This is a genomic window from Streptomyces sp. NPDC014623 (assembly GCF_043088245.1).
GTDB lineage: Bacteria > Actinomycetota > Actinomycetes > Streptomycetales > Streptomycetaceae > Streptomyces.
In genome coordinates this window covers 1-114040 of sequence record NZ_JBIBZU010000023.1, presented here as the reverse complement: position 1 = coordinate 114040, position 114040 = coordinate 1, and the positions used below count along the sequence as shown (strand labels likewise).

The 114040-nt window shown below is 69.3% G+C and carries 107 protein-coding genes and 2 CRISPR repeat arrays (1 of these 109 cut by a window edge); of the genes, 29 read left to right on the top strand and 78 right to left on the bottom strand.

Going from position 1 to position 114040, the window contains the following annotated elements; genetic code table 11:
- The 11 genes from ACF1FZ_RS29675 to ACF1FZ_RS29625 all read right to left on the bottom strand — a co-directional run.
- Positions 1-1675, bottom strand: the 5' portion of a protein-coding gene (locus ACF1FZ_RS29675; RefSeq protein ID WP_391776483.1) for an ATP/GTP-binding protein. Its footprint begins 533 nt before the window's first position; 1675 of the gene's 2208 nt are visible here — the first part of the coding sequence; the start codon lies at positions 1673-1675; its stop codon lies beyond the left edge, outside the window.
- 130 nt (positions 1676-1805) lie between these two features.
- Entirely contained in the window at positions 1806-2114 is a 309-nt protein-coding gene (locus tag ACF1FZ_RS29670) for a hypothetical protein (protein WP_391776482.1), read from the bottom strand.
- Complete coding sequence (locus ACF1FZ_RS29665) at positions 2111-2587, bottom strand: hypothetical protein (RefSeq protein ID WP_391776481.1); 477 nt, start codon at positions 2585-2587, stop codon at positions 2111-2113. Before ACF1FZ_RS29665 ends, ACF1FZ_RS29670 begins: the two co-directional genes overlap by 4 nt.
- 232 nt (positions 2588-2819) lie before the next feature.
- On the bottom strand, positions 2820-5285 hold the full coding sequence (locus ACF1FZ_RS29660) for a hypothetical protein (protein ID WP_391776480.1): 2466 nt from the start codon (positions 5283-5285) through the stop codon (positions 2820-2822).
- 148 nt (positions 5286-5433) lie between these two features.
- Positions 5434-5979, bottom strand: coding sequence for a hypothetical protein (locus ACF1FZ_RS29655; protein ID WP_391776479.1), 546 nt, complete (start codon positions 5977-5979; stop codon positions 5434-5436).
- A 109-nt stretch (positions 5980-6088) separates the two neighbouring features.
- On the bottom strand, positions 6089-6280 hold the full coding sequence (locus tag ACF1FZ_RS29650; protein WP_391776493.1) for a DUF5999 family protein: 192 nt from the start codon (positions 6278-6280) through the stop codon (positions 6089-6091).
- 204 nt (positions 6281-6484) lie between these two features.
- Positions 6485-6706 (bottom strand): hypothetical protein, encoded by a 222-nt coding sequence (locus ACF1FZ_RS29645; RefSeq protein WP_391776478.1) that lies wholly within the window; start codon positions 6704-6706, stop codon positions 6485-6487.
- Complete coding sequence (locus ACF1FZ_RS29640) at positions 6703-6900, bottom strand: hypothetical protein (protein WP_391776477.1); 198 nt, start codon at positions 6898-6900, stop codon at positions 6703-6705. Before ACF1FZ_RS29640 ends, ACF1FZ_RS29645 begins: the two co-directional genes overlap by 4 nt.
- Positions 6897-7211, bottom strand: coding sequence for a WhiB family transcriptional regulator (locus ACF1FZ_RS29635; protein WP_391776476.1), 315 nt, complete (start codon positions 7209-7211; stop codon positions 6897-6899). Before ACF1FZ_RS29635 ends, ACF1FZ_RS29640 begins: the two co-directional genes overlap by 4 nt.
- A gap of 229 nt (positions 7212-7440) precedes the next feature.
- A complete protein-coding gene (locus tag ACF1FZ_RS29630; RefSeq protein ID WP_391776475.1) occupies positions 7441-8028 on the bottom strand; it encodes a hypothetical protein in 588 nt (195 codons plus the stop codon).
- Between the two features lie 169 nt (positions 8029-8197).
- On the bottom strand, positions 8198-9037 hold the full coding sequence (locus tag ACF1FZ_RS29625) for a hypothetical protein (RefSeq protein ID WP_391776474.1): 840 nt from the start codon (positions 9035-9037) through the stop codon (positions 8198-8200).
- Positions 9038-9446: 409 nt separating this feature from the next.
- Between ACF1FZ_RS29625 and ACF1FZ_RS29620 the strand changes: the two genes are divergently transcribed.
- From ACF1FZ_RS29620 to ACF1FZ_RS29595, 6 genes are all read left to right on the top strand, one after another.
- A complete protein-coding gene (locus ACF1FZ_RS29620; protein WP_391776473.1) occupies positions 9447-10361 on the top strand; it encodes a sigma-70 family RNA polymerase sigma factor in 915 nt (304 codons plus the stop codon).
- A 1-nt stretch (position 10362) separates the two neighbouring features.
- Positions 10363-11259 carry a hypothetical protein gene (locus ACF1FZ_RS29615; protein WP_391776472.1) on the top strand — a complete coding sequence of 299 codons (897 nt, stop codon included), beginning with the start codon at positions 10363-10365 and terminating at the stop codon, positions 11257-11259.
- A gap of 838 nt (positions 11260-12097) precedes the next feature.
- Positions 12098-14665 carry a hypothetical protein gene (locus ACF1FZ_RS29610; RefSeq protein WP_391776471.1) on the top strand — a complete coding sequence of 856 codons (2568 nt, stop codon included), beginning with the start codon at positions 12098-12100 and terminating at the stop codon, positions 14663-14665.
- The gene (locus tag ACF1FZ_RS29605; RefSeq protein ID WP_391776470.1) at positions 14662-15486 is read left to right on the top strand and encodes a DUF721 domain-containing protein; all 825 of its coding nucleotides are present in this window, start codon (positions 14662-14664) and stop codon (positions 15484-15486) included. The genes ACF1FZ_RS29610 and ACF1FZ_RS29605 overlap by 4 nt, the downstream gene beginning before the upstream one ends.
- A gap of 108 nt (positions 15487-15594) precedes the next feature.
- On the top strand, positions 15595-15885 hold the full coding sequence (locus ACF1FZ_RS29600) for a helix-turn-helix domain-containing protein (protein WP_391776469.1): 291 nt from the start codon (positions 15595-15597) through the stop codon (positions 15883-15885).
- 178 nt (positions 15886-16063) lie between these two features.
- The gene (locus ACF1FZ_RS29595) at positions 16064-16810 is read left to right on the top strand and encodes a DUF5131 family protein (protein ID WP_391776468.1); all 747 of its coding nucleotides are present in this window, start codon (positions 16064-16066) and stop codon (positions 16808-16810) included.
- A gap of 50 nt (positions 16811-16860) precedes the next feature.
- On the opposite strand, the gene tcmP is transcribed toward ACF1FZ_RS29595, so the two are convergent.
- A complete protein-coding gene (gene tcmP / locus ACF1FZ_RS29590; protein WP_391776467.1) occupies positions 16861-18027 on the bottom strand; it encodes a three-Cys-motif partner protein TcmP in 1167 nt (388 codons plus the stop codon).
- Between the two features lie 800 nt (positions 18028-18827).
- Here tcmP and ACF1FZ_RS29585 point away from each other — a divergent pair.
- The 6 genes from ACF1FZ_RS29585 to ACF1FZ_RS29560 all read left to right on the top strand — a co-directional run bounded on the left by ACF1FZ_RS29585 (position 18828) and on the right by ACF1FZ_RS29560 (position 23084).
- On the top strand, positions 18828-19415 hold the full coding sequence (locus tag ACF1FZ_RS29585; protein WP_391776466.1) for an RNA polymerase sigma factor: 588 nt from the start codon (positions 18828-18830) through the stop codon (positions 19413-19415).
- A complete protein-coding gene (locus ACF1FZ_RS29580; protein ID WP_391776465.1) occupies positions 19415-20176 on the top strand; it encodes a hypothetical protein in 762 nt (253 codons plus the stop codon). The genes ACF1FZ_RS29585 and ACF1FZ_RS29580 overlap by 1 nt, the downstream gene beginning before the upstream one ends.
- A gap of 1068 nt (positions 20177-21244) precedes the next feature.
- Positions 21245-21589, top strand: coding sequence for a hypothetical protein (locus ACF1FZ_RS29575; RefSeq protein ID WP_391776464.1), 345 nt, complete (start codon positions 21245-21247; stop codon positions 21587-21589).
- Positions 21590-21847: 258 nt separating this feature from the next.
- Positions 21848-22429 (top strand): hypothetical protein, encoded by a 582-nt coding sequence (locus ACF1FZ_RS29570; protein WP_391776463.1) that lies wholly within the window; start codon positions 21848-21850, stop codon positions 22427-22429.
- 77 nt (positions 22430-22506) lie between these two features.
- Positions 22507-22812 (top strand): DUF6247 family protein, encoded by a 306-nt coding sequence (locus ACF1FZ_RS29565; protein ID WP_391776492.1) that lies wholly within the window; start codon positions 22507-22509, stop codon positions 22810-22812.
- A complete protein-coding gene (locus tag ACF1FZ_RS29560; RefSeq protein WP_391776462.1) occupies positions 22809-23084 on the top strand; it encodes a hypothetical protein in 276 nt (91 codons plus the stop codon). Before ACF1FZ_RS29565 ends, ACF1FZ_RS29560 begins: the two co-directional genes overlap by 4 nt.
- Positions 23085-24862: 1778 nt before the next feature.
- On the opposite strand, the gene ACF1FZ_RS29555 is transcribed toward ACF1FZ_RS29560, so the two are convergent.
- From ACF1FZ_RS29555 to cas7u, 4 genes are read right to left on the bottom strand one after another with little or no spacing between them, the layout of a single operon-like run.
- Positions 24863-25939 (bottom strand): hypothetical protein, encoded by a 1077-nt coding sequence (locus ACF1FZ_RS29555; protein WP_391776461.1) that lies wholly within the window; start codon positions 25937-25939, stop codon positions 24863-24865.
- Positions 25940-25941: 2 nt separating this feature from the next.
- Positions 25942-28974 carry a type I-U CRISPR-associated helicase/endonuclease Cas3 gene (gene cas3u / locus ACF1FZ_RS29550; protein ID WP_391776460.1) on the bottom strand — a complete coding sequence of 1011 codons (3033 nt, stop codon included), beginning with the start codon at positions 28972-28974 and terminating at the stop codon, positions 25942-25944.
- The gene (gene csb2, locus ACF1FZ_RS29545; RefSeq protein WP_391776459.1) at positions 28971-30455 is read right to left on the bottom strand and encodes a type I-U CRISPR-associated protein Csb2; all 1485 of its coding nucleotides are present in this window, start codon (positions 30453-30455) and stop codon (positions 28971-28973) included. Before csb2 ends, cas3u begins: the two co-directional genes overlap by 4 nt.
- Entirely contained in the window at positions 30448-31641 is a 1194-nt protein-coding gene (cas7u, locus tag ACF1FZ_RS29540; protein ID WP_391776458.1) for a type I-U CRISPR-associated RAMP protein Csb1/Cas7u, read from the bottom strand. The genes csb2 and cas7u overlap by 8 nt, the downstream gene beginning before the upstream one ends.
- A 569-nt stretch (positions 31642-32210) precedes the next feature.
- Between cas7u and ACF1FZ_RS29535 the strand changes: the two genes are divergently transcribed.
- Positions 32211-32441, top strand: coding sequence for a hypothetical protein (locus ACF1FZ_RS29535; protein ID WP_382091686.1), 231 nt, complete (start codon positions 32211-32213; stop codon positions 32439-32441).
- A gap of 58 nt (positions 32442-32499) precedes the next feature.
- On the opposite strand, the gene ACF1FZ_RS29530 is transcribed toward ACF1FZ_RS29535, so the two are convergent.
- Together ACF1FZ_RS29530 and ACF1FZ_RS29525 are read right to left on the bottom strand one after the other, a co-directional pair.
- Entirely contained in the window at positions 32500-32904 is a 405-nt protein-coding gene (locus ACF1FZ_RS29530) for a hypothetical protein (RefSeq protein WP_391776457.1), read from the bottom strand.
- Positions 32901-33749: an IS5 family transposase gene (locus tag ACF1FZ_RS29525; protein ID WP_391776456.1), complete on the bottom strand. Its 849-nt coding sequence runs from the start codon at positions 33747-33749 to the stop codon at positions 32901-32903. Before ACF1FZ_RS29525 ends, ACF1FZ_RS29530 begins: the two co-directional genes overlap by 4 nt.
- Positions 33750-33906: 157 nt before the next feature.
- Between ACF1FZ_RS29525 and ACF1FZ_RS29520 the strand changes: the two genes are divergently transcribed.
- Positions 33907-34266 carry a hypothetical protein gene (locus ACF1FZ_RS29520; protein ID WP_391776455.1) on the top strand — a complete coding sequence of 120 codons (360 nt, stop codon included), beginning with the start codon at positions 33907-33909 and terminating at the stop codon, positions 34264-34266.
- Between the two features lie 51 nt (positions 34267-34317).
- The gene (locus ACF1FZ_RS29515; RefSeq protein WP_391776454.1) at positions 34318-34575 is read left to right on the top strand and encodes a hypothetical protein; all 258 of its coding nucleotides are present in this window, start codon (positions 34318-34320) and stop codon (positions 34573-34575) included.
- Between the two features lie 108 nt (positions 34576-34683).
- Here the strand turns inward: ACF1FZ_RS29515 and ACF1FZ_RS29510 are convergent, their stop codons facing one another.
- Entirely contained in the window at positions 34684-35976 is a 1293-nt protein-coding gene (locus tag ACF1FZ_RS29510; protein ID WP_391776453.1) for a hypothetical protein, read from the bottom strand.
- A 416-nt stretch (positions 35977-36392) separates the two neighbouring features.
- Between ACF1FZ_RS29510 and ACF1FZ_RS29505 the strand changes: the two genes are divergently transcribed.
- The 6 genes from ACF1FZ_RS29505 (at position 36393) to ACF1FZ_RS29480 (ending at position 41934) form a co-directional block, all read left to right on the top strand.
- The gene (locus ACF1FZ_RS29505; protein ID WP_391776452.1) at positions 36393-37652 is read left to right on the top strand and encodes a TfuA-like protein; all 1260 of its coding nucleotides are present in this window, start codon (positions 36393-36395) and stop codon (positions 37650-37652) included.
- The gene (locus tag ACF1FZ_RS29500) at positions 37639-38784 is read left to right on the top strand and encodes a YcaO-like family protein (RefSeq protein WP_391776491.1); all 1146 of its coding nucleotides are present in this window, start codon (positions 37639-37641) and stop codon (positions 38782-38784) included. Before ACF1FZ_RS29505 ends, ACF1FZ_RS29500 begins: the two co-directional genes overlap by 14 nt.
- Positions 38781-39659, top strand: a complete 879-nt coding sequence (locus ACF1FZ_RS29495; RefSeq protein WP_391776451.1) for a class I SAM-dependent methyltransferase — start codon at positions 38781-38783, stop codon at positions 39657-39659. The genes ACF1FZ_RS29500 and ACF1FZ_RS29495 overlap by 4 nt, the downstream gene beginning before the upstream one ends.
- Complete coding sequence (locus ACF1FZ_RS29490; RefSeq protein WP_391776450.1) at positions 39656-40666, top strand: NAD(P)H-dependent glycerol-3-phosphate dehydrogenase; 1011 nt, start codon at positions 39656-39658, stop codon at positions 40664-40666. Before ACF1FZ_RS29495 ends, ACF1FZ_RS29490 begins: the two co-directional genes overlap by 4 nt.
- 70 nt (positions 40667-40736) lie before the next feature.
- Entirely contained in the window at positions 40737-41093 is a 357-nt protein-coding gene (locus ACF1FZ_RS29485) for a hypothetical protein (RefSeq protein WP_391776449.1), read from the top strand.
- Positions 41080-41934: a hypothetical protein gene (locus tag ACF1FZ_RS29480; RefSeq protein WP_391776448.1), complete on the top strand. Its 855-nt coding sequence runs from the start codon at positions 41080-41082 to the stop codon at positions 41932-41934. Before ACF1FZ_RS29485 ends, ACF1FZ_RS29480 begins: the two co-directional genes overlap by 14 nt.
- A 158-nt stretch (positions 41935-42092) precedes the next feature.
- Here the strand turns inward: ACF1FZ_RS29480 and ACF1FZ_RS29475 are convergent, their stop codons facing one another.
- Positions 42093-42440 (bottom strand): hypothetical protein, encoded by a 348-nt coding sequence (locus ACF1FZ_RS29475; protein WP_391776447.1) that lies wholly within the window; start codon positions 42438-42440, stop codon positions 42093-42095.
- A gap of 513 nt (positions 42441-42953) precedes the next feature.
- Here ACF1FZ_RS29475 and ACF1FZ_RS29470 point away from each other — a divergent pair.
- Complete coding sequence (locus ACF1FZ_RS29470; protein WP_391776446.1) at positions 42954-44567, top strand: IS1182 family transposase; 1614 nt, start codon at positions 42954-42956, stop codon at positions 44565-44567.
- A gap of 55 nt (positions 44568-44622) precedes the next feature.
- Positions 44623-45697: a CRISPR direct-repeat array (repeat unit 29 nt; unit sequence GGGGCCATCCCCGCAGGCGCGGGGAGCAC).
- Between the two features lie 92 nt (positions 45698-45789).
- Here the strand turns inward: ACF1FZ_RS29470 and cas2e are convergent.
- Genes cas2e through cas3 form a run of 8 tightly spaced genes read right to left on the bottom strand, consistent with a single transcriptional unit; the run spans position 45790 to position 55107 of the window.
- Entirely contained in the window at positions 45790-46140 is a 351-nt protein-coding gene (cas2e, locus tag ACF1FZ_RS29465) for a type I-E CRISPR-associated endoribonuclease Cas2e (protein ID WP_391776445.1), read from the bottom strand.
- Positions 46137-47111, bottom strand: coding sequence for a type I-E CRISPR-associated endonuclease Cas1e (gene cas1e / locus ACF1FZ_RS29460; RefSeq protein ID WP_391776444.1), 975 nt, complete (start codon positions 47109-47111; stop codon positions 46137-46139). The genes cas2e and cas1e overlap by 4 nt, the downstream gene beginning before the upstream one ends.
- 4 nt (positions 47112-47115) lie before the next feature.
- Positions 47116-47892, bottom strand: a complete 777-nt coding sequence (cas6e, locus tag ACF1FZ_RS29455; protein ID WP_391776443.1) for a type I-E CRISPR-associated protein Cas6/Cse3/CasE — start codon at positions 47890-47892, stop codon at positions 47116-47118.
- Positions 47892-48614, bottom strand: a complete 723-nt coding sequence (gene cas5e, locus ACF1FZ_RS29450) for a type I-E CRISPR-associated protein Cas5/CasD (protein ID WP_391776442.1) — start codon at positions 48612-48614, stop codon at positions 47892-47894. The genes cas6e and cas5e overlap by 1 nt, the downstream gene beginning before the upstream one ends.
- Positions 48611-49804 (bottom strand): type I-E CRISPR-associated protein Cas7/Cse4/CasC, encoded by a 1194-nt coding sequence (gene cas7e / locus ACF1FZ_RS29445; RefSeq protein ID WP_391776441.1) that lies wholly within the window; start codon positions 49802-49804, stop codon positions 48611-48613. Before cas7e ends, cas5e begins: the two co-directional genes overlap by 4 nt.
- Complete coding sequence (casB, locus tag ACF1FZ_RS29440) at positions 49801-50499, bottom strand: type I-E CRISPR-associated protein Cse2/CasB (RefSeq protein ID WP_391776440.1); 699 nt, start codon at positions 50497-50499, stop codon at positions 49801-49803. The genes cas7e and casB overlap by 4 nt, the downstream gene beginning before the upstream one ends.
- A complete protein-coding gene (gene casA, locus ACF1FZ_RS29435; protein ID WP_391776439.1) occupies positions 50496-52190 on the bottom strand; it encodes a type I-E CRISPR-associated protein Cse1/CasA in 1695 nt (564 codons plus the stop codon). Before casA ends, casB begins: the two co-directional genes overlap by 4 nt.
- Positions 52183-55107 (bottom strand): CRISPR-associated helicase Cas3', encoded by a 2925-nt coding sequence (gene cas3, locus ACF1FZ_RS29430; RefSeq protein WP_391776438.1) that lies wholly within the window; start codon positions 55105-55107, stop codon positions 52183-52185. Before cas3 ends, casA begins: the two co-directional genes overlap by 8 nt.
- A 233-nt stretch (positions 55108-55340) precedes the next feature.
- Positions 55341-58841: a CRISPR direct-repeat array (repeat unit 24 nt; unit sequence CTGCTCCCCGCGCCTGCGGGGATG).
- A 75-nt stretch (positions 58842-58916) separates the two neighbouring features.
- On the opposite strand from cas3, the gene ACF1FZ_RS29425 reads away from it, so the two are divergent.
- Positions 58917-59240, top strand: coding sequence for a hypothetical protein (locus ACF1FZ_RS29425; RefSeq protein WP_391776437.1), 324 nt, complete (start codon positions 58917-58919; stop codon positions 59238-59240).
- A 159-nt stretch (positions 59241-59399) separates the two neighbouring features.
- Here the strand turns inward: ACF1FZ_RS29425 and ACF1FZ_RS29420 are convergent, their stop codons facing one another.
- The 24 genes from ACF1FZ_RS29420 to ACF1FZ_RS29305 all read right to left on the bottom strand — a co-directional run bounded on the left by ACF1FZ_RS29420 (position 59400) and on the right by ACF1FZ_RS29305 (position 87130).
- Complete coding sequence (locus ACF1FZ_RS29420) at positions 59400-62780, bottom strand: LysM peptidoglycan-binding domain-containing protein (RefSeq protein WP_391776436.1); 3381 nt, start codon at positions 62778-62780, stop codon at positions 59400-59402.
- Between the two features lie 33 nt (positions 62781-62813).
- Complete coding sequence (locus tag ACF1FZ_RS29415) at positions 62814-63272, bottom strand: pilus assembly protein TadG-related protein (RefSeq protein ID WP_391776435.1); 459 nt, start codon at positions 63270-63272, stop codon at positions 62814-62816.
- Between the two features lies 1 nt (position 63273).
- Positions 63274-63753 (bottom strand): TadE/TadG family type IV pilus assembly protein, encoded by a 480-nt coding sequence (locus ACF1FZ_RS29410; RefSeq protein ID WP_391776434.1) that lies wholly within the window; start codon positions 63751-63753, stop codon positions 63274-63276.
- Positions 63750-64181 carry a TadE family protein gene (locus ACF1FZ_RS29405; RefSeq protein ID WP_391776433.1) on the bottom strand — a complete coding sequence of 144 codons (432 nt, stop codon included), beginning with the start codon at positions 64179-64181 and terminating at the stop codon, positions 63750-63752. The genes ACF1FZ_RS29410 and ACF1FZ_RS29405 overlap by 4 nt, the downstream gene beginning before the upstream one ends.
- Positions 64182-64187: 6 nt before the next feature.
- Complete coding sequence (locus ACF1FZ_RS29400) at positions 64188-64394, bottom strand: hypothetical protein (protein ID WP_391776432.1); 207 nt, start codon at positions 64392-64394, stop codon at positions 64188-64190.
- Positions 64395-64412: 18 nt separating this feature from the next.
- On the bottom strand, positions 64413-65294 hold the full coding sequence (locus ACF1FZ_RS29395) for a type II secretion system F family protein (protein ID WP_391776431.1): 882 nt from the start codon (positions 65292-65294) through the stop codon (positions 64413-64415).
- Entirely contained in the window at positions 65291-66223 is a 933-nt protein-coding gene (locus tag ACF1FZ_RS29390) for a type II secretion system F family protein (protein ID WP_391776430.1), read from the bottom strand. The genes ACF1FZ_RS29395 and ACF1FZ_RS29390 overlap by 4 nt, the downstream gene beginning before the upstream one ends.
- The gene (locus ACF1FZ_RS29385; RefSeq protein WP_391776429.1) at positions 66223-67746 is read right to left on the bottom strand and encodes a CpaF family protein; all 1524 of its coding nucleotides are present in this window, start codon (positions 67744-67746) and stop codon (positions 66223-66225) included. The genes ACF1FZ_RS29390 and ACF1FZ_RS29385 overlap by 1 nt, the downstream gene beginning before the upstream one ends.
- A complete protein-coding gene (locus ACF1FZ_RS29380) occupies positions 67736-68542 on the bottom strand; it encodes a hypothetical protein (protein ID WP_391776428.1) in 807 nt (268 codons plus the stop codon). The genes ACF1FZ_RS29385 and ACF1FZ_RS29380 overlap by 11 nt, the downstream gene beginning before the upstream one ends.
- Complete coding sequence (locus tag ACF1FZ_RS29375) at positions 68542-69255, bottom strand: SAF domain-containing protein (RefSeq protein ID WP_391776427.1); 714 nt, start codon at positions 69253-69255, stop codon at positions 68542-68544. The genes ACF1FZ_RS29380 and ACF1FZ_RS29375 overlap by 1 nt, the downstream gene beginning before the upstream one ends.
- 87 nt (positions 69256-69342) lie before the next feature.
- Entirely contained in the window at positions 69343-70239 is an 897-nt protein-coding gene (locus ACF1FZ_RS29370) for an ATP/GTP-binding protein (RefSeq protein WP_391776426.1), read from the bottom strand.
- Positions 70233-70778: a hypothetical protein gene (locus ACF1FZ_RS29365; protein WP_391776425.1), complete on the bottom strand. Its 546-nt coding sequence runs from the start codon at positions 70776-70778 to the stop codon at positions 70233-70235. Before ACF1FZ_RS29365 ends, ACF1FZ_RS29370 begins: the two co-directional genes overlap by 7 nt.
- Before the next feature lie 447 nt (positions 70779-71225).
- Positions 71226-72674, bottom strand: a complete 1449-nt coding sequence (locus ACF1FZ_RS29360; RefSeq protein WP_391776424.1) for a hypothetical protein — start codon at positions 72672-72674, stop codon at positions 71226-71228.
- The gene (locus ACF1FZ_RS29355; RefSeq protein ID WP_391776423.1) at positions 72674-73630 is read right to left on the bottom strand and encodes a replication-relaxation family protein; all 957 of its coding nucleotides are present in this window, start codon (positions 73628-73630) and stop codon (positions 72674-72676) included. The genes ACF1FZ_RS29360 and ACF1FZ_RS29355 overlap by 1 nt, the downstream gene beginning before the upstream one ends.
- Positions 73627-76257 carry an ATP/GTP-binding protein gene (locus ACF1FZ_RS29350; RefSeq protein WP_391776422.1) on the bottom strand — a complete coding sequence of 877 codons (2631 nt, stop codon included), beginning with the start codon at positions 76255-76257 and terminating at the stop codon, positions 73627-73629. Before ACF1FZ_RS29350 ends, ACF1FZ_RS29355 begins: the two co-directional genes overlap by 4 nt.
- Positions 76258-76642: 385 nt before the next feature.
- Entirely contained in the window at positions 76643-77287 is a 645-nt protein-coding gene (locus tag ACF1FZ_RS29345; protein WP_391776421.1) for a hypothetical protein, read from the bottom strand.
- The gene (locus ACF1FZ_RS29340; RefSeq protein ID WP_391776420.1) at positions 77284-78414 is read right to left on the bottom strand and encodes an NlpC/P60 family protein; all 1131 of its coding nucleotides are present in this window, start codon (positions 78412-78414) and stop codon (positions 77284-77286) included. Before ACF1FZ_RS29340 ends, ACF1FZ_RS29345 begins: the two co-directional genes overlap by 4 nt.
- On the bottom strand, positions 78411-80951 hold the full coding sequence (locus tag ACF1FZ_RS29335) for a hypothetical protein (protein WP_391776419.1): 2541 nt from the start codon (positions 80949-80951) through the stop codon (positions 78411-78413). Before ACF1FZ_RS29335 ends, ACF1FZ_RS29340 begins: the two co-directional genes overlap by 4 nt.
- 62 nt (positions 80952-81013) lie before the next feature.
- The gene (locus ACF1FZ_RS29330; protein WP_391776418.1) at positions 81014-81217 is read right to left on the bottom strand and encodes a hypothetical protein; all 204 of its coding nucleotides are present in this window, start codon (positions 81215-81217) and stop codon (positions 81014-81016) included.
- A complete protein-coding gene (locus ACF1FZ_RS29325; protein WP_391776417.1) occupies positions 81204-83840 on the bottom strand; it encodes an ATP-binding protein in 2637 nt (878 codons plus the stop codon). Before ACF1FZ_RS29325 ends, ACF1FZ_RS29330 begins: the two co-directional genes overlap by 14 nt.
- Complete coding sequence (locus ACF1FZ_RS29320) at positions 83840-84391, bottom strand: hypothetical protein (protein WP_391776416.1); 552 nt, start codon at positions 84389-84391, stop codon at positions 83840-83842. Before ACF1FZ_RS29320 ends, ACF1FZ_RS29325 begins: the two co-directional genes overlap by 1 nt.
- Positions 84388-84702 (bottom strand): hypothetical protein, encoded by a 315-nt coding sequence (locus tag ACF1FZ_RS29315; protein ID WP_391776415.1) that lies wholly within the window; start codon positions 84700-84702, stop codon positions 84388-84390. Before ACF1FZ_RS29315 ends, ACF1FZ_RS29320 begins: the two co-directional genes overlap by 4 nt.
- A complete protein-coding gene (locus ACF1FZ_RS29310) occupies positions 84699-85655 on the bottom strand; it encodes a conjugal transfer protein (protein WP_391776414.1) in 957 nt (318 codons plus the stop codon). Before ACF1FZ_RS29310 ends, ACF1FZ_RS29315 begins: the two co-directional genes overlap by 4 nt.
- Positions 85656-86527: 872 nt before the next feature.
- The gene (locus tag ACF1FZ_RS29305) at positions 86528-87130 is read right to left on the bottom strand and encodes a hypothetical protein (RefSeq protein ID WP_391776413.1); all 603 of its coding nucleotides are present in this window, start codon (positions 87128-87130) and stop codon (positions 86528-86530) included.
- A gap of 418 nt (positions 87131-87548) precedes the next feature.
- On the opposite strand from ACF1FZ_RS29305, the gene ACF1FZ_RS29300 reads away from it, so the two are divergent.
- On the top strand, positions 87549-87701 hold the full coding sequence (locus tag ACF1FZ_RS29300; RefSeq protein ID WP_331730877.1) for a hypothetical protein: 153 nt from the start codon (positions 87549-87551) through the stop codon (positions 87699-87701).
- A 118-nt stretch (positions 87702-87819) separates the two neighbouring features.
- On the opposite strand, the gene ACF1FZ_RS29295 is transcribed toward ACF1FZ_RS29300, so the two are convergent.
- On the bottom strand, positions 87820-89013 hold the full coding sequence (locus ACF1FZ_RS29295) for a DNA cytosine methyltransferase (protein ID WP_391776412.1): 1194 nt from the start codon (positions 89011-89013) through the stop codon (positions 87820-87822).
- A gap of 102 nt (positions 89014-89115) precedes the next feature.
- Entirely contained in the window at positions 89116-90453 is a 1338-nt protein-coding gene (locus ACF1FZ_RS29290) for a hypothetical protein (protein ID WP_391776411.1), read from the bottom strand.
- Positions 90454-90649: 196 nt separating this feature from the next.
- On the opposite strand from ACF1FZ_RS29290, the gene ACF1FZ_RS29285 reads away from it, so the two are divergent.
- The 5 genes from ACF1FZ_RS29285 to ACF1FZ_RS29265 all read left to right on the top strand — a co-directional run bounded on the left by ACF1FZ_RS29285 (position 90650) and on the right by ACF1FZ_RS29265 (position 94783).
- Positions 90650-91723, top strand: coding sequence for a tyrosine-type recombinase/integrase (locus ACF1FZ_RS29285; RefSeq protein WP_391776410.1), 1074 nt, complete (start codon positions 90650-90652; stop codon positions 91721-91723).
- Positions 91724-91741: 18 nt separating this feature from the next.
- Entirely contained in the window at positions 91742-92077 is a 336-nt protein-coding gene (locus ACF1FZ_RS29280) for a helix-turn-helix domain-containing protein (RefSeq protein WP_391776409.1), read from the top strand.
- 401 nt (positions 92078-92478) lie between these two features.
- Positions 92479-93150 carry a hypothetical protein gene (locus ACF1FZ_RS29275; RefSeq protein ID WP_391776408.1) on the top strand — a complete coding sequence of 224 codons (672 nt, stop codon included), beginning with the start codon at positions 92479-92481 and terminating at the stop codon, positions 93148-93150.
- Positions 93147-93878: a hypothetical protein gene (locus ACF1FZ_RS29270; protein WP_391776407.1), complete on the top strand. Its 732-nt coding sequence runs from the start codon at positions 93147-93149 to the stop codon at positions 93876-93878. Before ACF1FZ_RS29275 ends, ACF1FZ_RS29270 begins: the two co-directional genes overlap by 4 nt.
- 179 nt (positions 93879-94057) lie before the next feature.
- The gene (locus ACF1FZ_RS29265; protein WP_391776406.1) at positions 94058-94783 is read left to right on the top strand and encodes a nucleotidyltransferase domain-containing protein; all 726 of its coding nucleotides are present in this window, start codon (positions 94058-94060) and stop codon (positions 94781-94783) included.
- Positions 94784-95181: 398 nt separating this feature from the next.
- On the opposite strand, the gene ACF1FZ_RS29260 is transcribed toward ACF1FZ_RS29265, so the two are convergent.
- The 24 genes from ACF1FZ_RS29260 to ACF1FZ_RS29145 all read right to left on the bottom strand — a co-directional run bounded on the left by ACF1FZ_RS29260 (position 95182) and on the right by ACF1FZ_RS29145 (position 113558).
- Positions 95182-96192, bottom strand: coding sequence for a phosphoadenosine phosphosulfate reductase family protein (locus ACF1FZ_RS29260; RefSeq protein WP_391776405.1), 1011 nt, complete (start codon positions 96190-96192; stop codon positions 95182-95184).
- A gap of 167 nt (positions 96193-96359) precedes the next feature.
- A complete protein-coding gene (locus ACF1FZ_RS29255; protein WP_391776404.1) occupies positions 96360-97976 on the bottom strand; it encodes a DNA cytosine methyltransferase in 1617 nt (538 codons plus the stop codon).
- 231 nt (positions 97977-98207) lie between these two features.
- Entirely contained in the window at positions 98208-99038 is an 831-nt protein-coding gene (locus tag ACF1FZ_RS29250; protein WP_391776403.1) for a hypothetical protein, read from the bottom strand.
- Positions 99039-99323: 285 nt separating this feature from the next.
- A complete protein-coding gene (locus tag ACF1FZ_RS29245; RefSeq protein ID WP_391776402.1) occupies positions 99324-99620 on the bottom strand; it encodes a hypothetical protein in 297 nt (98 codons plus the stop codon).
- Between the two features lie 141 nt (positions 99621-99761).
- The gene (locus tag ACF1FZ_RS29240; RefSeq protein ID WP_391776401.1) at positions 99762-100130 is read right to left on the bottom strand and encodes a DUF6409 family protein; all 369 of its coding nucleotides are present in this window, start codon (positions 100128-100130) and stop codon (positions 99762-99764) included.
- Positions 100131-100241: 111 nt separating this feature from the next.
- Complete coding sequence (locus tag ACF1FZ_RS29235) at positions 100242-101066, bottom strand: hypothetical protein (protein ID WP_391776400.1); 825 nt, start codon at positions 101064-101066, stop codon at positions 100242-100244.
- A gap of 69 nt (positions 101067-101135) precedes the next feature.
- Positions 101136-101606: a hypothetical protein gene (locus ACF1FZ_RS29230; RefSeq protein WP_391776399.1), complete on the bottom strand. Its 471-nt coding sequence runs from the start codon at positions 101604-101606 to the stop codon at positions 101136-101138.
- Positions 101607-101710: 104 nt separating this feature from the next.
- Positions 101711-101962, bottom strand: coding sequence for a hypothetical protein (locus ACF1FZ_RS29225; RefSeq protein ID WP_391776398.1), 252 nt, complete (start codon positions 101960-101962; stop codon positions 101711-101713).
- A 77-nt stretch (positions 101963-102039) separates the two neighbouring features.
- Positions 102040-102897 carry a DNA-processing protein DprA gene (locus tag ACF1FZ_RS29220; protein WP_391776397.1) on the bottom strand — a complete coding sequence of 286 codons (858 nt, stop codon included), beginning with the start codon at positions 102895-102897 and terminating at the stop codon, positions 102040-102042.
- A gap of 111 nt (positions 102898-103008) precedes the next feature.
- Positions 103009-103590 carry a hypothetical protein gene (locus ACF1FZ_RS29215; RefSeq protein ID WP_391776396.1) on the bottom strand — a complete coding sequence of 194 codons (582 nt, stop codon included), beginning with the start codon at positions 103588-103590 and terminating at the stop codon, positions 103009-103011.
- Positions 103591-103710: 120 nt separating this feature from the next.
- A complete protein-coding gene (locus tag ACF1FZ_RS29210) occupies positions 103711-104775 on the bottom strand; it encodes a hypothetical protein (protein WP_391776395.1) in 1065 nt (354 codons plus the stop codon).
- Positions 104776-104855: 80 nt separating this feature from the next.
- Positions 104856-105248 (bottom strand): hypothetical protein, encoded by a 393-nt coding sequence (locus ACF1FZ_RS29205; RefSeq protein ID WP_391776394.1) that lies wholly within the window; start codon positions 105246-105248, stop codon positions 104856-104858.
- 46 nt (positions 105249-105294) lie between these two features.
- Positions 105295-105636 (bottom strand): hypothetical protein, encoded by a 342-nt coding sequence (locus tag ACF1FZ_RS29200; protein WP_391776393.1) that lies wholly within the window; start codon positions 105634-105636, stop codon positions 105295-105297.
- Between the two features lie 182 nt (positions 105637-105818).
- The gene (locus ACF1FZ_RS29195; protein WP_391776392.1) at positions 105819-106544 is read right to left on the bottom strand and encodes a hypothetical protein; all 726 of its coding nucleotides are present in this window, start codon (positions 106542-106544) and stop codon (positions 105819-105821) included.
- Between the two features lie 79 nt (positions 106545-106623).
- On the bottom strand, positions 106624-107406 hold the full coding sequence (locus tag ACF1FZ_RS29190) for a hypothetical protein (RefSeq protein WP_391776391.1): 783 nt from the start codon (positions 107404-107406) through the stop codon (positions 106624-106626).
- Between the two features lie 74 nt (positions 107407-107480).
- Entirely contained in the window at positions 107481-108128 is a 648-nt protein-coding gene (locus ACF1FZ_RS29185) for a hypothetical protein (protein ID WP_391776390.1), read from the bottom strand.
- A 183-nt stretch (positions 108129-108311) separates the two neighbouring features.
- A complete protein-coding gene (locus tag ACF1FZ_RS29180; protein WP_391776389.1) occupies positions 108312-108713 on the bottom strand; it encodes a hypothetical protein in 402 nt (133 codons plus the stop codon).
- A gap of 212 nt (positions 108714-108925) precedes the next feature.
- On the bottom strand, positions 108926-109681 hold the full coding sequence (locus ACF1FZ_RS29175) for a hypothetical protein (RefSeq protein ID WP_391776388.1): 756 nt from the start codon (positions 109679-109681) through the stop codon (positions 108926-108928).
- 209 nt (positions 109682-109890) lie between these two features.
- Positions 109891-110271: a hypothetical protein gene (locus ACF1FZ_RS29170; protein WP_391776387.1), complete on the bottom strand. Its 381-nt coding sequence runs from the start codon at positions 110269-110271 to the stop codon at positions 109891-109893.
- A 102-nt stretch (positions 110272-110373) separates the two neighbouring features.
- Positions 110374-110583 (bottom strand): hypothetical protein, encoded by a 210-nt coding sequence (locus ACF1FZ_RS29165; protein ID WP_391776386.1) that lies wholly within the window; start codon positions 110581-110583, stop codon positions 110374-110376.
- An 82-nt stretch (positions 110584-110665) separates the two neighbouring features.
- Positions 110666-111331 carry a hypothetical protein gene (locus tag ACF1FZ_RS29160; protein WP_391776385.1) on the bottom strand — a complete coding sequence of 222 codons (666 nt, stop codon included), beginning with the start codon at positions 111329-111331 and terminating at the stop codon, positions 110666-110668.
- 92 nt (positions 111332-111423) lie between these two features.
- The gene (locus tag ACF1FZ_RS29155; protein ID WP_391776384.1) at positions 111424-112173 is read right to left on the bottom strand and encodes a hypothetical protein; all 750 of its coding nucleotides are present in this window, start codon (positions 112171-112173) and stop codon (positions 111424-111426) included.
- 126 nt (positions 112174-112299) lie between these two features.
- Positions 112300-112788, bottom strand: a complete 489-nt coding sequence (locus tag ACF1FZ_RS29150) for a hypothetical protein (RefSeq protein WP_391776383.1) — start codon at positions 112786-112788, stop codon at positions 112300-112302.
- An 83-nt stretch (positions 112789-112871) separates the two neighbouring features.
- The gene (locus ACF1FZ_RS29145) at positions 112872-113558 is read right to left on the bottom strand and encodes a hypothetical protein (RefSeq protein ID WP_391776382.1); all 687 of its coding nucleotides are present in this window, start codon (positions 113556-113558) and stop codon (positions 112872-112874) included.
- Positions 113559-114040 lie beyond the last annotated feature (482 nt).

Sequence of the window (114040 nt, the reverse complement as noted above, 5' to 3'; positions counted from 1 at the left end):
CGGGCGGGTCGGGGACGATGTCCGCGTCGACGATGTTGTCCTCGCTCTTGCCGGCGGGCTTCGGCGGGCGGGTCTCGTGCTCAGGCCACTCCACCGTCGGGGCGGGCTTCGGCCCGAACCGGCCCTCCGTCGACCGGTCCGACCGGCCACGCCGACCGGTACCCGCCGTACGACCGGCACGTCCGGTGCGGCCCGTGCGGCGGGTACGGCCCTCTCGTCCGGCCCGGCCTGAACCGCCGGTGCGACGGCGGAACCGGCGGCGCTTCTTCGCATCGCCAGACGCCCCGTCAGCGATCTTGTCGTCCTTGCCCGGTTCACCGGCCGCCGGGGTGTCCTTTCCGGCGCTGGAGGCCCCGTCCGGGGCTTCCTCGGCGGTCTTGCCGCCGGTGCCGTCGGTGCTCTTTCCCTTGGCGTCCTTGTCCTTGGTCAGGCTGACTTTCTCGGGGTCGGCCTTCTCCGCGTTGGCCTTGTCGGCCGCCTGGTCGGCGCGGCGCTTGTCCCAGCGGCGCTGGGCTTCCTCCGAGAGGGCCCCGCCCAGCGTGGTGCGGCCGGCGTCGGCCGACGCCGCGGCTTCCCGCTTCGCCTTCCGTGCCGCCTTCTGCTCCGCCTTCTTCGCCCGGCGGCCCTCCCATTCCTGCTGCCGGTTGGCGCGCGCCTGGTCCCGGTTCTTGCTCCGCTCGGCGAGGCCGGCGCTGTGCCCGGCGCTGCGCCGCTCCTGACGGCCGGCCTGACGAGCTCCAGCACGATCGGCGCGGCTGCGGGCCCGCTCCGCGCGGGCGTTGGACGCCGGGCTGTTGTGCTGCGCCCGGCCGCCGTCGCCCTTGTGGCTACTGCCCTTGCCGGAGCCGCCAGAGCCGCTGTGAGAGCCCTTCGAGCCCCCACCGGTCCCAGTGCGCCCCGAACCGGTGAAACGGCTGCCAGAGGACCGGCCAGGGCCCTTCTGGCCGCCCTTGCCGCCACCGCCCGTCCCGGACCCCGAACGCCCGGCACTGCCGCCGGAGTTCGAGCCGCGCGACCCGGGCCCTTTCGAGCCGGGCCCCGAGCCGTTGCGGGACGACCCGCCGCCGCTGCCGCCCGCACCGCGCGGGGACCCGCCGCCACCGCCGGCCTTCGAGCGGCCCTTGTCCGCCCCCAGGCCGGAGCCGGGCGACTTCATCCGGTCGGCATCGGCCTTTCCGCGCGCCGCCGCCTTGTCGCTCTTCGCTTTCATCATCGCGGCGTGGAGCTTTCCGTTCTGCTCCATGATCGCGACTTCCTGCGCGGTGCGGCCCTCCAGCAGTGCGGCCTTCCGCGCTATTTCAGCCTCACGGAAAGGCGCTTCGCTTTCCTGGTTATACCGCGCCATTTCCAGTCGGAATTCCAGCCAGTCACCGAGGCGGTCAGCGAGAGAACGAGGCTGGACGTATTCCCCTTCCTCGTATTCGCCTTCTTCATCGGCTTCCGGAGCGATAATTCCTTCGGAACGCAGCGCCGTAGCCGGATTGGGAGCGGCCGGAATCGCGGGAAGTTCCACCGTGGTCTCCTCCGGGCTCTCCGGGGGAGCCGCCGGAATGTCTTCCGGCGGCGGAATAGTGTCGATGAAATCCGGGATCGACGGCAGCGTGTAGGTGGAATCGCCGCTCCACGGACCGTGGACCAGGGTTCCGCCGCCGGTGTCGTCGGACTCGTCGGACACGGGGCACCTCCTCTCCTGGGGACTTGACAGACAGTGGGGTCTCGTGTGCACGCGCGTGCACGTGCACGTGTGCACGCTTTACGCGCGCGAGGTCCCGCCGGAGTCCGGCGGGACCTTCAGGGGGTGATGCTCAGCTGCGCGGGCCGTGCTGCTTCAGGACGGTGTCCGCGTACTGCATGAGGTGGTCGAATAACCGCGGGTCGCCCGCCTGTCGCTTCTCCAAGACCAGCTTGAAGAGGCGGCAGACCAGCGTGAATGCGGTGATGACATCACCGCGTCCCACTTTGACGTCCCGGCTGATTTCGGTTCGAGTAACGCGGAGCCAGAATTCCATCCGGCCGATTTCCCCGCGACTTTCGATCGCCTTGCGTTCTTCTTCCTGCAGCCAGCCGTTCCGCCCTTGGATGGAGCGTTCGGCGCTGCTGAGGGGGCGCGTCACGCCGACTCCCTCTTGCCGAGGTCGTAAATCGACGTAGGAACACCATAGCCGGAATCCTGGCCCTGTCCACCCTGCTGCGGCACATTCTGCGGAGCGGCCTGGAGTGTCGGGGTGCTCTTCCGTTTCTTTTCCAGTTCCTTTTCCTTCCTCTTCTTGGCGGTATTCGAGACCGCCTCGTCGTGGGCGCGGCGCTTGAATGCGCTCTTTTCCAGGCCCTTGGTGAGGCCCTCGACGTGCTTGAGGACGTCCTTCAGCGCCCTTTCCACGGGCTGGGCGCGCAGCCAGGCGTCGAACCAGCGGTCGCCCTCGACGTGGGTGTCGCGGCAGTGGACGCGGGTCTCCAGGGCCAGGGCCTCCAGGTTCCTGCCGATGTCCAGCAGGACCCGCTGAACATCGGCCAGGTACCGGGCGGTCGCCTCCGGGTTCTGCGCCACATCGCGCAGGGGTGCGTGATTCGGGTCATTGCTGTTCATGCGGAAAGACCTCCAGGTCTCGGGGCTGGGGGAGAGGGAGTCCTTGTCCCCGAGGCTGTTGCGCGGGGTGGGGTGGTGTCTGTCTTCGTGCCTCGCCCGTACTCCCGCAGGGGCGGAAGTACGGGCGAGCGGCCTGCCGGCCGTGGCCGTCACCGGTCCGCGCCCACGCTTGGGGGCGTGGGCGCGGACCGGTGGCGACTATGAGCGGCAGAGCGTCGGGCGTGTGGTCCGGTCAGCGGACCGTGTGCTGCTTGAGGGCGACGGCGATCTGTCCGGCGCGGTCCGTGGCGATGGACCCGCCCTCAGACCGGACCGCTGCGGCGATGTTGGACCGGTTCAGCGGGCGCTCCTCGGTCCGGAGCCGGTCCAGCGCGGTCCGCTCCAGGTCCGTGAGCGTGATGACCGTGAGGTCCGGACCGCCGTCCTCACCACGGTCCGGGCCGGGGCCGCCTTGCGGGGCTTCCTGGTCGGCCGGTCCGGTGCGGTCCGCGTCCTGCGGTCCGGGCGCGGCGTCGGCGGTCCGGACCGTCACCCCCCGGCTGGCCGCCGGTCCCTGGGTGGCGGGCACGGCCCGAGGTCCACGGCCTGGACCGGAGCCGGTCCGCAGGTCAGCGCCCTGCGGTCCGGGCGGACCGGACTCCAGGGCGAGCGCCGGTCCGCCGGTGCGGTCCGTAGCTCCAGCGGTCCGGACCAGACCGTGGACCGCGTTCCGGTCGCCCGGACCGGAGCGGACCGGATACCCGCCGTACTGGACCAGGCGGACCGCAGCGGGTGTTCCGTGCGGTCCGTGCCGGTCCGTACGGGTCAGGGTGAGCACGTCGGGGATGGAGGCCGGTCCGTGGTCTTCGGCCTTGACCCGGGGGATGACGACCCGGTGCCGGGCCAGACCGGTCCGGTCCGCCCTGCGGTCCGCCCTGCGGTCCGCGAGCTGCGCACCGGCTGCGGTCCAGGCCCGGTCCAAGGTGGTCAGGCGCGGGTCCGTGATCGCCAGGGACCAGGCGGTGAAACTGTGGACCGGGTAGCGGACCCAGCGGACCGCCCCGATCGACGGACGGGCCTTGGCGACCTTGCCGTCCTCACGGAGCTTGCGGCGGTGGATCAGCGAGGCGTACAGCTCCCACAGCACCATCCCCACGATGCTCATGGCGGCGAAAGCCACGGCCTTCGGGGTGAAGTTCCAGTAGCTCATCTGTTCCGTCCAGGCCTGGGTTTTCGCGTCCCAGGCCCGGCTGCCGGGCACTGGTTCGCCCGAGGCGTGCCAGAAGTTCATGACCGCGGCGCCCAGGGCGAAGATCCAGGTGGAGACCCGGTAGAGGGTTCCGGCGTCGCCGCCCTGGCGGGCCTGGTGGTACATCCAGCCCACGAACGCGGTGGACAGCTCCCACGCGGCGGCGAACAGAATCGTGAAGGGGACGGCCCAGCCGAGGATGTCCTCGGCGAACCCGGCCTGCCCGGTCCACGCAACGGCCATCGGGGCGGTGATCGGACCGACCACCATCAACCGCTCCGCGTTGACCTTCACGAACTGCTTCACGCGGTCGGCCACGGCCGGCTTCCCGGCGCGGTCCGCGGCCCGCAGCTGACGGGCCTTCGCCCTGCGGATCTCCTTCGCGTCCCGGCGCTCCCCTTTGGCCTCGAGCTTGAGGCGCTTGCGTTCCAGCGCCTGCTCGGTGCGGTCGGTGGCGCGCTTCATCCGGGCGGCGGCCTCAGCCACCATGTCGTCGGCGGCCTTCAGCGTGACGTCCGCGTCCGCTTCCCGCAGCCGGGCCTGCGCCAGCGCCTGCTCGGCTTCCTTGAGGTCCGCGTCCCGCTTGGTGCGGGCGGCGGCCAGGATCCGGTCGGCCTCCTCGCGGGCGGTGCGGGTCAGACGCTCGGCGTCCTCGGCCGCTGTCGCCCGCAGTCGGCCGATGTCCTCCTGGGCCAGCGTCCGCGTACGAGCCGCATCCGCACGGGACGCCTCCCGCTCACGGGCGGCATCCTCACGCAGCTCGGCTGCCGCCTTCTCCGCCCCGGCTTTCACCTGTGCGGCCTGGGCGCCCGCGCTCTCACGCAGCCGGACGGCCTCGCCCCGCGCCTGCTCCAACACCTGTTCGGCGTCGGTGGTGGCGCGGGTGCGGGTCTCCACCGCGGTGCGCTCCGGAGCCGCGAGCAGCTCGGTGCGCACCGTCTCCGCGTCGGCGAGGGCCTTCGCGGCGCTCTGCTCAGCGTCGGTGCGGACCTGCTCCGCCTGGGCGGCCGCCGTGGTGGCGACCTCCTGCGCCTGACGGCGGGCGTCGGCGAGCAGCTGCTCCGCTGTTGCTTCGGCGGCGGCGCGGACCTGCTCCGCGTCGGCGGCCTCCGTGCGGACCCGGTCGGCGTCCGTCGCGGCGGCGGCCAGGAGGCGGGAGTGCTCCGCGTTGGCGACCTCGGTGATCGAGGCCGCCTCGGTGCGGGCGCCGTCCAACAGTTCAGTGGCGAGCACCTGGCCGTCGGCGAGGATCCGCGCGACGTCGTCAGCGGCCAGGTCCCGCAGGTCGGCGGCGCGGTCGGCGGCATCGGCCAGGACCGGGTCGGCCTCCGGGAAGACCAGCGGCACCGTCTCCTCGGGGGCGGCCGGGGCGGGGATGGAAGCCGGTGTCGCCGGGGCCTTGGCGCGCCCGTTACGGGGCTTCGGGTTCGCCGCGGGGCGCCGGCGGCGGGTGGTGGGCTTGGTGGCCACGGAATGTCCTCTCTCTTCCGGGCGCCTCGTGCAAGAGGTCACCGTGGATCTACGGCGGTGGGTAAGGTCGTGACCAGGCCCTCCGGGTCCCCGGCAGCTGAAATGCCGGGGACCCGGAGGGCCGTTGTGCTGAGGCGGGGCCGGGTGGTCAGACGGCCGGATCAGCCGGGGCCGGTTCGCCGTAGGTACGGGCGAACGTCGCGGCGGCGGCGAGGAGACCGAAGACTTCCTCGACGCGGCGGGCGGGGTGCTGGTCCCAGTCGGTGTAGTCGGCGTAGGGCGCGCCGGTCAGGGCCCGGATGAGCAGCGCGAAGATGTGGCGCAGGGCTACTCGGGTGTCGGTGCTGAAGCGGTGGTCGGGGTCGGTGTTGATGGCGTGGGTCAGGGCATCGCTGATGCTGCGGCCGGCGGTAAAGGCGGGGTTCCAGCCCGCAGTGCGCAGGGTGGTGATGGCGGTCTCGGCGTGGGCGGCGATCTGCTCGCCGGTCAGGGGCATACCGCTGGGGCCCCAGCGCAGCCAGTCGGTGTAGTCCTCGGCCAGTGCCCAGGCGCGCTCGATCAGTGAGGCCGGGGGGCTGGCCGGGGTGGAGGCGGCGATCGTTCCGGCTACGAAGATTTCGATGTCGCGGACGAATTCGCTGGTGGTGGTCTCCAGGTCCTGGCTGCGGCGCAGGCCGCGGTTCAGCTCGAACATGTTGGTTTCTCTCGGTTCGGTGGTGGTGGGTTTGGGCTGTCCGGCTTCGCGTCACCGCCTGGCCCGGCCAGCGGTGTTCGGCGGCCGGTGCGGGCGGATCAGGTAGCCGTCAGGCCGTGGCCGCGAGGGGCCGGTGCGGGGCGACGATCTGGCCGTCGGGGAGCAGTTCCCCGGTGTCCTCCCAGACCAGCAACGCGTTGCACAAAAGGCTCCAGCCCTGTTCCGGGTGGGTGGCCACGACGTGCGCGGCCGCCCGGTCGGGGCTGTCGGCGCTCGGGCACGTCGGGGTGTGCTGGCACAGCGAGTCCGGCAGGAACGTGGTGCCGGTGATCGTGTTGGGCTGGTGGCTGCTTTCCATGGGGCTCTCCTCGGGGAGAAAGGCGGGCCCGAAAGTGGCCCGGGCTGGAGGCGTGCAAAAGGGCCGGCGGCCCGTGGTGCGGGCGGCCGGTGTGGGTGGATCAGCGCGGTGCGGGAGGGAAGCTGGGTTCCTGTCCCGGGGAGCCGATCAGGCGGCAGCGGGGCGGGGCGGCCTGATGCAGGTGTCGGCGTGCTCCTGGGCGAAGCTGCGGGTCACGCGGAGCGTCCAGGCGTACTCGCCGCAGCCGGTGCAGACACTGCTCAGCGAGCCGTCGCTGTCCTGCTCGATGAGCACGGCGGCCCCGGCCTGGGTGGGCAGGCTGACCACGGTGACGGGCACCACGGACGTACTGATGACAGTGAAAGTCATGAAGTGCCTCTCGTGCGCAGGTGGGTGAGGTAGGCGCCCTGGAGTCGGACCAGCCGCTCCCACAGCTCGTCGCCGTCCGGGCAGCGGGGCCCGGACGGCGACGAACAGAGCGCACAGCCCTTGCGGTGGGCGTGCCAGGCGCCGGACGCGTTCATGTAGCGGCCGTACAGGTTCGTCCTGCGGGAGTTCGTCACGCCGCGTTCTTGTTCGCCTGGCGGCGGGCGGCGCGGCGCTTGATCCGGCGGCGTTCCTCCTCGTCGGTGCCGCCCCACACGCCGTGGTCCTGGCCGCTCTCCAGCGCCCACTGCAAGCAGCGCTCCATGGCCGGGCAGGCACGGCAGACAGCCTTGGCCTCCTCGGCCTGGGCCACGGCCGGGCCGCTCGTGCCGATGGGGAAGAACAGGTCGGGGTCCTCGTTCCGGCATGCGGCGTAGGTTCGCCAGTTGGTGTTGACCGGCAGGTCGGCGGAGGGGGCGTAGACGGCGTTGACGCTAGTGCTCTGCATCAGGGGCTCCGGAGGGTGTGGGCAGAGCAGCCCGGGGAGTCTGCTCCCGGGCTGCTCGCTGATTTGGCGGGGTGGATGTCCGTTACGCGGTGTCCGGCCTCCCACGCCCTGGCGGCCGCAGTGGTGGCGGCCGCGAGCAGGGTGTGGGTGAGCGGGTGGGCCAGGCCGCATACGGTGGCCGCCCGCGCCGCGAGGTGCTGCGCGGCGCGGGCGGCCGGTATGTGCCAGGTCAGGGCTGGTGCCGTTCGGGTACGGCGGAGTGCGGACGAGCCGGTGCCGGCGTCGGCTCGGTGCGCCCGTCACGCTCATGCGGAGTCGGACGCATCGGCAGGGTCATACGTGCGCCGACTGCCAGGCAGGCGGCGCACGTCCAGCCGGTGACTCCGAACCATCCCTGGCACCGGTCGCATTGCAGGCCGCCGCTGTTGCTCGGTGGTGCGGGCAGGCTCTGGGGAGCGGTGTCCGTCGCCCGGAACTCGAACGGGCGGGTCAGGAGGAGTACCGGCTGCCGGTCGTAGCCGGGGGCCATCTCGGCGAGGGTGCGCCGCGCCCTGCGGCCGGCCACGGCGGCACGGTCGTCGCCGTCGGCCACCAGTTGCTCCACGAGCTCACGGAAGCAGCGGTCGGTCTCGTCGCGCTCGTAGCCGCGGCCGTCGTCGCCGCTCCGGTCGTCCTGGCGGCCGATCTCCTCAGCCACACCCGCACGGGGAGCCAGGACGGTCCGCAGCTGCGAAACGCCGGTGCACGTGCAGGCCTCGGGGATGAGCTTGCAGACCGGGCAGACGCCACTCGCCGAGGCGGGGATCGTACGTGTCATGCTGTGCATCAGGTCCTCCAGTCAGGTCCTGGACAGCCCCAGGGGCGCAATCCCTGGGGCTGTCGCCGTTCACTCCCCAATCGGGGAGTCGACTGCTGTACGAGCAGCCGAGGCCCGGCCGACCCGAGTGATCGGGTCGGCCGGGCCTCGGTCGTTCGTCCGGAGTGAGTCAGGCGGGCAAAGCCGCCGGGGTCTTCCGCCGCGCGTACTGCTTGCCCAGTTCGACCTGCCGCCGGTCGTACGCCTCAAGGTGCTCTGGCTCCGTCGGCACGCTGGGTGCCTCGGCCTGGGCGGGCGCCTCGGGCCGGGCGGGCGGGACGGGAGCGGCCGTACGGCGGGTGTCGGCGTCCTGCACGGCCGGGAGTACGGCGGCCCACTCGGCCTGGCGCTTCGCCTGGGCGGCTGCGGCGTACTGGCGACGCTCCTGGTGCTTCAGCTGCTCGCGGGCGATCGTGCAGGAGGCTTCCGTCTCAGCGAACCGGACCTCTAGGGCGCGGCCCGCGTCGCACCTTCCGCCGGTCCTGCAGAGGGAGCAGGCAGCGCGGTGCTGGTCGACGGCGTGGCGGGCGCGCTCAAGCAGCGGGAGCAGGCGGTGCAGGACCGGTGTGCCCTGCGGTCCCCGATCAGCGAGGCGGGAAACCGGGGTGGGTGGCTGCGCCAGCGGCTTGTAGTGCTGGCGGGCGGAGCGGCGTCCGGTCGCCGTGCTGTCGGCGGCGAGCATCGCCTCGCTCCACTGCTCAATTGAGATGTTGAGCTTGATGACCTGGTTGCTGCCGTCGCACCGGACGTGGTTCCGGCCTTCGGCGACCTTGTCGCTGATGCAGTGTTCGCGGATCTTCAGCTTCGTTTCGCCTGTGATTCGGCGCCAAGTGCGGCAATCGGGGCAAACGATGGACTTGACCTCGCCCTCGCGGATGTTGATGTCCTGGGGGGCGACCTTGCTGAGCAGGAGTGGGGCACGGCGGTTGTCGCGCTTGGTGCGGACGCGGCCGGGGCGGATCTGGGGCATCGAGTCCTCCTGGTTCTGGAGCGGTGCTGCTCTCTCTGCCGCGCCAGGCCGGCCCTGCGGCCGGTTCGTCCTGGCGGACAGACAGCGCAACTTCGCTGTTCAGGGGTGGTTCGGGTGGAGATATTCGGTACAGGCGTCTCGACCGGGGGAGCGCGGGCTCGACCCCATTGCCCCGCCTCTGAAGAGACGGTGACTCCTGCTGTTTTGCGATGGTGCAGGTCTGCTCCCTGCTGGTCTAGCAGAGGACAAACGGGGCGCTTGACGTGCAGATATAGCTGACGCAACCAAGTGATTTAGCGCCCTAAACCACTCGACTACGGAAACCATAGGTCTCGCCGCGCCCCGCGTCAACCATCTTGAACCCATGCGGTTTAATGGGGTAAACATGACCTCACAAAGGGAGGCACGCATGGAAGCGCACAACGTAGCTCCAGCCATGCTGAGAGAGCAGCTCGACACTGCTTTCGATGTCGCGTTGTCACAGTTGAAGGAGCTTCCCGACCCCCTTGAGCGCGCAAAGCTCGCCCACGCGCTCGCTGGCCGGTCGCAGGACTACGGCAACGAGTTCCAGGTGGTCCGCAACGAGGCGATGAACGAGACACTGCGCGAGGGCCAGCTAAACAGCACCCAACTCGCGTCTGAACTCGGCATCAGCAAGGGCCGCGTAAGCCAGCTCGCCAAGGGAGCACCACCAGAGCGTCTCTTCCTCGGTTCCGGCAAGGTCGTCGTGGCGCTGGCCGAGAAGATGGAGGATGGCAACGACAAGGATGGCAAGAAGAAGGCCATTCAGGGTCCTGTGATCGCTACCGAGGACTTCCAGACCTACGAGCGTCTACGAGAGCTGGCCGAAGAGGTTGGATTGGAGATCAGCTTCGAGCGGATCCCTCTCGGCGGCAATGTCCGGCTCAATCGCAACAACCTCGTTGTTATCTGCGGCCCTCGGCTGTCGCCTCTCATTGAGCAGATCCTTGAAGGAGACCCTCACCTGAGGTTCGCCAAGGACGAGGACGGCTGGTACCTCATAGACCGGAATACCGGTCAGGCTTACCGCTCGCCCATGGATCGCGGCGAGAACAGCGACATCGCGTACTTCGGTCGGCTTCCTCGCCCCGACGGCAAGGGCACCTTCCTCTACGTCGCAGGCATCCACGCCCGTGGCTCCGGTGGTGTCGTCCACTGGCTCAACCAGGAGTTGGCCACCGTGCACCGCGAGCTCAAGGTACGCCGGTTCTCGACCCTAATCTCCAGCAGCTTCGACCCGGAAACGTTGGAGATTGTCGCGAGCGAGCGGATCACTCCCTTTTACCGCCCGGAAGGGGCCTGACATGCAGGTATCCATGGCCTCGGCTCAAGGTGTAGGTGTTGCCAACGAGGACACCGTCCACGCCAGCCCCACCGGAGTCGTCGTGCTGGATGGCCTGTCCGCACCCAAAGACCTGCCCATGGGGTGCATCCACGGCACTCCATGGTTCGTACGGCAGCTTGGCACCAGTCTGCTTAACCTGATCGGCGACAACGGCGTCACGCTTCGCGAGGCGCTGCGAGCCGCCATCTCCGGGGTCAACGATCTCCACCGTGGCACCTGCGCACTGGACCAGGACGCTGTCCCGGCATCGACCGTTGCGCTGATCCGCGAACGAGGAGACGCCCTCGACTACCTCGTGCTATCCGACAACGTGCTGGTGCTCGACCTCGGCGACGAGGGCATCCGGACTATCACCGACAAGCGAGTTGAAGAAGTCGCCGGCGAGGAGATGCACGCCGCGCTCCGAGGACCTACAGGAACTCCTGAGCACGCTGCACGAGTCTCCGCACTCGTCACCGTCCAGCGGCACCTCCGAAACCGACCTGGCGGCTACTGGGTCGCGGCCACCAACCCAGCCGCGGCCGATGAGGCGATCACGGGGACCGTCGACCTGGCCCAAGTCCGGCAGGTCGCCCTACTCACCGACGGTGCGAGTCGACTCGTTGACAGCTTTGACGTCCTCAGCTGGGAGCAACTCCTCGATCTGCTCTGTACCGAGGGCCCAGCGGCTTTGATCGCCCGCACACGTAAAGCCGAGCTTGCCGACCCGGTGGGGGAGCGATGGCCACGGTTCAAGCGATCCGACGACGCGACCGCCGCACACGTGCGCTTTTTCCAGCCCTCGGCTCCCCCCTCCGCGGAAGAACATCCGCAGCGGGGACGGCCGCGGCTGCACACGGATAGAGGGCGGCAGTGACGGCCGACTTTCCCGCCAGTGTCGTCGTGAGTCTGCGCCAGAACTTAGGGCACGTGGGCGCTTCGACACGTGGCGCCCAAGGCTCTGGCCTACCGCCCAAGAGCGGTAGGGTGGCATCCGACGTAGATCAAAATGGGAGTGGCCCCGTCGACCGGCTTGGCAACCGGGAGGGGCCACTCTGGCCAAGGAACCTTGTGATGGGGGTTCTTCGGCCGGCCGCTCACTCCTACGAGACAGGAGGTGGCGACGTGATCAGGGTACCCGTACCCCCACGCGCACACACTGCACCCCGCCGTGGGCTCAGCGACCCTGCTGGTCGCTGGTCCTTCGGCGGGGTGTTCGTGCTGCACGGATCCGAATACGCCCCGGTCCACGCCTCTGATGAGGGGGACGGGATGGCGTAGGTCCTTCTGGGGCGGCACCCATCAGGGTCTGCCGCCCCGGGCCTCCGAGCTGCGAGGTGATTGCCGTCGCCTCGCCTGGAGCGCCCATCTGACACCGGGAGAGCTTTGCCGAGCTCCCCCGAAGGGATTGCCCGCCCGGTGGGACACCGGTCGAGCGGTTCAACATCAGGTTTCTCCCCAGAAACCGAAGCCCTTACAGGGGCTTCGTCGTGCCAAGAGGCGAGCCCCTTCAACACGGGAGCCATTGTGCACGACGTTTCGTGCGGCGGCCAGCTTCGGCATGCCCGCACATCCTTTTTCCTGCCTGATTCCGTGCTGCGGAGCGGGAACTATGTGGCGAAGATCACTTCCCTGCCCCTGCTCGGCAGGTGCGGTGGGGGAGCCCCCTTCACCCGCCCTCGTGCCGCCTCGGTCACTGTCATGGCGGTGCTCCGGTGAGCGACGTGGCGGTACCGGCCGCCGCGTTCGCGCGCCCTCGTACGGAGTCGTTCGTCCCGGCCGGGCCGGTCCCGGAGCGGGCGGCGGGTCACCCGCTGTCGCTCGGTCCGGACGCGCGTTCCCGTCTGGGCGGCGCGGTCCGGATGCTGCTGGACACGGCCGGCCCGGCCGGAGCGTCGGACGCGGTGCGCCTGGCGGTGCTGGTGCTGGCATCGCGTACGCCGTGGGAGACCGGTGTGGTGGAGATCCGCACCTCCGAGCTGGGCCGGTGGATCGGGATGTCCGCCTCGTACACGGCCTCCGTGGTGGTTCCGGCGCTGAAGCGGTCCGGTGTGGTCTCCGTCGAGGCGTCGGAGGGTGAGTTCCGCGAGGACACCGGCCTGGAGTGCAAGGTGCTGCCGCTGTGGGCGGCGCAGGACGTCGTCGGGCACCCGCTGAGCCTCGCGAAGAAGGAGTACGCGACGCTTCAGCGGCTGCTGGAGGCCGTGATGGCGCCGGGCTGGAAGCACCGGGACGGCCGGGTCAATCCGGCCGGGCTGATCGGTACGCGTACCGGCCGTGCGGCAGCGACGGACCGCCTGGCGCTGCTGCTGCTGGTGCTGGAGGCGCGGGCGACCGGGCGGGTGCGGCTGTGCGGCGGGGCAGTGGACACCAAGCGCGGACGGGCGGCGGTGACGCTGGCCCGGCTGATGGGGTGCACGGCGGCGGCTGCGGCGGGGATCCTCAGACGCCTGGAAGAGCGGGAGCTGGTGCTGCGGGTGCGTCTGCGGACGGGTTCCGGGATGCCGAACCGGTCGCGGCTGATGGTGCCGGCGGTCGCCGCCGCGCACGGCCGTACGGTCGCCGCCGATGTCCAAGAGGACCGTGCGCAGGCCTCGAAGCCCGAGTTTTCAGACCCCGACGTTGCGGCAGGGCCTATTGAGGCGCCGGAAACGGAGACGAACTCCCAGGTCAGCGGCGTTCCGATGACGGATGTGACGGAAGTTGCTGACCCCGACGTTGCGGCAGCCCTTCACACTGACCACCCTCACCTGGTTACTCCTGCCGTTGATCTCTCGCTCTCTGGTGGCTTTTCCGGCGAAGGCCGTGGGGCTGACGGCCGTCGGCCGGAGCGCGCGGGCGCGGGCGAGGACGGCGAGGACCACGCCGTCGGCGGCAAGAGCGCCGCTGCCGGGATCGGATCACCGATGGCTGAGGGCGGCCCGCTCCGCGGGGAACAGCCGAAGGATTCCCCGGTCGATGAGCGGGTGGAGAAGCGCGCTGCCGGGGTTGGTGCCGGTGGCCGGCCGAAGGCCGTGGGTGGTGGAAAGGCGCAGCAGCAGCGCAGGGTTGACCTTCCGGCTGATCTTGGTCTGCGGGTGGCTCTGGGGCCGGTCTCGTGGCTCTGGAGGCAGCTGTCCGGTTGGCAGCAGGCTCGGGTGGAGGAAGCCGCGAGGGCGGAGCTGGCCGGTCTGGAGGGCCTGCTGGCGGTGCCGGGGGGTGCATCGCGGCTGCTGGCTGACCGGCTTGCTGACCGCCTGGAGGAGACCGGCGGCGAGGCCCTGATCGACAAGCCGTTCGGGTGGTTGATCGGCCGAGGTCTCGTGCAGCGACGCACCTGCTCGGACCGGCGCTGCGACGACGGCACCCGCCTGGACACCGGGGCTGAGTGCGAGAACTGCCACAACGTGGTCCACATCCGGCGGGTGAGGCGGGCGAAGACCGCGGCGCAGATCGAGCGGGAGCTGCCCCACCTGGGCGACGACGAGCGCCGGCGCGTCCTTGAGGAGCGGCTGCGTGAGCAGGCGGCCATCGAGGCGGAGGACCAGGTGCGGCGTCGCGAGCAGGCCCGTGCGGAGAAGGCCCGGCACGCTGAGGCCCGGACGGCTGACCAGGAGCGGGCGGAGCGCGAGCGCGCGGCCGCAGCTGCCGCTGAGACGGCCCGTCAGGCGCTGGCGTGCGAGGACTGCGGGCAGCAGCAGGCCAGTGGGCTGTGCGAGGCGTGCGGCTACCGGCGCCGGACCGAGGCATTGATCGTGGAGGCCGGGATGGTCGCGGCCACCTGGTCGGCCGACCTCGCCGACCAGGCCGACATCGACGCCGTCACCGCCGATGTTCGGGCCGCACTGGCGGCCGACATCGAGCGCGCCCGGCGGGCGTTCCTGGACTCGGCACCGCCCGGCGAGCTGGACGCCGACCCGATCGGCACGGCGGCCGTGCTCGCTTTCGGCGCGCTGCGGACGGTGGAGGCGGCGCTGCCGGAGTTCCGCAGCAGCGCGCTGGGACGGCTGGGCCGGACCGAGGAAGCCGACGTGGAAGCCCGCCAGGCCTACAAGACCGAGCAGGGGCGGCGCTGGTTCCGGCACAACCCGAACGGCGCGGACGCCATCGCCGCCGCGACGAAGGCCGCCGACACCGCCCGGGAGCGCGCTGCCGAGCACCTGCTGTCGACGCGGCTGAAGCAGCTGCGCGAGCAGGCCGCCGCCCGCACCGAGCAGGCCGGGCCCGCACCGTGGGCGGACCGGCTGCCCGAGCTCGCCGCCCGCCGGCTGGACACCGACATGTCCGGGGCGGTGATCGCATGACCACCGAGTTGGAGCTGAGCGGCGTCGACCTCGCGCGCCAGGCCCTGACCACGGCCCGCGAGGCGGCGAAGAAGAACGGCGCCACCAGCAAGAAGCCGAAGCGGCGCACCACCACCGGCGTACGGCGCGACGGCCGCGAGCCGCTGGGACTGGGCAGTGCGATCAGCCGGATGATGACCGAGCGCGGCATGGTCGCCCCGGCCGCCGGCGGAAGTGTCCTCGCGAGCTTCGACACCATCCTCGCGGCGGTCGTGCCCGAGCTCGCCGGGCGGGTCCAGGCCGTGGCCTTCGACGCGGAGACCGGCCGCCTGGACGTCGTCCCCGACGCTCCGGTGGTCGGCACGCAGCTGCGCTGGAGCGCGCCGAAGCTGGTCGCGGCGGCCAACAAGCGGGTGCGAGGCGCGAACGTCCGGGCCCTGCACGTCCTGGCGCCCGCACCAGTGAAGGCCGGCCCCGCCACGGCGGCCGCCGAAGTGGCTCCGCGGCCGACTCCGGCAGTCACGCCGGTGCGGCGGCGGACTCCGCCGGAGGGCTACCGCCGTGTGATCGAGGCGCACCGTCAGGCTGTGGTGCCGTCCCGGGTCGACCCGGGCATCGCGCAGGCGGTGGAGCGGCAGAACCGGGCGATGCGGGAGCTCGGTCGTCGCGCCTTCCCCGAGCCGCCCGTGGTGCCGGACGACGCGCCCGCCCCGATCGTCCAGGCCCGCGTCCAGCGTCGCCGCCAGGCAGCGATGACCGAGGCCGCCGCGCTGCGCCGGGCCCGGGATAAGAAGGCCGGCCGGGAAGTGGCCGTTCCGTGGCGTCTGGACCAGATGGCGTGATGCCTTCTGTGTGCCTTACATGCGGAGGTTGAGGGGGACTGTGAGTGAGACCGCACGGCGTAGCCGGAACTGTCACGATGAGACGCATACCTGATACGGAGTACGTATATGCCCAGTACAGAAGACGTTCTACGGCTCACGATCACTGTCCTGATGCGCCTGACCGGTGAGCGTCAGGCCGACCTCGCCGCCGGGCTCGGCCTGAGCCAGGCCCAGGTCAGCCGCAAGCAATCCCGGGCCGCAGCATGGTCCCTGACGGATGTCGACAAACTGTCCGCCCACTACGGTATCCCCGTCCCCGACCTCCTGGCCGGCGTCGACCGCGCCGTCCACTGCCTGCCCGCCCGCTGGCGCGCACCCGCACCCGGCGCCTCCCAGCTGACCATCACTCCACAATGACGGTTGATGGCCTTGCTCTTCACGGGCCTCAGAAGTTCCCGTGTTCCCTCTCGGAGCCACGAGCGCTTGTGAGTTGAGCTGATCTGAACTGCTGTGGCTGGTTGGATGGGCTGACGTCTTACTTCCGGCCCTGGTTGGAAGCCTCAACTGGGAGTAAGCGTTCTGATGGGAGTGGGAAATGAGTGATCGTAGTTCGATCGAGTGGACGGAAGCCACGTGGAACCCGACCACAGGATGCGACCGTGTTTCCTCGGGATGTGACAACTGCTACGCGCTGACGCTGGCGAAGCGGCTGAAGGCGATGGGTGCCGAGAAGTACCAGAACGATGGTGACCCTCGCACCTCCGGGCCTGGGTTCGGGCTGACGCTTCATGCCGACGCGCTGACTGTTCCCTATGGGTGGAAGAGTCCGCGCACCGTGTTCGTCAACTCGATGTCCGACCTGTTTCATGCCCGGGTACCGCTGGACTTCGTCCGGCGGGTTTTCCAGGTGATGGCGGACACGCCGCAGCACAACTATCAGGTACTCACGAAGAGGGCCCGGCGTCTGCGGCAGGTCGCCGACCGGCTGGAGTGGCCGGACAATTTGTGGATGGGCGTCTCGGTGGAGACCGCCAAGGAACTGCCCCGCGTGGACGATCTTCGACAGGTGCCCGCTGCGGTGCGGTTCCTGTCGTGCGAGCCGCTGCTGGGCCCGCTGGACGGGCTGCGCCTGGACGGAATCCACTGGGTCATCGCCGGCGGCGAGTCCGGCCCGGGGCACCGGCCGGTCGAAGAGCGGTGGGTGACGCAGATCCGCGACCTGTGCCTCGAGGACGGTGTCGCCTTCTTCTTCAAGCAATGGGGTGGGCATACACCGAAGGCCGGCGGCCGAACCCTGGCAGGCCGGACCTGGGACCAGATGCCGCTGCCCGTCGCAGCCTGACCGGCACGCTCATGTGTGGCCGGGCCCCGGAAAGGGCCCAGCACACGGTGTCAGGTGGTGAGGGCTCCGGGGTGGACGGTGATGTCCCGGGTCCGTTTCTCACCGACCCCGTTGCTGGGTGTCTTGCCTTGCTGATGAAGTAGCCGTACTGCTTGGCGGACGACAGGTTCGGTCACCTGTCCGTAGAAGGATCCGAAGATCTCCAGCGTATGGTCGACTACTTTTACCGGACGCCGGGTTCGTGCCAGCAGCCTCTCCAGGTTGGCCGCGATCTCCGGGAGGGCCTTGGCCTCGACTTCCTTCGGGTTTGGGGCCATGGAGAACAAGGCGTCCTCCTCGCGCTCCTCCAGTTCCTTCCACCACTCCGTCCGTGCCCGGGCGACGGCGTCGCCGAACACCCACAGCCCGTACGGACTGCGGGTCGCGAATACCAGCCGGTACACAGCACGCTTGCGCGGCGAGTGCGACACCGGAACCGACTGCACCAGCATCCCGGTGCGCTGTTCCAGCCGGCGGGCGTACTCGCCTGCCACCGCCTCGATGGCGTCCTCGGCCGCACTGTCTCCGCTCCGGGGGGAGACCGCGTCGGCGAAGTAGTCCCGCCACCAGGTCCCGCCGCACACGTCGTCGAACCGCTGAAGCGACTTCTCATTGCCCTTCGGGGAACGGACATGGCCGCCCAGACGCCACACCGCCATCATGCTGAAGTTCATCAGCAGCTCGGTCGCTGGCCGCTTCTGCGGGCGCTTGCGTGCGAGCACATCGACGAGACGGTCCTGCGGCAGGACAAGCCCACACGGGTCCAGGAACAAAAACAGCGGCTCCCGCACCGCGCGCTCGACGACCTGGTCGAGAACACCGTCGACTTCACCGCGGTGGGCATGCGCCCGCACCCCGCGAGCACGGTACTGCTGGACGACCTCGTGCAACCGGTCGTAAGACTTCGGCTGAGCTTCGGAGAAGAAGCACTCCAGCGTCAGCCCCGCTTTGGAACGCAGGTGTGAGGCGACCCGCAGGGCGATCTCCCCAGAGGCCGGCTCCCCGTTCTCGTAGCGGCCCTCGCCCGCGTACCCGTCCAGGTACACCACACGCTTGTCATGTGACTGCGTACCCGTCATCCCGCCGAACTGCGGCAGATACCGCCGCAGAAGGTCGTGTTTGAACACACTGGGCAGCGCCTTGTCGGCCCAGTACACCCCACTTGTTCCCGATGACATCGCAGCCCCCGACTCCCCTGTATCCACTTGATCACACATAGTGATTCACGAGGAGAGGGTTGAACACAAGAGCTTCACCGGGCGGCAACGCAGGATATTGAGCTCCCGTTCAGCCTCCGGGCCCACCGCGTACCAGGCGGCCTTCGCCGCGGCTCGGAGGGGGCGGCAGCCGGAGCGACGCTCCGGGCGCAGCCCTGCGGCCGCGTGATCTCGTCGAACTGCATGAGATCGCCCCGGGGGAGGTGGCCTCATGCGTCACTGCCGGGCAGGTAGCTGACGGCCACCGAGCCGAGCGCGCGATGTCGCCCTTCGCCGCAGAGGCATCTGACCGTATCGGCAGGTCGAATGTGATCCACGTCACCATAGTGGTGCAATGGTGCAGGTGAGGGGCACGGTACGTAATCGAACAGCCACCTTCTGTGGAGAACGGGTGTCTCAGAGGTAACCCTCCAGGGGTCCAGCTTCGGTGAGTAAGGGTGAGAACACGTTGTGTTCCGCCTCTTGATCGCAATGGCGCGACGCCGGGGGCCCCAACTGCCGAACAAAGGAGGCTTCGTGAAGCTCCACCAGGCCTGGTACGCGCGTGCTCTAGCCCGTGCCTTCCGGATGCTCGCCGTGTGCTTCGAAGCCGTCGTACGACGCTCTGCCCATGCCAGCCAATGCTGCGCCGATCCCTTCCTCGAATCTGCGGCCCGTCGGTCCGTACGGCCCGCCCCGGGCTCGACCGGAGCTACTGCCGACAGTCGTCAGGTCGTGTTCCACATTGCGGCCACCGAACCGGCAGCCGCCTGGAGGAGCTGGTGACCGACACCTTCGGCCGGGGGTACGACCTGGTCAATCCCGAGCCGGAGCCTGAACACCAGCTCCAGCCGGTCAAGTTGCCGCCGGACTTCGATGTCTTCTTCAGGCAGAACAAGAACACCTTCTTCCGCATAGCTGTGAACCGTCTGCACGACCCCCGCGACGCCGATGAGGCGTTGAGTGATGCCGCGCTGGTGATGTTCAAGAAGTGGGAACGCATCCTCGCCCATCCGAATCCGATCGCGCTGGCGCACCGGATCCTGGACAACAAACTGACCGACTTCTACCGCCGAACCGCCCGCACCGCCGGGCTCGAACAGGCTCTCACCGAACGCCCCGACAGCTCTTACCTGATGGAACTGCGATCCGGTGACCTGCTGGACGGAGCGCTGGAAGAGCTCAGGCGCCTCGCGCCGCTGCAGGCGCAGTGCTGGGAGATGCACAAGCTGCACGGGCTGACCCACGCAGAGGTCGGCGCACACCTGGGCATCACCGAAGGAGCAGCGAAGACGAATTCGTCTAAGGGGCACAAGAAGCTGAAGTGCCTGCTCACCGAACTTCCTGACGTGGAGAAAGGGGACTCCTGATGCTGGAAGACCTCCTCGCGGAGCGCGTTCGCGACATGCGAGAACAGGCGAGCCGTCATGACACCGACGACTTCATGGACCGGCTCGCCGCCAGGATCGCTGAAGACGCTGCCCGGCCCGCACGTGTCCGCTACGCGGGCAGCGACTTCCTGAACGGCCTGGACCTGGAAACCGAGCGGACAGGCGACATGGAGACCATTACACAGATCGCACCGCCGGCCAACACACCGGATCCCGCGCACTCCCGTCCCCGTGGGCCGGCCCGGCCACTTCCGCGGCGCGGCGTACGGCGGCGGCCCACCCCCATCATTCCGGTCGACCCGTCGGTCTCCCAGACCGCCGTCATCACCTATGTGCGCAACCTGTGCGAAACCGTCCTGCGGTCCAACGACGTCGACACCCTCGCCGACTTCGCCTCCCACTACGACCAGGCCGGCGCTCGGACCTTCGCGTGCCTGCTCTACACCCTCGACAAGCGGGAAAGCGCACTGTACTGGTGGCGTTTCGCAGCGGGCGCCGGAGACCCGCTCGCCGCCCACCTGCTCGCCGCGCACCACGCCGCGGTCGGCCGAAGCCCGGACGCGAGGATCTGGCGGACCTACTCACACATGCTGGGATTCACCAGCGACCGGCACCTGCCACAACCCGTCCGGCGCCACACCGACATCGCCGACGGCTTCGGCCGCGAGCTCCCCTCGTGCAAAGAGATGTGGGAGTTCATGAGGTACCCGCATCTCCCGCAGGAACTCGCAGCCCGCTGAAACGCAGAGGGAACCCTCGACCCCGACAACGGTTACCAGGCCACTGGTCGGGAGGGCTCCCTGCGCGGTGCTCCAGCACGCCCGGAACAGACCAGACAGGAACACCTCCCTTGAAGAGTAAGCGCAACGAAGCCGTCCCGCGGCAGAACAGGCGATCAAGCCGCATTCGGCGCAGAGCCGCACGGCGCCGCATCATGACCGCCCACCTCCTGCGCGGCGCCTGCTACGGCATCGGTACCGGCGCCGTCGGACTCGTCTTCTGGTGGATCGAGAACACCCCGTAGGCCGTCCCGGCCACGTGCTGCTCGGCCCGATCGACCAGGCCTGAATCCGACGTCGCCGCCAGGCCGCGGCGACCGAGGCCGCCGCTTTGCGCCGGGCCCGGCAAGAGTGTGCGGCCCGGGAGCCGGGGACGACCACCAGCCTGACCGCAGCCGCTTCCGCGGCGCTTGGTCCGGCCGGTAGCGTGCTGGCCGCGATCGCGAGCGATTGCACCGGCATGTCGCGCGAACGGTGGTCCCTACCTTGCACCTGGCCCCACGGCGGCCAGTGGAGCTGCCCGGCGCCGCTGAAGCGCCGCGGGCCGCCATCACCCCGGCCAGCAGAGCGTAGGCAGACCGTGGAGCAGCGGGAAGGCACGGTCCGGGGCTGTTCTCAGTAGTACGCCGGGCGTACGCTCCGACCATGACCACCATGCCGAGCCCGTACATCGCCCGCCAGAACCAAGACCCCGGATGGGGCGTCACCGCCTCCTGAACAACCGCTGCCGCGCCCCGGGCAAGAGCTCCGGGGCGCGGCAGTGGCATGAGCGGTCGGCTGTTGGAAGAGGATGCGAAATCTGCCTGACTCAGCAGTTTCAGCCGTTTTTGCCCCATTGGGCGGTTCCGGTCACGGTGCTGCTCAAGGATGACGTGGTGAATATGTCGAAATCCTCGAGCAGACCTCGTCCTCCTCCACCCATCCCTGAACGGCTCGGGTCCCCGGCATGTCAGCTGCCGGGGACCCGAGCCACGAGTGTTCCGCAGCCCACCAGGCATGCACACCCCACCCCCTCAACAGGAGGAACCCATGCCGTACGACGACCACGACGACGCCTACCGCACCAGGCGCCGCCAGGACCACGACCTCGACTACATCCACACCTACTACCGGCTGCCCGAACGGTTCGGTGTCCGCGCCACCATCGGCGGCCGGATCCGCTGGACCGGCAGGGAAGGCACGATCGTCGATACCGTCGGCACGTGCCTGCGCGTCCTCCTGAACGGCGACACCGAGCCGGTCACCCGCCACGCCACCTCGAACATGGCCTACCCGTCGCCGACCGGCTGGGTCCAGGCCACCCGGCTGCCCGATCCCTACGCCACCCAGCTCTCGCCCGCCGGCCCCGGCCTCCCGGAGCGCCCCGGTGCCTGAGCCCGACCACGCCTCCGAACGCTCCCCGGCCCGCGTCGTCGCCTACCAGCACCCCGAACTCGATGGTGTCCTGTTCTGCCGAGAGCACGGCGAGAACTGAGCCGGACTAATCCCGCTCACCATCGCCGATCTCACGGGCGTCGGGTTCTGCAGCTGGGGAACCGACGACGACGCAACGGTGTGCGGCCGCGCCCTCCCCGCCAAGAAGCCCCGGCAGTAACCCACCCGCCCGCGCACACACGGAAGACGGAAGCGCCCATGACCACCGACCCCACACTCATCGACCGCCACAAGAGCCCCCTGCTCGACACCGACCACGACGCCGTCCGCATCGCCGACGCGCTGCGCCGCAGCCCGCACATCACCTACGTCGCCCCGGCCGCGCCCGGCGACGAGAGCGTCTGGTTCCGCGACGCCGACGGCACCAGCTTCGAACTCTCCCTGACCACCGTGGAACCGGACCCCGAGGCCGAGCGGGTGGCCTACGCCTGGGACGCCGTCGCCGCGGCGATCGGCAACCACCCGCACTTCATCCGCGCCGCCCTCGAACAGCCCTCCTTCGGGCCACTCAACCTCAACACGGTCACCGCGCTCACCCGCACCGGCAACGAGTACACCCTCACCCTGACCGCCTGCTACCGCCCCGCCGACGACCAGGAGCCCGGCTTTCCGGCCGAAGACGTCGCCTACGCCGCCGACCGGCTGCTGACCAGCGACCCGAGCGACTCGGAGCGCGCCACGGCCGAACTCCTCAACTACGTCGCCGCCACCTGGGAGAAGCAGAACCCGGCGCTGCGCCAGCACGCCCAGGCCGTCGCCCGCGCCCTGCGCACCCGGTAGGAGGGGATCACCGCATGTCCCCTTCCATGGCCACCCGGCGCGCGTACCGTGAGGGGACGACCCGCCGGGAGGACCAGATGAGCGCGCAACCCGACCACGCACCCCCCGCCCCGTACGCCCCCGCGCCCGGGGCACCGGCCGAACTCCTCGCCCAACTGCGCGCCGATCGGCGCGCCGCGCAGTGGGTGCCGGCCTTTGAGCAGGAGTGGACGGCCGCCCTCGAGGAATCCCGCCGGACGTTCTCCCTTGCCCGGCTGTACGACGTCGTCCAGGGCTGGCAAGGCCGCCTCGCCTCCGCCTCGGCCGTCGACGCGTTCGTCGCCTCCGGCTACGACGACAGCGACTTCATCGACATGACGGAGCTCCGCAGGCGGCGCCGGTGACCGAACAGCAGCCATACGCGGTCCGCTTCTCCGCCCCAGCCGCGAAGGTCCTCACCACCCTGCCCGAGCACGTCGAAGACATCGTGTGGGACGTCCTGGACGCCGCCGCCAGCGACCCGTGGGGCTTCCGGCAGTGGAACGTTGATGACCCCGAAGGCAAGGACGTCCGGCACGCCTCCGTCGGCCAGCTCTCCCTCACCTACTGGGCGAACCATCCCCCCTACGACGCCTGTCCCTCCTCACCATCACCTGGCTTGGATAGCCATCCGTGACAACGCCCCGACCCCAACATCGCCACTGCCGGGGTCAGGCCGTTTCCGATCGTAGTCATGGCCGTATCCACCCGGGCGGCAACGCGTGTTCGCGCGGCAGTCACCAGCTGCCGCGGAGACGCTCGGCACCGAGCTGGACCTCGCGCCGGCATTCCCGGCACTCGGGCAAGCCGCTCGTCCGCCGACCTTCTCCGTCTGCCCAGGTGAAGCGGCACAGCGACGTGAGCCGGTCCTCGTCGTCCGCAGTGATGGTCCGGACGAAATCCGGAGTGTTGACAGGTACTCGGCGGTCAGCGCGGCGTAGGCGGGCGGGCGGCAGTGGTGCTCCGGATGGAACCCGGAGTGATCGGCCGCGGATTCCGTTCCCAGGACTCCGACGATCGCGCCGCCGCAGTGGTGCTCCGGTCGGAACCCGGAGTGTTGGCAGCACCGCATGCCTTCTTGTCAGCTTGAGCGCGCGCCGCAGTGGTGCTCCGGACGGGATCTGGAGTGTTTGGCGTGTCGGTACCCACCGGAAGGTGGTCAAGACGTGCCCGCAGTGGTGCTCTGGACGGGATTCGGAGGGTTGGCGCCGTGCCCGATTCCATCCGGCGGTTGGTGTCCAGGCCGCAGTGGCGCTCCGGAGACAAACCGGAGTGTTGGCCCAGACCGTACCGTGGCCGGGTCCGCGTCGGGGCAGCAGTGGTGCTCCGGACGTGGTCCGGAGTGTTGGCGTCTTCCCGGTCCTGTACTCCCTCGACGTCGAGGAGCCGCAGCGGTGCTCCGGACGAATCCGGAGTGTGTTGAACCAGGCGCCCGGCCATCCAGGTCTTCCCCACCCCGCCGTAGTGGTGCTCCGGAGGGGCCCGCAGTGTTGGTGGCGCATCAAGGACGACGGCACCTTCCTCATTAGGCCGCAGTGATGCTCCGGAGGGAATCCGAAGTATGGGTGCTCTCGTAGCGCCGGCGCCATGGGGGAATCGAAGCCGCAGTGGTGCTCCGGTCGGAACTCGGAGTGTTGGCCTGCGACGAGGTCATCGGCTGCGTGAAGCCCGGGTGGCCGCAGTGGTGCTCCAGTCGGAACCCGGAGTGTTGGCTGGCCCTCGAAGAGGTCCAGTGCCGGCCCCGCACGCCGCAGTGGTGCTCCGGTCGGAACCCGGAGTGTTGGCGGCTGGGGCGCCGGCCAGCGCGGCCGCGCCCTGTGGCCGCAGTGGTGCTCCGGTCGGAACCCGGAGCGTTGGGTTGTCCTGTTGGACGAGGCCTTCGACGAGGCGTGGCCGCAGTGGTACTCCGGTCGGAACCCGGAGTGTTGGCCGGGTTCTCCGCCGCGCGCCGCCCCATGGCCGTGATGCCGCAGTGGTGCTCCGGTCGGAACCCGGAGTGTTGGGCGGACGGAGCAGTCACCACCCCGAAGGTCTACGCGCCGCAGTGGTGCTCCGGTCGGAACCCGGAGTGTTGGTCGTCAGCTGTCGCTCGTAGGCGGCGATGTTCGCAGAGCCGCAGTGGTGCTCCGCTCGGAACCCGGAGTGTTGGGTGACGAGACCGCCGCCGGTGAGGCCGATGGTGTCGCCGCAGTGGTGCTCCGGTCGGAACCCGGAGTGTTGGGGCCGCCCACGCCCTCACGGCCGTCACGATCGCACTGCCGCAGTGGTGCTCCGGTCGGAACCCGGAGTGCTGGGGCGCCGAGGTTGCTGCCCGCGGTGGCGGCGACGGCGCCGCAGTGGTGCTCCGGTCGGAACCCGGAGTGCTGGTCCGTTTCGCCTGCATCGTTTTCGGAGAGTGACCAGGTTCGTCGGTGATCACGGTTGCATGTTACGGACATGTCGGTCATTTAGCTTCGGTGTCGTAGAGTGTTTCGGCGCGTGCTTGTGGTACCGAAGCCTGTGAGTGACGCGCTGTCCGGAAGAGAGCGGTCCGTCGCCTTGTGACAGGCGGGTGCGGTGTGCGGTGTAGATCGCGGTGATGCCCAAGTCTTCGAGGATCGCTGGGTTGGTGGGGGTGTGGATGGCTGGGTGTTCGAGGAGGGTGGTGAGTGCGGTGGTGGTGAGGGGTGGGTGCCAGATGGGCCATGTGAGGGCGTTGGTGGTGGTGTTCCAGCTTGTGGCGTGGGGTCGGTTGGTGTTGCCGATGAGGCGGATGGCGGCGAAGCCGTGGAGGGCGAGCCAGGTTGCTCCGGGGACGCCTTGTTGGGTGGGTTTGCCGTGGCTGACCATGTGGGCGTCGCCGAGGGAGCTGTGGTCGAGGTTGGCGCCGGCGTAGCCGTCGACTCGCTTCCAGTTGGTGAGGGCTGCGTGGAGGTGGTCGGGGTTGTTGATGCAGTGCTGGGCGGCGGTGGCCCAGCTGCTCGGGAGGGTCATGCGGCCTGTCCGCCCGAAGAGCGGGGTGGTGCGGGTGTAGAGGGTCTGGGAGCTGTCTTGCGTTGTCCTCTTCGGTGCTGTGGATTCTTCGGTTTTGCCGGGGGTGGCGCTGAGCGTGTTGATCAGCGCGGTGAACCAGTGGGCGCGGTTGTCGTGGTGGTCGCGTTCCGCCTGTGCGTGGCTTCGGAGTTGAGCGAGGGCTTCTGGGAGGGGCATGCGGAGGGGGTCGTTGGGTGCGCCCGGGCCGGATGTACGGGGCTGGTCGAGGATGCCGGGGGCGATGGCCAGGGGGTCCTTCTCGGGCTGGGCGGGTAGTTGGGTTGCCAGGAGGGCGGCGAGGCTTTCGTGGGTGAGGGGCTGGTGGGTGTGGAGGATGGCTGGTGCGTCCGGGCCGGCCCAGGAGAGCTGTGGTGCTTGGTCGAGTACGTGGTGGGTGAGGTGGAGGGTGCCGAGGGCGGCGAGGAATCCGAGGGGTGAGCTGCCGTAGAGGGCGGGGAGTTCGAGTGGATGGCGAGTCATGGTCAGGTTCCTTCTTCGGAGCAGGCCATGTCGGCGAGACGGAGGGTGGCTTCGAGCAGGGCCAGTCCCCAGGGCCCGTAGCGGCGGTTAAGGGTGTGGAACCGGTCGGGGCCGGTCCAGTCGGTTCCCATGTCGGAGCTGTCGACGATGACCTGCTGTTGGTCGGGCATGGTGCACGTCACCTTCTCCGGGGCGGGGTCGGTCACGGGGGGAAGGAGCGGGCGGGCGTGGCCGTGATGTGCGGCGACGAGGTGGACCACGAGGTCGTCGTCGTCACCCCGGGGGTGGTCGGGGCGTATGTCCAGCCAGGCGGTGACAGCGAGCGCGCTGATCGCCTCGTGTCGCATGTCCCGATGCCACTGGGCGAGTTGGGCGGCGCGGCGGCGCGCGTGGTGATCGGCGGGGTCCATCCCAGATTTCGCGCGGGGTTCGTCCAGGGATTCGGCCAGGAGCCGGTCTCCGGCGCAGAGCATGCATTGGAAGCGGCGGTGTGATTTTCCGCAGTCGTGGGCGTGTCCTGCCGCCCGGAGGGCATCGACGAGCAGGGGCGGCAGGCGCAGGGCCGCAGCGAAGGCCGCGGTGCGTTCGGCGACGGCGATGCTGTGCCGGGACAGTGACACAGGGCGGGACAGCAAACTCGCGTCGGCGGCGTCGTCAGCGATACCCGGAGTCCGTTCGCGCTGTCCACGCGGCGGCCGCGGAGGAACGAGGACGAGGTGGCAGGGATCCTCCGTATCAAGGACGACATGCCCCTGCTTCTCGGTGCGGCAGGTGGACGCCAGGGTCCACCGCTCGACAGCTCGCAGGCGGTTCAGGCGGTTCTGGACCAGGTCGGCATACGGACCGACAGGGAGGAACCCCGGGGCGAGAAGGACGTCGAGGAGCTCGTTGACGATACTGGTGGTCTCGTCCGGGTCCTCCTCGCGCAGCCGTCGGACTGCGTGGGCGGTGGCCGTGGTGACGCGGACGGTGTTCGAGTCTTCGCCGGTGGTCAGGGGAGCGAGGACGTGGGCGTCGATTCGGGTGGGCGCGGTGTCCGCGGCGGGGTAGTCGCCGAGATCGGTGACCGGTTGGTCGCGGGTACCGGTCCAGCCGTAGAGGTCATGGCCTCCGTAGCGGGCGGGCAGGACCACAGTGCTCCCGGGCCGAATGTCGCGGGGCTCGGTGACGGGCACCCATTGCTCTTCGCGGTCGTCGTACCGCAGCGCCGGCGACATGGGGGGCGCTGGCTGCCGCTTGCCCGGGGGCGCCATGTCGGTGGTGGGCGTCGTGCCTTCGAGGTCGCTGGTGTCGTCGATGGCGGGGGAGCGGGTGAGGAAGCGGCGGAGTTGCCGGGCGGGGATTGCGACCGTTTCGCCGGCGTGCGGCGGGGTCTGACGCATCCGGGTGGCCCACTGGCCGAAGTCGGGCTTGCTTTCCGCCTCGTGAAGGTCGGCGCGCCACAGGACGAGGACGTCCTCGGGTGAGGTGTCCAGGCCGTGGAGGAACGGGGCGGGCGCCTGGTCGGGGACTGGGGCGGGGCTGGTGCGGGTCCAGGACTCGATGAGGGTGCGGTGGATCACGGGGGTGAGGGGTGCCTCCACATTCATGCTGCTGATGTCGACGTTCTCCAGCAGCGCGGGCAGGGTTACAGGGTTGATGAGCAGGCCCTCAGCGAGAACCCGTGCCAGTGAAGCGGCGTGGAGCCCGGACATGTCGAGAGTGAGGGCCCGTTCCATCAAATAGGCCCAGGTACGTTCGGCAGCCTCACCGTAGAGGGGAATGGTGCTCTCGCCGCCCTGGGCACTGGTGCGCAGGACGACGGCCGGGGCGAGGCGCAGGTCGCCGGTGCGGTCCAGACGGCCGAGACGCTGGACGAGTGCCGCGAGGGAGGCGTTCTCGGTGACCAGGCCGGCGAAGGAGATGTCGATGCCGACCTCGACAGTCTGGGTGGCGATGACGATCAGGGGCCGTTCGCGGTCGGGTTGCACGCCGGCGAGGAGTTCGGTGACCAGCGGGTGCGCCAGGAGGCGTTCGCGGTCGAGGGACCGTGAGCGTCCGGTCAGCAGCATGGTATCGGCGTCCTCGCGCTGAGCCAGCAGATGGTGGGCGGCGCGCGCGGCCCGGATGGTGTTGGCGACCACCCCGATCACCGGCCGCTCGATCACCGCCAGCAGCGCGTCGACGGCCAGCGCGGCGGCCTGCGCAAAAGCCTCTGTCGTATCCTTCCCCTTAGGCGCGGCGTCCAGGAGCGTGAGGCGGCGCTGCGCGTTCAGCCGTCGGCCGGCCACGGGGTGGTCGCGGTCGGAGTCGGTGATCGAGTGCCGGGGCCGGTCCTCGGAGGCCGAGGCGGTCGCGGAGAGACTGATTACCTGGACCGCACGGCCGGTGAAGTCCGGATGGTCGGCGTTGGCCTGATAGGCGGCGCAGTCGGTGGCCGTGCGCAGCAACGGCAGCGCGATGTGGGCCTCGTCCACGGCGAGGAGGGCGTCCATGCCGCACAGAGCAGCGTCGATGGGACGCATGCGCGGGCTGGTGTGGTAGCTGCGGAAGAGCAGGCGACTGCCGTACTGATCGACGGTGCAGGAGACGACGGCGGGCTGGACCGGGGAGCTCAGCCAGCGCGAGCTCCAGTCGACGCCGCCCCGCATACACACGCTCTCCAGCGCCGTGCCGCTCGCACCAAGGTCACGCAGCGCCTGAGCGACGCGGCCCGTCACCGTCGTGGGGCCGCTGTCCTGCAGCGCCCGCTGCAGGACGCGGGCGCCTTCGTGTGCCTGGTCGACAACCAGGCGCCGGTCCACGGCGAAGAACAGGCGTAGGGGCACCGTCCGCCGGGCCCCGGTGATGTGCTGCCAGGCCAGCAGGAAGCACCAGATGTCGATGATGCTGGTCTTGCCGAGGCCGGTGGGAATGTCGAGGTCGGGCCAGATACCGCTCTCCGCGACCCGGTGCAGGTAGGCAGTCTGCCAGGGGAAGGGCTCGTGTCCTCTGACCTCACAGACGAAGGCGGAGAACTCCTCCAGACGCAGAGCACCTTCAGAGCCGGCCGTCATGCTGCTCCTCCTCTCGCGGCGACTGGCACGCACAGGCCAAGGCCATAGCTCTTTTTGCTCCCCAGGATGAGCGGTCCGGTGACCGGCTCGGCGAAGTGAAGCCGGACGTGGCGGCTCAGGAGCGGTCGTTCGCCGGCCTTCCGGCGCAACGCATCCGGCGGGAGCTCCGGCGCGCCGGGGAGGTAGGCACCGCGGCGCAAGACCTCGACCGATCGCGGCTCGGGGAAACCGGCCAGGACGCAGCTGGTCGCTACCGATGTTTCGATCCCGTTCGGGGTTCTTCTGGGAAAATGGTCCAGGACCATCGGCAGGGCCGTCGTCCACTGGATGGACGGGGTGGTCCATCGCTCCGCGCGCACTGCTTGCAGCGTGCTCTGCACGGTGTCGCCCACACCGGCGTAGGACAGAGGAATGGGGCGGGACAGCGTTGGCACGGACAGCTTTCGCAGCCCACCACCGAAACGCAGGAGAACTGCCAGCAGCGCCTTGCGGTGCGCCGGATCGAGATCTCGGGGCAAAGCGATGCCCACGCCGCGCAGCCGGCCGTCCGCGTGGCGGTGTCCGACGAACGGCAGCGCCATGAAGGCGCAGACACGCCGATGGTCCCCGGCAGGTTTGTGCCCGTGCACCGCGATCATCTGGTCCACGTCGTGCCCTGCCGCGGAGAGTATGCCGCTGACCTTCGACCGCAACGAGGAGGTGACTTTGAGCGTGAGGGACGGGTCGAGGGACATTCCGGAAGGGAACGCGAAGGGGATCAGGTCGGCATATGGGCCTTCCACCACGGTGTCCTTCGAGTCCGCAGATTCGATGCCGATGAGCTGATAGGCGTGGGGCCGGGCCTGCTGGAACGCCCGCTGCCCCTCATCGTGGGCGCGGCGCAGACACGTGAGGAATCCCGGATAGGGAGCGCGGAGGAACTCCACATCTTTCGCCGCGCGGGAAGCGGGAGACCACTTATGCCACCTGCCACCCACGGGCGCCACCTTCTCCTCGCCGACCCTGACCGCGGTGAGAAGCGCATGCCCGCTGGCCCGGCCGAAGTAGCCGATCCGGGTCAGCAGGTCCTGGAGCACCGCGTGGACACCTGGGGGCGGGCACTGCGGCCAGATGAAACTCACCATCGGCTCCGCGAGATTGCGCTGGGGCCATTGTTTCGGCTGCCCGCCGCAGATCCGTCCGGGCAACACAGCATGCCCAGGCCTCTTTCGCTCGACCGCGTTGGTCGGCACCCACGCCCGCCGCGGCTCGGCGGCCTCCACCGACCGGGCCGGAACCCGGACCGTGGGAGGGGGCTGTTCCTCCAACCACGTCAGTGCCGCGTCCTGAACCGGGTCATGCTCATCGGCCACCGAGACCAGAGCGCAGAACAGGCGGTAGGGGTGCGGCGGCCACTCCGCACCGGACCGGTCCAGCGCTGAGGCGTGGTACGAGCTGTCCAGCAGATGCACGTCGATACGAAACCGCACAGGGTCACTCATCCCCGACCGAGCCGATCCCGGCGATCTCGTACGACTTCTCGATCGCCTGCTGCAGACTCACGTTCGGGCGGACCCGGACCGGCTCGACCGGCCACTCCAACCCAGCCTTACAGGCCCGCTCCAACGCGAGCTCGAAAAGCGCCAGGGCGTCGCGGGCCGTAGTGCACTCCAACGGCTGCGTCACCGGCACCCCATCCCGACCACGCTGCACCCATTCCACCTGCTCCGAGACGACGACCAGGTCGCAGCCCGAACGCAGGTGCAGAGCTGGCGCACCGAAGGCCAACCGGTCCCCCAGCAGCGCAATGGCCGCAAGCAACGCCCGGCCCGCTGACGCGAACTCCTCACTGGCGTCCCCGAAACGCAGCGAAGCCAGCTGCGCCAAGGACACGGTCGCCTGCCGGTGCACCGCCTTGACCGAAACCCCGCCGATACCTTCCGAGGGCGGAATCATGCCGTGACCCAGCTCCGACATCCGCGCGGACGCCACACCCCGGGGCGGCTTCGCTCCGTCCAGCGCAGACCACCCCGACTCGGTGACCGCGACGGTGTCACCGGCCAGGTTCAGCCGGTCGACCCGCCCGGCCGCACGCACACCCACGAGCGGAGAGACGCCGTACATCTCCGAGGTATAGGCGCGGGGCACCCGGATCTGGATCCGGCGCTTACGGTGCGAGTCCCACACCCCGTACACCAGGTCGCAAGGCACAAGACGCAGATAGGCGCTGAAGTCTCCTGCTCCGGTCTGGCGCAGCGCGGCCCCGGCCTCGGTCGCGTCGAACTTCGTGCCCTCGGCGTCTTCCGCGTCGCGGAAATACGCGTCGCAGGACCGGTGCGGCGCCTCCAGACTTGTGATCGCTACGGCCATCCCCTTGACCTCGGTCGCCAGCTCCAGGTGGGGGAGGAACAGGTCTTGGCGGCGTACTCCCTCCAGCAGCGCCTGCTCGCAACGGTTTGCCTGCGACTGACGCTGATCGAGCAGAACCACCCTCACCTCGCCGCCGTCCACATAGCGGGGCTCGATCAGGTAGCCGGCCGCGTCGGTGGACTTGACCTTCACCGTCGGCGGGAAGATCCTGCCGCCCGGCCCGCTGGTCGGTTCATACGCCGCCCGGACCCGGATGGCACTGTCCTCCGACAGTGCGTTGGCAGCGGCGTGCAGCCGTTCGTAGAGCTCCTCGATCACGGTCGACCTCCAGATTCCGCAAAGCACAGTAGCGGCGCATTAGCCGCATACAGTCGCAAAGTTCGGTGTTGTGGCGATATCGAAGCAAGAGGGAGACGCCAAGGCGCATTGGTTGAAACACGAATAAGGGCGTGCTGTCAGTGGCTGCCGATAGAGTCCTTCGCCCGTTGGCGCGCGGGGTGGATCTCTCCCCGGGACCGGTGTGTCGACAGCCGTTCACTTTCGCCATCTGAACAGCCGCAAACGCCTTTGGCCGCAAGCCAACCTCGCTCCCCGCCCATACAGCCGACCGGAGTCACGAACACCACTCGTTTGAGGGCGAGACCAAGTGGGGGAAGGCGTTGTGAACCCGGCGGGGACGAAACGCCCTCTCAGGCAATTTGGTCTCTGTCTCAGAGGGCGGTTCGTCAGTTGATGTCTGTTCTCGCTGCCGTTGATGTGACCTGATATCGAGGTTGCCGTGCTTCGTTGTTGTACAGCAGGATCGGGCCATGTCCCGATCAGTAGGCCCGCACACTGCTGACCCGTGTCCTCGGTGCTTCGTCGAAGCGGTTCGTCCGGGCGTCCCGATGACTGTTGAGGGATGCGATGTGGTCGGCTACCTCTGCGAGCAGTGCGCGAATGTGTGGAGCCGGCCGGTCGAGGGCGATCTGGAGGTCTACGACATCGTCAGGGTGGATCTCCCCAGCGCCACGCTCTACGGCACCGTCTGGCAGGTGAAAGAAGACCGTGTCCAGGTACGCGTTTCGGGTGGTCAGCGGCTGCTTTGGGCCGAGCGTTGGCGACTCATCCTCTACTGACCGACAGTCGACGCCATGAGCCGGGTGTGCTGGGGCAGCGCTGCCGGTCGCAGGGTGACTACTGCTTCGTGGTGAAGCTGCCGGCGTCCGCTTCGGTGAGGATGTTGAGCTTGACGAGGCGCTTGAGCTTGGCGCGGGTGCCTTCGATGTTCTTCGGCAGTTGTTCGTGGCCGAGGGCTACGCAGACTTCACGGGCCCGGAGGGGGCGGGAGGCATCGTTGAAGACGCTGAGGATGCGGGGGTAGTCCGGGTGCTCGGGCCGGTCGGCCATGGAGGTATGGGCAGGGAGCCGGTCAGCGAGCGCGGTGACGGTCTTCCGGGTGATCGCGAGGTGTTCGAGGTGAGTCTCGGCCTCCTGCAGCCGGTTCTGCAGTTCCTCGATCTGCGTGCGGAGGTCGTCGGCTAAGGCTCGGGCGGCGTCCTCCTGGATGTCGAGCGCTTCGAGCAGGGGCTGGATGCTCACGCGCTCACCGCCTGCCGGTCGCGCCAGGTGGGAGTGTTCGCGCCGGTGAGGCGGCGGATCATAACGTGGGTCATCGCCCAGTAGACGCGGGAGGCGGACGAGGAAGGGTGGTGCTCATAGTCGCGGACCATACGCCGGTGCAGTATCAGGATCCCGTAGGTCTGCTCGACCCTCCACCGCTTCGGCTGGGGCACGAAGCCCTTGCCCTGCGGGCTGCGTTCGACGATCTCGACGTCGATACCCAGGCCGGCGCCGTGCACGACCACCTGCTTCTTGAAGCCCTGGTCGACCAGGGCCTTCTCGACGGTTTCGCCGGCATGCTCGGCGACCTGGTCCAGCAGGGCGATGCCCGCGGCGTTGTCGTGCGTGTTCGCGGCGAGGACGACCACCGCGATGACCAGGCCCAGCACGTCCACGGCCAGTCCGCGCTTGCGGCCGGGCACCCGCTTGGCCGGATCAAGGCCGGTCGTGGCGGCAGGGACCCCGGCGGCCGCATGGACACTCTGGGTGTCCAGCACCACCAAGGCCGGGTTCTCTAATCTCCGGGCCCGCTCCCTCACCTGGCAGCGCAACAGTTCGTGGATCACCTGGTCGGTCCCGTCGTCCCGCCAGGCCGCGAAGTAGTAGTACGTCGCGCTCTTCTGCGGAAGGTCGTGCGGGAGATAGGCCCATTGGCAGCCGGTCCGCCCCTGATAAAGGATCGCGTTCACGATCTCCCGCATCGCATAGGCGCCCTGATGGCCACTGACCGAGCGGTGCCGGTCCTTCCACGCCGTGATCACTGGCTCGATCAACGACCACTGCTCGTCCGACAGGTCACTCGGATATGGCTTGCGTCTACTCACCCCGCCACCCCAACAGGCCATGGGCGGCGGACCAGCAGATTCCGTTCTCGCTCACACCATCAGGCGACCACAGAACAACTCAAAGAGTCACGAACCGCCCTCTCAGATGATCTGGTCCGTTGGTGCTGCTGTCGGTGAGGGATGGCAGGCTGCGCCCATGAGCTACGACCTTGTCGTGTGGGAGGGTGAGCGGCCGGCGGATGACGCCGCTGCGGCCCTGTGCTTCACCGATCTGTACGACCGATACATCGACACGGAGGGGCCTGCGGTTCCCCCGGTGGAGCGAATAGCAGCCTTCGTCTCCGCACTCTTGGAACGGTGGCCGGATCTCACCGAGGACGAGGACGACACCTCGCCTTGGTCGACCGGTCCGCTGATCAGGGAGGCCCGCGGCCCGCTGATCTACTTCCCCATGCGCTGGAGTATGGCGGTGGAGGCATCTGCCTATGCGGCGGAGGTTGCTTCGGCGATGGGCCTCAACTGCTTCGACCCGCAGGCACGGCAACTCCGGCCCTGACGATGGCCCGGGAGCCGTCAGAACTACCCCGGCCTGCGTCGACCATATTGTGTGAGATGGATTGTCACCCTTGCGCGTGACGGTATCCGGCTCTCGGTCATGGCGGTCCGCAGGGTGCTCCACCCTCGCAGTGACAGGGGCGATCCCGCCAGGGCGGAGGTGTTCGTGGACGGGCCCGCGGTGGTGACCTCTGTCCGGGAGTACACCTCGGACGTCGAGGTCGGGTTCGTCGTCACCGACGGCGTTGAGCGTTCCGGTCCGTCGGCGAACTGGTGGGCAGAGCCCTTCGAACTGGTATCTCCAGCCTGATCCGCGTGCACCCAGGCTGGCCCGCCCTCCATTGATCCCGACACCTCATACTCTCGATTTCCGTGGCGGGAGGGGCGGAAGCCGCCCCTTCGTACGGCAGACGTGTACTCAGCCAGCCAGGACATCGCGCAGGTCCTGCACCGCACTTTCCTGGTGGTGTTGGGAGGGGATCGAGTGGTACAGGTCCGTCGCGCGGTGCCGCACGAGGCCGCCGCGGTAGGCGTCGGGGAGCGCGGTCAGCACCGAGATGACGCGCCGGCAGGCTTCCTCGGTGTCACCGTCGTGGTGAACACACGTGGCCGCGTCGATAGCCAACAGGGAGCGGGTCATGGTGCTGGTCGACGCGGACAGTTCCAGCGCGCGTTGCTGGCTTTCACGGGCGCGCCGGGTGTCACCGAGTGCGGTGAGTGCGTGGGAGAGGTGGACGTGGTGTTTCTGCTCGCCGTGGGTCAGCCAGGTGTCGGCGCGGCCGGTGGAGTCGAGTCTGTCCATGAGGGCGTCGGCGGCTTTGAGGGCTTGGCGGGCTTGTTCGGGCTGGTGTGACAGGGCGTAGGCGCGGGCGGCGACGGCGGTCGCGAGGGTCGCGGCTGCCGTCGGCTGGTTCCCGTTGATCCGTCGTGCTCGCTCGGCCAGGAGTGCAGCGGCCTGCGGGGCGCCGTAGTTGATCGGCACCATCGCTTCGCGGGCCAGGACCCATGCGTGCAGCTGCCGGTCGCCGGATTCCTGGGCTGCCTTGGTGGCCGTCGCGAACCACTTCCTGGCTTCTTTGCGGGTGCCGAGGTCGTGCAGGACAATCGCGATCATCCCCGCCATCTGTCCGGCGGTGTGGCACACCCGGATCCGGGCGGCGACCGGTTGCGGGCTGTCGAGATGCGGCCGGAGTTCGGCGAAGTCGCCGACGAGATCGGCCAGGAACCGGATCGGGGCCTGCCCGTGGTACCCGTAGCCGTAGGCCTCGGCAGCTGCCTCGAGGTCGGACAGTTCGGCCGGCTCGGTGTCGGCGGCCAGCGCGAGATCCAACGACTGGCGCGTCTCGGTTAACACGGTGAGGGCGGTGGTCGTGAGGCCGGCGGCGAGCGCGCCGCGCAGTACCTGGCGGCGGTTCATCGGGTCATCTTCATCGTCGGACTCCGGGTGCGGTCTTGGGGAGCTGTGTTCCCAGGGTCGCGCAGCGAGGCCGAGTACGGCACCGGGAATCCGAAGTGCGTCCGCGATGCGCTCGATCGCGTCCAATGTGGTCACTGTCGCCTTCCCCCGGGCGACCTTGGCGACCTGCTCGGCCTTCATGCCGGAGGCTTCACCGATCCGGTAGAAGCTGACCCCGTGCTCGCGGGCCATGGAGAAGACCGTCGTGAAGTCACGGGCCCGGGCGGCACGGGCGAACACCGGGTCGTTCAGCAAGTGGTCTGGAATCTGCGCTGGTGACGGATGTAAGTCGTCCACGAGTCCCCCTTCGCCCCGCAGCGTCAGACCAGACGCTACCCCCACCGCGGGCCCCCATGGCGGGCTTATCCACAGGTGCCGTTCCCGCTTCACTGATGACTGCCAACAGCGCGCCGCCCGGCCGCTGAACCCCCCTTTCTGCAGGAGGTACCTCATGGAGCCCAAGTCCGCTGCCGCCGCCGCCGGCATCCCGGTGTCGACGGAGGAGAACGAGCTCACCGGACCCGTGGTGGTCGCCGTCGACGTGGAGGACGAGGAGTAGTCCTCCCTCGCTCCCGTGTCCTGATCCCAGGGGATGCCCGCCCCTCCCCTCGCGCCCAGCTGGGCCGTGGGGAGGGGCGGGCGTTTCTCGCCCCGGCCCTCTGGAGGCCGCAGTGATTCACGTATTCGTCGGGCCGACGCTGGCACGGTCCGAACCGCAGCTGTCCGCACCGGGCATTCGCCTCTGGCCCCCGGCAAGGCACGGGGACCTGTTCCACGCCACGATCCGCGACAGCGACACCGTCGTGCTCATCGACGGGGTGTACCACCAGGCCCCTGCCCTGCACCACAAGGAAATCCTCGCCGCGATGGGCCGGGGCGTACACGTCATCGGAGCGGCCAGTATCGGTGCGCTGCGGGCCGTCGAACTCGCCCCGTACGGAATGCTCGGCATCGGCACCATCTACACCGCCTACCACCGCGGTGACATCACCGCCGACGACGAAGTAGCGGTCGGCCAGGCCCCGGACGGGCAATGGGAGGCCCTGACCTGGCCACTGGTCAACCTTCGCAGCGTGCTCCGTCTGGCTCAGGAGGCCGGCATCCTCGACAGTGCCCGGGCTGCTGATCTGCTGGAGGAGCTGCGCACGGTCTACTACCCGCAGCGCACGATGGCCGCGGTCCGGGCCGTCTGCAGCCAGCAGGGCGAGTCCCAGTTCGTCCGATGGCTGGCCGAACAGTGCGCGCGGGAGGAGTACTTCGGTGACGTCAAACGGGCCGACGCTCTCGCGGCCGTCCGTACCGCACGCGCCGGCCGGGCGCCGCAGGGCGGCCACCGGCTGTCGCGCCCGGTGTGGGAGACCACGTACTTCCGACGCTGGTCCAACGCCTTCGCTTACGACCATGTCGACGGGCTGAACCTGCGTACCGAGGACCGCCTGGTGTACCAGCAGGTCTTCGACCCGGCCTTCCGGGAAACGTGGGAGGCCTACCTCGAACACCGCTCCCTGCACCCCGCCCACGGCTCGGGTCTGCCGCTGACGGTGCGGCTGGCCCAAGCGGCCGGGAACACCCTGCCCGCCGACAGGGTCTTCCACCCCTCCATCGACCTCCGAGACAAGCAGACCGCGGCCCTGCTGCTGGCAGGCGAGAGCCCGCAGGACCGCCAGGCCGTCGCCCGCTACGCCAAGGCCCTCGAACATGCACGCACCCCACGGCCCGGGTTTTCCACGGCAGCCGTACGCGACAGTCTCACCCGGCAGCTCCTGCTGCGGGTGTGGAAGTGCCCCGAGCAGTACTTCGACGCGGAGGCCTCCGCACGCGGGCTGGTCTGCGGGGCACACGCCGTCGCGGCCGCCAAGCCCCTCGTGCCCGGACTTCTGGACGAGATGAACGAGTCGACCGCGAAGAGGGAGACATCTGGTGAGCGCTGACAACGTGGTAACCCTGCCCGGCACGGTGCGCGCCCGGAGCGCCGAGCAGACCTGGGAGGCGGTGGCCGGGCACCTGTCGCACTACGACATCACCCGAGTCTCTGACCTGACCGGCCTGGACTGCATCGGGCTTCCGGTCTGGACGGCGATCAGACCCGCCTCCCACAGCCTGAGCACGTCCCAGGGAAAGGGTGCCACCAGCCTGCTCGCGAAACTCTCCGCGGTCATGGAGGGGATCGAGCTGTGGCACATCGAGCAGCCGCTGCCCATCACTGCCCGCGGACCGGCAGCAGAGGTGGCCCCCGACTGCCCGCTTGTCGCCCTGCCACTGACCGTTCCCCTTCCTGGACATGCCTTGGGCCAGATGGTGTGGGACTGGACGCTGGGCACCGGTCTGGACAGCGGGGAAGAGGTCCTCGTGCCGGTCGACGTGGTCCGCCGTCGGACTCAGCGGCCCGAGTGGGACCCGGATCTGATACGCGCGACCAGCACCGGCCTCGCGTGCGGGAACACCAGGGACGAAGCTCTGCTGCACGGCCTGTACGAGGTGGTGGAACGAGACGTGCTCCACCGGGATGGTCTGAACAACGGCAGGAACCGCATGCTCATCGAGCCCGCATCGGTCGACGACCCGCACAGCCGGCAGGTGATCGACCGGCTGGCGGCCGCGGGCATGATGTTCGAGATGGCTCTCGTGGACGGCCCGTACGGGCTGCCGGTGTGCGTGGCCTATCTCTGGTCGGAGGACTACCCGGTCGTCTTCGCCGGTGGCGGCTGCCACAGCAGTCCCACGATCGCCCTGACCCGGGCGCTGACGGAAGCCGCACAGTCGCGGCTGACTGCCATCGCCGGGACGCGCGACGACCTCCCCAGCGACATCGCCAGCTTCGACACCCCGTTCCATCCACCGCAGGCCACCGGCCTCATGCCTTGGACGCAGGCGACATCCCGGTTTGCCACACCCAGCTCGGGCTTTGCCGAGCGCCGAGCGGACGTGGTGCGCAGAGTCACCGGCGTCACCGGGCACGAACCCATGGCCCTGAACCTGTCCGCCCCCACAGCACCGGTCCACGCCGTGCAGGTCCTCTGCCCCGGCACCCACTCGCGGATCCGGAGATCGATGCCCCGATGAACACCACCACACCCCAGACACCCGCACCCGCGCCGCCGAGTCCCGCACAGTACGACGCCTTCCGCACCGCCCGTGCCCGCACCGATCTCGTCGCCCGGATGTACGCCGCGGCGATGGGCGCCGACTACCCGGCGGAGATCGGCGCTTCGAGCTCCTGCGACTGGCCCCTGCTGGGACTCATCACCAGCCGGTTGAGCATGCGCCCGGGGCAGCTCCTCGTCGATGCCGGCTGCGGAACCGGCGGCATCGGCCTCTGGCTCGTCCGCGCCCTGGCTCTGCGTCTGGACGGCTTCGACCTCTCACCGGTCGCTGTCAACCAGGCCACCGCCCGCCGCCCCCACTTCCTCGGCAACGACACCGCCCGCGCCACCTTCCGCGTCGCCGACCTGCAGAACACCACCCTGCCCACCTCCGCCGCCCACGGCATCGTCTGCATCGACGCTCTCGGCCGCGCGGCCGACCGCGACCAGGCGGTAGCCGAGCTCGGCCGCGTCCTGGCCCCGGGCGGCCGGCTCGTCATGACCCGGTCCCTGCGCCGAGACGCCACCCCCGCATGGACCGAGCAGACCGCAGCAGCCGGGCTCATCGTGGAGCACGTGGACGAACGCCCCGGCGAGCCCGCCATGTGGGAGCGCCTCTACCGGCTCTGGATCACCCACGCCGACGAGCTGCGCCGAGAGCTGGGTGACGCACCGGCGCGGAGCATGCTGGCGGAGGCCGAACAGATGCTGCCCGCACTGCCCGGCCGACGGGCCGTCCTGCTGACCCTTTACCGCCCCGCGACCGCCCCTGATCAGGCCAGTACCGCCGATAGGATGACCGGGCCCGACCGCCACGGCGGCAGGCACACGCCCGACGAGAGGACCCCGCAGTGAGCCAGCCCCGAAGCCGTGCGGCCGTGTTCTCAGCAGGATCCTGGGGCACCGCCGTCGCCAAAATCATGGCCGACGCCGGCACCGACGTCACCGTCCACGCCCGCCGTAGCAAGATCGCCGACGGCATCAACACCACACACCGTAACCCCGGCTACTTCCCCGACATCGAACTGCCCGCCACCCTCACGGCCACCACCGACCCGGCCACCGCGCTGGACGGCGCGAACTACCTCGTGCTCTCCATCCCCGCACAGTCGCTGCGTGCCAGCCTTGCCGTGTGGGCGCCGCTCATCGGACCGGACACGGTGATTGTGTCGCTGATGAAGGGCATCGAACTGGGCAGCGGCCTGCGCGCCAGCCAGGTCATCACAGAAGTGACCAGCGTCAGCGAGGACCGCATGGCAGTGCTGTCAGGGCCGAATCTGGCCCGGGAGATCATGGCAGGGCAGCCCGCCGCCGCGACGGTCGCATGCCGCGACGAGGACACCGCCCGCCGGGTTCAGCAGGCCTGCCACACCCCGTACTTCCGGCCCTACACCAGCACCGATGTGACCGGCTGCGAGCTCGGCGGCGCCGTGAAGAACGTCATCGCCCTCGCCGTCGGCATCGCCTCAGGCATGGGCCTGGGCGACAACGCCTCCGCCATGCTCATCACCCGCGGCCTCGCCGAAACCACCCGCCTCGCCACCGCCATGGGCGCCCACCCGGCAACCCTCGCCGGCCTGGCCGGCCTCGGCGACCTCGTCGCCACCTGCTCCTCCCCGCTCTCCCGCAACCGCACCTTCGGCACCCACCTCGGCCAAGGCATGAGCGTCGAGCAGGCAACAGCCGCCACCCGCACCACCACCGAGGGCGTCAAGAGCGCAGAGGCGATCCTCGCCCTGGCCTGCGCACACGACGTCGAAATGCCCATCACCGAAGTGATGTCGGACCTGCTCCACGACAAGATCAGCCTCGATCAGGCCACGGCCGCGCTGATGCAGCGGCCCCCCAAGCCCGAGCGCTGACCCCCAGGCCACCCCGGTACACCAGGGCGGCCACACCACCCTTCACCCTCCCGCCCGGAGGTTCGCACCCATGCCCCAGTTGGTGCTGCCCGCAGCCCAGATCACCCTCACCCTCGCCCTCATCTCATGGGTGATCACCGGCTTCACCCGCCTGCCCGGACGCTGGCTCCGCTGGAAAATGTTCTGCCGGGCCAACTTCACCGTCATCACACTCACCGGTACCAAAGAGGATGGACAGACCGAGCCGGTCAACGTCTATGACCACCTTTCACCAGGCTCCTTCATCCTCGGCCCACCCCAGCTGCAGGCCATTATCAACTACCTGATCAGAAGCGGCCGCTACGCACGCCTCGACGGCCACGGTCGACTGCTCAACGCCCAAGGGGAGCACCACATCGAGGTGAGGGACAGCCATGTGGTTCTTTGACAGCATCGCCTCCGGCTTCCAACACCCCACCGACCCCGGCCGCCTCCAGCTGTTCCGCATCGTCTTCGCCACCGTGCTGACCCTGCGCTTCGCCCTGTCCTTCGGCCACGGCGGCTGGGACCGCTTCACCCCCGGCTCGCTCAGCACCCACCTCGCGAAGCAGCGCTTCGGCATCACACGGGCCCGCATCCTGGCCCGCTCCTATCGGCCCGCGCTGATCATCCGGACCGCCGCCGCCGTTACCCTCGCCGCAGGCCTCCAGCCCCGGCTGTCCCTCGTCCTGGTCCTGGCCGGCGCCGCCATGGAACTCCTCTATCTCAAGAGCCCCAACGCCGTGCGCTTCACCCTGCTGACCGGCACCTGTCTCCTCTTGGCCGGCGACCTCGGCCACGGCCTCCACATCGAGCACCAGCCCAGCACCGCCAACACCTGGGCCCAGTGCCTCCTCGTCCTGATCACCGCCGACATCTACTGGAACAGCGCCTGGCAGAAACTCCGCTCACCCCAGTTCCGCACCGGCCTCTACCTCGCCCAGTGGATCCACGTCTACGACCAGGTCAAAGACCGACTGCCCTACCGCCGCCAGCACGCCGTCCCCGCCTTCGTCCGCCACCACACCGGCAACCTCACCGACCAGGACATCCGCTTCTGGCGTCTGGCCTCGGCCGCCGCCATCGCGGCGGAGATCACCCTGCCCCCAGCGCTCCTGATCCCGCAGACGATGCCGTACGCAGTCGCAGTCGGCATCACCATGCACGCCGCGTTCACCTGCCTCAAGCCGCGACAGCTCATCACCTTCTCCGGCCTTACCACCGGCACCTACCTCGCCTTCACCACCTGACCCCTTCGGCAGCCCGGCCCAGAATCGGCGGCGACGACCCAAGCACAGCCGGGACAGCACAGGAACCGGGCGACTACCGGTTCCGGAGGCGCCACCGAGGCGGGGGCATGCTTCCAGACCGCTGATGGGGCCGGAGCACGGGGTGGCGGTGGGCGCGGTTACGCCGCGGGGCCGGCCGCGTCGTGGGCGTGCTTGAGGGCGGTGCGGGCCTGCACCCGGTCCGGTCCCGACAGTGTCGCCCAGTACGGGTGAGTGATCACAAAGGTGGTCAGCTCCAGGATCCGCGTCCGGTACGCGGCGAGCCGTTCTGCTTCCTCGGTCGTGTATCCGGGGCTGTCCTCATTCTCCGACAGGTAGTCGCTGTGCAGCTGCTTGTCCGACTTCCACCCGGCCATCGGCTCGGCCGACCACGGCAGGAGCTGAGCGAACTCATCATGCTCGGCCTGCACCTCGTCGAGGGCCGCCTGAGCGTCGAGCAGGTCTTGAGGGAAGTCGAATGCTGCCACAACCTCAATAATATGTACGTTCGAATCGCGGTCGCGCACGCCGCACCGGTGCAGCATGCGGAGGTACCCGAACACTGCGGCACATCCGGCTATGAGCGTGCCGCGCCCGCACTCCGTGGGCAGCAGGCTCCGCACACTGCGACGTTCGAAGGCCGCGGGCCTTCCCCCGTTGGGGAGCACCCCAATCACGGCGGCCAGCTCGAACCCGGCCCGGGGCCATCCCCGCAGGCGCGGGAAGCACGGGCTCGCCTACGAGGACCAGGACGTCACCGAGGGGCCATCCCCGCAGGCGCGGGGAAGCACCCTACGCAACGCCTCAGCTTGACTCTGTCGGGGATCTTGGAGTTTCCCGGTGCGGCAGCATGGTCAACGGGCATGCTCGGGTGGTCCGATGACTGATGCAGCTGTCGAGGTGTGCCCGTTGTCCCTCCGTCCCCGTTCCGGTGAGCGAGTCCCGCCTCTGACTGCGCAGGTAGCGCGGGCAAGCAATCCAGGGGGTACGACGCGATATGGGTGCGTGACCGGCTGGATGGTCTGTGGTGCGACAAGGACTTTGCCAACTGGTACCCGCGCGACGGGCGGCCGGGTCTCTCGCCTGCTCAGCTGGCCACGGTCTGTGTGCTGCAGTTCGTGCTCGGCCTGTCCGACCGGCAGGCCGCCGAGGCGGTGCGCTGCTGCATCGATTTCAAGTATGCGCTGGCCATGGAGCTGGAGGACCCCGGCTTCCATCACAGCGTGCTGGCCGACTTCCGGGACCGTCTCACCGAGGACGGCCGGGCCGACCGCCTTCTCGACCTGGCGCTCGCCCGCCTGAAGGAAGCCGGGTTGGTGCGCGAGCGCACCACGCAGCGCACCGATTCCACCCACGTTCTGGCCGCAGTGCGGGACCTGACCCGCCTGGAGCTGGTCGCCGAGGCGGTCCGCGCGGCACTGGAGGAAGTCGCCGGCATCTCTCCCCACCTGCTGGACGGGCTGGTCGATGAGGACTGGGGCTGCCGCTACGGCCGTCCGGTCCGTCTGGGCAAGAACCCCACCAAGCCCAAGACCAGAATCCTCGCCACCGGTGACGACGCCGCAAGGCTCCTGGAGCACCTCCACCGGCACGGAGCGGAGCGTGTATCGGGCCCTCATGTCCAGGCCCTGCACCAGGTCATAGTGCAGAACTACCACTGCGGCGCCGCGGGCCGCCTGCGCTGGCGCACCGCCGAGAAGGAAGGCGGGCCCGGACTGCCGCCCTCCTCCCGGGCGATCGTCTCTCCCTACGACACGTCGGCCCGCTACGCACGTCACGGACACATCATCAGCTGGAAGGGGTTCACCGCCCACCTGACCGAGACTTGTGCTCCCGACCGCCCCAACGTGATCACGGACGTGGCCACCACCGCGGCCACCGCCCACGACAGCCAAGTCCTGCCCGGCGTCCACACTCGCCTCGCCCGCCGCGGACTGCTCCCCGCCGAGCACCTGGTCGACGCCGGCTACACCTCCCTGCCCCACCTGGAACAAGCCGCCCGAGACCACCAGGTCACCGTCTCCGGGCCGCTGAACAGCAACCCCACCCGCCAGCACCGCCAAAACGAGGGGTTCGCCCGGGACGACTTCCACATCGACTACGACAAGCAGCAGGTCACCTGCCCCCAGGGACAGGTCAGCGCGGGCTGGCACGACCCCTACCCGACTTCCTCGCCCACCGCGGCCCCGCTGATCGTGGCACGGTTCACCAAGAGCCAGTGCCGCCCCTGCCCGGTCCGCACCCAGTGCACCAGCACCGCCGACAACGCCCGCACCGTGGGATTTCCCCCGCGAGAACTCCGCGACCTGCAACTCCGCGTCCGCACGGAACAACAGACGCCCGAGTGGAAGGCCCGCTACGCGGTCCGCTCAGGAGTGGAGAGCACGGTCAACGAGTTCGCCCACGGACACGGCATGCGCCGCTGTCGCTACCGAGGGCAGGCAAAGGCCCACACCCAACACGTCCTGACGGCCATCGCCGTGAACATCGAGCGCCTCAGCGGACTATCACCGACAGAGGAACCCCCGACACCCCGCCGACCGACTGCCTTCCAGGACTACCTCGACCAACGTGACATCCCCCGGCTGAAGTCCTGGCGAACCCTGGGCAGCTGACCTCAGCGACTCCAAGATCCCCGACAGAGTCAAGCTCAGACACCGCCGTCTATCTGGGGCCATCCCCGCAGGCGCGGGGAGCACGAAACTTTCCGGACTTGCGAAAAAGCCGATCAGGGGCTATCCCCGCAGGCGCGGGGAGCACCCCTCCTCTCGTGGACGCGCACCCACGGTGCCGGGGCCACCCCCGCAGGCGCGGGGAGCACGACGAGCTGGACTCGCTGGCCGACGACCTCCGGGCGCACGGGGGGTCATCCCCGCAGGCGCGGGGAGCACGGTGGCGGATGACCAGGAGGTGATCATCATGCGGGGCCATCCCCGCAGGCGCGGGGAGCACGGCTCACTGAGGAGAAAGCAGTCCAGCACGCGGGGGCCATCCCCGCAGGCGCGGGGAGCACCGGCCCATGGGGTTGCGGCCCCGCTGGTGCATGGGGCCATCCCCGCAGGCGCGGGGAGCACAACGCCCTGACGGCGGTGCATCTCCTTGGTGAGGGGCCATCCCCGCAGGCGCGGGGAGCACCCGCCGGGCCCTCCCTCGAGTAATGCCAGGACAGGGCCATCCCCGCAGGCGCGGGGAGCACGGCCCGTGAGGGGGGCATAGAGCGCCTCCCCGGGGGCCATCCCCGCAGGCGCGGGGAGCACGCTGCAACTTGTAAACCCGCAGGTCAGAGGTGGGGGCCATCCCCGCAGGCGCGGGGAGCACTCCCCCTCCCCTGTACGGAGCGTGGGGGCACGGGGGCCATCCCCGCAGGCGCGGGGAGCACGCAGTCGACTCCCTAGATCCGCAGCGCAAGCCGGGGCCATCCCCGCAGGCGCGGGGAGCACTCCGACTTCCTGCCAGAGGTCCCCTACAGCAAGGGGCCATCCCCGCAGGCGCGGGGAGCACGCAGGGAAATCCGTGGCGTCCCGGCCGCTGCTGGGGCCATCCCCGCAGGCGCGGGGAGCACCAGGTCACTCCCGTCTGCTGGACGGTCACGGCGGGGCCATCCCCGCAGGCGCGGGGAGCACTTGACGGCCAGGATCCTTGCCCGGGTGTCCTTGGGGCCATCCCCGCAGGCGCGGGGAGCACCGCATGAAGTACTTCGCGGAGTCGATGCTCGTGGGGCCATCCCCGCAGGCGCGGGGAGCACTCTTCGTGACCTGCAGTGTTGTTAAGCCTGGCCTCTATTTTGAAGTAGTTTCATTGAAACGAACATAACGCCCATAAATCTCAATACCTTCCTCACCCTCGTCCGAAGCGACGACGCTTCGCTGCGTTGCTCCATCCCTTCTTCGGAACTTGCCTTGGGGCAGTGCTGTCTGGGCTCGGCCGACGGATCAGGGTCAGGCCTTCATGGTCGACCGGGTGCCAGGCGTGGTCGTGGGTTTGGAAGGTGAATCCCTGTTCGTTGTTCGTGGTGTGCGCGAGCAGAGCCCGGCCCTGCTCGGCATATTCCCGGACCTCTTCCCACAGCAGGTCACGGATGCGTGCGGACGGGTTGCCGATGAACACGCCAGCGGAGATCTCGAGCAGCCAGCGCGTCAGGAAGCCCCGAAGGCCTGCGGGACAGTTCGTGAGGACGATTACGGTCACCAGGTCGTCTCCACGTCGTAACCATTTCCGCCACCGTAATTTCGGCCCGCGACCACTGCTTGGCCGCCATCACTCTGCAGCGTGACGACATCAGGCGCGTCGTTCGTGGCGGTGTTGGGCACAGGCTCATCGCCCAGAAGAAGCCGCTTGATGTCATTCACGCAGCGGTCCAGCAGAGATGTCTCGTTGATGCGGTCCCGAAGCGCGCGGCGTGTGCGGGAGCCGACGTCCTCCTCGTCCTCGGCGGCAACGTCGAACGCGAGCGGGATGCCGATCTCGGTCTTGTACAGGTCGGCGACATCAAGGACGAATGAGAGCTCGTGGCCGGAGTGAACGAAGCCCAGAGCCGGGCTGCAGCCCAGAGAGGCGACGACTGCGTGGGCGATGCCGTACATGCACTGGGCGGCTGCGGTAATGGCTTGGTTGACCGCGTCACCGCTGCTGAAGTCACCGGGGGTGTACCGGCGGCCGCGCCAGGGCACTCCGGTACGGGTGGACTGGGCGCGGTAGCAATCTTTGACGCGGCGGCCCTCGTAGCCGAGGAGTTCGTGGCGGGTCAGGCCAGCGGGATCTTCGTCCGGAAAGCGCAGACGGTACATAGCCCGTGCGACGCCGAGGCGGCTGCGGACGTTCGCCCATTGCACGGCCTGTGCCTCGGCGAGAGCGGAGGAGCGTGTCAGTGCGCGGCCGCCCGCGTAGTAGCGCACGCCTTGTTCGCCGACCCAGCAGACAGCGGCTCCGGTCTCCCCCAGGACACTCATGGCCTGGTGTGTGATGCGGGTGCCCGGGCCGAGCAGCAGGGTGCCGATGGTTGCTGAGGGGATGTGGGTGGTGCCCTCGGCGTCTTCGGCTGTGATCGCGTTGGCGTCGCGGTGCACGGTGCAGCGCTCGAGATAAACAAAAGACGTTCGTTCGCCGGTGCGGGTGAGCTGGCGTGGGGTGAGGGCTGCGCGGCGGGAGATCGTTGTCATCGGGTCAGCCTGCTGTTCCGAGGGGGGCGAGGGTGAGCAGGCCGCAGCCGTATGCCTTTGCCTTGCCGATGCCCTGCTGCAAGGTCCGGCGCAGCTTCTGAGGGTCGGTGACCTCGAGTCGGCCGTCGAAGGTGGCGGTGACCAGGTTGACCGGAGCTTTGCGTGTCTTGGTCATAGGGCGGCTGCGGGTCTTGTCGAAGGAGAGGGCGCGTTTGTCGCTGACGGTGAGTTCGTAGCGGTCGCCGTGGTGGGGCTCGCCTGTGAGGGTCGTGCCGCTGGGCAGCAGACGCCGGTCGGCGGGCTTCTCGAGAACACGGAATCCGCATGGCTCCTGTCGCTGGAGGAGCCACCCCATCTGGTGTACGGGGGTGATGTGTGCGGTGCGCTTGGTGGGCTCATCGGCTTTGCGGCGGATGTGGTGGATGGGGTTGGCCGTCAGTCTGAACGCCCACTGGTCCCCTGCGGCGAGCCGGTCGAGAAACGGGCCGTAGGGGCGGCTTTCCCAGCCTGGCGCGGAGTGGGAGGCCGCTGCGGGCCAGCCGGCTTGTTCGACGAGGTGGGTCATGTCCGGTCGGTCGGGGCTCACGACGTAGAGCATGACCTCGGCGCGGGCGGTGTGGTCCAGGCGCCACAGGACTCGTGGTCCGTCCGGAGGAGGCGTGTCACTGGGCAGCAGCGCCGGGAAGGAGGACATGACGGCGGCGTGCAGGACTTGCGGCGACGACAGCAGCCTGCGGGCACCGGGGCGCGCGGTGTTCACGCGGAAGCGGGTGAGGAACATCAGGCGCTTTCTTCCGGGAGGGCATCGAACGGGTTGTGCTGGGGTCGGCGACTGGGGGAGGGGCCGGTGATACGCACGGTGTCGCTGACGACGGTGCGCAGGGCGTGTCGGCGGTGCTCGGCGGCAAAGCTGACCGGCTGGTCGCGGAGGGTGTCGGCGAAATCTTCTTCGTTGTCGCGGGCTTCGCGGAGCACGGTCAGTTCGATGTCCGTCTGGTCGCGGTGCTGCCTGCGGTACCAGGCGGATGCCTGCCAGGGCACCTCGCCCAGTACCTCCATCAGCGAGGTGCCATGGTGGAGGCCGAGGTCGACGGGCTGGGCCGGTGGGCAGGAACGCCGGCCGAGGAAGGGCGCGTATACCGGGTTGCGGAGCGCGGCATGGAGGCCGGACAGGAGCGTGGTGTCGCCCTCGACGGCGGCAACGAATACGGCGTCGGCCAGGTAGAAGCGCTCCGACAGTGGCATGGATTTGCCGCTGACGCCGTGGTGCGCGGTCTGGAAGTCGCGTGTCCGGGTGCCGGGCTGGTCGATCCGGACGGCGAAGCGGAGGGCTGCCAACGGCTTGAGGCTCGCGTCGTCGCTTCGTTCGATGCCCGCGGCTGCCGCGAGCATGCCGATGACCGCGCTCTTGGTGGGGGCGGACTCGGTGGTGCGCCGGGTGAAGCGCGCGGAGGCCCCCCATGACTGCAGGGGGCCGGCGAGCCGCAGGCTGAGCACGCTCATGCGGGCTTCTCCAGGCGCTCGGCGACAGCCTTGCCGACCGCGGCGACGAGTTCGCCGATGTTCTGGGCCTCGGTGCCGATCCCGGCGAGCTTCGCGGTGTTCGGGCCGACACGCAGAACCCAGGTGAGGGTGGAGTTTTCGCCCCCGTACGCGCGCTCGATGTCGGGGATGAATTCTGCGAGGCGTTCGGACGCCTCGCGGACGTAGCCGCCCTGGTCGCCGCGGACCGGCTCCTCGAAGGCGGCGACAAAGCTGATGGGACGGGTGGTGCGGAGCTTGACGACTACGGCGTCGGGCATTGTGTGGTGTCCGAAGGTGTTGATCTTTCCGGTGGGCAGGGATGCGGTGAAGCCGTGCACGAAGGCTTCCACGGCCCGGCGTACCGGAGTGGTGAGTGGTTCTTCGTCGCGCAGTCCTTCGCCGAGGTTCGCGGCGAGCTGGTGCACTCCGAGAGCCGCGTAGCGGTAGAGCGTCGATGAGTTGAAGTCGACTGTGCCGATCATGCCGGCGCCGGTCTCCTCGTCGGTGTTCTCATCGTCGACGGCAGTGTAGTAATCCGACTCGTTCTCCACGCGGTGGACGCTGATGGCGTGGGCGACCTGGACGGCAGCATCGACATTGAAGTCAGCGGCGTCGGCGACCATCCGCCCGAAGAGCGCGATATCGACGGAGTGGTGGGTGTCCGCGATCTCCTTGGCCTTGGCCTTTGTTTCTTTGTTCTTCAGGTGGGCCGTGATGTCGGAGGCACCCTCTACGCCCAGCCGTGCGAGGCCGTCCAGCTGATGGTTGCTGAGGAAGACGAGGTACTTGGCTTCCGGTGCCGGCTCTGGCTCCCCTTCCTTGGCGGCAGTGGCTTTGCGCTTGGGCACCTCCGTCTTCAGGCCCGCGGCTTTCACGGTTTCATCGGCGATGAGCAGAGCTGCCTCACCGCTGACCGAGGGGTCCAGCTTCGTGATCCGGTCGGCCACCGCCTCCACGATCTTCTTCGTCCGCACCCCGAGCTCGCTCGGATCCAGCAGGTGCTCCTCGGAGAAGTAGGTGCGGGCCGCCCGCTTCCACGCCTGGCTGGAGACCCGGGCACGCGGCACTCCCCCGTACACCGCGCTCTTCGGAGCACCGGTGTCGTCACGGTTGAGGTTGCTGGGCGGAACGGTCTGCAGGGCGTGTACGTCGAGGAAGATGCGGTTCACGAGGCGTCCTTGTCAGTGTCCGTGGTGCGGGGGGTCTCGTCGTGGGCGGAAGCGGGGCCGTCGGCCGGTTTTTCTGCGGTGCTCTTGTCATGCCATGCGTGGAAGGAACGGCCCCACTCACGGCGCACGATGTCGGCGCCGCCGGGCAGCTGCCAGGTGTAGAGCTGTCCGGCGAGCAGGGCGTAGTCGAGAGGAATGTCCGCACGGCGCAGCAGAACGACGATGTCGCGCAGCCGCTGGGCAAGGCTGGTCAGGTCAGAAGCGGTGCCCGCCCGCACCAGGCGCTTGCGCAGGGGTTCGTCGATCTCGCCGGGTTTCATCATGCGGCGTACGGCGGTGCCGAGCCCTCGCCGGCTGTCCGGCCGGTCGGGCTGGTGCATGCCCGTGGGGCGGGACTGCTGATGCAGGGCCCACAGGGTGAGGGCCACGTGCAGTGCGTCTTCGGCCCGTACGAGGTCGCTCTCGTGCAGGGGCCGGGCGTCGCCCGGGGTTACGTGCAGGGGGCTGGTGTCGATGAGGCTCCACAGGTCGGGAAGCTGACCGGCCTCCCGGCCCGCGCCGCGGCGCAGCCTTGCCAGGGCCGCCACTTCCCGGGACTGGTCGGCGAGATAGCCCCTCTGTAGGGGTGCCAGGTGGTGGGCGGTGAGCTCGGTAACGCGCTTGCGCGGTGTGGGCGGTGCGGTGACGGTGCTCATGCCAGTGCCTTCACGGTGGTTTCGGAGTCCGGCTGCTCATCGGTGCCCGGAGGCGTGCCGGACGGGTCGGGGCGCCCCAGCTCTCTGTCCAGGGCGATGCGGAACCACTTGCCGGCCAGAGCGGAGTTGAGCCACTCCGTGCCCTTCTTCGTCTCGATGGTCCGTCCCTGCCACGCCCCGGGCCCCGCACCGTCCACGAGCCGGTCGCCGAACCCGGCGGCCATCTCGTACGCCTGCTGCTGCCATGCCAGCCGCTGCTCGTATGGGTCGTCGGCCTTGGCCAGGTCTCGGAGCCACGCATGGTAGGGGGCTTCGAGGAGTCCGTACGCGTGATTCCGGGCGGTGGCACGTGGCCCGTCCGTTTCGGCGCCGGCAGCGCGGGCCAGATTCGTGGCGAGGTCACCGATGGCGTAGACGGCACGGTCGGCGTCCTCGACGGCGGCGATAGCTTGCTCGGCGTAGCGGCGATCCTGCTGGTGGAGGAGGACAACTGCCATGGAGACGGAATCGTCGACGATCTCGTCGATCACGGACTGCTGGGTACCGTATTGCGGCCCGATGACGCGGGCACGGACGAGGAAGCCCCGCTCCAGCTCGCCCTCCGAAACCAGCCGGGCCACCCACTCCAGCACACGCGGTCGGAGGTAGGCGGGGGCGTCCGAGCCTTGCCCGGGCACAGAGGCGTCGGCGATGAGCGAGGCGATCCCCCGCCATGCCGCCCGCTCGGGGTCATGGTCGCGCGGCAGATAGACCACGCCTTCCCGCAGCTTCTTCTCCTGTGCCTTGCTGCGCCTCCAGGCCGTCATCGGTTCGCGGTCGTGCTTGTTACGGGGGCTCAGCGGATCTCCGTAACCGAGGACGACGCCGTGCACGCCCTGGTCGTCGAAGTGCAGCCGCAGGCGCCGTGTCTGCCAGGTGTACAGGTCGCGCACCCCGCTGGGCGCACGTTCGGCGCCGCCCGGTCCGCAGGGATCACGCCGCCAGGCCGGGGCGTCCTGCTCGTCGATCCTCACGTCGTTGGTGTCGGCGGCCACGAGATTCAGCAGCAGCGTCTCCCGTAGCGTGGGGCGTTCGACGAACACTCCGCCGAGGTTGCCCGCCCAGCCGACGCCCAGCGGGTAGACCTTCCCGCCCTTGGCACGCTTGTCGCCCTCCACGCCTGTCTTGATTCCGGAGGTGTCGTACGCGTGCGTGTGGATGACCCAGCGGGCCGCTTCGGCGAAGGTGAGACGATCGACGTCGGGCATCCTGGCGCTGAAGAACGGCTCCCCGTTGGGGACGTCGGCCACGACGCGGTTGAGGGAGAACACCTCGTCCTTCGCCGTCCGCAGGCCAGCTGTCTGGAAGAACGGCGCGGTGGCGTCCAGCAGGTCGAATCGGTGGGCATGCGCATCGAGATAGGGCCCCACAGGGGCGAAACACCGCTCGTCGCCCCACAGGTCGGACCAGTCGTCGATGTCCTCGGGTCCGCCGAGTGCGTCATGGACGACCGCGAGCAGCAGACGTACCAGGGCGAACTCCTGGGTCGGTAGATCCCCGACGACTCGTCGCAGTTCGGACGCCTGCTCGAAGACCTGCCGCAAGGAGAGTTCGTCCTGTTCGCCGTTGCTTCTGAGCACGGGGATCCAGGGCTGCGTGGTCAGGTCGAACGAGAACGTGCCGTCGCGGTCGTTCCGGCTGTTGTCAGGCATGGGTCACCTCAAGGCCGTCACTCTTGCTATATCGGAGGGAGAAGCCTGCCAGGTGGGTCTGACAATCCTCATCGAGCGCGAGAATCAGCTGGCCGGCCAGCCAATGACTCCCTTTCACCTGCCAGGCAGACACATGTAGTTCTTCGAGTTCCGCAATTGCCCGGTCCATCGTCTCGGCGTAGCTGAACTGGATCGGGAGCCGCAGTCCGCAAGATGCGGCGGTACGTGCGGCCAGGGGCGTGGGGACCTGATCGGTGGGCAAGGCCAAGCCGGCCAGGGTGCGGCCTTGGCGGTCCGGGGCGAGCCACGGGAGCGTCGCGAGGGTGCCGTCGGACTTCTTCTGCACGACGACAACTTCCAGACTTTCCCGGCTGTCACGTACCTGCGCCTTTCCCTGACTGGTGTCGTCCGCGTCGCCGACTCCTGCGGTGACCCACCCGAACAGCGGCCGGCCGGGGCGGGCCACCGCGCCCAGACGGAACGTCGCCGCTCGCTCGGCCTGGTCTGCACGAAGTTCGTCGTACCGGGCACGTGCTGCTTCCACGTCTTGCGCCCAGTTCTCGGGAACAGGGGATCCTTCGGCGTAAGCCTGTTGCACCAGGGGGCTGATGTCGGCCGGCAGTCGTACCGGGCGTCGTGGACCGCCGTCCAGATGCGGAAGCAGCGCGGCAGCGGACCGTAGCAAGGCGTACGCCCCGTACACGGCGACAGAACCGCGCACCGGCTTAGGCATGCCGGCGGTCCAGTCGACGCCGCTGACCAGGCAAAGGGCTGTGCGCAAGCGTTCAGGACGCTTGGTCTGGGTTTCCCCTCCGCGCAGATGCCTGTGCAGACGGCCCATGCGTTGAAGCAACAGGTCAGCCGGGCACAGATCCGTGACAAGCAGATCGAAGTCGACGTCGAGTGACTGTTCGGCGACCTGACTAGCGACCACTACATGTTTGACCGGCCGGCCCTCTGCCTTCTCCGGGGGACCGAACCGATCGAGCAACGAGGCGTCCTTCGCCGCACGGTCAACATCGATGAAGCAGGAATGCGCGACGCTCACGTGGGTGTCCCCGAACCGCTCCCTCAGCACCCTTGCCGCGTCCAGCACACGACGAACGGTGTTACGCACGACAAGAACGCAGCCGCCGTCCTCGAGCTCGTCCTCCAGCCGGTCGGCGAGGACCTCTAGATCGTCATCAATGCGCTCGAGCTCTACATCCACCCCGCGACCTGAGGCCGGGGGACGTCGCAAGACGGGTGCGCCGGCCGGTGCGACAGCTGTGAGAAGCGGATAGTCGTCGGCTCGGGAGACGGAGTCGAAGTCGCGACTGTCGGCTTTCCGCCTCCCCGCATACGCCTCGACAAGCTCCCGCCGCCGAGTTGCCGGGAGTGTCGCGGAGAGCACCACCACCGGGACACGATAGGCGCCCAGCCAGGCGAGCACCCGGTCGAGGTAGGAGCTCATGTAGGTGTTGTAGGCGTGCGCCTCGTCGATGACGACCACTTTGCCGGCGATTGCGAGGTGACGGAGGGCGAGATGGCGGCTCTTCAGTCCGGCGAAGAGCAACTGGTCGATAGTGCCGGCCACGAATGACGACAACATGGACTTCTTCCGGCCGCGCAGCCAGGAGTGCGCCACCAGCTCGGCGGAAGCAGCGCGTCTACGGCTGGAGAGCCTCAACTCCTGTGATTGGTTCATCGCGTCAAGCTCGACGGCCTTGACCTGGCCTCGTTCCATCAGGTCGGTGAAATCCTGGTTCAGCGCGGACTTGGAGTGAGCCAGCAGGACCGAATGCCGCGTGCCATCCGGTACGGGAAGCCGTTCGATCCACTTCAGAAGGCGGGGGAACATGGCGTTGCCCGTGGCCATCGTCGGCAGAGCGAAGAACACACCGCCGGCGCCGGACCGTGCGGCGAGGACTTCCGCGGCGCCGAGCGCGGCCTCGGTCTTCCCCTCCCCCATGGGCGCCTCAATCACCAGTAGCCCCGGTTCTTCCATCGTCCGGGCCAGCTCCACGGCCGCCTCCTGGACGGGACGGATCTTCGCCCCGGGAGGCAGGTCGAAGCGGGAGGCGAACAACGCCTGCGCATCCGCAGGCGGTTCTGCGGCGCGCCACGCTCCCGGCAGGTTCAGGCCCCGCCAGGCAGCCGTGATCCGCTCCTCACTGCTACGGGAAGCGTCCTGAGGAAAGTAGGGGAACAGGTCGGGATTGCTGGCGATCCAGTCGGAGACGATGACCAGCGCGGTGAGAGCAACCTGCGCGGGCTGCGGAAGCTTCACCGATCGCCAGGCGCCGAGCCTGTCGTGCACGCCGAACTCTGCCGCACAGGCTTCAAGCAGTTCCTGCTGTACGCGCTGCCACAGCTCCTCGCTCTCGCCAGGAGTGCGTAGCAGCTCAGGGTGTCTGTCCAGAGCGGTGATCTGACCGTGCTCGGGAGGAACCCCGTGGTGCCCGCCCACCGCGACGGTGAACTGACCTGTCTGCGAGACAGCCCAGCCGTGCCGGACCTCCAGCCACTTCCCCAGCAGCATCTGCCCGGCCAGCCCGTGCGGAGCCAGCTTCCGGTCCGCACCCATCGCCCGCTGGGAACGCATCTCCAGCCCGTCGGCTCGCATGGCTTCCGCGAGCGATTCGACCTGGCAGGCAAACGTGGGCGTGGCCTTGCCGATGTCGTGCACGCCCGCCAGCCACACAGCAAGACAACGTGCGTCGTCCGCGCCTTCTGGTAACTCTGCGGCGATCAGTCTGCGGACAGAAAGCGGCAACCACTCGTCCCACAACCGCTCTGCTACCGCAGCGCTGTCCTCCATGTGCCGCCACAGCGGCAGCCATCCATCGGAGTCCCGGTCGTGCTTGGCCCACACCCTCAGCACGGGGCCGCGAAGCCTCGCCCGCATGCCGACATGGGCACCCCCCTCGACTGTCATGCCAGATGAATATCTGGAGAAAGACCAGGTCCGCAGGCAAATGGAGAAACAGTGCAGAGTATGCGCCTACTGTGGCTGTTATTGCCTCGACTGTGACTGACCGTCGGTAGAGTTGATCGATTGGCTGCTGATGACGCACCAGTGAGGAACAGGCCAGAATGTACGATATGTCGGTTACTTTGAAAGTGCTCAATACTGAGCCACTGCGGCGGTAAACCTGCAGGTCGCGCAGTCTGCTCCCCGCGCCTGCGGGGATGGTCCCAGTGCAGCAGGCAAGGATGTGGGGGTCGAAGGCTGCTCCCCGCGCCTGCGGGGATGGTCCCTGTGCGACGTGATCGTGACCGCCACTGTCGCGCTGCTCCCCGCGCCTGCGGGGATGGTCCCGCCTGGTAGACCGGGTCTGTCACCGTCCGGGCCTGCTCCCCGCGCCTGCGGGGATGGTCCCTTCCATTCGTGCGTCGTCTACCTGGGCGAGCTCTGCTCCCCGCGCCTGCGGGGATGGTCCCCTCCAGACCCGTACACGGGGGCGGCTGCCAAACTGCTCCCCGCGCCTGCGGGGATGGTCCCGCGTGGAGGCACTGAACTGGGAGCACCGCGCCCTGCTCCCCGCGCCTGCGGGGATGGTCCCGACCACTCGGTAGACGCACTCCGCTACGCCATCTGCTCCCCGCGCCTGCGGGGATGGTCCCCGCACGGCAGGCGGATCCGGCCCGGCGGCCGTCTGCTCCCCGCGCCTGCGGGGATGGTCCCTGGGCCCGCCGTGGCCCGCAGGTGTCCACCGCCTGCTCCCCGCGCCTGCGGGGATGGTCCCTGGCCGACACCGAGCGCACCCCGGACGAAGGGCTGCTCCCCGCGCCTGCGGGGATGGTCCCGGCCGCCTTGTCGCGGGCGTCCTGCTGGATCGCTGCTCCCCGCGCCTGCGGGGATGGTCCCGTGGGACCCGACCGACAGCGACGTCGAGCTGGCTGCTCCCCGCGCCTGCGGGGATGGTCCCACGTCAGCCCCCCAGGTCAGCGAGAGCGATGTCTGCTCCCCGCGCCTGCGGGGATGGTCCCGCGGTGGCCCGTACCGACCTCGGGTACGTCCTCTGCTCCCCGCGCCTGCGGGGATGGTCCCCACATGCCCTTGGTGTTCCACGTCCCCCGGGTCTGCTCCCCGCGCCTGCGGGGATGGTCCCAACACCCTGGCGAAGTGGGCGACGGCCGTCTCCTGCTCCCCGCGCCTGCGGGGATGGTCCCCGGCATGCCCGGGGCCCACCACATCGAGGCCCGCTGCTCCCCGCGCCTGCGGGGATGGTCCCGGCGTGTCGGTCCGTGCGCACTTGATCAGGCGCTGCTCCCCGCGCCTGCGGGGATGGTCCCATCATCACGCGGTCCACGGCGAACTTCTCGATCTGCTCCCCGCGCCTGCGGGGATGGTCCCCGGAAGTGGAAGCCGGCGGTGGAGGCGGCCGTCTGCTCCCCGCGCCTGCGGGGATGGTCCCGGGACTTGAACCTGTTCCGTTACCCACTTTTGCTGCTCCCCGCGCCTGCGGGGATGGTCCCATTGGGGACAGCGCGCTCAAGGGCGACGCCACCTGCTCCCCGCGCCTGCGGGGATGGTCCCCCCGCCATTCGGCGGCCGGTGCTGCGGCTCGCTGCTCCCTGCGCCTGCGGGGATGGTCCCGAGACCCGCCGACGGCGCGGCCGAGGACTCCTCTGCTCCCCGCGCCTGCGGGGATGGTCCCGTGCCGGGTACCGAGGGGCGCGGACTTCGGCGCTGCTCCCCGCGCCTGCGGGGATGGTCCCGTCGCCGATCACCTCGGCAGACACATGGTGCTCTGCTCCCCGCGCCTGCGGGGATGGTCCCTGGCCTCCCTGAAATGGCTGGACCAGCAGGGCCTGCTCCCCGCGCCTGCGGGGATGGTCCCATGCCGAACCGCAGGCCGGTCGAGCCAGGACGCTGCTCCCCGCGCCTGCGGGGATGGTCCCTGCTCGCCCGGCGAGAGCGGCCCCGTGATCAGCTGCTCCCCGCGCCTGCGGGGATGGTCCCATGCGGGCGGCGGTGCCCGTGGTGCGGATGAGCTGCTCCCCGCGCCTGCGGGGATGGTCCCCGTCATGGACTGGCCGGCCACCGGGGCGTCCGCTGCTCCCCGCGCCTGCGGGGATGGCCCCACTTCTCCAACCCTAGGCGGCATTGTCTTCTGCTGCTCCCCGCGCCTGCGGGGATGGTCCCCCGGCCGGGATCACGTGCAGTGCGTGCGCACGCTGCTCCCCGCGCCTGCGGGGATGGTCCCGTCGGCCTCGCCCGCATCGACGAGAACACCAACTGCTCCCCGCGCCTGCGGGGATGGTCCCTCGACCGGCTGATCCGACGGAAGCTCGAGCAGCTGCTCCCCGCGCCTGCGGGGATGGTCCCTGGTCGAGGGCCTAGGTGGAAGCTGTGGAGAACTGCTCCCCGCGCCTGCGGGGATGGTCCCGACGAGCCGGTCCGGGCTGCGGTGCTCGGTACCTGCTCCCCGCGCCTGCGGGGATGGTCCCGGCATGGAAGAGATCGTCGACGACGACTGGGACTGCTCCCCGCGCCTGCGGGGATGGTCCCGGACGTGCTGGAGTTGCTCGCCCGGGAGGCCGCTGCTCCCCGCGCCTGCGGGGATGGTCCCGGGTCCCCCTCGGTTTCAGGCACGATTACAAACTGCTCCCCGCGCCTGCGGGGATGGTCCCGACGTCACGGTGAAGCGGGACGGGGGTGTGGACTGCTCCCCGCGCCTGCGGGGATGGTCCCCGCGACATCGTCGACCGCACGGGGCTCAACAACTGCTCCCCGCGCCTGCGGGGATGGTCCCTGGCCGACACCGAGCGCACCCCGGACGAAGGACTGCTCCCCGCGCCTGCGGGGATGGTCCCCGACACCTCTTTCTGCGGAGCCAGAACGAGGTCTGCTCCCCGCGCCTGCGGGGATGGTCCCTCGGCGACTGGCGGTAAATCCCTGACGGTCATCTGCTCCCCGCGCCTGCGGGGATGGTCCCCGACGTTCTCGAGTTGCTCGCCCGGGAGGCCGCTGCTCCCCGCGCCTGCGGGGATGGTCCCTTCGCGGCGTTGCGCAGCTCGTCCGCGGAGCGCTGCTCCCCGCGCATGCGGGGATGGTCCCCGGGCTTCCTGGAGGATCGCGTCGTACGTGTCCTGCTCCCCGCGCATGCGGGGATGGTCCCGCTTGCGATCGACGAGCCCAGCGAGGACAGCGCTGCTCCCCGCGCATGCGGGGATGGTCCCAACCCGAACACCCGACTGAGCCCCGGTGACCACTGCTCCCCGCGCATGCGGGGATGGTCCCGTGCCCAGGGGTACGAGTTCTGTCGTGCCGTCCTGCTCCCCGCGCATGCGGGGATGGTCCCATCCCCGTGGAGATGCGGCTCAAGACCGGCGGCTGCTCCCCGCGCATGCGGGGATGGTCCCCTAGGCACGTACGGGCTCCTCATCCTGGTGCGCTGCTCCCCGCGCATGCGGGGATGGTCCCCAGCTCTCAGGGTCGAACGCCGGGTCGGCACACTGCTCCCCGCGCATGCGGGGGTGGTCCCGGCAGCGTGGCGATCGCCCGCCCCGACAACGACTGCTCCCCGCGCATGCGGGGATGGTCCCTCTTCGGGAACGCCCTGCAACCCGCCTCCGCCCTGCTCCCCGCGCATGCGGGGATGGCCCCCGTCACCTCCTCTACGACGCCGACCCGGACGCCTGCTCCCCGCGCATGCGGGGATGACCCCGGGCCGCCACGTCTACATGCAGGGGGGTGCCCCTATCTCTTTGGTCAAGGTCGTGGGCCAGGATTGCGGCATGACGATCTGGTTCCGGACCTACTACGAGGACGAAGATCTGTGGCTCTACTTCGAGGCGGATGACGAAGGCTGGGCAGCCCGACAGGTCGAGGTCCGAGGGCAGGACTCGAGGCCAGTGACGGCGGCGTCTCTGGAAGAGGTCCTGCACTTGCGTGAGCGAGACGATCTCGCGGCGATGATCCGCTATGAACGGCAGTTCGGCGTTCTCGTCGAAGGCCCCATGAACGGCTGGCAGGACCAGCCCCGGGCGGCCGGGATCTCCGCGGAGGAGTTCGAGCGGCTGTGGACTGAAGCACGGCGGGCTCTCAGCAATTCAGCCTGACCTGGCGGGTTGAGGTTCGTAGAAGGTTCCGTCGCGGAGCATCGAAGAGGGGGAGTGTTCAATGATCATCGGATCCGCCGATCATTGAACCCTCCCCCTGCGTCTCGGGGCTGCGGAACCATGTGGGGTCAGCTTGGCACCGGTATCAGCGTCGCGCTGTCACCCTGCCGCTGCGTGTTCCGGCTCCTTGGACAGGACGAGGTCGATGACCTGTTCGGTGAGAGGTTCGAGGGAGATGTCGTAGGTGTGGGTGATCTGCTGGAGGCGGGCGATGGCCTTGCGGATTCCTGCGGTGTTGCCGGTGGCCCACTCGATGCGCATCCAGTCGCGGTAGAGGACCTCGGACGTTTCGTCGACGTCCAGGCCGCGCAGGACCGCGTGTCGTGCGGCGTCCATGTCGGGGTTGTCGCCTTCGGAGAGCCAGGCGGCGAGGGTGTGCGCGATGTCGACCAGGCGGGAGATGATCTCGTGCTGGATGGAGTCGGCCCACGGGTAGTCCTGGCCCTCGAAGGGCTTGCCGCGGACCAGGCCGAGCGCGTTTTCCAGGTCGCGGATTCCGGTGTCGGGGCCGGCGGTCAGGCCACGGGCGGCGAGCTCTTGGAAGTGGTCCCAGTCGCAGCGGATCCCGGTGCGGAACTCGTAGCCGTTCTTCGGGCGGGGCAGGTACGGCTGTCCGTCGGCGGCGGTACCGAAGCGGGAGCGGATCTCGGAGAGGCGGGACTGCAGGGTGCGCGTCGACCACGGGTTAACCGGGTCCATCGCCGTACACAGGGCTTCGGCGCTGCGGCCGGGGCGCAGGTAGATCAGCGCGGCGAGTGCCCCGACCTTGGGGCCGTGACCGGAGCTGCTGATGCCGCTGACCTGCAGCGTGCCCAGCACGCGAATCTCCGGCGCCGCCAGGTCGTCGGTGTGATCGCCGTCCGGCCGGGCTGTCTGCTCCGGCACCACCCGGCTCCCGTCTTCGCCCGGGCCATCCTGCGACCCGGCTTCGGCGGAGGCCTCCACGGCGTCGCCGCTCTCGTCGCTGCTGGCTGAGGCGAGGAGCGCGGGGAACGGGTTGCCGGGGTCGGTGCCACCCTCGTCCAGAAAGAAGGTGTGGGGGCCGGTCAGGGGGTCGCCCGCGGCGTGGGTGTGGTCTTCGGTGAGTTTCCAGGCCCCGGTGGCGGGGAGGGCGGGTTCTTCGGTCACTTCCAGGGCGTGGATGAACTCGCGGTACTGCTGGTCGGTGAGCCGCTGCAACACGAGGGGCGTGCCGGCGAGGTCAGGAAATGTGACGGGGGTGTCTGGTGTGGTCGGGATCGTCTCGGCGTCGGGGAAGGCCTGGCGGGTGGCGTCGTTGGCGGGCAGCACGACGGCGATGGGGAGCTTGCGTGCTGCGGAGACCGCGTCGGCGAGCTGCCAGACCTGGTCGCCGTCGGCATCCCTGGCGCAGATTAGGATCCACGGAAGCGGGCTGGGCGCCATCTCGTCCTGCTGGTGTACTTCGACGAGCAGACTGCCCAGATCAGCCACGACCGACTGCAGCTTCGGCATGGTCCGCACCCGGCCCTTGGGCAGCAGGGTGGCCAGCCGGCTGCCGAGCCCGACGGTCATGATCTCGGGGTGATCGCTCCAGCCGCACGTTCCGGCTTCCAGTGCCAGAGCCCGGGTGACGGCCAGGATGTCGTCCGGCTCCCCGTCCAGGAGCAGTACTCGGTTCAGCAGGTTGACCAGGAGCAGGTCGCCGTCCTCGGTGGCTCCCAGCGTCACGAGCCCCGGGTAGGGGGCGGGGATCTGGGCGGCGGTTTCCTCGTCCAGCAGTACGGCCTTCGGATCCAGCACCCACACGCCCGGCTCCTCACCGGCTGTGAACGGTGCCAAGGGTGTCACCGACTTGTCCTCGACCAGCAGATGTACGGTCCGCCCGGTGATGCGGGCTCCGCGTACGAGGGGCAGCTGGGTGTCGGCACCGGCCGGGCCGGCCAGAGTCCGCAGCGCGAGGTCGAGCAGCGCGCCGCTGGCGGGCTCCCCACTGGTGTGAAAGATCTGCTCCAGCAACGACGGATCGGAGTCGATCGCGATCCTCTCGCCCGCCCTGCGACGTCGCTGCTGCAGGATCCGCTTCACCACGAGCGCCCCGGCGAGGGAGGCGGCCAGCAAGGCACCGATCCCCGCGACCAACGCCACTTGCTGCAAGGAGTCGTCCGCAGCCTCGACCTTCTCCGCATCCGCGGCCGCCGACGGCCCAGCCTGCGGCGGCACGGAACCCGACGTGCTGCTCTGGGCCGGCGGCGTGCTCTCCTCGGACGGCCCGGCGCTCGGCCGGGAGACGGAACCGCCCGGGGCGGGAGCGGTCGTGGGCTCCGGCGCCGCGATACTCGGGGCAGGGGCCGACGGTTCAGCTGCCCTGTCGCCACCCGGTGCCTCGTCGTTGTCCGGCTGCTGGGCCTCGTCCGGCTTCTCCGGCCTGTCGGGAGTTTGCGGAGCGGGCGTGTTCGGACTCTGCTGCTCTCCCGCTTCTGCGTCAGGGTCCTGCGGTGCGGCGGTGGGGGAGGGGAGGGTCAGGCTCTGTCCGGGGAAGATTTGATCCGGGTCGGTGAAGTCTCCGCCGTCAGGCTGTTCTTCGCCCTTGTTCAGTTCGTAGATCTGCGGGTACTTCGACTCGTCGCCGAGCTCGGCCGTGGCGATCGTCGAGAGGCTGTCGCCCGCCGCCACCACGTACTCCTGGCCTCCGGTCTCCTCCTGGACTCCGGCGGCTTCCTTGCCGGCGCTCTGTGCCTGGAGCCCGGCCGAGGCGTCGGCCTCGGCAGGCGGCCCGGCCGCGGGTGAGGCGGGGCGGGCATCGTCAGGCAGGTGGAGGACCCACCCGGGGTGGATCGGTGCGTCCGCACGGAAGCTCCGGCCGTCGGCCATGGTGCGGCCGTCGTTGAGGGTGGCGATCTCTTCCCACCGGTTGCCGTTACCGAGCCGGTCCTGGGCGATCGACCACAGGCTCTCGGCGGGCTTGGCGTTGACCACGGTGTGCGTGACCTGCTGGCGCGCGTCCGCATCGCTCTGGTCCACCGCGTGCTGCCCGGCCGTGGTGCTGGACGGGCTCGGTGTCGCCGTGGCTGCGACTGTGGGGGATGCGGTCGCGGGACTGGCGGAGGCAGCGAGCGCGGTGCCGGTCGGCAGGGCCAGCAGGACGGCACCGACCAGGGCTGCGGCGGCGCGCTGGCCGACCAGCATCTTCAACTGCGGGGCGGTGTGACCGCGCAGCTGAGCGGGGATCTCGACGAGGACGGACAGGGCGAACATGGCCCACCCCACCCAGCCCGCCGCGGCGAGGACCAGGAGGAAGACCTGTCCGGAGTCCTGTGTCGACAGCAGGCTGCCGAGCGCGTCGATTCCGGCAGGGGCGACCACGCCGGTCGTCCACCACAGGAGCAGAGGCAGACCGGCCAGCAGTGCCACCAGCACTGCCAGACTGATCAGGGCCCGCACCACGGCCAGAAGTCCAGCCCCCTTGCGGCGGGCCGGTCTGGCCGGGCGGCGGGTCAGGCTGGTGGGAGACTCTGACATAAAAGGCGCCCTTCTTGTGGGGTCGTACAGGTGTCAGTCGGCTTGATGCAGGAGCGTCGCGGACCCGTGCCCGGACACCGCCATGGAGCCGACACCGACCACGGGTAGAAAACGGGTCTCGTAGGAGTCGGTCACCGTGACGACGACCTTCGTGTTGTTCTCGGTGAAGCTCACCTTGCCGCTGACGCCGGCACGGCCGAGGTAGGCGTAGGCGGCAGCCGCCGCGGCCTGCGGGTCGACACGGATCGCGTCACCGCTGGTGGCCGCAGCAGGGTCGATGGCCTGGCCGCCGGCCCGGGCGGCTTCGAACGCGACAGCATCCGCCCGCTCGGTGGCGCGGAGCTTGCCCCCGCCGTCCAGCACCAGCCCGATGATGCCGAGCAGCGCGACCACACAGACCGCGACGTACACGACGACTCCGCCGTCGTCGCGCCGCAGCCGGCTCGAGAGCGCAACGCGACGGCTCGACGGGGCGAGGAGTCTTCTCGGCATCTCAGTCCTCCCGGGAGCGATAGGCGTCGACCACGGAACTGAAAGTGCTGGAGAGCGTCTTGGATCCCGGGGCGCCGGGCAGCAGCAGATCGGAGAACGTCACGGTGCAGTGCACGGTGATGGTGGTGTAGCCGACCTGCCCGATCGGTACGTTCAGCCCGGAGGCGTCCACGGACACGCTCTTCGACGCGCACTTGATCCCCTGGTCATCGAGCGAGCGAGCCGCGGCAGAGGACGCGGCCGCGGTGGCGTCGCCGTAGGTGCGCTCGATGGATGCCGCTCGGGCAGCGTCCTCCGCAGCAGCGTCGATCTTGCTGCCCGACGTCACCAGACGCCCCGCCGCGACCCCCATACACACGAACGCGATCAGCAGCGGCGTCACGATCGCCGCCTGGATCGCCTCACTACCCCGATCACCGCGCAACGTGCCCGCCCGCAGCCGGAACCACGACTGGACACTGGCACTACCCCGGCCGCTCATGGTGTGGTCCAGCGTTCACGGGCCCCGGTCGCCGACTGCGAGATCAGCAGACCGGGGATCCCTGGAACGAGGGATACGGCCCGGCCGGTCACGGTGACCTTCATCGTCTCCCCGCTGCTCCCTGCTGTGCTGACGCCGGCGTCGCGCAGGCTGTCCCCGGCGATCCGGCCGAGTGTCTCCCGGGCCCTAGCCGCCCCCTCGACGGGGGAAGCCTGATAGACCCGTCCGGCAGAGACGCCTTCCCTGGCGGCGGTCAGCGCGATGTTTCGTGCGTAGTACTGCATCCCCACCTGCACCGCGGTGATCGTGAGCAGGATGACGAACGGGAACACGATCGCCATCTGGACTGAGGACTCGCCCCGGTCCGTCCGCGCCCGGGTGCGGGCGGCGGCCGCCCAGCGCTGTATCACTGCCGCTGTCGTGTTCACGCGCGATCAGATACCGGTGAGCATGCCGTTGTACTTCGAGACCACCACGGCGATTGTGCCCGCGATGAGCAGAGCGCCGGCGACCGCAGCGACCCAGATGATGACGGTGGTGATGCTGATGTCACCCCGGTCCTCGCCCTGGGCCCGGCCCCGCTCGATACGGCCACGGAGCCACTGACCGGCACCGGACATTCTGACGGTGAGCTTGCGCATGACGATGTCTCCTTCGATTCAGGTGTTGAGGATGCGAATGACCGCGGGAAAAGCGATGAGGAGCATGACCAGCACCGCGAGCAGGGCTCCGGGCGCGGTCATCTTCTCGCTGTCGGCGTTGGCCTCGGTGGCCTGGTCGGACAGCAGCTCGGTACGCAGGTTCTTCGACCGGGAGCGCAACGTCGCGTAGACGGACGCCCCGTCGTCCGAGGACTGCCGCATGATCGCGGCGAGGTCGTCCAGCACTGGAAGGTCTAGCTCTTGAGTCAGCCGCTCCAGCGACTCCCAGTGAGGCACCTTGTCGACCCTGGAGCGGGCCAGAGCCTCCTGGATCCGGACGAACGCCCACCCCTTGCCCACCTGCGCGGCCTGCTCCATGGCCTGCTCGGCACTGGTGTTACCCGCCCGGCGCAGCGCGACGAGATCCAGGTAGGCGGCCATGGCGTGCGCGAACTCTTCCCGGGCCCGGCGTGCCTGGTCGCGCAAGGCGAGGTCGGGTGCGAACCAAAGGATCGCGCCGAACAGCAGCCCGACGCCGACCGGGAGGTAGAACGGCATGCCCAGCAGCAGGAACGGCAGGGTGCCCAGCGGCGGGATCAGTAGACCTCCCGCGCCCAGCGCCACCTTGGTCAGCATGAACCTGCTCGGGCTCTGTCCTACCAGCGCCAGATTCCGGTAGGGCACCCGCACGCCCGGCACCCGGCCAAGATGCTCCAGCAGCCAGGCACCCCATCGCTCATCCCGGTCCGCGCTGGTCAGTTCCGGCCGCGGCGGTGCGGGATGGTTCAGCCGCTGCAGCGCGGGCCCGAGAGCGGGTGCGGGACGGGCGAGTTCCTTGATGAGCAGGGCCACACCGGCACCAACCGTGCAGCCGGCAAGGACTGCGCCGACGGGAATCACAGAGCCTCCTCGAGGACAGGAACCTCGCCGGACGAGGGAGGCGGCGCCACGGTGACTCGACTGTGCGGATCGGCGATCAGGAAGCGAGGGACGGGCTTGGTGTCGGCCAGCGACCGCATCCACGCCAGGACCGCGATGAAGCCGGCCACCAGCAGGGCGAGGACCAGCTGCCCCAGAACCGTGCCGTAGGGGGCGGTGTAACTGGGCACGAGCATGCCGACGCCGATCACACCGAGGGTGATGATGGTCATCCACCGCACGGTGGTGCGGGGCTTGGCCCGGTCCGACTCGATCGCCCGCCGCTTCGCGACTTCCTCATGCACGGACTCGGCCAGGTCGTCCAGGGCCTGGGCGAGTCCTGGGCCGCGGTCGGCGGCCGACAGGATCAGAGCGGCCACCACCTTGTCGCCGGTCACGTCGTCCAGGGCGTCACCGAACTGGCGCAGTGCGTCCGTGGAGCGCCATCCGACCTGGAGCCGGTCGACGAGGTCCCCGACTTCTTCCTCGATCGCCTCCGGCGCACCCTTGCGAGACAGCTTCAGCGCCTCGTCCAGGCCGCGGCCGAGCCGCAGCACGTTGCTCAGGCGCTGCGTCCAGTCGCCCAAGGCCTCCAGCTTCGCGATCCGTCCCACGGCGCCCTTGGTCGGCGCCAGCAGCCACGGCACACCCACCGCCGCTAGCACGACCAGCACACCCAGCACGAACACCCCGGTCACCAGCCACAGCACCGCACCCACAACCAGACCCAGGACGAGGAGGTTGCGGCGGCGTGCTTGGGCATCCTGGTCGGCGTACCCGGTCCGCGCCCGCAGCCGGGACGCCACCGACAGGCCCTTCGGCTGGGTGGTGCCTACGACTCCGGCGACCAGGCCAACAATGCCGCCGGTCAGGGCGAGACCGGCCAGCACCCACAGCAGCAGTGCACCCATCAGGACACCTCTCGGACCTTGAGCGGCAGGACCGTGGGCCAGGTGCCGCGGGGCGCATTCAGCAGGTCCGCGTCGAACCCGACGCGGCGCAGATCGTTGATGCACCTGGGGTGCATCAACGGCACGGCTCGGGGCTCGTCCCACTCCGGGCGCGGCCCGAAGATCGTATTGGTGTCGGGTCGACCGCCCTCACCGATCCCCGTCACCTCGACCACGTGGGACAGGAACCGGTGGCGGTGCCCCGCGATCTTCGTCTCGTCGATCGAGTTCACGAACACAATGAAGTGCAGCCCGTTCGCCGCCTGGCGGTACGCCAGCTGCTCGGACATGTTCGCCTGAGCCAGCAGGTACAGTTCGGCAATCCGGTCGAAGACCACGCTGGGATGAATGGCGTGCAGGGTGCAGAGATTGCCGCCCTGACCGTTCGTCATCGCCTGCAGCATCGCCACGATCTCCGGACCGCGGACCTCCCCGACGACAATCCTGGCCAGCGACATCCGCAGCGCCCGGTACATGAGGTCCATGAGCGAGATCTCGCCCGCGTTGTGGCCGTCGACCCGCTCGCCGTTGGACTGGCGAGCCTCCATCGGCACGACCTGGCGGTGGAAGCCGTTCTCGTGGGCGAAGAGCTCGAACTCGGTCTCCAGCGTGGCGAACCGCTCGTCCGGGTCGATCTCCTTGAGCAGGGCGCGCAGCAGCGTTGTCTTACCCGCGGCCTGACCGCCGACGATCATCACGTTCTTCTCCGCGCGCACGCACGCCCTCAGGAACTGCTCCAGCGTGGTGTCCAGCATCCCGAACCGCACCAGGTCCTCAAGGTTCGCGTGCCGCATGCTGTGCCGGCGGATCGCGACGTAGGTGCCCGGGGTGACGTCGATGATGGCCTGCAGCCGGGACCCGTCGGCCAGACGCAGGGCGAGGAACGGGTCAGCGGTGGACAGGCTGCGCTCGCTCTGGCCGGTCGTACGCCGGGCGAGATCCCGCAGCAGCTCACGCAGCTCCTCGTCCGAGTCGGCGACCGGGGCGACCTGGACGCGGCGCCCATCGGTGAAGTCCAGCCACACCTCCCGGTAGCCGTTGATCAGGATGCTCTCTACCCGCTCGTTGTCCAGATGCGCCTGGAGCCGACCGGCCCGAAACTGCAGATCAAAAACCGCCTGCGAGATCGCCGCATCCTCAGCCGGCGTCGTCGCCAGACCACGCTTCACCGCCTCGGCATCCGACCAGATCGCGACCTGCTCATTGATCAGCGCCCGACCACGCTGCTCCTGCGCCGCCTGGGGCATGCCCGGCTCGGCACGCAGAAGAGCGGTGAGCCGCTCGCCGACCTCCTTCTTGATCAGCCGCACCGCTTCGTAGTCGACAGCAACCCGCAGACCAGGAGCCGCCCCACCTTCGACTGTCTTCTGTGCCGGTGTCCGGGCCTGACCGTGCGCCGGGTGAGAGCGCGGCTGACTCTGCGCAGCGATCCGCTCATCGAACGGCGTGACCTGGGGGTTGTGGTAGATCGGCTTAGCGCGCACCGGCCACCGCCCTCTGTCCAGGAGGGCCCAGCCGGGCCCGGCGCACCGCGACCAACCGCTGTGCCTTCTCCGTCGCGGTGCGGGCTGCGCGCATGAGCTCGCTCGTGGCGAACTTCCGCGGCTGCTCCGCCCCGTCGGACAGCACAGCGGCCTCGGCCGGCCGCCACGGCAGGGTCGCGACCACCTCGGTCCTCAGATGCTTTTGGACCTCTTCCTTGGGGAAAGGACCACGGTCCACCAGCAGCAGCCCGATCTCCGGGGCATTGCCGACCTGCTCCCGCAGCGTTGTGAGCCGGACCTCGGCGCTCTGCAAGCTCCGCAGCGTGTTCTGAGCGACCATCAGCACCACGTCGGCGCGCTGCGCCAGGACGCCGGAGGGACCGAACGCTCCGCGGCGGCCCAGGTCGACGAGCACGTCGTGATGGTGCTCCTCGACTCCTGCGAACAGGCGCGCCAGTTGATCCCACACCGGCCCCATGGACGACGCGTGCGCAGGATCGTAGAGACCGGGCAGCACCAGACGGTCTCGGGTCCCGGCGTCGGTGACATCCACCAGCTGGCGCCAGAACGCCTCACCCAGCTGGTTCTGGCGTCCGGCCAAGGCCAGATTCCGCAGGCCGTGCGTATTGCTGAGGGTGCCCTGCAGAGCACCAGGCAGGATCGCACCACCGTCCGGGTCGCATTCGGCGAGCACCACCCGATGCCCGGTCTCCAGTGGCCACGTCAACAGCAGCGCCATCGCTGCCGTGGTCACCCCCGGCGCCCCGAGTCCGCCGGCCAGCGCGATGACAGCCATCAGCTGCCGCCCCGGGCATCGACGATCACCGCGACATTGCCCGTCGCGACGCGAGCGGCCAGGGCTGCTCCGTCCTTCACCGGCACCGCGACATCCACGACGACGTTGCCCGTCCCCGTGGCCGGGGCGCCGACCGCTACCACCGAAGCGGCCACCGTCTTCGGCTTTGCGTCGAGGCCGTTCTCCTCGGCGGTGGCCACCGCGTCAGCATTCGGAGTGCTGACGACGAGAACCTTCTGTCCCGGCGACAGGCGAGTGGCGGGCAGCTGGGACGGCTTCAAGCTCACACCGACCAGTTGCTGACCGGGGCCGATCAGAGATTTGTCCGTCACTTGGGACGGAGTCAGCAGAGAACCGGCCCGCAGATCGACCGCCGCCCTTTGACCCACGAGCCCGGCGGCCCGGGATGCCTTCACCGACTTCACCGCAGGGTCCAGCGCGACGGACGCCTCAGCGAGATCCGCTTTCGTCAGCTTGGTGCCCACCGAAACGTCCCGGGCCACGACCAGGACCGGGGTGCGCTGGCCGGACGCGGAGTACAGAACGGCTCCGGACAGGCCGCCCACCGCGATCAGAGCGACAGACAGGGCGATGAGCCCTGGCCGGCGCCGACGCTGCTTGACGATACGCGGCGCGGCAACCGGCGCGGGGCGGCCCTGGGCCGACTCCTGCGTGCCCGGGCCGGGCGCGGGGATAGTGGTGCTCTTACTCACGATCTGCTGCCTCCTGGGACACGCAGGTACTCATGGGATGACGAGGAAGCCGAGGCGGGCATGACCAGGCTCGGCCGGGAAGCGGCGCTAGTTGACGACCTGGACCTCCGCGACGGAGATGTCCACGTCGCTGTCGCGGACCTCGGCGAGCTGGCCGGTCGTACCCCCGCCGGTCCAGTCGATCGTCCATGTGGACGTCGCGGTGACGTGGTACTTCCCCGACGCCTGCGTCGAGGAAGGACGCGTGTAGCGGTGCCCGCAGTCCGGCGACGGCTGAGCGCCGAAGGACTTCTTGTACGGCGTACCGGCAGTCGTGCACACGACGCTCTTGCCGTCCCCCATGGACCAGACGATCTTGCTGACCTTCGCCACCGCGGTCACCGTGACAGCACCGGCCGTCGCACTCGCCGTGTTCGGTCCGAACGTCTCGGGGCCGACGGCCGTCCACATGTAGACCGGCATACCGATCACGCCTGTGCCCCCCGGCTTCGGAGCGATTCCGATCTCCGGACCGCGCAGCAGCATCTTGTCGACGGCACGTCGCGCCAGGATTGCCGGATCGACGGCCTCCGGCTGGTCCTGGGCCCAGAAGACGCGTCCCATGGTGGAGTCGGTGGCCCCTCCGACGTTAACTTCGGCGCAGGGAGAGACGTAGATGGCCCCGTCCCCGGGCTTGTGCCCCTCCCACAGTTCGCTGCTGGCGTCGGGCTGCGGATCGAGTTTGCGGATGGTGCAGTCCCGGCCGGGGATCGGGATCGTGCTCGGGGCTTCGCTCGATGTATCGCCGGAGCCTCCCTGAGGGGCGGCCTGCGACCCGCCGCCAGTACTGCCAGGCGTCTCGGGAGTCTCCGCCTCGACACAGGTGTACAGCCCGCAACCTGCGACTCCTCCGTGCCCGTCCGCGAAGGCCTGCCCGGACAACCCATACCCGGTCAGCAGGAGCGCCGCGCCCGCGGTGAGGAGTGATCTCTGCGCGGTCAGCATGCCTTCCCCTGCGGCTTGTCCTCGATGACGACCCAGCCCTGGGGCCACCGCTCAAGGGTGGAGGTGACGAGATACTTCGTCAGGCGCGTGGACGGCAGAGGCAGCGGCTTCTTCGTGGAGGCCTTCACGACCGTCCACTTCGTGATGTCCAGGCAACTGGTCAGGACGACCTTGGGAGCCTTCCGGTCGATGTCGGAGGCCGTGACCGTGGAGTCGACCACCGAGACGTTGCCAGTGATCAGGTTGCCCTTGTCGTGGAGCTGCTTCACGTCGCGCTCGACGTTCACCAGCGCCAGCCCGGAGGCCACCTTCTTGAGCTGGTCCGTGTTGCTGCTGCTGTCCGCGTACAGCGTCTCCAGCGTTCGCCAGTACCCCGCGTAGGCGTCCACGGCTGCCGTCTCGGCGGCTTGCGTCGGGTCGGCGGAGGGCGAGGGCTTACCTGCGGCGGTGGAAGGGGTCGCCTTCTCGGGCTTCTCGTCTACCCCGGTATCGGAGCTGCATCCGACCGCGCTTGTCAGCGCGCATGCGGTCAGGACCATGGCCGCTGACCTGTGGCGGTTTCGCTTGCGAAGATTTGAGCGGTCCTGCCGTCCTGTCCGCGTCACTGCGTCTCCCATGCATATGCCTACAAGCGGTACGACCTGCGCTGCACTCTCGGTGGCAGGAGATCGCCCCCGAAACCAACTTGACGGTCTAAATCGATACCTTACGCAAAGTTGTCTCAACAACCCATCCTGTTAGGGGCGTTGAAAACCGACACGGGTCACCGACTATCTGGGCAATCCGGCCCTCGGTGCATGGAAATTTGTACGCCTGTTCCATCTGCCTTTCCCCGCACCAGTGTTGACCAGCCGGTATCCGGTCACTTAGTCGATTCATCGGCAACCCCTCCGGGCGCACATCCGGCAGCTGCTGAGACCGCCCGCGAGGAACCGTCCGCCCGGTCTCGTTCTGACGCCCGGGACAGCTGCAACTCCCCACCCCTCTCACCACTCGGCGCCATCCCCGTACGCCGCGCGCTCTTCAGGCGTGCCCCACTGGCGAGCGATCAGCGCACGCAGCCGGACGGTCAGCACGTCTCCCTCGTCCACGGCACCACTTGAGCGGGTGTCCGCTTCGGCCTTCCACAGGGCTGACGCACTGCTGGCCGCCTCTTGAGCTTCCTGGGCGTCGGCCACGCAGCTGGGGCACAGTGGGCCGTACGCTGCGGGGATCGGCTGCCGGCACGAGGGCTCCTCGCAGTCCTTCATAGGGCCCGTGCGCCCTCCAGCGTTCCCTGAGAGCTGGGACCGGGCGTCGCGGCCCGTTGTCCCGGCACGCCCCTTGTTGGGCGCCCTGGTCGCCCGCCGGTCAGCGATACGGACCTCACACAGACGGCATTCGTCGCCGGTGAGAACGTCGCGGCCGTTCTCGCACCGCGCGTCCGCACACGCGAACCGGTCACCCCTGCGCAGAGGCCGCACCATGGCGATTGCCGCACCTACAGGGTTGCTCAGCTGCCCGGCAGCATCCTTCGCGGCGAAGCCGTGGTGAATCCACCGGTACTGGATCCGCGCACCGAGCTGCTCCACGGTCCGCCCGTCGATGCGCATGGCCGACAGGATCGCCGTGGACACCTGAGGGAGCTCCGGCAGATTCACCAGCAACTCAACCGGAAAGTAGCGTCGCACCGCCCGCACCGTGGCCAGCTCAGCCGCGGAGTGTCGCACCTTTCGTGCCGACGCTTGCCGGCCGCTGCCCGACTCGGCCGAATCGGGGTGGAGGAGCGTCTTGCCGGACGCGGCGTAGCCGCCTGCGGGCTCACGCGCGCTACTACCTGAGGTTGAAGTCCTACGGACGTCCCCACCGCTACGCGGCGCAGCCGCATCCTTCTTCTCCTTGGTCTTCTTAGAAGTAGTGGTCTTCTTATGTAGGCGATTTTCCAATGTTGGCTCACCCTGTTTAGGGAAATCGCGTTTAGGTTCTGACCTGCGGGTTTCCGTGCTGTGGGCCTGTGTGCGGTTTTCGCATCTTGGCTCCGACCTGCGGTTTCTCTCCACCCCGCCGGGGTTCTGGCCGAGGGGGTCGAAGCCGGGGTCGAAGGAGAAGGTCAGGCCGTCGGGCATGTCGGTGATGAAGTACTCGGCTTCGCCGAGCTGCCCGAGTTCGTTGCGCTTCCGCTCGCGCTGGAGGTACCCGAAGTCGATTAGCTCCTTCAGCCCGGAGCCAACGGCCGCGATCCCGTCGGTGGAGAAGCTGGCGATAGCGGCCTGGCTCACTCCGAAGCCGTCCCGGTGGGTGCTGATCAGCCCGAAGATGCCCTTGGCCTTGAAAGACAGCCGCCGGTCCCGGAAGAGAGCGTTGTGGATCTGGGTGAAGTGGGCCTGGAAGGCGTCGGCGGCCATCGGCCCCCGAACGATGCTGCCGCCGAATTGCCGCGTTGGCTTCGCCGCCATCAGAGGTCCATCCACGAGCGGCGCTCGGCCGGCCCCGACAGCGGCGTCCACACCGGCGCTGACGGCCCGTGTTCCTCCAGGTCCTCGAGTACGGCCGCACCGAGCGGAACCTTGGCGGCCAGCGTGGCGACAAGCGGATGCTCGGTGGCCATGGCCCGCAGGTCCTCGGTGCGCTGCTGCAGCGTCCGGGCGGAGGCACCGGTGAGGATGAACAGGATCCGGGGGAAGCGCGGGTAGAACCGCTGCCAGGCCAGCATCGCCGCCTGGTCCCCGACCAGCCCCCGGCGCCCGACCGGCTGCGGGGTGTAGTCGTGGAACCGGGCATAGGAGATGAGCTTGCTCGCCAGGCGCTCCGAACTCATCGTGGCCCGGTCGATCTCCACGAACGACCGGTACTGCAGCCGCCGCGGGGAGGACGCCGTGTAGTGCATCACCGCGTCCGCGATCAGCCGGTCCTCACCACCGGTGTCCGGCAGCCGGTGAGCAATCTCCGGCACCCAGTCCAACGCTCCGTACTCATCCCCCCTCGACCGAGCCTCCTCGAGGAACGTCATGTGCGCGCGGATCCCGGCCAGAGTGTGCGGAGCTCGTAAATTCGCCTCGGTGGCATTGCCGGGAGGCACCACGCTGCGCCCCCGCAGTTCGGGCCACAGCGTCGCCACCTGGGCGCCGCGCGGGGTGAGGAACCACAGCCGCGTCTTCCAGGAACGGGGGAGGACCGCAAACGAAATCAGCTTGTCCGCTGTCAGCCCGCTCAGGACAACTGACATCCTCCGCCGGTCGGCCTGAGGAGACACCATCTGGTTCAGCTGCGGAGTCGAGATGACACGGTGCTGCGCGAGCAGGGCCATCACCCGGTGCGCGGTCGTGTCCTCGGGGACGCGTCGTGAACCTGAGCTAGTGCTCTTCGTGCTGGTGCTGGTGCTGGTCTCGGCCGACTTGGGGCGAGTGTTCATCGATACCGCTTTCCAGTAGTGGTGTCTGAGCAGGCGGTCTCCGGGCCCGGCTGAGCGAGAAAGCCGTGGACGGTCTGCTCATGGGCCGCGGCGGACGCGGCGAGGGTGGCGAGTGGCTGGGCGCCGGTGTTGGTATGTGCGGCGCGCGTAAGGGCGCGGACCTTGTCGCGCTTGGCGAGCGATCCGAAGACTTCACCGAGTTCCGGACCGCGGATGAGGAGCGGCCCGACGCGTTTGCCGGCGACGGTGAAGGATGCCCAGTGCCTGTAGCGATCGAGCTCGGCCGCGTCCTCGGGGCTGACCTGGTCGCCCCATTCGTTGGTGATGTGGCGGACCGCTTCGACCGATCCGGCGGTCGTGGACAGGCACGAGGCGTTCTGCAGCAGCGCGGTCCGCACGTCGCCGCTGAGCCGGTGCAGGAGCTGGGTCATGCCGTGCATCCGCACCCCGAACTTGCGCAGCTGCTCGGTGATCTCCGCCAAAGATGTGGACGCCGAGCCGTCCAGGGAGATCAGCTCGTCCAGATACAGCCGGAACGCTGCCCGGCGGCCCTCGGGCAAATCACGCCTGGACAGGCCGGCACGCAGCATGTCCCGCACCAGCAGCGACACCAGCAGCCGGTCGGTCGGCCCGGTCCCGGCCGGACAGATCCACACCACATGCGAGTCGTCCATCGCCCGGCGGATGTCGTAGCTGCCGACCGGCTGCCCAAGGAACGCCTTGATGACCGGGGAGGAAGCGAGACGGTCCAGCGGGTTGAGAACCGTTGGCAGGGCGTCCTTGGGGATCTCGATGAACGACGTCGTCCACCACGCGGCCGCTTCCGCATCGAGTCCGCCGACCACGAGATGGCGGAAGCCGGGATCGGTCAGCAGCGAGCGGATCTGGAAGACGGTGGCCTGGCAGTGCGGTGCGTCGTGCGCGACAGCCTTCGTGTTCACCGCGACCAAGGCCTCGATGGCCTTGGTCAGGATCGTGATGGCCCGGGGTGCGTTCGCGTCTCCCCACCCCAGACTGGTCGCGAACGCGTCGACCAGGGCGGCCGTCACCTCATGAGCGGCACGCCCGCCCCTCATGTCCAGCGGGTTCCAGCACGCCAGCTTGTCCTGGCCCCGCCGCACTGTCAGGTCGAACAGCCAGACCCGGCTCATGATCTCCGGGTGAGCGAGGTAGGGGGCGACCGTCGTCCACGAGTCACTGTGCGGATCGACGAAGCCCAGCCCCCGCCCGCCATGGGCGGAAGCGACGGCCTGGCACAAGGCGCGCATGGTCTTACCCCATCCGGCTTTGCCGACCTGCACCTCGAACAGGGTGTCGTCCTCACGGGTCGCCACCAGCCGCTCGCGCCCGTCCGGACCCCGGTACCAGCCCTGCGGCACCAGCCCCTGCTGGAGCTCCTGCGGATCGAACGTGGGAATGTCCGTGGCCAGCAGCGGCAACCGGGCGTGCACCGTCGGCGGCTTCAGGAACCCGGCGAGCTCCTCCACCCGCGCCCACGAATTACGCCCCGGCCGCATCAGCCCGCTCGCCCACCGCTCATCGAACCGCTCCCGCCACGGCCACCGGTCCGGACCCACCCGCACCGGGCCCACCGACCAGCCGGCCGACGACAACCGCGTCCGCGCCGCATACACGTCCAGCGCCGCCTCGATGTGCCGAAGCCGACGCTCCGCCCGGCCCACCACGTTCGAGGAACACCGCACCAACAACTGCACCCGCACCAGCCCGGCATCCTCGGCCAGCTTCCCCAGCGCCTTGTCCCGATCCAGCCGCGGCGGCCGCGGCGCCATCAGCAGACTCCGCCCCGACCCCGAACGCTGCTCCTGGGGCATGGTCAGCTTCGTGACCTGCCAGGCCAGGGCGTCCTCCATCGTCGCGGCGTCCTGCGTCATCCACCGCGCCTCGCGACGCGACTCACGCCGCGCGTGCTGCCGAGCAGCGTCGACGACCTGCCAGCGCCTGGCCCGCAGCCGCCACTTCGACGCCGGCGACAGGTCAAGGCACACCTCCGCCAGATCACCCAGATCCACCCGAAGGTCAGCGACCGCGTCGATCAGCGGCTGCAACGGATCCGGCTCCAACGGAACCTCCCGCAACCGAGCCCCCGGAGCCCCGTGCAGCGCGAACACCGCCCGCACCGTGTGGTCCGGCTCCTTGCGCTTCCGCTTGGCCCGCGGTGGCCGGACCGGCTCCGAACGCACCCGCGCATACGGGGTCTGCAACAGCAGATGCCGGGCCGACGCCGGGGCCTCGACCAGGTACGTCAGCGGCTTGCCGCCATCGGCCCGCAACCGCACCCGTACCGCGCGCGCCGACCTCGGAGCCCACCACGGGCCCGCACCGGCCGCTCGGATCAGCTGCGCACCGAACCGGCTGATCTCCTCGGCAGTCGCCTCGAACTGACGCGACGGCACCAACTCCACAAAGGTCCGCCGCTCCAGCGCCGCAGCCGACAACCGGCGCTCCAGCACCGTCCAACCGCATGCCAGCACTGTGCCGATCAGACCCAGCAACCACGCGTTCGCGTAGATCCAGTTCGCCCACGACCAAGCCAGAGAACCCAGAGACGTCATGACGTCCCATGCCGCGCTGGGAGCGGAAGCCACGGTGACGCTGTGGAGAGCCATCAGGCTCCCTCGGACGAGAGAGAGCCCGCGGGCCTGTCCCGCCTGATCGTTCTGGCGGGGCTCGTAGCAAACGCGTGGTGTAGGGGCATGAGGTACTCCTGAGGGGAGGTGATCCGGTGTTGTCTCCAAGGAACCCGGCACCACTCACCGATTTGCTCACCACGGCCACCCGGTTGAAATCACGGTTGAGGAACAGCCCTCGTGGTGAGTGCTAGGCGGCCCGTTGGCCACTCACCATCGCTGGTCACGGCGCATGTCACGGGATGCAGCACTCGGGGAGCAGACGTCCCCGGCAACAAGAACAGGGGAGCCGTCGCGCAAACTCACCACGGCTGCGCATCCGCTGGCTTACTGCGGAGGCGCGGGCTCTCGCTTCGTCCGGAGGTCACCGCACGGGCGTCCAAGCCCCGGCTTGCCGGGTGAATCGGAGGGTCGCGGTGCGTCCGTCCATGAAGGTGCCGGCTGGGTCGGCTCCCGCCCAGACGAGGTGCACCACGGCGCCGGCCTGATTGCTGTCGTCGCGACGGGCGATCAGCGCCTGGATACGAACCCGGGAGTACGCGGCGGCCGAGGGCGAGTCCGGGAAGTAGTCGGGCCATTTGGTCCGGCCCGCGCCGGTGAGCTCGGCCATCCACACCGCGCGTCCCAAGGCGGTCAGCTGCGCCTCGTCGGCCGGTGCGAGGTCGGAGGGGAGCGCTTGTTCCAGGGCGTCCTGGACGAGAGGGTCGGCGCGGGGGCCCGCTCCCGGCTCCGGCAGGGCCCGCGCGGCCGGTACTGATGGGGTCGCTGCAGGCGCTGCCTCGACTGCGCGGGGGGTGGTAGACGGTTCGGCGGTGATCGGCAATGTTGCATCAGCGCTGGGGAGTGCTGCGGGGCGGGTCGCCGATGCGGGGGACGGAGTCGTGCGGGGCGCACCGGCTTCGTGGTGCGCGGGCATGGCGTACAGGACCAGAGCGCAGCCGGTCGCGGCAAGCGTGCAGGCGACGGCCAGCAGTGTGCGGCTGCCTTGCGGGGCGGGTGGGTGAGTCACAGGATTCGGGCTCCTCCGGCGTAGTCGGCCATGGAGCTCACGGAGTCGACACGGACCCTGGTGCCGGGCTTTGGGGCGTTGATCATCTGGCCGTTTCCGAGGTAGATCCCGACGTGGTGGATGGTGCTGTTGCGGGTGGGGATGTAGCCGTAGAAGACGAGGTCGCCCGGCTTGAGCGCGCTCACGCCGGCGGAGGCGGGGATCCGCCTGCCGACACCCGCCTGCTCGGCGGCCGTGCGCGGCAGCCTCACACCGGCCCGTGCGAACGCGTACAGGGTCAGCCCGGAGCAGTCGAAGCCGATGACGGTGCGCCCGTCCTGGCCGCCGGGTGAGCAGCACACTCCGCGGGAGGGTCCCTTGGCGTTGCCGCCGCCCCAGGAGTACGCGATGCCCTTCTGGGCGAGGGCGGCGGACAGGACGGTGCGGGCGGTGCCGGTGACCTGGCCGATGTCACCTGCTCCGGCGGAGGCTTCGTCGTAGCGGTGGATCCAGCTCAGTACGTCGGCGACGTAGGCGTCGGAGTGGTTGTAGACGAAGATCGCCCTCTTCAGCTGGGCTTCGTCCTTGAGGTTCCGGCCCTCCCCGCAGAGGTAGGAGGCTGCCGCCAGTGCGGCATCGTCCGCGTTGTGCGGGTCGATGACTCCGTCACCGTTGGCGTCCTCGCCGTACCCGCGGAACGTCTGGGGCAGGAACTGGAAGGGGCCCACCGCCCGCTCGTAGACCGGGTCGCCGTCCCATGCGCCGCGGTCGGTGTCGGGGAAGACGCTGGTGTTTCCCCCGACCCCGGATCCGTTCAGTGCCGGGCCCAGGATGTGCGGGCTGATGTCTCCGGCCGCGCTGATGCTGTGCCCGCCGGCGTGGTTGGACTCGATGCGTGCGATCCCGGCGAGGATCTGCCACCGCATGCCCCGACACCGGGGCGCGACGTCCTTCACGCCGACGACCGCGTTCTTGTACGCGGCGAGCATCCGCTCCGGGATCCCCGGCGCCGATCCTCCGATGTCCTCGCCCTGATCCTCGCTCATCGTGGTGGCGGCGGAGATCATCGAGTTCATCGGGGCGACGCAACTCACCACACACACCAGCAGCAGCACACCGAGGAGACTCGCCTTCTTCCAGGCATTCACTCCGGATCACGGCCCCACGAGGGTTCGTTCTCCCACCCGGTGCGCTGTGCGCGCATGAGGGCGTCGAAAACCCGGCGGCGCGCGTCGACAGCCGCGTCCTCCTGCCGTGCCGCTGAAGTGTCGCCTGCACCCGTGCCCGGCGGCACCGACGAGGTCGTCGTCGGGGCGGTGGCGATGATCGCTGTGGCGGCGGCGTTGCGCGCCGCGGTGCGTACCGGCGCGGTGGGGTCGTGGGCCTGCCACATGGCGGCGGCTTTCTGCGAGACGTGGTCGATGCCCGCGGCGGTGGCCCGGCCAGCCGAAGCCCACTCACCTGTGTCCTCACGGACCTGGTTCGCAGCGACCCGCAGCTGTGTCTGGGCATCACGGGTGACCGCGGTAGCTGCCCGGGCCCCAGCCTTGACGTTCCGGGGCGCGCCGAGCGTCGCCCCGTACCCCACCCGCGCGGTGCGGCTGGCGATCCGGTATCCACGGAACCGCATGGCACGTTCGTGGATGCGTGGGCCGACGAGCGGCCGGTCGGAGGTCGGGTCGTGCAGGATCTCGCCCGTCTTCTTGTTGACGACCATCGCCCCAGCACCCCCCGGCCCGCCTGATCCGCCGGGTCCGCCGGACGGGTCCGCGACACCCGATTCGCCTGTGCCACCCGGTCCCGGGCCCTTGCCCTTGGCGATGAGCCGCAACAGCTTCACGGACTCGTCCTCTTCCTGGGGGCGGCGGCCGATCAGGGATGCGTAGGCGCCGCGCAGCGCGAGGCGGCCTCCGGCCAGGCCGAGCATCATCGGGGCCATTCCGCGGCTGCCTTCGGCGGCCGCTTCACCGAGCAGCCGGCTGCCGTCGATGGGCTGGCCCGCGCCGTCGGCCATCGCGGCCACGCCGTTCAGTAGCCCGTGGCGCATCCCGAGCATGTGGCCGGCAGCGCTCGGGCGGCCCAGCAGGCCCATGCCGAGGCCTGCGCCTGCCTGTCCGCCCAGGTTCATGGCGAGCGCGGCACCGATCTCGGAAGAGTCGCCGGGCAGATGAGAGCCGCCGACCTTCGCGTACCGCATGCGCATGGCCATGCGGTTTCCGAAGGAGGTGATACCGGTCAGGAGCCGGCGGTGGAAGGCCAGTCCGACCAGGGCCATGACGTCCAGGAGCAGGATCCGTTCGATCATCAGGTCCGGGCCGTTGGTGAGAATCGCGTCCACGGCGATCCCGAAGAACGGGATGAACATGCAGATCCCGAAGGTGGACAGCATGCTGATCGCGAAGACGGCCAGCCACTTCCACACGGCCTGGCGGCCTGGGCCGGGAAGCATGCCCAGGACGAAGGCCACGACACCCCCGGCGGCGGCCGCGACGTCGGCGGCCTGGGTGCCCAGCAGCACGATGACCGCAGACAGCAGCATCGCGCAGATCAGCAGGGCAGCGATCAGCAACAGCACCGCGCCGCCGGCCCGCCACCACGTCGGCTTCTTCGCGTACTCGGCGGCTGCCTTGCCGACCGGCCCCGCCTTCTCCATGTCGGTGAGCGCGGCGGCCAACTGCTGGTCCTCCTCGGTCAGAACCGGGCTGGGAGTCTCCAGCAGCGCGTTGCCCGGGGTGAGCGGCGGCAGCACCGCGTCCCGCTTGTGCCCGTCGCTCTCACAGAACTCCTTCGCCGGGCCGTCGATCTTCTCGCAGGGGTCGTTCTTGCCGTCCTGGCCGGTGAGGTAGTTGCCGGAGACGAGCCGCAGGTGGATGGCGTAGGCCTTCCTGTCGGAGGCCTTCGCCGGGTCCAGGATCCGGCCCCACTGCAGCAGCATGTAGGGCTTTACGACCAGCGCGTTGGTCACCGACTCCTGGATCGGCCGCGCCACCTCGGTCGCCGAGGCCGGCTTTGCCCTCTCGCGCTCGAGGCACTTGAGCTCAGCCCCGCCCGCCAGGCTCGCGCACGGCTCCGCACTGGCGACCTTCCCGCCCCAGCTGTAGGAGTTCACCGTCAGCTGCGCGACCTCCGCGGCTCCTTCCTGTGTCGCGACCAGCGGGCCCTGCTGGGCGAGCAGGTAGTCGGGGCGTACGAACGCCGACGCGGCGAACGCGGCGATCAGCAGCGTGAGCACGATCTCGCCGAGCCCCTTGCCGACCTTGCCGCGCATTACCATGACAAGCCCGAACACGAACGCCCATGACAGCAGCAGCCCCTTGAGGCCAAGGGTGTCGACGACTGCGCTCTCGTAGGCGTCCGACACCTTCTGTGCGGGCCCGGCCAGCATGTGCAGCAGGGGGAAGCGGAACGCGAACTCGACCGCCCAGCAGGCCAGGCCGACGAACACCCGGGTGATCGTGAACAGGCCGCTCAGGACGAACGCCAGGCCCTGTGACTTCAGGGACACGATGGACCCGCCGTTCGCGGACAGCTCGTACCCGTCGATTGGGATCCCCTCGGAGGACCGGATATTCAGTGGCGCGAGGAGGTCGGCCGAGTCGTTGCCACCGGTCGCGGCGTGCGCGACCGACGCGTTGACCACTAGGAACACGATGACCAGCACACACACATACAGCGCCTGGCGCACAGTGCCGCGCTGCGGGGCCCACCTGCGGACCCACCCACCAACGGTGGCGGCAGTCAGCGACGTCACTGGTGCCCCCCGCTCTGGCGAGCCGACGATGCCGGGTAGTACACCAGTCCAGGAACGGGTACTTGCATGCACGCCTGCTCGGGCAGCACGTGCTGCCCGACGACTGAGGTGAGCGCAGGCAGGGCCGGAGCGCACATGCCGAGGAGCGGCACGCTCACGAGGAACAGCAACGCCAGCCGGTCGGCCTTAGACGTCCGCACGGTGGACCTCCTCGGCGGTGGGGGTAATCGTCCGCGCGGAAGGAGCGGCGGTCGTGGGCGTGGTGTAGATGGCCTTCTCGATGCGGGGGACCGGGGGGACGTGGACCTTGATGCGGCCGACTTGCATGCGTGGGTCACGCAGGAGCATTTCGCCTTCGCGGCCCTTCTGGCCGACGGGGGACAGCCCGGTGGTGACCAGGCGGAGCAGGTCCTCGTCCTCGCTGTCCAGCCCGAGAAAGGCGAGGCCCTTGCGGGCGCGGGCCTGGTCGCTGGTGCGGGCCAGGACCTTGTAGGCGAGGAGCCCGGAGTCCTTGCCGAGCTCGTCGGCGTCGTGGGCGGCCAGGATGCAGCCGGCGCCGTGCTTGCGCCCGTCGTGCAGGATCTCGTGGACCAGGGCGCTGCCTTCGGCGCTGCTGGTCAGCCAGTACGCCTCGTCCATGGCCACGGTGCAGAACCGGGACGGGTCGCTGAACGCTGCCTGCCGGGCGATGGCCGCGATCAGGTAGAGCACCGCCCTGCCGATCAGGGCCTCCAGCGGCTGCTGCCGCAGCACTTCCATGTCGGCGAACGCCTCGCGCGGCGGCAGCGTGAGACCGGTGGTCGTCATGACGACCATGTCCGCGCTGAGATCGCCGTCCAACGTGACCGGGGGCAGGCTCGGGTCGAAGACCATGCCCGCCAGCGGGTTCGAGCTCACGATGGACAACAGCTCGGACATGGTCGTCGCAGCGTCTCGGCGGCTGGAGCCGGGCGAGCTGCTCGACGCCAGAGCGCTGAGCGCCTGCAGGACCGATGCCATGGACGGCTCCGGGCCGGCGGCGGCCTCTTCGACCGCGTGGTGCAGCACTGCACCGGACGCGGACATCGGCCCGACACCGAGCTGCAGCGTGAGGTAGGACAAGGCGTAGTGCGCGCCGACGGGTCCGCCGAACACGCGCAGCGGATCGATGGACAGCTGGGCCTTTGCCGCGTCGATGACCTCGCACCGGCCTACGGCCGCAGATTGCGCGAACGTCGCCCACTCCCGGATCGGGGTGCGGTCGATGACGATGGCCCGCCCGCCCCGGTCGGCGACCGCGGCGACGAGGAGCTTCTCCAGCACACTCTTGCCGCCGCCGAGGTCCCCGACGATGCCCATCGAGGCGCTCGCGTTGCGCTGCGGGGCATCCGCGAGGTTGATCAGGACGGGGCGGATCGTCCCGCAGTCCAGGTCAACGCCGATCATCATGCCGCTCGGGTCCCCGACCCGGGTGTTCGTGAACGCACCGCTGGCGGCCCAGTCCTCCGACAGCTGGTGCTGCGTGAACTCCCGCACTGCGGCGGGACGCACCGCCCCCGGCAGGCCCATGGCGAACAGTGCTTCTTGCATGCCGTGCGGTCGCACCGCCCGGTAGTCCCCACCCGAAAGCAGCGCCACCAGGGCCCGGGCCCGGGCATCACACACCACCGGATCCGGCCCCCACACGGTCAGGACGGTGACGGACTGGACCTCCACCTCGACGCTCGACCGGGACAGCCTGGCGTCCTGCTCGGCCAGAGCCCCGGCGGCCTCGGGCAGCGAATGGGGCATGCCGGTGGGCTGAGCACCGTACTGCTCGGCCTGGTCCAGCAGCTCCTTCTTCTTCCGCCGCACCTGCTCACGCGCCCGCTCGGACGGGACCACCTGCATGTCGACCGTGAAGTCGACAGGGAAGTCCAGCGACTCCAACTGCGCCAGGAGATCCGCGGACTCCAGCGCCTGCACCGCGGGGAACTCCGCCAGCGCGAGATGGGCTTGGTAGCCGGTCCCGGCCTCGCACTCCACCTCCAGCCACCGGCGCGCCAACGGGGAAGCACCATCCCCACGCCACCACGACGCCCCGCCCGGACCGGAGCGGCCCCCCTTTCCCTTCTTCGCCTGCTTGCGGGTGTCGCCCTGGTCTGTGGTGGGGCGGCCGCCTTCTGCGAGGCGGACCTGGCCCAGGTCGGCGTAGGAGGGGGATCGGAGCTCGTCCCCTTGCAGCCGGCTGCCGTAGAGGGAGGACTCCTCGGCGTCGGCGAGCAGTGGCTCCTCCAGGCCCCGGTGCACCGCGTGCTGGAGCATCCACACAACCTCCGCCGGGCGGGCCGGCCGCAGCGACAGACCACCACCGAGGGCTGCCTGCACACGGTCCGCCCGCTCGGTGAACTCGGTGACCTCGTCCGCAGCAACCGGCACCGGGTCCAACCCCAGGGCACCGGACAGCTCCGACCACATCGCCGACCCGTTCGCCGCCAGATCGAACCGGCGCCCTGGCGAAGTGAGCGGAACGGCAAGCCACAGGGTGCGCCGGTGCATCTCCTGACCGGCCAGCAGATCCAGAGCAGCCGCGGTCGTCTCCGCCCAAGCCGGCAGGCGCTGCCAGTCGACACCCTCAACCATCTGCTCGGCGACCTCACCCGGATCGACCCGGGCCGCCAGCCCGAACAGGCGTGGCGCCCCGGCCAGAGACCGCACGAGAGACGTGACCCGACCGAGGAGCTCGTCGCGGACCTGCGGCGCCACGTAGCGGCCGCCGACCGGGGCCACGCGCCAGATCGCCCACACGGTGCCCGACACCGACCACACCAGATGCCCGGCTACATGCCGGAACGGAATCCGCATCAGGACCTCCCCGTCTGTGCCCCGACGAGCAGCCCGGCCAGGCCGGTGACCGGCACCGGCCGCGCCGCCCGAGCCCGCGCGGACGGCTTCCTCTTAGCCTTCGTACGGCGCCGTGCCGCCGGGACCGGAGCCGCGGCAGGGGCGAGGCGGGCGGCCTCGTCCACCGCGGGCTCGACGATGAACGTTCCGGAGAGCAGCGTGGACGAACGGTCGCGGGCCACCCGCCCGGCAATACGTCCCGCAGGGTGGCGGGCCAACAGCGCCAGCCAGCCCAGAGCAGCCGTCATAGGGGAGCGTCCGTTGATCTTCGCCCCGCGCACCGCCCATACGGCGACCAGCCACAGCACCACCGGCACCGGGCCCAGCCACGACCACCACGCGAACGTCTTGACCAGCAGCAGCGCACCGCCGCCGAGCACCGCCAGCTGTGCGGGCGTGTACGGGCCGAACCAGATGACCCAGTCCCCGAGTTTGCCCAGCACCCACGGATGGCGACGTGCAGCGGTGTAGACCCGGGCCACCCGCTGCCGGTCCGTCTTCGCAGCGCTCACAGGACACCACCAGGGGCGGGTGCCTGCTCGGTAACCACAACGACGGCCGCGGGCTGCGAGTTGGCGGGGTTGTTGACCTCGTCCTCGAAGATGTTCGCCAGCGAATCCCGCGAGTTGTAGATGCCCAGCGCGAGGACGAGACCGATCAGGGCCCCGATGCCCGCCTTGAGGGAGACCTTGCGGACGACAGTGATGACGACGATGGCGATCAACGCGACCTTCAGGCCCTTGTCGCCCCAGTCCTCCAAGGTGCCCAGCCACGAATCACCGAGCGAATCGAGCTTTCCGGCCAGCACGAGAGAGCGGCTCACTGCTCCTCACCCCCGGCAGCGGCGGAGTCATCAGCGGGCGGCTCGGCTGTCGGGTCAGCTCCGGCGTGCAGGGCGGTGACTTCCCACCGTCCGGACCGGGCGGTCATCGTCAGCTCGTAGGCCAGCGGCCACTGCTCCGCCTTCGCGGCCAGAGCGGTCACCCGCGCCTGCACCCGAACGCTCGTCCCGTCCTCCGGCACCGGGCCGGCGGCCACCTCGGCGTCGGCTGAGACGTCCTCGACCCGGACCGCGGTGTACCCGGCATCCGCTACCGCCGCGAGCTCCGTCCCCGGGGACAGATACCGGTCCACTTCACCGACCCCCGCGAGGTAGGCCCCGAAGAACTCACCGAGCGAGGCGACCAGCTCGCTGTCGGCCGGAAGCCGGTTCTCGAACCGTGAGGCACCGGACGCCGCCAGCACCGGACCGGCAACCCGCGCCGGGGGAGCCGTCACCCGGAACGCCCCTGCCCCACCCGCAGACTCCTTCGCGACCACCGGAACGGCGAAGTACTGCACCGCCCGCGCGGCCTTCCCGGCCTCAGCAGCACTGGCATCCTCGTCACGGACGGTGAACTGCGCAGCGATCACCACCGACCAGCGACCACCCCCCAGACGCTCACTGCGCACCGCCATCACGGACTGAACCGGCTGCGCACTTGCCGCGCCGGTGTGAGAGGGCAGTGCCACGTCGGGGGCCAGCGTGTGGGCCATGCGGGCCGTCTCGCTGTCCGGCGCCGCGTCATCACTGCGCAGCCACAGATCACAGAACAGCGCAGCCACACCGGACGGATCGGCGGTGCGCACCGGGGCCGCGGCGACGGCCGTGGGTTGCGCAGCGGCTACGACCGTGCGGGGCATTGCGCAGGCGACCACCAGCGCAGCGGGTCCGGCGGCGAGTGCTGTCCAGACCCCGATCCGTGCCAGGGAGACGCGTCGCTTCGCCTCCCGCAAGGAGCTTGTGGGCGGCTCGGACGGGCGAAGCGGAGGAGGGGAAGACGCCGCGGGGGCGGGCCTTCGAGAGGTTCCTACGGTCATGCCAGGGCTCCAAGGAGAGAAGCGGTCAGATCTTGTCTCCAAGGAACCCGGCACCACTCACCGGAAAGCTCACCACGACAACCCGGTTGAAATCACGGTTGAAGCACGCCGCCCGTGGTGAGTTTCTGCACCCGGTGGTGAGTTCGGCCCGCCACTCACCATGCCTGGTCAGAGCCCCAATCACCGCTTCTGAGACGCCGAGGAGGGCCGGGAGTACGGACGAGGGGCGCAGCCGCGACTGCACAACTCACCACGGCTCGACACGGAACTCACCACGGCTCGAAGCGGAACTCACCACGCTGAATGGGCGCGCGAAGAAACTCACCACGGGACGCCGGGAAACTCACCACGGGATGCCAGAGAACTCACCACGGGCAGCGGGCTCCTCACCACGAACCAGACGCTCGTGCCAGCCGGCGGCGCGACCGGCAGGAGCTCACTCGACCCGTCGTGAGGAGAACTCGCCACCCCTTGCTCGATCGCCCTGTCACAGACGTCCATCCGAGTGCGCATCCGTCGCTGCGCAACCGAGCCCTGTCGCACTGCGCAGTCTGCGCCGCGCTCCCCAAGACTCGGCGCGGAACACACTGCGCACCCGCCGAGTCGTGTGTGCGGCGCCCCCTTCACACGCCTCCCGGAACGGCTGCGCACTGGGCAGGCGGCACGGTGGAACGGGCCGATCCAGGCAGACGAGGTCGGGTGCGCAGGAGTGAGACCCGCTGCACGCACCTCGCTGTGCAGTCACCGAAAGCGACGATCACAGGCGGGGGACCGGTCCTCGAGACCGACTACTCGGCTGCGGCCCGAGCCTCGTCGAGCAGTCGGTAGGCCTGCCGCTCCGAGATCTCCTCGGCAGCGGCGACCTCGGCCGGCGTCAGCTGCGCTCCGGCATCCTGCAGCATCTTGCGCACACGCTCCTTCCGGGCATCGGCGCGCGCCAGGCGGGCGTCGACTATGCGGTTGCGGGGCTTGGTGTCCTTGCTGCCCTTCGGGCGACCACCGCCAGCTCCTTCCCCGGGCCGGTTGGCGTCCCACTCGAGGATCGTGCTGCGCCGCCAGTGGGACACCCCGCACACCTTCTGATCGGGGCTCGGGGCGAAATTGTGGTCGATGTAAGAGTTCCAGGCTGTCGGCTTGATGACGTTCTGCAGCTGAAGGCGGGCCTCCTCCCGGTCCAGCAGATCGTCGGCCGACTCGACCTCGGCGATCGCGGGGATCTCCCGGCCGGCCAGGTGCGCCTCCACCTGCTCGAGGTCCCAGATGCTGGTCCTTGCGCCGGGGCGACTGATCGGGGCGGGCAGCGTCCTAGCCAGGGCGGCGGGCAGAGTCTTGCGCCCCAGGAGCTTGGCTACATCGGCGGTGCCCACGGGAGTGCGGCCGGCGCGGATCATGTGAGTCTCCTTCAACGGCCCTGCGCGATGCGGGCCTGAGTGGGATCGGGTTTGGGTGCGCACCGCGACCAACGGTGCGACATGAATAACCGTACAACATTTACATGAAAGGCGGGTAGCCGGCGGCGCCGCGAACAGCCGGAGATCCTGCATTCGGGGCGTCAGGAACAGCCTGGCCGGTTGCAGATGTACTCCCAGGCGTGGCGCAGGAGCACGTGGTGAGGGCTTGCACTGCTAACTGGCGTCCGGAGCAGAGTGGGTGTGGCGCGGCTGTGGCGATCCATTCGCCACAGCCGGAGCTCTTGAATGCCCCCTTTCCCTCTGTTGGTCTGACCGCAGAGCTTCCCCGCCCGACGGCGAGACCTTCCCCTTCCGCGCCCGGCCTTGGTTCCGTGCGCTTACGACCGGAGACCACCTCATGAATCAGCGTCCGCTCGACACGCAGCACCTGCTCCTCGTTCTCCTTGCTGCGGCCGGCACCTTCTACGTGGCCGCGGTCCACCCCTCGCTGACCGAGCCGATCGTCGCGGCCGCGGCGATCGCCACCCTGGTCTGGATCGTGCGGCAGTGACACGCCGCCCTGCCCGCCCCGGGGCACCAGGGGCCTCGTGTCCGCCTGAGGGGCAAGCCGCCGCGGTCCCGACCCTCCAGCGAGAGGGCCGGGGTGCGGCGGCGGGCGGCGGTGCTGGTCAGTTCAGGCTGGGCAGCAGGCGCTGACCGAACCACGTGGCCGCGTTGACGGGTACGGCGTTTCCGACCAGGCGGGTCAGGTCGGCGCCGGTGGTGCCCTCGAAAATGTGGCTGTCGGGGAAGCGCTGGGCGCGCGCCTTGGTGCGCAGGCTGATCATGCTGACCTCGCACTCATCGACCGTGCGGCCGGGCCGCACGAGCATGTGGTGATTGCCCTCTGCGGTGATCGCGCCGATCGGCTCGTCGAGGGACTGCACGGTGCAGTGGTTGCGCAGCACGACCAGGAACGGCTCGCCCCCGAACCGCTGCAGCCCGATGGCAACCTTGCGGCCGGTCTCCTCCGCGTACGGAGTGAATTTCTTGTGGTTGGGCTTGCCCGCGCCGAAGCGGCGGCCGGGCACATCGAGATCGATGTGGCCGCGGATCGGCTGGGTGACCGGCTCGACGCGCCTGCCGCACCGGACGACGGGGCAGGCGTACCGGTACTGCTTGCGGTAGACCCCCACCTTGCGAATTCCCGGCTCGTCGAACCTCTTGCTCCAGACCTGCACGCCCTCGACCGGTCCGCACTCGGTGCACCAGCACGCGGGGCGCACCTGGAGGTCAGGTGCGGGCAGCCCCTCCTTGAGGAAGACGAACATGATGCGGTCGCGGTACTGCGGCGCCGCCTCGTTGCCGGGGCCGGAGATGTGCGCGGCGTTGAACGACACGATGTGCGGCACCATGCCCATGGCCCTCCACACGTCGAGCCAGGCCTCGAACGGAACCCACCGCGTCGCGAAGTCAGGCACGTTCTCGCCGCAGACCATGTCGTAGTCGTGCACCTCGTGAGCCCGGATCAGATCCCACGCCGTCGCCCTGGTCCGGGACCATGCCGGGGCCGGGGCCCGGCCGCCCTCACCAGGCTTACGGCTGGTAGCCGGCTGCTGGCTCTTGGTGGAGTTGCGCCCGGCCGGTGAGGCTTCCTTGCAGATCGGCGACCCGAAGCACATCCGGGTTCCCGGGATGCGCCGGAAGTCGAGGTTGTTGATGTCGCACTGCTCGTAGGCCACGGTGGGGAAGTTCCTGCGCAGCGTGGCGATCGCGGGAGCCGCGTGGTTCGCGGCGAACCGCGGGTCGAACCCGGCGGCCGCGAAGCCCACCAGATCTCCGAGCCCTCCCGCGAACAGATGCGTCGAAGTAATGCCACTCATCACGTGAGCTCCTTGTCGGAAGCGGTTCGGGAAGCAGACGAGGGGCCAACCCCGTCTGACATAAACAATCCTAGCACAATCAAGGCGACATGGAGGGGGTGATCACGCCCACCCCGAAGCCACCGGCCCCGCGAACCCCAACTGCTGCGCCGGACGCGCCCCGCGCAACGGCCTCCGCCACGTCCCCGACCGGCCGGTCACCGCCGACCAGACATCCTTGAAACCGCCACGCTGCTTGTCCTGGGCACCCGTGGGAGCAGCCGTGACGAATCCGACCCCGTGCGGGTAACCCGGTCCGGCATCCTGGTACACCGCCCGGCGAATACCCGACAGGGCGCCGCGCTCAAGCCGCGCCCCCTCGGCTGCCATGTCGCTCACCCAGGCCTCGGCAGCTGCCCGTTCGCCCTCGAACAGCGTGCGTACCGACCGCCGCGACTGCCCCTTGCGAGCGGGCTGCCTGCACGCGGCGTCGCCGCGGCACGTGGGAGCGCCCCCTTGCTCGTCGTGGGCCCCGCGGCAGAACTCGGTCCGTTCGTGCCGGCACCACCAACGCGGAGAGCGGCAGCTTCGGCCGTGCAGCGTCCGGCACTCAGGAGTGCGCTTGGCGAGGTAGACCCGGCGCACCTCGTAGACGGCGAACTCGGCCTGGTCCAGCGAGGCCTCGAATGCCTCCAGCACGGGCTGGTTGCGCTCGTCCTCGGTGAGATTCCGGTACAGGGACGTCTTCGCGTACAGACTGGAGTTCTCGTTGAGCGCCATGGCCGCGTACTCCAGCCGCAGGGCGGAGGCAGCCAGTTGCGGGAACCTGCGCAGCCGCGCCTCGTGACTGGCACGGGACGAGCAGACCCCCGAGAAACAACACATGACACAAAACGACTTCTGGATCGGCTCGCCGGTGACGCTCAGGACGTAAGCCTCGACCTCGGCCCGGTCCAGACGCTCCTCGATGAGCGGGTAGTACGGATCGCAGATGACCCGGCCGGCCTCCTTGTTGTGCCGCGCCTGGATCAAAGAATCCTTCTCCGCGCGGGACAGTTCCCCGAAGTGGTACCCGATGGCGCGGCGGAATGCGGTGGTCCCGAACTCGGCGGCCGCCCACGAGTCGAGGACGAAACCCTTCGCCTTGATCGAGCAGGTCCGCGTGCCCTGGGCCAGGGTCGGGACGGTGCCGGCCGCTCGCAGGTCCTCGGACAGGACCCACGGACCTTGGGCATGGACCCGGCGCGGACTGCGAGTGTCGCTGAGGACGACAATGCCGTCACCCTCGAAATGGCCTCCGCGGGCGACCTGGACGAACCGCACCGCATGCGCGCGCATGCGCGGCAGGATGTGCCGTTCGACGTACTCCAGCGAGTCGGGCCATTCGTCCCCGGTCACCGCGTGCACGACCGTGAGATCCGACAGGTCCTCGCGCAACCCGTAGGCGGTGGGATCCTCCATCAGCTTGAGGAGATGGGTTTCCCTGCGGGTTCGGTAGCGGTGACGCCGACCGCGGGTGTTGGTGATGGCCTGCGACGTGGGACGACGGCGGTATGTCACTCGTTTGAGGGGACTGTGATGCATACGCAAGTGCAGTGATACTCCTTCGTGAATCCTGAAGTTCTGATGGTCGGGCTGAACTTGGGCGGGTGGTTGTGTGGCCCTGACGGTGGTGCGGGAGATCCGGCGTCCATACGACCCGGACGTCCAGGCGATCGAGGATTTCGAGACCGACGTGCTATCCGGGTTCGTGCTGGCGCGGGCGGCGTCAGGGATCGCGGACGGATCGATCCGGAGGGAGATCGGCGACCTCGACCTGATCAGGTCCTGGTTCGGCCGGCCGTTGTGGGAGATGGATCCGCCGGATGCGGACCGGTACTTCGGGCAGGCAACCCGAGGGCTGAGCGTGAGCACGCGCTACCTGCGCTCGTTCGCGCTCGCCACGTACTTCCGGTTTATCGAGCTGCGGATGAAGCCGCAGTTGTATCGGCTGACGGGGAGGGTGGTCGAGTGCCCGCTCGACGAGATGAACACGCCACGGCATCAGTCGCGTATGGAGCTGCGGATCCCGCCCGCGCAGCACGAGATCCAGCAGCTCTTCGCCGGATGGCGGGAGGATCTGGCGGGCTGCCGGAAGTTCGCGCCAGCGGCCAGGAATTACGTGGCGTCCAGGCTGATGGGCCAGGTCGGTCTGCGCATCAATGAGGTGCGCATGCTTGACCTCGCCGACGCGCACTGGGACCTCGGCCGATACGGGAAGCTTCACGTCCGCTTCGGCAAGGGCGCTCGGCGCACTGGTCCCCGCGCGCGGATGGTTCCGCTGATCAACGGGGCGGGCGATCTGCTTCGCTGGTACGTCGAAGAGGTCTGGGGTCACTTTCCCGCGGACCCTGCCCGGCCTGGTGCGCCCATGTTCCCCTCGGAGCGGCGGGCCACCGACGGCACGAGTCTGCGGGTGGGCGATCACGCGCTTCGCTTGGGCCTGGCCGAGGCTGCCGAGCGGCACCTTGCGAACTGGGACGGGAAGATGACTCCCCATGTCCTGCGGCACTTCTGTGCCTCCGATCTCTACTTGAACGGCATGGACTTGATGGCCATCCAGGAACTGCTGGGGCACGAGTGGCTAGTCACGACACTTCGCTACGTCCACGTCCACCGGGGTTTCGTTGAAGAGGCGTGGCAGGTCGGCCAGCAGCGGGCAGCGGCCCGCCTGACCGGGCTTGTGACCTGAGTGGAAAGGAGCGAGAACGTGAAGTGGAATCTGCGGCTGGCAGCCGCGAACCGGGGCATTTGGAAGGCCAGCGAGCTGCAGCGGATGCTCGCGGAGCACGGGCTGGTGATCAGCGCGGGGAAGATGTCAGGGCTCTGGTCCGGGGAGCCGGCCAGCATCAAGCTGTCCGACCTCGACGTCATCGTCGCCGTGCTGGACTGCGGGATCGAGGAGATCCTCATCCCCGAGTCAGTTGCGTCCGGCGTGGCCGAGCAGCCGTCGGTTCCGGTGGCCCGGGCGGCCGGGGAGAGTGGCGGTCCGGTGCCACCGCCTGTTCCGCGCCGCCGGGATGGCCGATCCCTGCCGCCGCTGTGATGCCGCACCAGCCATTCCGGCCCTGTGATCAGTGCGGTAGCCACTGCCCGTGTGACCTGGGCTGGTCGGTGTGCTGGTGGTGCCGCCACCCCGGCCAGCGGCACGCGACGTGCGGGGCCTGCCAGCAGCCGGTATTCAACGGTAGGTTCTTTGCCGCCGGGCGGTGCGAGTTCTGTCACCCCCAGCGGCGGCGTCGGTGGAGGAGCTGTGACCAGTGCCGGGCCTGGTACAGCGGGAAGCGTACGACGTGCAGCGGCTGCACCGGCTGGCGTTACCGCCACCCGCCCGGCACCTGCCGGGAGTGCGGGTCAGTCTTCTTCGTACGAGACGAGCACTGCCGTGCCTGCTGGGTCCAGGCCCGCATTCTGGAAGATGCAGATCTCACCGAGGGACAGGTGCGGGTGGACCCCCGGCCCTACTTCGCCCGCATTGCCCGGACGGGCTACCAGTTGGAGATTGGCTGTCTCAAGCGCACCACCCAACTGCTGAACCCGAGGTGGCGCTACCGCGAACTCCAGCCCACCCCGCCCGCCGCCCCCGCGCGACCACCGGCGAGCTGGGAACAACTACGGCTGTTCGACTCGGGCCGTGACTTCCGCCGCTTCCGCAAGGCTGACCACGCAGACTTGGACAATCCGTACCTCGTAGCGGCCATGGGGCTTGCTGATCGGAAGGCGGAACTGTGCGGATGGAGCCCGGAGCTCCTCCGGCTCACCCGCCGTGGCCTGATCGCCGTGCTCTTCGGCCATCAGGCGGGCGAGACTGTCCGGTACTCCGAACTTGTGCCCCTGTACGCCGACCGGAAGATCAGCGTCACCCGCGTCAGCGAGGTCCTGCAGGAGGCCGGACTGCTGAACGATGACCGGCCCGACAGCTTCGAAGCGTGGCTGGCCCGACGGACCCATGACCTTGCGCCGGAGATCGGCGAGGACGTCCGACGTTGGCTCCGGGCAGTCCACCGAGGGGGCCTCGGCGTCGTCCCCGAAGTCGCAGTAGCAGCTGGGGGTTCATGTCGGCCGCCCACTCCACAATCCTGGGCTGGTCAGCCCGCTATAGCCACCTGCGGGAAGTGAGCCGCGCTGACGTGGAGGCTGCCCTCGACGCGCACCAGGGCTGGAGGCGCAAAGAGCTGCACATCAGTCTTCGGTCGCTCTTCACGCACCTGCGTCGCGAGAAGGCGATCTTCCAGAACCCGACGACCGGGATCAAGGCAGGTGCATATCCCCAGCCGCCTATCCTGCCGCTGTCGCAGGAGTGCTACACCGACGCCGTCGCCGCGGCGACCACCCCCGAACAACAGGTCCTCCTCGTCCTCACCGTCGTCCACGCCGCCCGTCGACCCGCCATCAAGGCTCTCACCGTCGACGATCTAGACCTGCCCAGCCGCGCCGTCACCATCGGCGGCCGCACTCGGCCCCTGGACGAACTGACCCACCAAGTCCTCCACGGATACCTTCTCCACCGCCACCGCCGGTGGCCCCACACCTCCAACCGCCACCTGCTCATTACGCGGGTCACCGCCCACGGCCACGAACCGGTCAGCGACTACTGGTGTCACCTGCAATTCGCCGGCCGCCGCGCTTCCCTAGAACAGATGCGCATCGACCGCCAGCTGGAGGAAGCCCTGGCGGGCAACGGCGACCCCCGCCGGCTGGCCGCAATCTTCGGGATCTCGGAGTTTACGGCCGTCCGCTACGCCAATGCCGCCCGCGCACTCATGGACGGCATCCTGGAATCACTGCCACCGCCTACCACAAAACGTGGTCGTGCTGAGATCGATCACGGGAACTCGGTCGTGTAGTGCTCGCACCGACGCTCGGGCAAAGGACCGTTTGTAAGAAATTAGGGTTGCGATCCCCGCCGGATTGAGTGTTACGTTGCTCTGCTTTGCTCCGATCGGAAGGAAAGCAGATGGAGGTCCCCTCCTTGCACAGCCAGTTCCTTAGCGACGCGCTTCCTCGGATCCGGCAGGATGCACGCGTGACCGGCGTGGCGATCACCGGGTCCCTCGTGGGAGACCGCCACGACGTCTACTCGGACGTGGACCTGATCCTGGTCATCGATGACGAGGCGTACGACGCGGTCATGCGGGAGCGGCTCGCGCTGGTCGGCTCCTGGGCCTCCCTTGTGGCCGGATTCACCGGGGAGCATGTCGGCGAGCCGCGTGTGATCATCACGCTCGTTGGGCCGCCTCTCCTGCACGTCGACTTCAAGTTCGTCCGGGCCTGCGACTTCGCCGAGCGGACTGAGGACCCGGAGATCCTGTGGGACCGGGACGGCCTCCTATCTGGCGCCCTCGCCCAGCAGCCGCCGGTCACTCCGGCGTTCGACCTCCAGTGGATCGAGGACCGGTTCTGGATCTGGGTGCACTATGGTGCGACGAAGCTCGGCCGCGGAGAACTGTTCGAGACCATCAGCTTCCTCACCTACCTGCGAGAGACCGTACTCGGCCCCCTGGCCGCCCGCCGGGTGGGCGCGATCCCCCGTGGTGTACGCCACCTGGAGGCCATCGCGCCCGAAGAGACTCGCAACCTTCTGGCGACTCTGTGCGGCTACGACCGCCACGAAGCCGGACGGGCGCTCCTCGCCAGCGTCGATCTCTACCGTCGATGGTCCGATGCGGGTAGCGCGGTCGTTGAACGGCGCCACAACGCCGAGAAGCTCGCCATTCAGTACCTCCACGACGTCATCGACCAAGGCTGCTGACTGTTGCGGGCTGAAGTACCTCGCCACTCTTGTCTGCTCGGCCCACCTCCCCCCGGTCAACGCTCCAACCGCCCGGGGATGGGCGGGGGCCGGCCGACAGCCGACCGAGCGGCACGGCGAAGTCGGGAACGCAGGGCTGCGGGCCCCCTGCCAGCCTGATCCAGGTACAAGTTCGGCCTTGAGGTCCCTTCGAGAATCATGAACTCGCAGCGGACGGATCGCGGTCGAGTCGGCGCCGAGGCCGTAGGACAGAACTGTGGGGCGCATCAGAAACTCCAGCCTTCGAGGGGGAGCGGCTCGGGACGGTGCCAGCCGGCCGGTGGGGCCAACCACGGGACGGCAGGAAGGACGGTGCGGGCAGCCGTGGGGCGGTGCGGTTCACCGCCCCACGGGGACGTTCAGGCGGCGAGACGCAGCAGGTAGTCCAGCGTTCGGGCTTCACCGATCTGGGCAGCCATTGCCGTGCCTCGGGGGTGGCGTACGGCGGGCCCCTGGGCGGCGTCGGCGGCCTCGGCCCGGCGGACGATCTCCGCGATGGGCAGGTTCTTCTTGAAGTCGTGACCGACGTACTGCTCCAGGTCGACCATCTCGGCGGCCTTCTCCGGCCGGAGCCTGGCGGCGAGCTCAAGGTCGCCTTCGGACGCCAGTACACAGAACGAGCACGACAGGCGAGACATGCCCCAGTCGTAGACCGGGCTGTACGGGAGCCCGGAGCGCGCGATCTCCGACCACACCTGCTTCACGGTCCAGGCGTGCAGAGGAAGCCACGTGTAGACGGTGCGCTTGCCGTTGCTTGCGCCCTGATCGAGTTCGAGCATCGTGCGCTTCTTGCGGGCCGGACTCTCCTCGGCCCGCATCCCCATGCAGTTCAGGATCCGCACCGGACGGCCCAGCCGGCCGCCGAAGTCGTCGACCAGCCGCGTCATCAGCGGCCGGACCTGCCCGCGCTTCTGGGCACTCGTGCAGTACCTCGCCTGGGATGACGGCCAAGCTGGCGTGGTGGTGTCCCCCTTCGCCCGCAGGGTGTGGTGCCGGTCCTTGATCTGCTGGATGAGGTCCCCCTGCGCACGGGAGACGACTTCGAAGCGCAGCCCGTACGCGGCTGCCTGCGCCTCGGCGAGCTCACGGGTGCCCTTCCACTCGACGTCGCCCAGATCGCAGTGGACGACCACGATCCGGTCGACAACCTGCGCAGCGGAGGCCAGGGAGAACAGGTGCGAGAGCATCGCCTGACTGTCCTTGCCACCGGAATGGTTGAACAGGATCACGTCGGCCCACGTCAGCAGCGTGGTGGAATCCGGCTCGTCCGCGGCCGCGAGCCGGTCGGCCGCCAACTGCGCGACATCGTCGGTGGTCGGCCTGGTGGGAGGGAGGGACACAAGGGCGGAAGGCGACAGGTGAAAGGCCAATGCGGCTCCTTCGGTGGGAGTGGTTCGGGATGCACCAGGCCTCGGGGCCAACCGGGACCTGATGGTCTGAGCGGTCTCCTCGCGATCACGCGACGGGAGGAGCCGTTGCAACACGGGTGCGAGGTGAGCGGCCGGAGGCGGTAGGGAACCGCCCCCGGCCGTGGGGCCTAAGAATGAAGAGCAGCGCGCAGCCGGGACGCGATCCACTCGCCGACTTGCGGGGATACGGCGTTGCCGTACCCGCCGACCTGGGCACCGGCGGGACCCCAGACGATGAAGGTCCCGCGGTACTCGTTGAAGTCCACGTCAAAGCCGCAGCTCCTGCCGACCTCGTGGGCGGCCATCATGCGGAAATAGCAGTCCTCCAGCGGCAACTCGGCGAGCGAGGCCCGCCACTCAGCCATGAGCAGCGCCGTTGTGTCGCGGGCGGTAAGGGTCCCAAGCGGGTCGCCCAGCGGATGCGGTGCGGTCTCGCTGCCCGTACTGCCGTTCTGCTTGAACCAGCCGGCAGCGAGCAGGCCAGGGATCGCGTCCGGCGCGATCGGCATGATCTCGCGGTGCGCGGTGGACCGGTTCTCGCGAAGCGGGACGATGCCCGATGAAACGATGGCCAGGGTCTCCGAACCGACCTGGGTGGGAAGCGGTACGCCCGCGCCGCGCGGTGCGCCCTGGAAGTTGTCGACCGCCAGCGCGATCGGCGGCGCCCACAGAGAGTCGGATCCCGGACGCTCCAACGTGTTGCCCGCGGCCCCCATGAGTACGGCAGGGAAGTCAGCGAACCGCTCGCGGCAACGCTCTGCGCGCGCCATCGTTGACCGGGCAAGCGGTCCGACCCACCCGTCCTTGAACGTCTTGACCGGCCTGTCGCCGATGCGGATGCCCAAGTCGGCCAGGTCGAGCGCGGCCAGCGACGGCGTCATCGGCGGGACCACAGGCCGTCGGCAGGACGGGCACCGGTACTCGTACTGCTTGCCGTAACGCACGGATCCGGACGCCGGGACCCCGGTGCGCCACGTCCACACCGCCTCTACGCCCCGGTCACAGTGATGGCAGTGCGACACCGGACGGTGCTCAAGGTCGGGGGCAGGGAGCGCCTTGTTCCAGAACGCGATGTACAGGCGGTCGCGCGACTGCGGAACGCCGAAGAACTGAGAGTTCAGGTACAGCACCTTGTACTCGTAGTCGAGCAGCTCGAACTGCTTAAGCCACCAGCGGTATGTGGCGCCGTTTCCGATCTTGGCTCGGCCCTGCACCGCAGGCCCCCACGAAGTGAGCTCGGTCGTGCACTCGACGAGGATCAGCCGAGGCCGGTGTTGAGCGGCGTAGTGCAGTACGCAGTTCGCGGTGGCCCGGTCGCGCTCGGACCGTGTCACGCGCGCCTCGTAGTCGGGGTCGTCCAGGTCGAACAGCGCAGCGCCCTGCTCGTAGGCCTTGAGCGTGTTGGCCTGGGAGTGGTTGACGCACGACACGCCTGCGGCCAGGAGGTCAGCCGCGGGGAGGTCGCGGACTGAGTGGTAGTCCGCAGCGTCGGGGTCAACCAGGTCGGCGATCCAGTGTTCGGCTTCGGGATGATTCGCCTCGTGGACCTCGACCTTGTAGCGGTCGTGGTTCGCCGCCATGATCGCGGTGAATCCTGCGCGCTTGATGGCGGCGGTGAGGCCTCCGAAGCCAGAGAACATGTCGACGGCGGTGTGCTCGTCGTGACGGAAACGGCGAACTCTGGTGGCTGGTCTGTGTGTGGCGGTACGGCTCTTCTTCTTGCTCTTCGTCCTGGACGCGACCATCGGGCAGTCACTCCCCCTTCATGCGGCATGTCTCATGCCGTGCGGAGATGCGGTCTGGGCGTCTTCCGGGGGGCCAACCCCGTCCGACTATTTGACATAAAGAATTCTAACAGAAACCAATAGATCATGCGGGGTTCCTCACAGAAACTGCGCGGCTTTGCCCGGTGGTCAGATGCGGCACGCAGCGGTGCGCCGTGTTCATGCGGCACGGTGCCTTCCGTCCTCCCTCGGTCAGGCGGCCGGGGAGAGGTGTTGCTGGACGATGCGCCGGTGCCACCGGACCGCCCAGTCAGGGCAGTTCGCACAGCTCTTGTGGGTGTGACCGGGCAGCGGGGCGGAGTAACGGCCATCTTCCGACCAGGCCATGGAGTCCGCAGAGACCAGGGCGTCCGCGTAGGAGGCCAGGCCAAGGGTCTTCACGCCGAAGCCGTGCAGCCGGATCCCCTTGGCGGCGAAATGCCGGGCGATCTCCGCGATCTCCGTTGTTCCCTGGCGGCGGCATACGGATCCGATGCCGACAACCGGTTCGGCGGTGAGATCGATACCGGCCTCTGCGTACAGGCGCTCGCAGTGCACGTAGTCCTCCAGCCGGTTGCCCTGGAGTACACAGATGAAGGGGATGTCCAGGGCCAGCCTGCGCAGTTCGAGGGCGTTGTCGACGGTCAGGCGCTGATGGATCCGGACCGCAGTCGTCAGGTCCTGATCCGGGGAGCTCGCCCCAACCCCCCGGGCTTCCTGTGTCCCGTGGAACAGCATGCCGCGGCGGCCGGCGCCGCCGTAGATGACCAGCTCCTCGCACATCCAGTCCTGCGGGGCGACCCAGCGGCACAGGTCGGCGCCGAGGTCGGACAGGTACCTGCGGACCTCCTCGATGTACTGGGCGGGCGCGAGTGTCCACCGGCCGTGGCGCTGGAGCTCGGTGAATCCTCCGGAGTCGATGCAGTACGGGTGGCGGGCCCTCGGGAACGCGCTGACGCGCTTGGAGAGCCGGACCCGGGAGACGAAGAGCGTGACGCCCCGCAGAAGGGCTTCCAGGTCGCTCTCCCACAGCCAGTTGGTCATGTGCGTGCCCAGCTACAGCTCTGCCGGCCGCTCGAAGTGAGACCCCTCCGGTTCAGGCGGCGAGGCCTGGCCCAGTCCGTACCGGCATCGGCAGGCGTCGCAGCTGTCACCGGAGCACTGCTGGCAGGCGGGGCACTGAACGCATGCGCAATGGCCGCAGAGGTAGGAGGCGGTGCAGCGGCAGAGCGCGAGGCCGGCTTGGGGCATAGCTGTCTCCCAGTGCCATGTGACGGAGGACCGTGCGAGAGAGCCGGGGGGCAGGCACGGCCGCCCCCCGGCGGGCGCCTATCGGGCCTCGCGTTCCTCCGTGAGGGCGTCCCGGTTGCTGTCCTCGCTCAGCGCGTAGTCGTCGATGCCGGACTCCTTACGCAGGGCCGTCAGAAGTTGATTCACGGCGCCGGTGGCGGTGGTGGCCCACTCCATGTGGCAGGAGCCGAACGCGTCGTGGACGTCGACCCCGATCTCCTCGAGCACCATGTCGCGCCTGGCGGGATCGGTCGGAGCGGGCATGACATCCCACAGGGTGTAACTGGCGCCGTTGTCCTTGCCGACGATGATGAACTCACGGGTCTCGGTGCTCATGCGGGGACTTCCTTCCGTTGGATGAGGGCATGACGGACCGCACGCGCCTGGCCGGGGTGTGCGGCCTGGCGGTGCTGGACCGAGCTGGGGGCCGGTGGGGCGTTCCGCGGGTTCACGCCCCACCGGCGGTCCAGGCGCGGCCTATCGGGCGCGTCGGGCCGTGCGCAGCCGGTGGGCGTGGTTGCCCGCACGGTTGCGTACCTGCGTGGACCCCGGGAACTCGTCCAGTCCCCTGTAGATGCTGATCAGGGTGCGCTCGGAGAGGGCCTCGAGGGTGCCGAGGACCTTCATCTCCCGTTCGAAGGCGAGCCCGGCGGTGCGCGGGGAGAAGCTGGCAGGGCCGAGCGTGTAGAAGTACACCCGGTAGCCGCCCTTGGGGTTGTTCTCATTGCACAGGCCGAGCACGACGGCCTTGCGCAGGCCGGTGCTTTCGCCGTTCACGTATCGCGGGCAGCGCACGATCGTGCACGGCGTGAGGGCGGTCTGGGTGGTCGTGGTGGTGGTAGCCATCGTGGGGTGCTCCTTTGAGGGGGGGGGTTCGGGATCACCGAGGCCCGGGGCCAACCGGGCGACTGAGTGTCGGGCTGTGTGCGCAGGTGCAGAGCCGGGAAGTGAAGGGCGTCAGACCTGAGTCGCAGCTGGGTTGCGCGGGTCGTGTTGCGGCTGTTCGGTACGGCGGGCGGCTCGCGCGACCTCGGCGGCATGGGCGGCGTCCGTGTCGACGGCGTATCGCTCGGCGGAGATCGCGTGGCTGTCAGCAGCGATCCACCTGAAGCGCGCTGTGTCTCCCCGGCCGACGAGGTAGACCCAGTCGGTGGGTTCAGCGTTCTCGTGGTTCGCGATTACGGGCAGGAAGCACCGGGCCGTGGCGTCGGCTTCCTGCGCGGCGGCCCGTATGGGCGTGGAGACTTCGAACGCATGGCGTGAGGCGATGGCGAATCCGAGTGTGTGGGCCACGTGCGCGGCGGCAGCGTAGGTGGCGACGTACCTTCCGCCGCCTGCCTCCCGAGCAGGCACGCACAGGGGAGCAAGCCTGCCGGTCCGGGCGGTGATGGCGACGGCCCACCCGAGCTGCAGGAACCCTACGACGCCCTCCGGCTCGACCACGATCAGGTCGCCGTCGGCGATGGTGTCGTCCCACTGCACTGCGTCGTTCGCTTCTCCAGTGGAGTCGAAGCGGTGCGTGACCGGGGGCGACGCCGGGGTCTTCCGCGCGCTGGTGATCTCCGCGTGACGTGCGTGGCCGGCCACGCGCCGGAACGAGTCGGCAGGTTCGGAGGCGTAGAAGTACACCCGGTACCCGTCCCGAGGGCGCTTCTCATTGTGCAGGCCAAGGACTACAGCATTGCGCAGGCCGGTGTTCTCGCCGTTGACGTAGTGGGGGCAGTGCACGACGGTGCCCGGCGTGAGAACGACGTGACCGGTCGTGGGGGTGCGGTCGGACATGGGTGCTCCTCTGCTCGCGGGAGATCAGGTGACGGCAGGGGGCGACGGATGGCCGCCCCCTGGGATGGGTCAGCTGCTCAGCGGGGAGGGGAGGGCCAGACGGGCGCGGAACGGGTCGAGGCCGCGTTCGTCAAGGACACGGATGGTGTGGCTGTCGGTGATCTCGCAGAGGGTGCCCCACGTCTTCAGGATCTGGCCGCTCCCGGTGTAGAAGGCGAGGATGCGGGTGGTGGGTGATCCGCCGGGCAGGGTGTGGGAGGCCTTGTAGACGAATCCGTCGTGCACGATGTCGATCGCGCCGTCGGGCCACCAGTCACCGGTTTCGGCGGTGAAGCTCGATTCGCGGACGTGGACCAGGGGGTCGGCGGCCAGGTCGCAGCTGACCAGGGTGCGGCGGGACCGGTGATCACAGCCGCAGTTCTCGGCCTCGTCCGTCGACAGCAGGAAGTCGCGGCCGTGGTAGTCGGTGAGGCTGCCGTGATAGGTCGCGCGCGTTCCGGTGACGGGGAGTGCGGCGCTCTTCGGGTTGGTGACGGTCATCTGGTCCTCCTGCTGCTCGGGGTGCGGTTCGGGTGTCGTCCGGGGGGCCAACCCCTTCCGACATAAAGAATTCTACCAGAAATAGGCGAGATTTCCGGGGTCGGTTACTCCCGGAAAACGGTGTGGCCCTGCACCGAGATCTCGAGCGGCACGCGGTCGTCGGGGCGCAGCAGCGAACGGTGGGCCGTGTCCAGGTCGACGCTCACCCGGACCGTGCCGTGCTGGCGGTCGATGTAGACGAAGACCAGGACCCCGGCCACCTGGAGGGCGGGCAGCGAATCGGGTTCACCGCGCTTGACGTGCCAGAAGCGGGCCGATCGGTGGAAGCGGTGACGGAGGCGGGCGGAGACGCGCATGGTGATGCCTTCTTTCCGGGGCCGGCGGAGGGGGGCGGCGGGGCGGGCCAGGCTGACCTGGCCCGCCCCCTGGGGTGTCAGTCCACGGCGGCGACGACGTTGGCGAGCTGTGTGGTGCGGTGGGCGCGGATGGACGTCAGCAGGCGGCCGGTCTTGCTCGTGTAGGGGATGTTGGTGCTGGGGTCGGGCGTGGTGAGCACGTGCACCGGGCGATGCAGGGAGCGGGCCGCCTGGGCCGCTTCCAGTGGGACGGTCGCGACGTCGTCACTGGGCTCGATCAGGACGAGGGCCTGGGAGAGGGCGGCCAGGAGTGTGGCTGTGGTGGAGAGGGTGACTCGGCTGGTGGGTGTACCCGGCCGGTAGACGCTGACCACCAGGCCACCGTTCGTGGTGACGTGGTCCAGGAGTTCGGCCTGGTTGTAGGGGTGGCAGGTGTCCAGTCCGCACGGCAGGACGGCGAGCGTCGGGGCGCCGGTGCCGTGCTGGGCGGCGGTGTCGATGCCGTACGAGAGGGCGGAGGCGACCGTGTGCCCGGCCTGGGTCAGGGCGCGGGCCGTGTCCTGGGCGGCGCGGACACCGGAGGGGCTCGGCGCGCGGCGTCCGGTGACGGCGATGGCGTGGGTCGAAAGGGCGGCCAGGTCCCCGCGGCCGCGGCTCCACACTCCCAGCGGTCGGGCGTCTCCGAGACCGTCCAGGGCGGTCGGCCAGGCGGGGTCACCAGGGATGACGAAGTCGGCGGCCAGTTCGGCCGTGGTGAGCTCCTTCTCCGGCGCGTAGCCGGAGAGCCGTCCGGTCGGGTCGGCGGCGGTGAGTTTCGCCCAGAGGTCCACCGGGCCCAGCTGGGACAGTTCGACGGCAACGCACTCCGGCCGGCTGAAGTGGGCCAGGGCGGCGCGGGCGGCGCGCTCGCTGATACGGACAGGGGCAGTCGTCATGATTACCTCGCGGTGAGTGGTGTGGCTTGGGATCCGCGGAGTAAGGAGAGGGGGCCGACCCTCTTCCCACCCGCATGCGTGCTGCTGTGGTGTGGGGCCGATCAACCGGTGTCAGTGAGCGGAGGGCAGACTCAGCGCCGCATCGAGGTACAGGCCTGGCAGAAGTCGCCTGTTCAGGCGTTCGGACTCGTGCCAGTGCCAGGCCATGGCCATCCGGCCGGCTGCTGACACGGCCACGCGGCCGGTGTGAGGGGTCTCGCTGATCCAGCCGCGGCGTCGCAGCACCGATGTCGCGCCGGGCGGGATGCGCAGCAGGTCCGACTCGATCCTCGCGGCGCCGTCCTCGGCCGGTCGGATCCGAACACGGTTCCCGGCGGCCTCGATCAGTCGCAGGTCCTCGAACTGGCGGCTGGTCACGGTCGCCGGAACGCGGACGGGGTCCAGGGCGATACGGCGTTGCGACGACAGGGACCGGGTGATGCTCATCCTGCCCATGACGTCGATGCGCACGCAGTAGCGGCGCTTGACCGCGCGGGCGATCAGGTTGTCGGCCTCCCAGCCGGTGAGGAAGCCGGTGTCGTAGTCGTCGCCGAAGTGCGACTCCTTGAATGCCGCGTACTCGTATCCCCAGGGGCGGGGAGTCCTGACGCAGGTCTTGCCGTCCTCGCTGTACTTCGTTCCGGGGTGTGCCACTGCTGCTCCTCCTCGGGCCGCCGCGCGCGGAGCGTGGCGAAGGGTGGCCGCCGGCTGGCGGCGTGGCCGGTCATGGCCCGGGGGCGAGGTGAAGAGCCCGCCCCCGGGGGCGCCGGACAACTACTCGGTGGGGAAGATCAGGGCGTAGGCGCCGTCCAGCTCCGGCAGCACAACGGGCTTCCATCCGCTGACGGTCAGGTCCTCGGCGCTCGGCCGGTAGGCGAACATGCTCGCCAGCCGGTCACGAACCTTCTGCACCAGCCGGGCGGAGGCCGGGTAGCGCCCGCCTGGATGGGCGGTGTCGGTGAGGAACAGGAGGAACGGCTGTTCCGCGGTCGGGTCGACGATCAGACCGGTGGCGCTGGGACAGGCCGTGACAATGTCGTCGGCGAGGTAGGGCGCGGTGGCGGTGAGCAGTGCGCGCCGCGCTTCGGTCGCCGTGGTGCGGGCCTCGTCCAGCGGGCCCTCGCCGACGGAGTCGAGACCGCGCGGTGCGAACACGACTCGGTGCAGATCGGGGCGTCCGATGTCCTGAGCGGGCCGCCAGCCGCCGGCTTCGAGGTCGTCCGCTGCTCGGCCGTGGTTGAGCGCGAGGCGCACTACCTCGTCGGCGTCGCCGAGTGTCTCGGCGTCGAACGGCCCGTCCTGGATCTGTCCGGGGGTGACCGGCCAGTCGTTGCCGAACTCCCCGAAGACGCGGACGATGCGGCCGAGCTCGCTTAGGTCGACCAGACACGAGGCGGCGTCCGGGACTTGCTCCCGGAAAATCTCCCCGACGCGGTGGGCACTTCGTTTCAGGACCTGCTTCTTGGCTTCGTGAGCGGTCCGCTCGCTGTGGAAAAGCGGGCCGTTTTCGACCTCGGACCAGGACCACTCCCAGCCGATCCAGTACAGGCCGTTGGAGTCGGGCTTGACGACAGTGACCGACCTGGCCGGGCTGGCCTGGTCGAAGTACGCCCAGCGAATGTGGAGCACGATCGGCTGGGGCTCTCCGTCGATGACGGTGATCTGGTCCCTCTCGTGGCCGTACATCTCGGCCGCTTCCGCGGTGTGCGCGGCGATCTCGCGCACCGCGTCAAGGGTGAAGCCGGGGAAGACGCAGCCGCTTCCTCGGTCCGAGGGGTTGAGTCGGGCCGGGTAGATGTGCTCGTCGTCCCAGCAGACAAAGGTGTCGATGGTGGTCACGGTGCTGCTCCTTCGGGCGGTGAGGTGAGCTCAGCTGCTCCCGGAGCGGGCGGGCACTGTGCCCGCTCCGGGTGGGCCGACTACTTGGCGCGGAAGGGGAAGTTGAGCGAGAGGTCGTCGTCGAGCGCGTACCAGCACCAGGGGAGGCCGCCGACGGCGTACAGGCCGGTCTCCGGGTGGGGTGCGAGGACCTCGGTGGCCTCTTCGGCACTCTTCTCGGGCATGTACATCCACGTGACGATGACGACGAGGGCCCGGGGCTCACCGCGCTCGCAGCCGCCGTCGATGACGTGCACGGTGTCGATTGAGCCCCAGCTGAAATCGACGGCGTCGTCCTGGGTCTTCTCGGCGATGCGGCGGACGGTTTCCAGGTCGAACCAGGGCAGGACGTAGCCCTCTTCGTTGACCTCGGCGGGATTGACGTGTGCGGGGTAGCGGTCGCGATCGTTGTTGCTGACCAGTGTCTCGATCATGGGCGTCCCTTCGGCTCTGCAAGACGGTCGGTGTCGGGGATGACGGTCAGTCGAGGGGCAGGGCGGCGGCCCTGGTGAGGTCGAGGCGGTAAGCCGGTCGCCCGTCGCGGTCGGGGAGCTCGGTGCACAGCGGGTGCCAGACGTGGACGTTGTCCGTGGAGAGGTAGGACGTCCACTCGTTCAGGTCGTGGACGATGCCTGCTCCGGCGCCGTCGGCCGCGTGCTCGGCGAAGGTCCGTTCCGCCCCGTCGGCGGTCCAGTAACGGCCGGTGGCCCAGAGGTCGCCGTCGAAGCCTTCGGTCAGCTCCAGGTGCGTGGCGTCGAACGGGGCGTCGGGGTCGCAGCCGGTCAGGCCGTCCCGGACGCCTGCCGCGGTGACGACGGTCATGACGCGGGCGATCCGGTCGGCTGCTTTGCAGTGCCGCGTCAGCCGCTGCGGACAGCGTGCCGCTGTCGGGGAGCTGGTAGGCGCGGGTCTGCGGGGTCTGGGTGGTCATGTGACGTCCTCGCGGGGTTGGGGCGGGCGGGAGGAGGGGGCCGGGGCGGGCGCGCCCGCCCCGGCCTGGGTGGCTACGCCTTCGGGGGGAAGGTGACGGCGTACGCTTCGACGCCCTGGTCGTTGTTCATGGCGTGCCATCCGGCCGCCTGGAGCGTCTCGGGGCTGGTGCCGTACTGGAGCGCCTGGCGCAGGGCCTCGTCGGCTCCTCCGAGACGCTCGCAGTCGAAGACTCCTTCGTCGCCTTCGTCGGCGGTCCAGATGACCCGGCCCTTGGCCACCACGTTGATCAGGCGGGGGTGGCCGTCCTGGATGACGAACCCTGCGCCGGTGGCCTCGGGGGCGAGCTGGTGGAGCATGTGGCCGGCCTGCCGTACGCCTTCGCGGAGGACGTCGACGCGTGCCCGGTCGGCAGCGCGGCGGGCGGCTTCCGTCGGGCCGTCCTTGACCCGTGACCACGTCCACTCGTAGCCGCCGATGCCGTACAGGCCGTCCGCGTCCGGACGGACGACCGTGGTCGTGGGCTCGTTCATGTCGTCCAGGTGCCTCCAGCGGACGTGAACGACGACCGCGTGGGGGGCGCCGTCGATGTCCGTGCGGCTGTCGATGACGTGGATGGTGTCGATGCCCTCGCAGCCGGACAGGGCGGCTTCCTGCTGGAGGTCGGCCGCCAGCTGCCGGACGGTTTCCAGGGTGAAGTACGGGTCATACCAGCCGTTGTGCCGGTTGTGGGGGTTGAGGCGGGCCGGGTAGATCTCCCCGCCGGTGCTGACGTAGGTACGGATCTTGTTGTGGTCCATCGCGTGCTCCTGCACTGTGAGGCGTATCCGGTCGGCCCGGGGCGGGCGGGGACTCGGCCCCCGCCCACCCCGGGGTCGGTCAGGTGGCGGACGTAGCGGCCAGGCGGATCAGCTCGGTCCAGCGCAGGTACCGGCCGGTCGCGGCGAGGTGCGCGAGGCTCGCGGGCCCTGCGGTGTCGTACTGGCCGGGTTCACCCAGGGCGGGGTCACAGCCGCAGTCGCACGGCTGCTCCTCGTGTCGGCTGTCGCGGGCGAGGCCGCAGTTCTTGCACTCGGCCACGTGCCAGTTGTTGCAGTTCGCGCACGGGCACCACCAGACGGAGTAGCCCCACGCCCATTCCCAGCCGCCGATGGAGTACAGCCCGTCCTTGCCGAGGGGCTCGGTGGTAGCCGCCGTGTCGCTGCCTTCGTGGACGTACATCCATCGGATGTGGAGGACGACGGCGTGCCGGGCGCCGCGACCGGTGGTCTTGCTCCGGCGAGCCCGCTTGCGGTCGGCGGGTGTCGCGACGCGGATCGTGGTGGCCTCGACCGCGCCCCGGGCCACGTTGCTCCACCGGATGCGGACGGCGATCGCCCATGGCTCGCCGCGCTCGCTGTCCGGGTTGGGGGCGCCCTCGATGATGTGGACGGTGTCCCGGCTGTCCTCGCGGCCGTCGATGACGTGGATGGTGTCGGACTGGTAGTCGTCCTCGGCGGCCAAGCGGAGCGTCTGGGCGGAGAGCTCGCGGACGGCGTCCAGGGTGAAATGGGGGCTCAGGAAGCCGTTCCACAGGTTCCTGGGGTCGAGCTCGCAGTCGAGCGGTCCAAGGAAGTCGTCGATGCAGACACGTGTCCGGATCATGGTGTGGGTGTGGGGCATGGTGGCTCCTCGACCTGTGCGTTGTGAGGTGTGCTGGCCCGGGCCGGGCAGGGGGTCCCGGCCCGGGGGTCAGGTCAGGTAGTCGACTGGTGCTCGGGCTGGCGATCTCGGGTGAGGTCACAGGTGCCGCACTGGTCCTCGTGCCAGTTCCAGACCGACCCGCACGCGCACGTCCACTCGACGTAGGTCCAGGGCCAGTGGCCGTCGCCGACTCGGTAGAGGCCGTCGGGGCGGGGCGGGCAGACGTCGACCGCTGAGGCGGCGTCGCCGTCTCGGAACAGCCACTGCCATTCGATCTGGACGACGACCGCGCGTCGGGGGCCTCGGCCGCTGACCTTGCGCTTGCGGGCTGCCTTGATGTCCTTCGGGGTGGCGTGCGAGACGGAGACCGCGTGGACAGGGTCCTGGCCTACACCGGTCCACCGGATGCGGAGGGCGACCACCATGGGCTCGTCGCTCTCGCTGTACCGGTCCGGGCCACCCTCGATGAGGTGGACGGTGTCCGCACTGTCCGCGCGTCCGTCGATGACGTGGACCGTGGTCATGCTGTCGAAGCCGTCCTCTTCGGCCATGCGCACTGTCTGGGAGGAGAGTTCGCGGGCGCCTTCGAGGTCGAAGCGGGGGCGGAGCCATTCGTCGGTGGGGCTGATGTAGCAGTCGAAGGGCTCCAGCCAATCTTCGAGGCTGACGCGACTTCGGATGCTCGGGCGGGTCAAGGACATGGACGGTGCTCCTCGCGCGTGAGGTGTGGTCGGCAGAGTCCTGGCGGCAGGGGTATCCGCCCCTGCTTGCCAGGGCTGACAGGCAGCTCGAACAGCTGACGGGTGTGCCGGGGGGCGCAACTGTGCGGGCGCTGCCTTCCCCTTCCGGGGCGCGGGAGTGGCGCCCAGGAAGGGGAAGGGGAGTCAGCTGGAGAGGGTGAGCGGGAGATCCCGTCCGATGACCCGGGCCAGGCCTCGCTCACGGGCGGCCGCGTCCAGCGGGTCGGTGAGCGCCGGGAGCAGGGACCTCAGCTTCGTGACGCGGGAGCCGAACCCGTGGCTGAAGTGCGGGAAGCCGTTGGCACCGAACTTGGCGTCGATGACCCAGTCCTCTTCGCCGACCAGACGGGAGAGGAAGAACGTGTCTCCGCTGTCGCGGCCGGGCTGGCACACGGTCACCTGGGCTGCCAGGCCCGTCCTGTCACCGCCGAGCAGCTCGGAGCAGGACTCGAAGCGCCGTTCGAGCTTGGTGATGATCAGGGTGTAGCGCTCGGTCTGACCGCCGATCTCGATGTCGACGGCAACGGGGGTGATCTCGTCCTTCACGCGGGCTCCTGACGTGGGGTGATGCGGTTTGGGCGCCGTCCGGGGGGCCAACCCCTTCCGACTTCCTGACATAGATAATTCTACCAGGATTTAGCGAGTTTCCTTGGATGGATTTCCTTCGTGTCCTCGGCTCCGCCGCACGTCAAAACCGGTTTCCGGGCCCGATGGAGCGAGCAGGACGTTAAGGCCGTGCCGACGGGCGCGGGGGCGGGTCAGCGCAGGATGGTGTCCGCCGGCTGCGGTGCGGGGTGCCGGGCCCTCTTGCGGTTCAGCCGCTCGTCTCTGGCGCGCTGGAGCTGCCCGAAGCTGGCCTGGCCTTGCAGTTTGCGCAGCCGCGGGATGTTGTTCGCGGGCATGCCGACGCGTTCGGGTCCGCGGACCGCGAGCAGATCGCACGCCGACTGATCGGAGTAACCCGCAGCGGTCAGTGCCTCTTCGTCGGGGAAGACGTCGGCGTGCCGGGCGGAGAGGTCGACGGCATAGTCCTCACGGCCTCCCAGGCTGGGAAGCCAAGCGAAGTTCGCCGGAGTGTTGCCGACCACCACATCCTGAAAGAGGCGAACTTCCTTGGTGTAGCAGTAGAAGAACGTGTCCTCCGGAGCGTTGCGCATGATCCGCAGCCACGTCTCCAGATAGGCCAGGCTGTGGAAGTCGCCCGCGTCGTGCAGCCGCACCGCGCGGTTCCGGTAGCGGCGGTGCTGCACTTCCTCGCTCATCAGCTCTTCGAACCTGGGAAGAGCGTCGTCCAGGCTAAGGAGCAGGTTACGCATGTGCGCGGCCCGCACATTGGGGTACCGGTAGCTGCCCTGACGTGCGAAGCAGAGCTGGGCGCAGACACCCGCACTGGGGCACACGTTCATCGCTTCGCCGGACGGGAGCTTGACCACCCATGCCGGGAGTGTCCAGGTGTAGATGCCGTGATGGCGTAGATCGCTGTTGTTCTGCTGCAAGAGCCATGTTCGGGCCATGGGGAAGTCATCCCTCCGACGGGTTCGGGTGCTGGAAGAGCCGGGCTGACCCGCACGCGGCCGCCTCGGCGGCCTATGGGGGCGCGGCACGGTCACCGGCCGGACCGGCCAGGCTCCGCCGCTGCGGGACACGGGTGGAGAGGAGTGAGAGGGCGGCGGCCGGCGGGCACCTGTTCCCCGCGAGTCATCACCGCCCTCCCACAGGAGGATCAGTTGCCGGGGGCTTCTCCGCGCTGCTCCTGGTCGATGAGGGCACGCAGCACCCGTTCCGCCTGTGCGGCGGAGAGGCCGGAAAGCTCGACCTTCACGTACTCGCCGGAGCGGTCCGCATCGATCTCGACGGACGCGCGCGGCGTGGTGGTCGATCGCTGCTCAGGTCCGCGGCTCCGGTTGGCCCCGGTCCAACCCAGGTGCAGCTTTCGCTTCTCGTAACTTGCTCCGTGGGTGGCACGGGTCGGCGTGGTTCCGAGCACTTCGGCGAGACGGCGGGCGGTCGCGGTGCGCTCGGCCTCCTCCGCGCAGAGCCGTTGGACCTTGGTCTGCCACGTCGCCAGTGCGGTGGTGAGGTCGGGCAACAGGCGGCGGCTCACGTCGCCCGCTACCTGCCGTGGGGTCTTGGTCCCGGTCACCGTGATGTGACCGAAGTCGATCCTGTCGGTCTCCTCGGGGAAGTTGGCAGGGGGCTTGGGCTGCTACCCCGTCACGTGGATGCGTCCCGCTTCGCGGCTGCTGGCGTACCGATCGACGTACAGGCGGACCTGGCGTCCGTCCTCGTGGATCACGTGGGCGCTGTAGCGAGGATGCTCGGGGTGGGGCTCGCACTTCCATCCGGGGCCGAGATGGGTGGCGACAGCTGGGGCGAGCCGCTGGATGTCGGGCATAACGGTGCTGTCGGTGATCACAAATGACCTCCGTGTATCGCAGGTGTGGTCTGGGTGCCGTCTGGGGGGCCAGCCCCTTCCGACTGATATAGCCCTACCAGAATTAAGTGATTTCGTGGGGTGTTTTTGCAGGTCGGAGGCCGTTTCTGTCCACTGTTGGGGTCGTGTCAGTGATCACCGGACGGCTTGTCAGTTGGGCGATACGCGCGCAGAGTTCGGCCGCCGCACTCCCGGTCAGGCCGCTCACGGATAGCTCGACCTCCTCACCGGCGGGCCCAACCTTGGTCCGGACATTGACCCGTGGGCCAAGCCGCCGAATGAGCGTCGACCGGTGAGTGTCCTGTACCTCGGTCCAGGTGTGCCCGTCCGGGATCCGGGCCAATGCGGCCGCGATTTCGGCCGCTGACGCACGGCGGGCGCTCCGCTCCGCCTCAGCCGCTGCGGCACCCTCCACCCACTGGGCGAACACTTCCTCATACCTGGCCAGCAGACGCCGCTGGATGTGCCCACTCACATACTGCGCGCTCGTAGCAGCCATCGTGATCTCCGGTGCGGGAGGCCCGAACCGGGGTTGCGGACCGTAGGGCCACACGCCACGAGCGGTGACGCTGCGCCCGTTCAGGATAAGGACGAGCCGGAGCCCGTCGTCCCTGACCAGATGGGCGGCCGCGGCCCAGCCTGTGGCCGGTCGGCTGCCCCAGGTGCCTCCCATGGTGCTCATCAGTTCCGCGACCTGGCTGGCCAGGCGGGGGAAGGCGGACTCCTGCATGACGCCTCCTGTACGGGGAGCGTTACCCGGGCGCAGCACGTGCCCGGGCCGCTGCTGGATGAATCGCTATCGCACCGGGTCTACTGAGCGGGTTAGGCCTTCGTCGTCCAGCCGCCGCGGCAGTCCGGCCGTCCCCAGCGGCGGTTGGGGTCGTGCTCGGACGCGTACCTACTGCACACGGTGCACGGCGGCCCCCATACGACGGGATCACTGATTGGCTCGGCCGTGTACACCGCGGGCTCACTCCAGGGGAAACCGCGGTCCTGGAATCGCACGGTCTGTGTCGCCGTGAGTTCCGCCCAGCCGTCCGGCCAGTCGATAGGACCGGGCCGCAAGCACTCCTCGACAACGTTGCGCACGGCCTGTCCTCGCCACACCTGGACTGCTCCGCCCGGCCCGGTCACCCGGTAGGCCTCCCCGGTGATCTGCTGCGTCGGCCGGTTGATCACAATCGGGGAGGTCCGGTCCGGGTTGAACAGCAGGACGGCGTGAAGCGGTGTCTTGCGGTAGCGGATCACCCCATCGTCGGTGATGCGCACTTCGCTGCTCCGCCAGAAAACGCAGCTGCCGGACAGCCACCCGTGCAGCACCTTGCCGCTCACGCGCCGGAAGCCCTGGCCCGGGCCTTCGCTATTCCGGTATCCCTGCTGTCCCTGGAACTTCTCGTAGCTGGAGTGGAAGGGGAGATTGTCCAGTGGCACGCGGTCTGGGCTCGGCACGCTGACTACGAACTCGGCGGGCGGGTACAGGCGCACCCCAGGCAGGGGCTCCTCCGGCTGGATGGTGTCGGGGTCAGGGGGCGCCTGGGGAGGCATGGAAGGGCTATCGGGGGAAGTGGTCACGCTTGGTCCTCCGAGGTGCTGTGGTAGGGCCTGGGCGCCGCGCGGGGGGCCAACCCCGCGCGGCGATCTGCTCCGTGGTCTGCGCGGCCGCGTGGTCATGGCCGGAGTGGTCGGAAGTAACGGGATTTACGGGGCGCTGTCGTCGGCTTCGGGGGACCGGCTGTGGACCGCTTCGTCGTAGACGCGCCGGATCTCGGCTTCGATAGCGTCGTGGCGGGGGTCGGGGAAGCTGGTGGACTTTTTGCGCCACCGCATCGCGACGACCAGAGTGCGCAGCTCGGTGAGGTCCAGAGTCCATGGACCCTGCTCGGGCAATGCTTCTTCGAACTTCAGGCGGTTCGCGGCGTTGACCTGGTCGGTGCCGGTGAAGACGTTCTGCGACAGGAGCGCGCGAATCAGGGTCGCCTGCACGTAGGCGGACTGCACGGGGTGGGTGGGCCAGACCTCGTACAGGCTGTCAATGACCTGGGTGTGCATGACGCCGTCGCGGCAGATCAGCCGCTCTTCGGGGTCCAGGACGAAATCGGTGGTCGCGAGCGTGTGGCCGCACATGGTGCACGCGTACAGGTCGAGGCCGGCCGGAGCGTACTTCCCCTGCTCGCAGGTGCCGCACATGATCGGGGTGAATATCGGTGATGATCCCTTCGGTTCACTGTCCGGGGGCGCCGGTGACCAGCGCCCCCGGGACGGCGGCTGTCTCAGCGCTCGGCGAGGTAAAGGCGGTGGTCCATCATCGGGGCGCAGCGCTCACACATCGGGCGGCCCTTGATCACAGTCACGGCGTTCGCCCAGCACGTGCCCCAGTCGCACTCCCACTCCTCGCGCGGCATACAGATGGCGCACCTTCCGGTAGCGATGCCGTGCAGCTCACAAAGCGCGTACCGCTCCTTGAGTGGTATGGCTTCCAGCAGCACGCGACGGCGGCCGAGCTCGGACTCTGGGACGCAGGGGTACTTCTTGCCGCTGTCCTCAAGGATCCCGATGGGCAGGGCCTGGTAGCGCTGGGGGGCGACGTAGAACGGCTTCCCCTCGGTGCTCCACACCATGGTCAGGTGACCGGCCTCGGTGAGCTCGTCGAGCTCCCAGAATCGGTGCAGCGTCCTCGCGTCGCGCTCCTCCAGTGCCCACTGGTAGCCGTAGCGGCGCAGACTGCGCAGCACGTGCGCGGCGGGGCCGCTCTGGGTGTTGTCCAGGGCACGGACGGCGTTGATCGCTGCGCTGGGGGAGGTGTTGAACTCCTCGGCGGTCAGCTGGGCGGCTGCGGCGTCGGGGCGTTCGGTGAGGGTGTAGCCGCTGCGGGTGTCGACGATGCGGTGGCCGTGTCCCGCGAGCGGAGACGCCGTGGTGTAGCGGGGCTGGATGGTGACTTTGGGCAGGCGCGCCATGGGGGTTCCTCCGTCTGCTTGGGGTGTGTGGTGTGGGTGCCGGTGGGGGGCCAACCCCGTTCCGACATAAAGAACCCTACCATAATTGCGCCTATTTGGAGATAGTGTCGCGTACGCTGCGCCCTTTCTTCGTGCACGGCGAAAGGTGAAAGGGGCTACGAATAGGAGGCTTGGATTTTGCTCTCCGCAGCCCTGGAATTGGCGGGCGCCGATGGGCCCGGCATGGGAGGGGTGCCGTGGTCTCGGATCGCGCCGCGGTGCGTTACGCGCTCGTCGGCCGGGTGGTGTGAATGTCACCCATCCACAGGGTGCGGCCGTGGTCGTTGAGCCGTCTTTTTTCCTCGCGGGCCCCGGGGGGGATGGCTGCTCCTGAAAACCGAGGGATGGGCGAGAGGGGGCCGGGGGCGCGCGGGGGGGCGGCCCCCGCCCGCGGGGGGGGCGAGTAATCGGCGGGCCGGCGGATTGGGGTTTAAAGCCGCCCC

Excerpts from the sequence above, each read along its gene's own strand:
- ACF1FZ_RS29485 (WP_391776449.1), top strand. The coding sequence starts at position 40,737 with ATGCCCCAGTTGGTGCTGCCCGCAGCCCAGATCACCCTCACCCTCGCC.
- ACF1FZ_RS29655 (WP_391776479.1), bottom strand. The coding sequence starts at position 5,979 with ATGTTCGAGCTGAACCGCGGCCTGCGCCGCAGCCAGGACCTGGAGACC.
- csb2 (WP_391776459.1), bottom strand. The coding sequence starts at position 30,455 with ATGAGTGACCCTGTGCGGTTTCGTATCGACGTGCATCTGCTGGACAGC.
- ACF1FZ_RS29495 (WP_391776451.1), top strand. The coding sequence starts at position 38,781 with ATGAACACCACCACACCCCAGACACCCGCACCCGCGCCGCCGAGTCCC.
- ACF1FZ_RS29250 (WP_391776403.1), bottom strand. The coding sequence starts at position 99,038 with ATGACCAACTGGCTGTGGGAGAGCGACCTGGAAGCCCTTCTGCGGGGC.
- ACF1FZ_RS29520 (WP_391776455.1), top strand. The coding sequence starts at position 33,907 with ATGAGCTACGACCTTGTCGTGTGGGAGGGTGAGCGGCCGGCGGATGAC.
- cas1e (WP_391776444.1), bottom strand. The coding sequence starts at position 47,111 with ATGACAACGATCTCCCGCCGCGCAGCCCTCACCCCACGCCAGCTCACC.
- ACF1FZ_RS29600 (WP_391776469.1), top strand. The coding sequence starts at position 15,595 with ATGCCCAGTACAGAAGACGTTCTACGGCTCACGATCACTGTCCTGATG.
- ACF1FZ_RS29295 (WP_391776412.1), bottom strand. The coding sequence starts at position 89,013 with ATGAGTGGCATTACTTCGACGCATCTGTTCGCGGGAGGGCTCGGAGAT.
- ACF1FZ_RS29605 (WP_391776470.1), top strand. The coding sequence starts at position 14,662 with ATGACCACCGAGTTGGAGCTGAGCGGCGTCGACCTCGCGCGCCAGGCC.
- ACF1FZ_RS29220 (WP_391776397.1), bottom strand. The coding sequence starts at position 102,897 with ATGACGACTGCCCCTGTCCGTATCAGCGAGCGCGCCGCCCGCGCCGCC.
- ACF1FZ_RS29255 (WP_391776404.1), bottom strand. The coding sequence starts at position 97,976 with ATGGTCGCGTCCAGGACGAAGAGCAAGAAGAAGAGCCGTACCGCCACA.
- ACF1FZ_RS29535 (WP_382091686.1), top strand. The coding sequence starts at position 32,211 with ATGACTGTTGAGGGATGCGATGTGGTCGGCTACCTCTGCGAGCAGTGC.
- ACF1FZ_RS29185 (WP_391776390.1), bottom strand. The coding sequence starts at position 108,128 with ATGTCCTTGACCCGCCCGAGCATCCGAAGTCGCGTCAGCCTCGAAGAT.
- ACF1FZ_RS29390 (WP_391776430.1), bottom strand. The coding sequence starts at position 66,223 with ATGGGTGCACTGCTGCTGTGGGTGCTGGCCGGTCTCGCCCTGACCGGC.
- ACF1FZ_RS29225 (WP_391776398.1), bottom strand. The coding sequence starts at position 101,962 with ATGCGCGTCTCCGCCCGCCTCCGTCACCGCTTCCACCGATCGGCCCGC.
- ACF1FZ_RS29615 (WP_391776472.1), top strand. The coding sequence starts at position 10,363 with ATGCAGGTATCCATGGCCTCGGCTCAAGGTGTAGGTGTTGCCAACGAG.
- ACF1FZ_RS29355 (WP_391776423.1), bottom strand. The coding sequence starts at position 73,630 with ATGAACACTCGCCCCAAGTCGGCCGAGACCAGCACCAGCACCAGCACG.
- ACF1FZ_RS29410 (WP_391776434.1), bottom strand. The coding sequence starts at position 63,753 with ATGAGCGGCCGGGGTAGTGCCAGTGTCCAGTCGTGGTTCCGGCTGCGG.
- ACF1FZ_RS29235 (WP_391776400.1), bottom strand. The coding sequence starts at position 101,066 with ATGTCCGACCGCACCCCCACGACCGGTCACGTCGTTCTCACGCCGGGC.
- ACF1FZ_RS29625 (WP_391776474.1), bottom strand. The coding sequence starts at position 9,037 with ATGCCCCAGATCCGCCCCGGCCGCGTCCGCACCAAGCGCGACAACCGC.
- ACF1FZ_RS29635 (WP_391776476.1), bottom strand. The coding sequence starts at position 7,211 with ATGCAGAGCACTAGCGTCAACGCCGTCTACGCCCCCTCCGCCGACCTG.
- cas6e (WP_391776443.1), bottom strand. The coding sequence starts at position 47,892 with ATGTTCCTCACCCGCTTCCGCGTGAACACCGCGCGCCCCGGTGCCCGC.
- casB (WP_391776440.1), bottom strand. The coding sequence starts at position 50,499 with ATGAGCACCGTCACCGCACCGCCCACACCGCGCAAGCGCGTTACCGAG.
- ACF1FZ_RS29480 (WP_391776448.1), top strand. The coding sequence starts at position 41,080 with ATGTGGTTCTTTGACAGCATCGCCTCCGGCTTCCAACACCCCACCGAC.
- ACF1FZ_RS29665 (WP_391776481.1), bottom strand. The coding sequence starts at position 2,587 with ATGAACAGCAATGACCCGAATCACGCACCCCTGCGCGATGTGGCGCAG.
- ACF1FZ_RS29555 (WP_391776461.1), bottom strand. The coding sequence starts at position 25,939 with ATGACTCGCCATCCACTCGAACTCCCCGCCCTCTACGGCAGCTCACCC.
- ACF1FZ_RS29305 (WP_391776413.1), bottom strand. The coding sequence starts at position 87,130 with ATGATCCGCGCCGGCCGCACTCCCGTGGGCACCGCCGATGTAGCCAAG.
- ACF1FZ_RS29240 (WP_391776401.1), bottom strand. The coding sequence starts at position 100,130 with ATGGCTACCACCACCACGACCACCCAGACCGCCCTCACGCCGTGCACG.
- ACF1FZ_RS29595 (WP_391776468.1), top strand. The coding sequence starts at position 16,064 with ATGAGTGATCGTAGTTCGATCGAGTGGACGGAAGCCACGTGGAACCCG.
- ACF1FZ_RS29570 (WP_391776463.1), top strand. The coding sequence starts at position 21,848 with ATGACCACCGACCCCACACTCATCGACCGCCACAAGAGCCCCCTGCTC.
- ACF1FZ_RS29400 (WP_391776432.1), bottom strand. The coding sequence starts at position 64,394 with ATGCGCAAGCTCACCGTCAGAATGTCCGGTGCCGGTCAGTGGCTCCGT.
- ACF1FZ_RS29350 (WP_391776422.1), bottom strand. The coding sequence starts at position 76,257 with ATGGCTCTCCACAGCGTCACCGTGGCTTCCGCTCCCAGCGCGGCATGG.
- ACF1FZ_RS29160 (WP_391776385.1), bottom strand. The coding sequence starts at position 111,331 with ATGCAGGAGTCCGCCTTCCCCCGCCTGGCCAGCCAGGTCGCGGAACTG.
- ACF1FZ_RS29360 (WP_391776424.1), bottom strand. The coding sequence starts at position 72,674 with ATGGCGGCGAAGCCAACGCGGCAATTCGGCGGCAGCATCGTTCGGGGG.
- cas3 (WP_391776438.1), bottom strand. The coding sequence starts at position 55,107 with ATGACAGTCGAGGGGGGTGCCCATGTCGGCATGCGGGCGAGGCTTCGC.
- ACF1FZ_RS29200 (WP_391776393.1), bottom strand. The coding sequence starts at position 105,636 with ATGACCGTCGTCACCGCGGCAGGCGTCCGGGACGGCCTGACCGGCTGC.
- ACF1FZ_RS29365 (WP_391776425.1), bottom strand. The coding sequence starts at position 70,778 with ATGGTCCTGACCGCATGCGCGCTGACAAGCGCGGTCGGATGCAGCTCC.
- ACF1FZ_RS29145 (WP_391776382.1), bottom strand. The coding sequence starts at position 113,558 with ATGGCGCGCCTGCCCAAAGTCACCATCCAGCCCCGCTACACCACGGCG.
- ACF1FZ_RS29645 (WP_391776478.1), bottom strand. The coding sequence starts at position 6,706 with ATGACTTTCACTGTCATCAGTACGTCCGTGGTGCCCGTCACCGTGGTC.
- ACF1FZ_RS29620 (WP_391776473.1), top strand. The coding sequence starts at position 9,447 with ATGGAAGCGCACAACGTAGCTCCAGCCATGCTGAGAGAGCAGCTCGAC.
- tcmP (WP_391776467.1), bottom strand. The coding sequence starts at position 18,027 with ATGTCATCGGGAACAAGTGGGGTGTACTGGGCCGACAAGGCGCTGCCC.
- ACF1FZ_RS29565 (WP_391776492.1), top strand. The coding sequence starts at position 22,507 with ATGAGCGCGCAACCCGACCACGCACCCCCCGCCCCGTACGCCCCCGCG.
- cas3u (WP_391776460.1), bottom strand. The coding sequence starts at position 28,974 with ATGACGGCCGGCTCTGAAGGTGCTCTGCGTCTGGAGGAGTTCTCCGCC.
- ACF1FZ_RS29245 (WP_391776402.1), bottom strand. The coding sequence starts at position 99,620 with ATGAGCACCGAGACCCGTGAGTTCATCATCGTCGGCAAGGACAACGGC.
- ACF1FZ_RS29575 (WP_391776464.1), top strand. The coding sequence starts at position 21,245 with ATGCCGTACGACGACCACGACGACGCCTACCGCACCAGGCGCCGCCAG.
- ACF1FZ_RS29205 (WP_391776394.1), bottom strand. The coding sequence starts at position 105,248 with ATGATCGAGACACTGGTCAGCAACAACGATCGCGACCGCTACCCCGCA.
- cas5e (WP_391776442.1), bottom strand. The coding sequence starts at position 48,614 with ATGAGCGTGCTCAGCCTGCGGCTCGCCGGCCCCCTGCAGTCATGGGGG.
- ACF1FZ_RS29630 (WP_391776475.1), bottom strand. The coding sequence starts at position 8,028 with ATGACACGTACGATCCCCGCCTCGGCGAGTGGCGTCTGCCCGGTCTGC.
- ACF1FZ_RS29150 (WP_391776383.1), bottom strand. The coding sequence starts at position 112,788 with ATGTGCGGCACCTGCGAGCAGGGGAAGTACGCTCCGGCCGGCCTCGAC.
- ACF1FZ_RS29190 (WP_391776391.1), bottom strand. The coding sequence starts at position 107,406 with ATGCCCCACACCCACACCATGATCCGGACACGTGTCTGCATCGACGAC.
- ACF1FZ_RS29300 (WP_331730877.1), top strand. The coding sequence starts at position 87,549 with ATGAATCAGCGTCCGCTCGACACGCAGCACCTGCTCCTCGTTCTCCTT.
- ACF1FZ_RS29425 (WP_391776437.1), top strand. The coding sequence starts at position 58,917 with ATGACGATCTGGTTCCGGACCTACTACGAGGACGAAGATCTGTGGCTC.
- ACF1FZ_RS29325 (WP_391776417.1), bottom strand. The coding sequence starts at position 83,840 with ATGCGGATTCCGTTCCGGCATGTAGCCGGGCATCTGGTGTGGTCGGTG.
- ACF1FZ_RS29420 (WP_391776436.1), bottom strand. The coding sequence starts at position 62,780 with ATGTCAGAGTCTCCCACCAGCCTGACCCGCCGCCCGGCCAGACCGGCC.
- casA (WP_391776439.1), bottom strand. The coding sequence starts at position 52,190 with ATGCCTGACAACAGCCGGAACGACCGCGACGGCACGTTCTCGTTCGAC.
- ACF1FZ_RS29230 (WP_391776399.1), bottom strand. The coding sequence starts at position 101,606 with ATGACCGTCACCAACCCGAAGAGCGCCGCACTCCCCGTCACCGGAACG.
- ACF1FZ_RS29175 (WP_391776388.1), bottom strand. The coding sequence starts at position 109,681 with ATGGCCCGAACATGGCTCTTGCAGCAGAACAACAGCGATCTACGCCAT.
- ACF1FZ_RS29415 (WP_391776435.1), bottom strand. The coding sequence starts at position 63,272 with ATGCCGAGAAGACTCCTCGCCCCGTCGAGCCGTCGCGTTGCGCTCTCG.
- ACF1FZ_RS29380 (WP_391776428.1), bottom strand. The coding sequence starts at position 68,542 with ATGGCTGTCATCGCGCTGGCCGGCGGACTCGGGGCGCCGGGGGTGACC.
- ACF1FZ_RS29370 (WP_391776426.1), bottom strand. The coding sequence starts at position 70,239 with ATGCTGACCGCGCAGAGATCACTCCTCACCGCGGGCGCGGCGCTCCTG.
- ACF1FZ_RS29290 (WP_391776411.1), bottom strand. The coding sequence starts at position 90,453 with ATGGAGGATCCCACCGCCTACGGGTTGCGCGAGGACCTGTCGGATCTC.
- ACF1FZ_RS29195 (WP_391776392.1), bottom strand. The coding sequence starts at position 106,544 with ATGGACCACAACAAGATCCGTACCTACGTCAGCACCGGCGGGGAGATC.
- ACF1FZ_RS29580 (WP_391776465.1), top strand. The coding sequence starts at position 19,415 with ATGCTGGAAGACCTCCTCGCGGAGCGCGTTCGCGACATGCGAGAACAG.